Raw genomic sequence first — 115,343 nt, 5'->3', positions numbered from 1 at the left:
CCAGTCCGGCCGCCAGCCCCACCGCCGAATCCCCCAACAGCGCAGTACATTCCGCCAGCACCCGATTCAGATCCCGCTGATCCGGCACCATCAGCACCGCACTACGCCCACTCCGCACCGCCGTGGCCGCCAGCTCCGCCAGCCGCCGCGCCCACTCCTCCCCCGGCAACGCCTGCCAAGCCGCCCGCGGCCCCCGCCCACTCCCCAGCGCCGTCAGAAACGACCGCCCATGCGCATACCGATCCCACCCCGGAAACTCCTCGGCCACAACCACCGGCACCGCCGCTGCCCGTGAACCGGATTCCACAGCACCCGAATCGGCCGATTGGCCCAATTCCGAGGCCGCATCGGCCTCACCCAGCGCAGCGGATTCCGCCGGCGCCGCGACCATCCCGGTGTCGGCCATAATCGACGGCGTCATCGAGGCGCGCACATCCGCAAGCGAAGAATCCTGCGACGACCCAGCGGAATCCGCGTCGGCTACAACAGGGTCGGCGTCTTCCGCCGGTGCGGCCGAGACCTCGTCCGCGGCACCGAGTGCCGTTGCGGATTCCAGCGGCGACACTGAGGGTTCGGTCTCGTCGAGTTCGACCACGGTAAGTGAGTCGGGCTCGGGCGCAGTGGTTTCGGAGGAAGCACGACCGCGGCGGCGCTTGGGCGCGGCAGGTTCGGCGCCTTCGGTTTCGACCTTGGCGTGGCGAGGCGGGATAGCGAGGCGGAGGACGTCGGCTCGGGTGCCGGCGTAGCGGCCCGCGACGGCGGTGACGAGTTTCAGGATTTCGGGAGTCAGGACGCGTTCGCCGGAGACCACTCGCTCCAAGCGGACGAGTTTGCCGGTGTGGTCGGACCTTTCGAGCCGCTCGAGGAGATAGCCGTCGATCAGGCGGCCGGAGAAGCGGACTCGGACTCGGACGCCGGGTTGGGCGAGCGCATCCATCTCGGGCGGGACGAGGTAGTCGAAATCACGGTCCAGGTGCGCGGGTTCGAGGAGCGGGAGGACGCGCGCGATGGGGCGTTCCACGGTGCCGGGGCGCGCGGCGACGGCGGGATCCGCCACGGCGGCAGTGCTGTCCACGTCCGCGTTGTTCTCCACCCCGAGGAGGCTGTTCAGGTCGATGAGGCTGTCCGCGCCTACGACGGCGGGAGCGTCGGGCTCGGAGATCGGATTCTCCGTGCCCGACGCTCCCGTCGTCACGTTGGCTGTGTGGGCCAATTACAGCCCGGCGGCCGCGCGCAGCTTCTCCGCGCGGTCGGTGCGCTCCCAGGGCAGGTCGACGTCGGTGCGGCCGAAGTGGCCGTACGCGGCGGTCGGCGCGTAGATCGGGCGCAGCAGGTCCAGGTCGCGGATGATGGCGCCGGGACGGAGGTCGAAGACCTCGCTGATGGCCGCGGAGATCTTGGCCGGGTCGATCTGCTCGGTGCCGAAGGTCTCGACGAACAGGCCGACGGGGGCCGCCTTGCCGATGGCGTAGGCGACCTGGACCTCGGTGCGTTCGGCCAGGCCGGCGGCGACGACGTTCTTGGCGACCCAGCGCATGGCGTAGGCGGCCGAGCGGTCGACCTTCGACGGGTCCTTGCCGGAGAAGGCGCCGCCGCCGTGGCGGGCCATGCCGCCGTAGGTGTCGACGATGATCTTGCGTCCGGTCAGGCCGGCGTCACCCATCGGGCCACCGAGAACGAACTTGCCGGTCGGGTTGACCAGCAGGCGCACGTTCGAGATGTCCAGCGGGTTCGGCAGTTCCAGCTCCGCCAGCACCGTCTCGACGACCTTCTCGCGAATATCGGGCGCGAGCAGGTTGTCCAGGTCGATGTCCGCGGCGTGCTGGGTGGAGATGACCACGGTGTCGAGCCGCTTGGGGATGGAGCCCTCGTACTCGATGGTGACCTGGGTCTTGCCGTCCGGGCGCAGGTACGGCAGCACGCCGGACTTGCGGACCTCGGTCAGGCGGCGAGACAGCTTGTGCGCCAGCGAGATCGGGAGCGGCATGAGCTCCGGGGTCTCGATGGTCGCGTAGCCGAACATCAGGCCCTGGTCGCCGGCGCCCTGGCGGGCGATCTCGTCGTCCTCACCACCGACGCGGGCCTCGTGCGAGTGATCCACGCCCTGCGCGATATCGGGCGACTGCGCACCGATGGCGACGTTCACGCCACAGGAAGCACCGTCGAAACCCTTTGCCGAGGAGTCGTATCCGATCTCCAGGACCTTCTCGCGGACGATGGTCGGAATATCGGCATAGGCCGAGGTGGTGACCTCACCGGCCACATGCACCTGGCCGGTGGTCACCAGCGTCTCCACTGCGACACGGCTGCGCGGGTCCGCGGCAAGCAACGCATCGAGGATGGAATCGCTGATGGCATCACAGATTTTGTCCGGGTGACCTTCGGTCACGGACTCACTGGTGAATAGGCGGCTGCCAGTCGTGCGCACAGTTGTTCCCTCTCCCTCAACGGGTTTCTCGTAGCGGGCCGCGACGGTAGCTCGTCTCACCACCGCACACAACCCTTTGTCTCAGGTTATGCCAATCCGAACGCCGAGGGACGGGCCCGTCACCATGGCGAACGGATTGTGACTCAGACAGTATCCGCCGGTTGCGGTCCGTCTGCCCTGCGGTGCCGAGGCTTCAGCGGAGCAAGGGTCCGAGTGCGTCGAGCACCCGGCTGGCCAGCAGTGCCTTGGACCCGTGGTCCAAGGCGATCTCAGTACCGTCGGCACCGAGCAGCCAACCATCATTATGGTCCACCTCGAAGGCTTTGCCTTCCCCAACGGCGTTGACCACCAAGAGATCGCAGCCCTTGCGGGCCAGTTTCGCGCGAGCATGGGTGAGCACGTCGGCATGCTCGTCACCGGTCTCGGCGGCGAAGCCGACGATCGCGGTGCCCGGTAGCTGACCGTCGCGGCGGGACTGGACCAGGCCGGCGAGGATGTCCGGGGTCTTGGCGAGATCGATCGAATTCGGCTCGTCCGCACCCTTTTTGATCTTCGCCGCGGCCACGTTCACCGGCCGGAAGTCGGCCACCGCTGCGGCCATGATGACCGCGTCCGAGCCCAGCGCGTGCTTGTCCACCGCGACTTTCAACTGCTCGGCGGTGGTCACGTGCACGACCTCGACAGCGGCCGGCGGTTCCAGCCCGATGGTATTGCCCGCGATCAGCGTTACCTGTGCGCCACGCTGTGCGGCGAGTCGCGCCAGCGCGTAGCCCTGCTTACCGGAACTCCGATTACCCAGGAAGCGAACAGGATCCAGCGGTTCCCGGGTGCCGCCCGCGGACACCACGACGCGGCGGCCTTCGAGGTCGCGCGGGATGGCGTCGGCGCGTTCCAGCAGCAGGGTCGCCAGTCCGAAGATCTCCTCGGGCTCGGGCAGCCGGCCCGCACCGGTGTCGGCGCCGGTGAGGCGGCCGTGCGCGGGTTCCATGACGATCGCGCCGTGCTCGCGCAGCGTCGCGACATTCGCGCGCGTCGCCGGGTGCTCCCACATTTCGGTGTGCATGGCGGGCGCGATCAGCACGGGACATCGTGCGGTGAGAAGAGTGGCGGTGAGGAGATCGTCGGCGCGGCCCTGCGCGGCGCGGGCCATCAGGTCCGCGGTGGCGGGCGCGATGACGATCAGCTCGGCCTCCTGGCCGAGACGCACATGCGGCACCTCGGGCACGTCGGCGAACACACCGGTATTGACCGGGTTGCCGGACAGCGCCTCGAAAGTGGCCTTACCGATGAACTGCAGCGCAGCCTCGGTAGGAATGACGCGAACCTCGTGCCCGGTTTCGGTGAACCGGCGCACGAGGTTGCATGCCTTGTATGCGGCGATGCCGCCGCCTACTCCGACGACGACCCGGGTCACCGCTCGCCCCAGACGTTGGTCGCGCACACCTGCGCGATAGGAGTGATCACTACGCCTCCAGCGCCGTCGTTACGTTGTAGCCGAGAAAGCTTGGCCTCGAACGAGATTCGAGACTACTCGCCCTCGGAATGCTCCAGCAGATCGGCGTGGATCTCGCGCATGGCCACCGACAGCGGCTTCTCCTGCAGACCCGGCTCGACCAGCGGGCCGACGTATTCGAGAATGCCGTCGCCGAGCTGGTTGTAGTAGTCGTTGATCTGCCGGGCCCGCTTGGCTGCGTAGATGACCAGCGCGTACTTGGACGAGGTCCGTTCCAGCAGTTCGTCGATCGGCGGGTTGGTGAGGCCGACCGGAGTGTCGTAGGCGGGAACGGTCTTGATGTCCGTACTCACTAGGAAGGCTCCTGCGGGGTTGTTCGGAAAGGGATGCGGACCGGCTCGGAGCCCTGTCTGATCGATCGAGACAGCGACGAACCGGTGCTCCGGGGTCAGGACCCCGAATTTGTGCTAACGAACAACGATACCAACTGCTCGCAGGCGCTGGTCACGTGGTCGTTCACTATGACGATGTCGAACTCGTCACATGCCGCCAATTCGGTCCGCGCGGTCTGCAGCCGCCGCTCGATGACCTCGGGCGATTCGGTGCCGCGGGATCGGAGCCGGGAAACCAGCTCATCCCAGCTGGGCGGGGCCAGGAAGACCAGGATGGCCTCCGGCATGGTCGTGCGTATCGAGCGCGCTCCGGCCAGATCCACCTCGATCAATACGTGGTGTCCGGTCGCGAGCGCCTCGCGTACGGGTGCGGCCGGGGTGCCCGACCTTTGCAGTCCACCGTGAATGTCGGCCCACTCCAGAAGTTCGCCCGCCTCGATCATGGCGTCGAACTTGTCGCGGGTGACGAACCGGTAGTCCTGACCGTCGACCTCCCCGGGCCGCGGAGCCCGGGTGGTGGCCGACACACTGAATACCAGTTCGGGCAGTCGTTCGCGCACGCAGCGCACGACAGTGGACTTACCGACGGCCGAGGGGCCGACCAGGACTACCAGTCGACCCTTCCGAGTGTGTTCGACCACCCTCGGATTATTCGGCGCTGAAGTCGAACCGGGCCAGCAGCGCCTTACGCTGCCGGTCGCCCAGTCCGCGCAGCCGGCGGGTGGGAGCGATTTCCAGTTCGCTCATGATTTCTGCCGCCTTGACCTTGCCAACCTTCGGCAGGGCCTCGAGCAGAGCCGAAACCTTCATCTTGCCGAGCACTTCGTCCTTCTCGGCATCGGCCAGGACCGTCTTCAGATCGGTACCGCCACGCTTCAAGCGCTCCTTGAGCTCCGCCCGAGCGCGGCGAGCGGCAGCCGCCTTCTCCAAAGCAGCGGCGCGCTGCTCGTCAGTCAGCTGGGGAAGGGCCACGGTTCCTCCGTCTCATCGTTCATTGCCAGATCTCCCGCCGGTAACCCGGCGGTCTCAGCGACCGTACCCACGACGCTTGGCGATTGCGAACCCACCCCCCAGGTCAGCGCCTGATTCGGTGCGCAACCGGGCCGGATGGGCGGCGTCACGGGTGCTCGCCGACCGGTCGTGGCGATCCTCTTGCCACGACCACGAATATCCTTGCAGCCAGGGGTTTTTCGACCCTCCACCGGGGGGCCGGAAGGGCCGGACTGGCCCCGTCGAAAACCGTGACCGAGCTGTAATCTCGCGACCTGGAAGTTCTTCGGATTTCTCGGCGTGTCGTTCGAATCGGTACCGCGTGTCGCGCATCGCCCGGGTCGGCAGGCGGAGTTGTGAAGCGCACATTTCCGACATTGCTTCGATGCAGGTAGGGCAGGTTCCTCCGGCCCGCGACGGCCTCGGATCACGGTCGCGACGGCCCGTTTGGGGGGCCTGGGACGCCCGCTGACGGGTTAAACCCACCGGGCGCGACCCCGTGCGCCGGTCCGCGGCCGCGAGACGTGAGACGGGCGACCAGGACAAGCGTTCGATCGGACCGCGAATGCCGAGGTGAACAACGCCACACTGCCGCGGATCAGTTGCTTTCGATCGCGATCCGGATGCCCAGGCCGACCATGAACGTGCCCATCGCCGCATCCAAAGCACGCCGCACCCGGCGGCGCGTGAACACGTGCCGCAACGCGCCGACGCCGAACGCCAGCGTGCTGAACCAGGCCAGGTTCGCGACCGTGCAGACCACCGCTAGTTCGAGCGTGCCCAGCGCGGACGGATCGTGCGGGAGGAACTGCGGCACAAGGGCGATGAAGAACACCGCGCACTTCGGATTCAGCAGGTTCGTCAACAGCCCCTGCCGGAACGCCACGAAGGATCCGCGCTGCTTCGACACCGCCTCGGACTCCGGCCGGTAATCACCGCGCCGCGCCGCCAGCAGCGCGCGAATGCCGATGTACGCCAGGTAGATCGCGCCGACCAGCTTCACCACCGTGTACGCCTCCGCGGACGCCGCCAGCAGCCCCGCGATGCCGATAGCGGTGACCAGCGCCCACACGAAAACGCCCACGGCGATCCCGCCCGCACAAGCGACCCCCGACCGGCGTCCGGACACCACCGAATTCCGTAGCACGACAAGAAAATCCGGCCCGGGCGACATGGAACCGAGGATGATCACCCCGGCCAGCGTGAGAATCTCTGCGGTCGACAACACCCGGTCATCCTACGACCCGGGTACGACACCGCCGGGCCCCGATCAGGCGGTAGGCCACACATCCTCGAGCTGCACCGCGGCCTCGCCGCCCTGCCGGACACCCTCGCGGAACGCCGGTTCACGGGCGGCCGGATCGAACAGGTTCGATCCGATCGCGGCGATGGCGGCCGCATCCGGCGCGATGGACTGCGTTGCGGCGCCACCCAATTCACGGTCGCTCGGACTGCGCGGAAACAGATGCGCGAGCGGCTCGATGATCAGCATGAACTCCGCACCTGCGGCCAGATCCGCATTGATCGGCGAGTACAGCCCGCCGTCGATGTAGACGACCCCGTCGATCGGAATCGGCGGGAAGACCCCGGGCACCGAGGTACTCGACGCCACCGCCTCGGCGAGCGTGGCCTTGCCGTCGGGCGTCCACACCTGCCGGCGCCCGGTCGCCGCGTCGACCGCGGTGACGAGCAGTTCACGCTCCGGCCATGACTCGACCCCGATCAGATTCGCCATGCGAGCGATGTGTTCGGCGGGATCTCCCGCGCCCGCCTCCAGTGCTCGCTCACCGACCCGCCGCCGGAACTCGTCGGGTTCCAGGCCCAGCGTGAACAGCTCCCCCATGAGCTCGTTCATCCCGTTCGGATTCACCCGCAGCTCCCCGGAAACCCCCGGCCGCTCCGGCGGGTTCAACAACCGCTCCGGATCCAGTCCCCCGGTGATCACGGCCGCCGTGATCGCACCCGCCGAGGTCCCGACGATCCGATCGGCCAGCGTCAGGTCGATCCCCGCCTCCCCCAGCCCGGCGGCAACCCCGGCCATCCAGGTCAGCCCGACGGCGCCCCCGCCACCGAGCACAAGAGCATTCCGAAATCCATTGGGCGGCACCGCAGCAGACATGCCGCCACTGTAGACGAGCGGCCGGAGGCCCATTCTCCAGATCACTGTAAGAACATCGCTGCCCTCGCAGCCGGGGCTGGTAGCCGAGCCGCCGCAACGGACCGGACGGCGAGCTCGGCGAATGCCGAGTCGAAGCGTCGGCGCGGATTCAGCGACGGCCTGGATATCGGGGCCCGCAACGCCGTTGCCGCTTTACCTGATTCGCGGCGGGTGAGGGCCGGGCGGCGGTCACTCGGAGGTCGGCCACACGTCGCGGAGCCGGGTCGCGGCTTGGGCGGCTTGCCGCACACCGGCTTCGAAGGCCGGGCGGCGGGCGGCGGGGGCGAAGAGGTCGGAGCCGAAGGCGGATATGGCGGGGGTGTCGGCGGTGATGGATATCGTTGGGGCGCCCGCTAGTTCGGTGTCGGTGGCGGCGCGGGGGAAGAGGTGGGCGAAGGGTTCGAGGATGACTATGAGGGGGGCGCCGGCGGCGAGGTCGGCGTTGATCGGGGAGCGGAGGCCGCCGTCGAGGAAGTGGCTGCCGTCGATGGGGATGGCGGGGAAGACGCCGGGGACGGCGGTGCTGGCGGCTATGGCTTCGGGGAGGGTGGCTTTGCCTTCGCGGGTCCAGGTGCGGAGGGCGCCGGTGGTGGCGTCTACGGCGGTGATGAGGAGGTCGTGGTGGGGCCAGTCGGTGATGCCTAGCAGTTGGCTCATGCGGGCGATGTGGTCTGCCGGGTCGCCGAGGTCGAGTTCGAGTGCGTGCGCACCGATTCGGCGGCGGCGCGCCACGGGATCGATGTCTGCGGCGTTCAACTGGAGCGAATCCGCGGGGCTTGACGTGGCGCTGGAAGGGGTCGGCTCAGGCGCCGGCGGCTCGGAGGGGAGGCTTGCGAGGAGGTCTGCGAGGTCTACGTTGCCGGCCAGGTTCGCGCCGAGCACGGCGCCGGCGGAGGTGCCGACTATGCGGCCGGCCAGGGAGAGGTCGATTCCGGTCTGGCGCAGGCCGAGTGTGAGGCCGAACAGCCACATCACGCCCGCGGCGCCACCTCCGCCGAGAACCAGTGCGGGGCGGGAGTTATCGGGCGGCGAGGCGGGAGGCATGATCCCAACCTACCGAAGAGATGGGTCGAAAACCGTCCCTGAGCTGGGGAAATCGTGTCGTATCCGAGCAGGATCGTGTTGCTGCGCGAAATGGTTCGGCCCGGCGTCACGTGGCGATGCGTGATGCCGGGCCGACCTACCGTCGAACGGATCAGCCTTGCAGGAAGGCGAATTCGGCCGCGAGCTCCGCGACCTTGGCCTTCAGTGCCGGCACCGAGGGTCCGGCCTGGAGGACTTCGCGCGAGACATTGGGCAGGACCGCGCCGAGGTCGCTGTCCGGCACCAGGTTCCGGATGGAGTCCGCTCCCCCGCCCTGCGCACCCACGCCGGGCATGAGGATGGGCCCGTTGAGCTTGCTCAGGTCGGGCGCTTCGCTGAGGGTGGCCCCGACCACGACGCCGACGGAACCGAAGTCGCTGCCCGCATTGAGGGCTGCCGCGTCGTCGACCATGCGCTGGGCGATGGTGCGGCCGTCGGCACCGGTGATGCGCTGCAGTTCGGCGCCTTCCGGGTTCGAGGTGGCCGCGAGCACGAACACGCCGCGGTCATTGGCCCGCGCCAGCTCCAGCGCCGGTGCGAGCGAACCGAATCCGAGGTACGGGGAGACGGTGACCGCGTCGCTGCCGAGCGGCCCGTCACCGAGCCAGGCGTGCGCGTACGCGTCCATGGTGGAGCCGATATCGCCGCGCTTGGCGTCGGCGACCACCAGGGTGCCCGCCGCCCGCAGCGCGGCAATCGTCTCCTCCAGCACCACGATTCCGGCGGAACCGTAGGTCTCGAAGAACGCTACCTGCGGTTTGACCAGCGCGACCCGGCCCGCGAACGCCCGCACGCAGACATCCGCGAACTTGGCCAGACCGGCCGCGTCCTCGCTCAGCCCCCAGGCCCGCAGCAGCGGCGGGTGCGGGTCGATGCCCACGCACAGCGGACCGTGCTCGCGCATCGCATCCCGCAGCCGCACACCGAATGTCGTCATCGGGCTCAGCCCCGCAGGGTGGCGTGGAGTTCCTGCAGGGACCGCACCCCGATGCCGCCGTTGATGGTGGCCTCGATGCCCTGCACGGCCGCGGCCGCGCCCTGCACGGTGGTGATGCACGGGATGTTCGCGCTCACCGCGGCGGTGCGGATCTCGTAGCCGTCCACGCGCGGGCCGTTGTTGCCGTACGGGGTGTTGAAGACGATGTCGACCTCGCCGTCCTTGATCATGTCCACGATGCTGGGCTGATCGGTCGCCTCGTCGGAGTGCTTGCGCACCTCCTCGCACGGAATCCCGTTGCGGCGCAGCATTTCCGCGGTGCCCTCGGTGGCCAGGATGCGGAAGCCGAGGTCGTGCAGGCGCTTCACCGGGAAGACCATGGCGCGCTTGTCGCGGTTGGCGATCGAGACGAAGGCGGCGCCCTCGGTCGGCAGCGAACCGTAGGAAGCGGTCTGGCTCTTGGCGAACGCGGTGCCGAAGTCGGCGTCGATGCCCATGACCTCACCGGTGGACTTCATCTCCGGCGAGAGCAGCGAGTCGATGCCGCTGCCGTCGGGCCGCTTGAAGCGGTGGAACGGCAGCACGGCCTCCTTGACCGCGACCGGAGCGTCCATCGGCACCGTGCCGCCGTCGCCCTCGGCCGGGAGCAGGCCCTCCTTGCGGAGTTCGGCGATGGTGGCGCCCAGCGCGATACGCGCCGCGGCCTTGGCCAGCGGCACCGCGGTGGCCTTGGACACGAACGGCACGGTGCGGCTGGCGCGCGGGTTGGCCTCGAGCACGTAGAGCACATCGTCCTTGAGCGCGTACTGCACGTTCAGCAGGCCCTTGACGCCGATGCCCTTGGCGAGCGCGGTGGTGGAGCGGCGCACGGCCTCGATATCGCTGCGGCCCAGGGTGATCGGGGGCAGGGCGCACGCCGAGTCGCCGGAGTGGATGCCGGCCTCCTCGATGTGTTCCATGACGCCGCCCAGGTAGACCTCGTCGCCGTCGCACAGGGCGTCGACGTCGATTTCGATGGCGTCTTCCAGGAACCGGTCGATGAGCACCGGCCGATCCGGGCTGATATCGGTGGCGCGGGAGATGTAGCCCTCGAGGGTCTGCTCGTCGTAGACGATCTCCATGCCGCGGCCGCCCAGCACGTAGGACGGGCGCACCAGCACCGGGTAGCCGATCTCGGCGGCGATCTTCTTGGCCGCCGGGAAGGTGGTCGCGGTGCCGTACTTCGGCGCCGGCAGACCCGCCGCGACCAGCACATCGCCGAATTCGGCGCGGTCCTCGGCCAGATCGATGGCCGCGGCCGAGGTGCCGACCACGGGCACGCCCGCATCGGTCAGCTTCTGCGCCAGGCCCAGCGGGGTCTGGCCGCCGAGCTGGCAGATGACGCCGACGACGGTGCCGGACTCGGTCTCCGCGTGGTAGACCTCGAGCACGTCCTCGAAGGTGAGCGGCTCGAAGTAGAGGCGATCGGCGGTGTCGTAGTCGGTGGAGACGGTCTCCGGATTGCAGTTGACCATGACGGTCTCGTAGCCCGCGTCCGAAAGCGTCTGCGCCGCATGCACACACGAGTAGTCGAACTCGATGCCCTGGCCGATGCGGTTCGGGCCCGAACCCAGGATGAGCACCTTCTCGCGCTCACGCTGCGGGGCCACCTCGGATTCGGCGGCGGGGTCCAGTTCGTAGGCGGAGTAGTGGTACGGAGTCTTGGCCTCGAACTCGGCGGCACAGGTGTCGACGGTCTTGAACACCGGGCGGATCTGCAGCCGGTGACGCAGCGCGCGCACGCCGTCCTCGCCCGCGAGTTCCGGTCGCAGCGCGGCGATCTGGCGATCGGAGAGACCGTAGTGCTTGGCGGTGCGCAGCAGCGGCTCATCCAGCACGGCGGCGTCCAGGATCTCCTGACGCAGGTCCACCAGCGCGGCGACCTCGGCCACGAACCACGGATCGATGCCCGAGGCCTTGGCGGTGTCCTCGATGCTCGCGCCCAGGCGCAGCGCGCGCTCCACCTGGTAGATGCGGCCTTCGGTCGGGGTGCGCAGATCCTCGAGGATCGCCTCGACGTCGGTCCAGTCGCCGTCGGGCTGGGTCCAGAAACCGGTGGCCTTGGTCTCCAGCGAGCGCAGCACCTTACCGAGGGCCTCGGAGAAGTTGCGGCCCATGGACATTGCCTCGCCGACCGACTTCATGGTGGTGGTCAGCGTCGGGTCGGCGCCCGGGAACTTCTCGAACGCGAACCGCGGGGCCTTCACGACCACGTAGTCCAGGGTCGGCTCGAAGCAGGCAGGGGTTTCCTTGGTGATGTCGTTGACGATCTCGTCCAAGGTGTAGCCGATGGCCAGCTTGGCGGCGATCTTGGCGATCGGGAAACCCGTTGCCTTGGAAGCCAAGGCGGACGACCGCGAGACGCGCGGGTTCATCTCGATCACGATGAGACGCCCGTCGGCCGGGTCCACCGCGAACTGGATATTGCAGCCGCCGGTGTCGACGCCGACCTCGCGCAGGATGGCGATGCCGAGATCGCGCATCTTCTGGTATTCGCGGTCGGTGAGGGTCATGGCCGGGGCGACGGTGACCGAGTCACCGGTGTGCACGCCCATCGGGTCCACGTTCTCGATCGAGCAGACGATGACCACATTGTCGTTGCGGTCGCGCATGAGCTCGAGCTCGAATTCCTTCCAGCCCAGGATGGATTCCTCGATGAGCACGTTCGCGGTCGGCGAGGCCGCGAGGCCGCCACCGGCGATGCGATCGAGGTCCTCGTGGTTGTAGGCCATGCCCGAGCCCAGGCCACCCATGGTGAAGGACGGCCGCACGACCACCGGGAAACCCAGCTCCGCAACGGTGTCGCGGACCTCGGCCATGGTGAAACAGACCTTGGAGCGCGCGGATTCGCCGCCGACCTTGGCGACGATGTCCTTGAACTTCTGGCGGTCCTCACCACGCTGGATGGCCTCGAAGTCGGCGCCGATCAGCTCGACGTTGTACTTCTCCAGGATGCCGTTCTCGTGCAGGGCGACAGCGCAATTGAGCGCGGTCTGCCCGCCCAGCGTCGCGAGAATCGCGTCCGGGCGCTCCTTGGCGATGACCTTCTCGACGAATTCCCAGGTGATCGGCTCGACATAGGTCGAGTCCGCGAACTCCGGGTCGGTCATGATGGTCGCCGGGTTGGAGTTCACCAGCGACACGCGCAGGCCCTCGGACCGCAGGACGCGACAGGCCTGGGTACCCGAGTAGTCGAACTCGCAAGCCTGGCCGATGACGATCGGGCCCGAGCCGATCACCAGGATGTGGTTCAGATCGGTGCGGCGTGGCATCAGGCTCCTTCCATCAGCATGGCGAAACGGTCGAACAGGTACGCGGCGTCATGGGGACCGGCCGCGGCCTCGGGGTGGTACTGCACGGAGAAGGCGCGGCCGTTCACCAGCTGCACGCCCTCGACGACACCGTCGTTGGCGCAGATATGGGAGACCTCGGCCTTGCCGAAGGGGGTGTCGAACACCTCGCCGCGCTCACCCTCGAGGGCGAACCCGTGGTTCTGCGCGGTGATCGAGATGCGGCCCGAATGATGCTCGATCACCGGCACATTGATGCCCCGGTGGCCGAACTTCATCTTGTAGGTGTTGCGGCCGAAGGCCCGGCCCAGGATCTGGTTGCCGAAGCAGATGCCGAACAGCGGGATGTTCTCCTGCAGCACACCCTGGGTCAGCGCGACCGCACCGTCCGCGGTGGCCGGGTCGCCCGGGCCGTTGGACAGGAACACGCCGTCCGGGTTCAGTTCCTTGATCTGGTCCAGGGTCACATTGGAGGGGACCACGTGCACCCGCATCCCGCGCTGCGCGAACATGCGCGGAGTGTTGGACTTGATACCGAGATCGACTGCGACAACGGTGAATCGGTGCTCGGTGTCGGGTTCGATGGTGTACATCGCATCGGTCGAGACCTCACCGGCCAGGTCGGCGCCCAGCATGGAGGGCTGACCGGTGACGCGGGCGAGGAGCTCCTCGTAGTCGGCGAGTTCCGCGCCGGAGAAGATGCCGGCCTTCATCGAGCCGCGGGTGCGCAGGTGCCGCACCAGCGCGCGGGTGTCGATGCCCGCGATGCCGACGATGCTCTGCTTCTCCAGCTCCGACTGCAGGCTGCGGTTGGCGCGCCAGTTCGAGACGCGGCGTGAAGGGTCGCGCACGGCGTAACCGGCGACCCAGATGCGGGAGGACTCGTCGTCCTCGTCGTTCCAGCCGGTATTGCCGATCTGCGGCGCGGTGGCCACCACGATCTGCCGGTCGTAGCTGGGGTCGGTGAGGGTCTCCTGGTAACCCGTCATCGCGGTGCAGAACACCGCCTCGCCCAACGTCTGCCCTTCGGCGCCGAAGGTCGTCCCGCGGAACACGCGGCCGTCCTCGAGCACCATCACTGCGGTATTACCGCTGCTCATGCCTCGTCTCCCGTCTTCGTCGTCTGTGTGCCGGTCCACGCCGGGTACACCGCCTTGTCGTCCCCCCGGAATCCGGTATCCACCTCGGTTCCGGTCGGCAGTGTCCAGCGAATTACCAGCACTCCATCCTGTGTCATCACTTTGCCCGCATGCCCACGCTCGGTGCGCACCGCGGTAATGGATTCCTGCGGAATCCAGATCGTGCCCGCGCCGTCCCGTTCGAGCAGGATGCCCCGCTCGAACCGGGTCATTTCGGCCGTGGCACGGAAACCCAAGTCGCCCACCGTGACTCGCTGAATCCAGCTCGGCGCGAGGGTGCTGCCGAGGTAGAGACCCGTGGTCGGCTCCAGCAGCTGGGCGCCGCAGTCGGCGGGCACCGAAGGCAGCTCGCCGATCGCGCCGGCCTGCTTCTTCGCTCGCTTGGTCCAGGCCCGGTACATGAGCCACAGGCACAAGGCGAACAGCACCACCAGCAGCAGCACTTGCAGCGTTCGCTCCATTACGGTCCTCCGTGTCCTTTCGGGGATGGGCGGAGGGCCTGCGTGGTTACGCAGGCCAGCGCTGAGTGGAGGAGCGACTCCTCCGGCCCTTGACCGCTCATCCCAGGGTTCCCCACCCGCCGCTAACCGGCGACGATCTTGCCGTCCAAGGCGGTGAGCCGGCCGCGCAGGAAGGTGGCGGTCACCTTCGCGGGCAGGGTCATCGACTGGTACGGAGTGTTGTGGGCGATCGAGGCGAGTTCCTTCGCCTGGACCGTCCATTCGGTATCCGGATCGATCAGCGCCAGATTGGCGGGCTCGCCGACCGCGAGCGGCCGGCCCTGATCCTCCAGGCCCACGATGCGCGCCGGGTTCTCGCTCATCACCTTGGCGACGCCGCGCCAATCCAGCGCACCCGTCCGCACCATGGTCTCGACGATGATCGACAGCGCGGTCTCCAGGCCCAGCATGCCGGGGCGGGCGGCCGCGAACTCGCAGCACTTGTCCTGCTCGGCGTGCGGGGCGTGATCGGTGGCGACACAGTCGATGACACCCTCGGCCAGGGCCTGCCGCAGCGCGACGACATCGGAGGCCTCGCGCAGCGGCGGATTCACCCGGTTCACCGCGTCGTAGGTCTCCAGGCGGGAGTCGTCGAGCAGCAGGTGGTGCGGGGTGACCTCGGCGGTGATCGAAATACCCTGGGCCTTGGCCCATTTCAGCAGTTCGACGGTGCCGGCGGTGGAAGCGTGGCAGATGTGCACGCGCGCACCGGCATCCCGCGCCAGCAGCGCGTCGCGGGCCACGATGGACTCCTCGGCGGCGCGCGGCCAGCCGGCCAGGCCCAGCCGGGCGGCGGTCGGGCCCTCGTGCGCCACGGCGCCCTCGGTGAGCCGCGGCTCCTCCGCGTGCTGGGCGATGAGCACGCCGAGCGAGTTCGCGTACTCCAGCGCGCGGCGCATGATCAGCGGGTCGTAGACGCACATGCCGTCGTCGGAGAACATGCGCACCGCGCCGACTCCGGCTGCCATGGTGCCCATTTCGGCGAGCTGCTTACCCTTCAGGCCGACCGTGACCGCACCCACCGGGTACACGTCGACGATGCCGACCTCCTGGCCGCGCCGCCACACGTGATCGGTGACCACGGCGGAATCGGCGACCGGGTTGGTGTTGGCCATGGCGAAGACCGCGGTGTACCCGCCGAGCGCGGCTGCGCTGGAACCGGATTCGATGGTCTCGGTATCCTCGCGGCCCGGCTCGCGCAGATGCGTGTGCAGGTCCACGAAGCCCGGCAGCAGGTATTGCCCGGCGCCGTCGACGATTTCGGCGTCATCGGCCGTCAGGCCCGCGCCGATCTCCCGGATCTCACCGTCGGCGAGCAGCACGTCGACCGGTTCGCCTTCGCCATAGAGAAGGACGTTCTTGATCAGGACGCTCATGCTGTCTCCTCTCCGCGCGAACGGGGGCCCTGCGCGGTTACGCAGGCTGCCTTCTTCGGGCCTGACCCGTTCACGCGACCACCTCATCCGTTCCCACCAGCAGGCGGAACAGCACCGCCATGCGCATGTGAACTCCGTTGTTGACCTGTTGCAGCACAGCCGCTTTGGGGGAATCGGCGACCGCCGACGCGATTTCCATGCCGCGCAGCATGGGGCCCGGATGCAGCACGACCGCGTGCTCGCCGAGCATGCCGAGGCGGCGCTCGCTCAGGCCGTAGTTGATCGAATATTCGCGCGCCGACGGGAAGAAGCCGCCGTTCATGCGTTCGGCCTGCACACGCAGCATCATGACCGCGTCCGCGCCCGGCAGTTCGGCGTCCAGGGAGTGCGAGACCCGCACCGGCCACTGCTCCACGCCGACCGGCAGCAGCGTGCGCGGCGCGACCAGCACGACCTCTGCGCCGAGAGTGCCGAGCAGGAAGGCATTCGAGCGCGCCACCCGGCTGTGCAGGATGTCGCCGACGATCAGCACCCGCTTGCCTTCCAGGTCGCCGAGGCGCTGACGCAGGGTCAGCGCGTCCAGCAGCGCCTGGGTGGGGTGCTCGTGGGTGCCGTCACCGGCATTGATGATCGCGGGCCCGGGACCGGCGTAACCGCCGGAGCTCTCGGTCATTTCGGCAAACCAGCGCGCGATCTGATGCGCCGCGCCGGAAGCCGGATGCCGCACGATGAGCGCGTCCGCGCCCGCCGCGTGCAGGGTGAGCGCGGTGTCGCGCAGCGATTCGCCCTTGGAGACAGAGGAACTCGACGCGCTCACATTGATGACGTCGGCGCTCATCCACTTGCCCGCCACCTCGAAGGAGACCCGGGTGCGGGTGGAGTTCTCGAAGAACACCGTCATGACCGTGCGCCCGCGCAGCGTCGGGAGTTTCTTGACCTCGCGCCCGAGCAGGGCCTGCTCGAAACGTTCGGCCTCGTCCAGCAAACCGGTGGCGGCGGCACGGTCCAGGTCGGTGACCGACAACAGATGCTTCACTGGTTGGCAGCCTCCTGACGCAGGTACACACCGTCGCGACCGTCGTGTTCGCGCAGCAGCACCGAGATGTCCTCGGTGCGCGAGGTGGGCACGTTCTTGCCGACGTAATCGGCGCGGATGGGGAGTTCGCGGTGACCGCGATCGATCAGCACCGCCAGCTGCACCGCACGCGGGCGGCCCAGATCGCGCAGCCCGTCCAGGGCCGAGCGCACGGTACGACCGGAGAAGAGCACATCGTCGACCAGCACCACCAGCGCGTCGTCGATCCCACCCTCGGGCACCGAGGTGCGTTCGAGGGGGCGATGCGGACGCGAGCGCAGGTCGTCGCGATAGAGGGTGATGTCGAGGGAGCCGAGCGCGGGGCGCACCCCGGAGAATTCCTCGATCCGGGACGCCAGCCTGGTGGCGAGGGTGGTGCCGCGCGTGGGAATGCCGATCAGCACCACGCGGGGGACTTCGGTATCGCCGGAATCGAGAGCGGTCTTCTCGATGATCTGATGCGCCATGCGCGCGATCGTCCGGCCGACATCCGAATCCGAGAGCAGCTCGCGACCGGCCTGAACCTGTTCAGGGTCGTGCCGCTGCGAGTATTCGGCAGCGCTCGACTTGGCCGCCCGGTCTTCGGGCACAGCCATGCCGACCTCCTTCCCCGCCTCACCGGACGGTCCGTTAAAGGATGTCTTTCGGGGAGCGAGCCTAGCAGCGTGCCAGCGAACGCCCGGCATCGGGGGCGGGCGTGTGAGCACCGCCACCAGCGCGCCAGGTGTGATCGACAGTAAAACTGCGCAATCTGGATTGTGCAATCTGGATTGTCGATCTACGGTTGAACACATGACCACTTCCCCCGGAACCCCCGCACCCTCGGCCCTGCAGGCCGCCCAGGGACTGCGCGTCCTCACCAGCCGGCTGCGGCGGCGGTTCCAGGAAGCCTCGGACAACAAGGAACTCACGCCCTCACAGCTCTCGACGATGAGCCGGCTGAAGCAGGGCGACGCCACCGCCAGCGAGCTCGCCGCGGCCGAACGGGTCCGCCCCCAGGCCGTCGCCACCCACCTCGCCGACCTCACCGAACGCGGATTCGTCGAACGCCGGCCCGATCCGGACGACGGGCGCCGGCAGATCGTCTCCCTCACCGCCGCGGGACGCGACTACATGACCGGACGCCGCGCCGCCGGCAACGAATGGCTGGCCCGCACCCTCGCGGAGAAATACACCGAGGACGAGCGGCAGACCGTCCTGGCGGCGCTGGCATTGCTGGAAAGACTGGGACAGGAATGACGTTCGCGCTCAGAAGAACCGATCACACGACAGCGGAATCCGAGGGGTTCGACCGGCGGCTGATGACGCCGATGATCCTCTCCTCGGTGCTCAACCCGGTGAACTCCTCGATCATCGCGGTCTCCCTGGTGCCCATCGGCATCGCCTTCGGGGCGCCGGCCTCGGAAACCGCCTGGCTGGTGTCGGCGCTGTACCTGGCCACCGCCATCGGGCAGCCCGTCGTCGGACGGCTCATCGACATCTTCGGGCCACGCAAGCTCTATCTCGCCGGGGCCGCGCTGACCGGTATCGCCGGGGTGATCGGCATGATCGCGCCCGCGCTGTGGGTGCTGGTCATCGCCCGGATCATTCTCGGATTCGGTACGTGCGCAGGCTATCCCGCGGCCATGTATCTGATCCGCAGCGAATCCGAGCGGACCGGGAAGGACAGTCCGGCCGGGGTGCTGACCGCGCTGGCGGTCGCCGGGCAGACCATCGTCGTCATCGGGCCCACACTGGGCGGGCTGCTGATTCACCTCGGCGGGTGGCGGGCCACCTTCGCCGTGAACATCCCGCTCGCGCTGGCCTGCTTGATCATCGGATGGCGGCGGCTGCCGAAAACCGCTGTGCCGCAGGGGCCGAAGACCGCCGGACTGGATCTGCCGGGCATCGGGCTCTTCGCCGCCATGCTGATCACACTGCTGCTGTTCCTGATGAATCCGCAGGTGTCGCACTGGTATCTGCCGGTCGTCATGATCGCGGCGGCCGCCGCACTGGTGTGCCGCGAATTGCACACGGAGGAGCCGTTTCTCGATGTGCGATTACTGGGCGGCAATCTGCCGCTGCTCGCCACCTATGTGCGTGCGCTGCTGACCTCCCTGGTCGGATACTGCTTCCTTTACGGCTTCACGCAATGGCTGGAGCAGGGTCGCGGGCTCAGCGCGGCCGGGGCGGGCATGATTCTGCTGCCCATGTCGATCACCGCGATCGGCGTCTCCGCACTCACGGGGCGGCGCAAGGAGATTCGCGGCAAGCTGCTGGTGGGCGGCGCGGCGCAGGTGCTGGCCGCAGCCGTGCTGCTGACCATGCACAGTGCCGTCGGTCTCTGGCTGCTGCTCGGCGCGGCACTGATCATGGGCATTCCGCAGGGGCTGAACAGCCTCGCGAACCAGAATGCGGTCTACTACCAGGCCGATCCGGCCCGCATCGGGTCCTCGGCGGGACTGTTGCGGACCTTCATCTACCTGGGGGCGATCGGGGCCGCGGCGGCGAGCGGTACATTTCTCTCACGCGATACCGGCGCGGCCGGGCTGCACGCATTGGCTTGGTTCATGCTCGCCGCCGCCGCACTGTTCCTCCTGCTCGCCCTGGTCGACCGCTCCCTCACCCGGACCGGCCGCACCGCCGAACCGAAGGAGGCTCGATGATCGTCCTGCGACGCGAATTCGCCCGCGACCGGCGCACTACCGCCCCGAAGCCGCGCACCACGGCATTGCGATTGGGCGGCGTGGTCCTGGCCGCCGTCGCCGGCCTCGGACTCGGTGCGGGCGCGGCGAACGCCACACCGCCGGAATCGCTTTCGGTCTCGAGCACCGCCATGCCGGACGGGTCGGCGATCACCAATGACCAGGTGGCGCAGCTGTGCGGCGGGCGGGACCTCTCCCCCGATCTGTCCTGGTCGGGTGCGCCCGCGGAAACCCGTAGTTATGCGGTGGTCATGTCCGATCCCGATGCCATCGGCGGGACGGTGTGGCACTGGGCCGCCTTCGACATCCCCGCCGGAACCACCTCGCTGCCAACGGGTTTGCCGTCGCACTCGCCGCTGGCCAAGCAGGCCGACGGTCAGTACGCGCTCGGGTACATGGGTCCGTGTGCGCCGCCCGGACGGCCGCACATCTACCACGTGGTGGTCTACGCACTGGATGTGCCGAGCCTGGGCCTGCCCGATGGCGTGGACAGTGTCACCGCGCGGGCCGCTATCGACCAGCACGCGCTGGCGACCGGCGAGATCGCGGCCCATTACGCCCTGCTCTCGCGCGGCTGACCGGTCTCCTTCAAGGGTCGGCTATCGCACAGCTATGATCCCGTCGAATGGTTTGCATGAGGTCCACCGCCATCTCTCGATGTGGAGGAATCTCGGATGAACAAACCGGTGATCTGGGCGATCGCCGCGGCGCTCGCCATCGCTGGCCCCTTCGTCGGCATCACCGCCCGCCGGCTGATCGATCGCTTCGCCGCCAAGACCTCGGCGCACACCCGTGCGGTGCATCGCATGACCTTCGGGCTGGCGCACGATCTCGCGGTGCCGGTGGCCTCCCTGGCGGGTCTCACGCTCGCGCTGGCGCTGCCCACGGGGCTGCCGGTCTCGCATACGACGGTGAAGCAGATGCTGGAAGCCGCACTGCTGCTGGCCATTACGTACGCGGTGGCGCGGCTGGCGGCCGAGGTGGTGACGACGGTGGCGCGGCGGGTCACCGGCATCTCGGGCTCGGTCACCTTGTTCTCCACCATCACTCGCATCATCGTGTTCGTGCTGGGTGTGCTCATCACCCTGCAGAGTGTGGGCATCCAGATCACGCCGCTGCTCGGCGCGCTGGGCATCGGTGCGCTGGCCATCGCGCTCGCCTTGGAGGGCACGCTGGCGAATCTCTTTGCGGGCGTGCACATCCTGGCGTCGAAGACGGTGCAGCCCGGTGACTTCGTGAAGCTCGATACCGGGGAGACGGGCTGGATCAGCGATGTGAACTGGCGGACCACCACCATCCAGGACATTCCGGGCAACTTCATCATCGTGCCCAATCGCAAGTTCGCCGACGCCATCCTCACCAACTTCCACCGCCCGGAGCAGGACATGGCGGTCACGGTCGAGGTGACCGCCGGATACGACAGCGACCTCGAACACGTCGAGACGGTCACCATGGATGTGGCGCGGCGGGTCATGAAGGAACTCGATGTGGGTTTCGCGGGCGCGGATCCGCGCGTGCGGTTCCACACCTTCGGCGAGTCCGGCATCGGATTCCGGGTCGTGCTGCGCACCCGGCAGTACGAGGACCAATACCTGTTGGTCAGCGAGTTCATCAAGGCGCTGCACCGCCGCTACCGGGAGGAAGGCATTGTCATCCCGTATCCGACGCGGGTGCTGTCGCTGCCCGATCACGATCCGCGGTTCCAGCTACTGACGAGTCTTCATACACCGTAAACCGACGTGTGCAATAGTGCGAAGGTGAGCAACGACGCCTACTCGACCGAGCCCGATCGGCTGACCTTCCATGGCTACGGCGGCCTCGCCCTCGCCGGAGACAGCTGGGGACCCCAGGACGGACCCCTGGTGGTCTTCCTGCACGGCGGCGGACAGAACCGGCACTCCTGGAAGGACTCCGGACTCGCCCTCGCCAAGGCCGGACTGCACGCGGTACTGCTCGACGCGCGCGGGCACGGCGACAGCGCCTGGGCGCCCGACGGCGACTACCGCCGCGAAGCCATGGTCGGCGACCTCATGGGCGTGCTCGAACAGCTCGGCAAACCCGCCATCCTGGTGGGCGCCAGCATGGGCGGGCTCACCAGCCTCATCGCCACCACGCATCCGCGGCACGACCTCATCACCGGACTCGTGCTCGTGGACGTGGTGCCGCGCACCGAACGCGCCGGCGTGCAGCGCGTACTCGACTTCCTCAGCAGCAGCCCCGAAGGCTTCGCCTCACTCGAAGAGGCCGCCGACGTGGTCGCCGCCTATCTCCCCCACCGCCGCCGGCCACGCAATCCCGAAGGGCTGCAACGGAATCTGCGGCAGCGCTCGGACGGCCGCTGGTACTGGCACTGGGATCCGGCCATGATGTCCGGCAAGGGCGAGGACATCGATCTGCACACCGCGGCGCTCGAGGACGCGGCCCGCCAGCTCACCATTCCGGTGCTGCTGGTCCGCGGCGCGCTCTCCGATGTGGTGAGCGAGGAGGGCGTGGCCGCCTTCCGGGCGCTGGTGCCGCAGGCCGAGTACGCGGAGATCAATTCGGCCGCGCACACCGCGGCCAGCGACGCCAATGACGAGTTCACCGATGTGGTCGTGGACTTCGTGCGGGCCCACGTCCAGGTGAAATGAGATCGCATTAGCGTGCCGGGCCGATGATCGCCCACTATCGTCGAACCCGTGGCCAGTAAGTCCGGTTCGCCCGCCATCGAATTGGCGGTCGGCGACCGCACCGTCCGCTTGTCCAGCCCCGACCGGGTGTACTTCCCCGAGAGCGGGGCAACCAAGCTCGACCTGGCGCAGTACTACCTCAGCGTCGGTGACGGCATAGTCAACGCCCTGCGGAATCGGCCGTGCATGATGCATCGCTTCCCCAAAGGCCTCGCCGGCGACAAGGTGCATCAGAAACGGCTGCCCGCGGGCGCACCCGACTGGGTGCCGACCGTGCGCGTGTTCTTCCCGCGCTACGGGCGGACGGCCGATGAACTCTGCGTCGCCGAACTCGCCGACGTCATCTGGGCGGTCCAGATGTCGACCGTCGAATTCCACCCGTGGAACTCCCGCGCCGCCGACACCGAACGCCCCGACGAGTGGCGCATCGACCTCGACCCCATGCCCGACTGCCCGTGGTCCCGAGTCCAGCGGGTCGCCGGCGTCGCCCACGAGGTACTCGACGAACTCGGCGCGGTCGGCTGGCCGAAAACGTCCGGCGGCAAGGGATTACACATCTACGTCCGCATCGCCCCGGAGTGGGGTTTCACCGACGTCCGCCGCGCCGCCCTGGCCTTCGCCAAGGAAGTCGAGCGCCGCGCCCCCGACGACGTCACCACCACCTGGTGGCGCAAGGACCGCGACCCGAAGCAACTCTTCGTCGACTACAACCAGAACGCCCGCGACCACACCATCGCTGCCGCCTACTCGGTCCGCGGCGTCCCCGAGGCCACCGTCTCCACCCCGATCCACTGGCACGAGATCCCCGACATCGACCCCCGCGACTTCACCATGAAGACGGTCCCGGCCCGCTACGCCGAACTCGGCGACCTCCACGCAGGCATCGACCGAGCGGTGTTCCGCATCGATCAACTCCTCGAATGGGCCGACCGCGACGGCGTCGTCGAACTCGACGACCCCGAAGAACAAGGCTGACCCTCCCCCTTGTGACGTGACTCTCGCACGTCGCTCAGGCATTGAGCTTTTTTGTGGTATGCCCATAACATCTTTTGTTGTACGTTCATATCATCAAAGACGATGAAGGGGAGGCCATGGCCAAGATCGGACGATGGAAGAGCGATGCGGCACGGGCGGCCTACATGGCGGCGTACGAGTCACTGAAGGAACTGTGGCCGGTCGAGACGCGCGCGCTCGATGTGCCGACGACATACGGCCCGACCCGCGTATATCGGAGCGGGGTCGGGAGCGCGACGCCGATGATTCTGCTGCATCCACTGGGCGGGAACGGGCTGTGCTGGTATCCGATCATCGAGCAATTGACGCGTGACCGGGTCGTGTACACGCTCGATACGATCGGCGCGCCGGGGCTGAGTGAGCAGACCGAACCCATCACGGCGGCAACCGATTACGGTATCTGGCTCGACGATGTGCTGGCCGGGCTCCGGCTCGACAAGGCTCACGTTCTCGGCTATTCCGAGGGCGCCTGGCGGGGCGCCATGGCGGGGGTGCACGGGTCGGCGCGCGTTGCGAGTCTGACACTGGTGGAACCTGGTGCGGGACTGGTGAAGCCGACTCTCGGATTCTTGCTGAAGGTGATGCGTTACGGCATGCGGCCCACCGACAAGAACATGCGGAAGGCCAGCGAATGGCTGACGCCGGGGCTGGAGGTGTCCGCGCAAGAACTGGCGTGTGCGAAGACCTCGCTCGGTTATCGGACCCGGACGCCCTGGCCGCAGCCGCTGAAAGACGAAGAGCTGCAGGCGATCAAGGCGCCCACATTGGTGATCTTCGGGGCGGAATCGGTTGTGACCGAGTTGGAGAAGGCCCGGGAACGCGTGGCGGCGCATGTCCGGCGCTCGGAGTTCGAGGTCTTTCCTGGGATCGGTCACGGGGTCCTGTATCAGAGCCCGCATCGGGAGAAGGTGCTGGCGCGGGTGGACGCCTTTGTGCGGCAGCACGATGCCGAGACATCGGCTGCCGCGTCCGGGCGGTAATTCCCCTCGAGGGCAAGGAGTTTCAGATGCCGACTTTGGGGCGCTCGGTGAGCATCCAGTGGCTGAAGGCGGCGTAGCGATGTGCGTATACGCCTGCGTCGCCGGCTTGTTCGACTTCGCGCGAGTGCTCATGAACGGTCCGATACCGCGGGAGTCGGTCGGATTCGTAGGCGCGCAAGGCCTCCGGGAGGGCGGCGTGCCCGGTGAGGGCGTGGGTCAGGACGCCGACGTCTTCGATGCCGAGGGTGCCGCCCGCGGCGATATGGGGCGAGAGGCCGTGGGCGGCATCGCCGATGAGGGCGACCCGGTCGGAGGTCCAGCGCGGGAGGGTGGGGACGAACATGATCTGGTTGTGCAGGATCGCGTCCTCGGGGGTCGCGTCGATCAGGTCCAGGAGGGCGTCGTTCCAGCCGTTGTCGTTGAGGAATCCGGCGACTTCTAGGGCCTGTTCACGCTTGGTGCCCGTCAGGGGCGGGCAGTCGAAGCGGTTCACCATCCACATGATGGTGTCGCCGTAGGTGCGGGTGAAGCCGCCGCGGCTGCGGTGATCGCCGACGGTCAGTATCGTGCCGGCGGCGGGCCCACTGCCCGCGGGAACCGTTGCGCGCCAGGCGTGGTGGCCGGTGTGTTCGTAGGCGTCGGTGCCGGGGAACAGGTGCTCGCGGACGCGGGAGTAGACGCCGTCGGCGCCGATCAGCAGGTCGGCTGTGGCCCGGGTGCCGTCGGCGAATTCGGCGGTGACCGAGTCCGCGGTCTCCTCGAAGCCGATGAGGCGGGCGCCCAGGCGGATCGATCCGCGGCCGACCGTGTCGGCGAGTAGTTCGTTGAGTTGCCTGCGGGGTACGAGCAGGAATTCGTGGTCGGCGTCGGCGTACGCGGGGTCGCGGTGCGGGGTGCCGGTGGTGTCGTAGAACCAGGTGGCGATCGGGGTGCCGAGGGCGTCGATCGCCGCGCCCAGGCCGGCGTCGTCCAGGACGTCCAGGGCATTGCGCCACAGGCCGATCGAGGCGCCGGCGGCCCGGATCTCCGGGGCCTGTTCGCAGACCAGTACGTGGACGCCCATCTGCGACAGCCGCACGGCCGTGGTGAGTCCGACGATGCCCGCGCCGGCGATGATCGCGCTTTCGATGACCATGATCTGCCTCCCTGCTGGGACCTGTCGGCCCGCTCCGCATTTCACGGTAGAAGCGCGAACACATGACTTCCAGTGCACTCTTGTTAATTGAAGAGTTACCGTGGTGCATGTGGACCTCAACCTGCTGGTAGCGCTGGATGCCCTGCTCGAGGAGAACAGCGTGGCCGCGGCGGCCGATCGGCTGCATCTGTCGCCGCCCGCCATGAGCCGGACCCTCGCCCGCATCCGCCGCGCCACCGGCGATGACATCCTCGTGCGCACCGGGCGCACCATGACGCCGACACCGCGCGCCCTGGAATTGCGGGAGGAGACCCGTGAGCTGGTGCGGCGGGCGACGGCGGTGCTCACTCCCGTCCGCACCCTGGATCTGGATCGGCTCGACCGCGTGTTCACGGTCCGCGCGAACGAGGTGCTCGTCAGCGCCCTCGCGCCGGCGCTGACCACGGCCGTCGCCGCGACCGCCCCGCAGGTGCGGATCAGCTTCCAGGCCGAGCAGTCCACCGATACCAGCGATCTGCAGCGCGGCCATACCGACCTGGAGGTCGGTTCCGGCCGTCCGGTGCGGCCCGAGATCGCCGCCGAGGCCCTCGGCACCGACCAGTTGGTAGCGGTTTTCCGCGCCGATCACCCGCTCGCTTCCGGTGACCTGACACCGCGGCGATTCGCCGACGCCACCCATGTGACCGTGTCGCGCCGGGGCCGCCTGCACGGTGTGCTCGACGACCTGCTCGCCGAGCAGGGCCTGCACCGGCGTGTACTCGCCTGTCTTCCAACCGCTTCCGCCGCGCTCGAACTCGCCGCGATCACCGATACGGTCGCGGTGGTACCGGCCCAGGCGTGTAAACCGCTATGGACACGAATGGCGTTGTGCGCGCGTCCATTACCGTTCGATCTCCCGGAACTTCCGGTGATCATGGCCTGGCATCACCGGTACGACACCGACCCGGCACACGCCTGGCTGCGCGATCATGTCCGCAAAGCGGTGCGCGCGGTCATAGAGTGCGAAAGGTGACTTCTGATTCGGAACTGGACCCCGCCGCGGTCGAGATCGGCCGCTTCTACCCGCAGTCGCCGGACGCCGTGTGGCAGGCCCTGACGGAACCGGATCTGATCGAGCAGTGGCTGCTCCTACGATCGATCGGGTTCGACGCCACGGTCGGAACACATTTCATTTTCCTGATCCCGCTCAAGCCGGCCGGTGAGATCGCCGGCGAGGTCCTGACCTCCCGGCCTGGTGAGCAGTTGACCATCACCTGGGTCGATATGCGCGCGGAGAAGCCGGCCCGCTGGGTCGTCGACTGGACCATCCAGCCGCAGGGCCGCGGCACGCGACTGCTGCTGACGCAGACCGGGTTCGACATCACCGACCGGCGCCAGAAGATGGCGCGCAATGCCATGGAACGTGGCTGGAAGACCACCTTGTCGAAACTCGGCGAGGTCCTGGAGAACGGCGAGTGGTGAGCTCGGCGACCGGGATCGGGGTCCGGGCACGCCGAAGATCACGACACTCGAACACACGTTCGATCTTGTGTTAGATTCGATCGCATGTCGACACCACTGCAGGGATCACTGCTCGACGGGTTCGGGGAGGCCACGGTCGGAGCGCTGGATCGAACGCGGCGCACCGAACTCGGCGACGGCGCCTGGGTGGACGTCCTCCCCGGCTGGCTGACCGGCGCGGGCGCACTGTTCGACCGGCTCGCGACCAGCGTCCCGTGGCGGGCGGACCGGCGGCCCATGTACGACCGGGTCGTGGACGTGCCGCGACTGCTGTCCTTCTACGAGCAGGGCCGCGAACTACCGGATCCCGTCCTGAACGAGGCGCGAGACGCATTGAGCGCGCACTACCGCGAGGAACTCGGGGAAGAGTTCACCACGGCCGGCCTCTGCTACTACCGCGACGGCAATGACAGCGTCGCCTGGCACGGCGACACCAGCGGCCGCGGCGCCACCCACGACACCATGGTCGCGATCGTGTCGGTCGGCGCCGCCCGCGCGCTACTACTACGACCGCGCGGCGGCGGGGCGAGCGTCCGCTATCCGCTGGGCCACGGCGACCTCATCGTCATGGGCGGATCGTGCCAGCGCACATGGGAACACGCGATCCCCAAGACCCGCCGCGCGGTCGGCCCCCGCATCAGCATCCAGTTCCGCCCCCGCGGCGTCCGCTGACCCACCCCCGCCCACGGCCGACACCGACCGCACTGGAAGCGAAACAGCTTGCAGCACAGCGGATCGGGCCGGTGCTTCGAATTCAGGGGCGGCGGGCGAACTCTGGGGCGTGTTCGGGGAGGATGCCGCGTGCGACCAGGAAGGGCGGGAGGCTGCGGAGTAGGGGGATGCGGCGGAAGATGCGGAGGCCGAGTGGGGCGGAGGGGGCGTTTGCGAGGTTCACGCTGCCGCGCAGGGCGGGGGCGATGACGCGGGTGTGGACGAGGCGCTGGAAGTCCTGGGTGACGATCGTGGGTACCATGCGGCGGCGCTGGACTCGGGCCAGGTCGGCGGTGGTCACCTGATGCGAAAGGAGTTTGGGGGCAAGGATTGTCGCCGTCGCGACCGCGTCCTGGACGGCGAGGTTGATGCCGACACCGCCGACCGGGGACATGGCGTGGGCGGCGTCGCCGATGCAGAGCAGGCCGTCGGCGTACCACTTGTCGAGGCGGTCCAGTTTGACGTCGAGCAGTTTCACGTCGTCCCAGCTGGGGATGGCATCGAGCCGATCGGCGAGCCACGGCACGGCTTCCGTCAGCGGATGCATGATCTCGGATACCGGCCGATGTTCGCGTAGCGCCGGATCGGCGCCCTTCTCGAGGAGGGTGGCAATCTGCCAGTAGTCGCCGCGATCCAGCATGATGGCGACCCGATCGGCGGTCAGCACCGGTACCGCACCCGCGGGATCGGTGGCGTGGCGCGGAATCCGGAACCACCACACATCGAAGGGCGTGGCCCAGCTGTGCGAGGCGAGCCCGGCCGCGGTGCGCAAGGTCGACGTGCGGCCGTCGCACGCCACCGTGAGATCGGCGCGGATCTCACCGGTCGTGCCGTCCTTGGTGCGGTACTGGACGCCGATGACCTTGCCGCGTTCCCGCAGCAGACCCGTGGCCTCGGTGTTCATCCGCAGATGGAAGGCCGGTTCGGCATCGCCGGCACGGGCGAGCAGGTCCAGCAGATCCCACTGCGGCACCATGGCGATGTACTTGAAGCGCCCCGGAATGTGGGTGAATCCGGCGATGTAGTGCATGCGCCCGCCGATCGGCGCCTGTACCGAATCCGTGCGTGTCTGCGGCAGTTTCGCGAAGTCCTCGAACAGCCCGAGTTCCACGAGCAGTTCCAGGGTGGTGGGGTGCACGGTGTCGCCGCGGAAGTCGCGCAGGAAGTCACCGTGTTTCTCCAGGACGGTGACGTCCACTCCGCCGCGGGACAGGAGCAGTCCCAGAATCATTCCGGCCGGACCCCCGCCGGCCACGAGACAGGTCGTACGTTCCATCGGGCACCTCCCGCGTCGACCCTACCCCTCACCCCGATGGTAGGCCGGATCCGCTTCCCCGACAGCGGCTTCCGGTCCGGGCCTACCGGTCCCGGTACAGTACGAAGAAGTACGGCTGGTCCATTCCGCGCAGGTCCATGACGCCCAGCAGGGTGTCCTCGTCGACGCGCCGGAAGATATCGATGATCGGCAGGTGATCGTAGATCATTGCGACACTGGACTTTCCGCGATATTCCAGCTCGCGCAGCCGGGCGCGCGGGGTGCGGGTCTCCAGCAGCGGCCGCAGGACGCCGAGCGAGCGCCGCACCGGTCGCAGGCTCGACACCGGCACCTTCCCCGCCAGGAACAGTGGCACGCGCCGCGGGTCGACCGGGAACACCGTGCCGTCCGGTCCGGAGAACAGCAGGGGTTGCACGCTGTCGGCGCTGTCGAACTGCTTTCCGTACCAGCCGGTTTCGACCAGCATGCCGTTCCAGGGATGCCCGGTACGGACCTCGGCACCACGCCACCGGCCGGTGGTGACCTCCGCGATCCGCACGGTCGGCAGTTCGTCGAACAGCTGCCACGCCCGGTCCGGTGTGGCGCCCTCCGCGAGCATGGCGTGCAGCCGCGCCGCCGCGTCCGTCACTCGATCACCAATCACAGCCCCAGCCTTTCGGTGAGATAAACCGATACCACTTCTCTCACCCTATCCCGGCGTGAGCGGTGCATCACAGCGGGGACAGCTTGACCTCGAGTGCGGTTGAGGGTCGACAGTGATCACCGAGGGCGGCGAACAGCGGCCCCGACCGAGGCCCCCGCCGATTCCGTACACCCCGGCGGGGGTCTTTCGCCGTCCGGCCACGAGCACACGTTTTGGTCTCATCGACAACAATTTCCCGAAATGGGTAGCGCTCGCAGTTTTAGTCACCTAGCCTAAAACTCATGACGACAGCGCGAGACGCCGCGGAGACCATCCGAACGGCACGACGACCGGAAGACCTGTTCGGCACCGCCGCAACGGATTCCGCCGCTCGCCAGGCCGCGCGTCGTCGATACCATCAGCTCGCCGCCCTCGTACATCCGGACCGCGCGAGCACCCCGGACACGGAGACCGCCTTCGCGCGCTTGGCCGAGCTGTACCGGCACTGGCTGGAACTCGACGGCGGCGACTTCGAAGTCGTCGGCGCCCTCGGCAGCTACCCCGTCGCAGCGCTGCACGCCCGCGGATCGGTCGCCGACATCCACCGCAGCGGCAGCGCCCACGTCGTGAAGATCCCGCGCCGAGCGGCAGCCAACCGGCTGCTCGCCGGGGAACGGAATGCCTTGCGGGACATCGCGATCGTCGCCGACGAGCACACGTGGCTGCGCCCCTACTTCCCGGAACTGATCGACACCGTCGATCACCGCGACCCCACCACCGGCGAACCGCGCACCATCAACATCCTCGGCGCGCTCACCACGGAATTCGTGACCCTCGAACAGGTGCGGGCCGCCCAGCCCGGCGGCCTAGATCCCCGCGACTACGCCTGGATGCACCGGCGACTGCTGCGCTGCCTGGCCGGAGCCCAGCTCGCCGGCTGGGTACACACCGCCATCACCCCCGAGAACGTGCTTATTCACCCCCGCCTGCACGGCGTGGTGCTGGCCGGCTGGTCGTTCGCGACCCGCCCCGGCACGCCGGCCGCCGCCACCCTGCGCCCGATCGACTACCCACCCGAGATCCGCGACGCGGTCTCCCCCGCCACCGACGTGTACCTCGCGCACCGCCTGCTGCTCACCATGCTCGGCGACCGCGCACCCGCGGCCATGCGCACCTTCGCCACCGGCTGCACCCAGGACGATTCCCGGCTCCGGCCCGTTGCGGCCGACCTGCTCGGCGAATTCGACGACCTCCTCGACCGGCTCTACGGACAGCGACGCTTCCGGCCGTTCGAACTCACGAAAGGACAGTGACAGCAATGGGATACGGAAACTGGGACGACAGCGCCTACGACGCCGCCCGCACCTTCCGCGCCGCCCGCGGCATGGACGACTTCGGCTACACCGCCGATATGCGCGCGGTGCCGTGGGATCAGTGGAAGGCGCACCCCACCCTCGACCCGCACGGCGTCACTCTGCGCGAATCGCGGGATTCCGCCGATCACGGGAACTCGCTGCCCATCGCGGTGCTCTTCGATGTCACCGGATCGATGGGCCGGGTGCCGCGCATCATGCAGGAGAAGCTCGCCAAGCTGCACGGACTGTTGCAGCGCAAGGGTTACGCGGACGATCCGCAGATCATGTTCGGCGCCATCGGCGACGCGGACAGCGACCGGGTTCCCCTGCAGGTCGGGCAGTTCGAATCCGACAATCGGATGGACGAGCAGCTGCGGCTGATCCTACTGGAAGGCGGCGGTGGCGGGCAGAAGTCCGAAAGCTATGAACTGGCCGCGTATTTCATGGCCCGGCACACCGCCACCGACGCGTGGGACAAGCGCGGGCAGAAGGGATACCTGTTCATCGTCGGCGACGAACTGAACAAGCCGCGCCTGCCCGCCCGCCACATTCGCACCGTCCTCGGCGACGATGTGACCGAGGATATCTCGGTTCCCTCGATCTACCGCGAGCTCGGCGACCGCTGGCACGTGCACTACGTGCTGCCGAATCAGTCCAGCTACTACGGGGATCCGGAGATCGCCGAGCACTGGCAGGAGCTGCTGGGTGAACGATTCCTGCGGCTCGACGATCCCGCCGCGGTGTGCGAGCTCATCGCACTGACCATCGGGATCGGCGAGGACCGCATCGATCTCGGGGCCGGGCTGGCCGACCTGCGCGATATCGGCTCGACAAGTGAGGCCGACGCGGTCGGCAAGGCGCTCGCACCCATCGGCGGCACCCGGCGCACCCGTAGCGGCGGTGCGCTGCCGGCCGCCACCACCGGGGACGACGACGTCGACTTCGTCCGATAGCCACTCGGACAGGGACACAACGGTTTTCGGCGACCGGAAAGCGAAGGGACACGGCAATGTTCGGCGACAATCATCTCATCGTGGTCGACCTCGGCTTCGGCGATGCGGGCAAGGGCGCCACCGTCGACTGGCTGTGCGCACCCGAGACCGGCCTGGACGTGGCCGCGGTGGTGCGGTTCAACGGCGGTGCGCAGGCGGCCCACAATGTGGTCGCCGGCGGGCGGCACCACACGTTCCAGCAGTTCGGATCCGGGACGCTCTCGGGTGTCCCGACCCTGCTGTCGCGGCACATGCTGGTCGAACCCATTGCCCTGGCCGCCGAGGCCCGCGCGCTCACCCGACTCGGGGTCACCGATCCGCTGGCCCTGCTGCACGTGGACGAGCGGGCCCTGCTGACCACCCCGATCCACGGGGCCGCCAACCGCTGCCGGGAGGATGCGAGGGGTACCTCCCGGCACGGTTCGTGCGGTATCGGGATCGGCGAGACCGCGCACTACGCACTCGATCACGACGCACCCCGCGTCGCCGACTGCCTGCGGCCGGATGTGCTGCGCCGCAAGCTGATCGCGCTGGAAGAGCACTACCGGCCGCTGCTGGCCGGCAGTGCGCACCGATACGATCCGGTCGATGCGCTCGTCGAGACGTACACCGCGTTCGCGGAGGCCGTCGCGATCCTGCCGGGCGATCAGCTCGCGGCGTTCGCCGATCGGGGCCGCCTGGTATTCGAAGGCGCGCAAGGGGTCCTACTCGACGAATGGCGTGGCCTGCACCCGTACACCACCTGGTCGACGGTCGAACCACGCAATGCCCGCGCCATGCTCGCCCGTATCGGCGCACCGGGTTACATCCTCGGCGTGACCCGCAGTTACATGACCCGTCACGGTGCGGGCCCGTTCCCCACCGAGGACGCCGGGTTGGCGATTCCGGAGCGGCACAACGGGACCGGGCGGTATCAGGGCGAGTTCCGGCGCGGCCACCTCGATCCCGTCCTGCTCCGCTACGCCATCGACGCCTGCGACGGCATAGACGGACTCGCGGTCAACCACCTCGATGCCCTCGGCGGCATCGGCACGGCCACGGGATATCTCACGGCGGACGGTTATGTCGATCGGCTGAAGTGTGGCGCCTGGCAGGCTCTCGGCCACCAGCAGCGGCTCACCGAGCTGCTCAGTGACGCCACGCCGGTGCTGAGCGAGCTGCCCGCCGATGTGCCCGGCTATCTGGAGGAGCGGCTCGAAGTGCCGGTCGTGGTCACGGCGCACGGGCCGGATCGGGCCGATCGCACGATCCGGGTCCCGGCTACGGCATGATTGTCCATTTGTGGAGCAACAATCCGCGGTATCCATCGATGTGATCACCCTGCGCTACGGGAGCGACGACGCCACCGTCACCGTCGGCATCGCGCCCCGGCGGTGGGCGCCGTTCGACGGTGAGCTCGCCCTGCCGGGCGTGCTGCTCCACCGCGGCGAACGCCTCGCCGACGCCGCCCGACGCGCCGTGCACACCAAACTCGGTGTGCCCGAACCCGCCATCACCGCCGTCGGCCAGGTCGCCACCTTCGACGAACCCAACCGCGACCCGCGCGGCCCCACCCTCTCCATCGCCATGTGGTCCGTCGTCACCGACCACGACACCGACACCGCCGACTGGCTCCCCTTCGACGACATCCCCCACCTGGCCTTCGACCACAATCAGATCGTCACCGCCGCCCGCACCCACCTGGCCGAAATCCTCTGGAAGGACCTCGCTTTCACCCGGGCCCTCACCGGCCCCCACTTCCCCGCCACCCGCGCGGTGGAGCTCACCGCCGCCCTGCACGGCGCCCGCCCCGATCCGGGCAATCTCAACCGCACCCTCGCCGCCCTCCCCGGCCTGGCGCGCACAGGGGAACGCCTCCGAGTGAAGGCCACCGGCCGCCCCGCCGCCATGTGGGCCTTCGCCGATTCCGAATAGCCACGCCGTCGCGGCCATCCGAACGTGATCACCGGATTGCCGCAGGCGGTCAAGAGATCCGGACCAAGTCGTCCCCGACCGCGGGACCCGCCGGGCAAAGTACCGGATCGCTCTCCGGATCGCTGCGTACCGGCTCAGGGCACCAGCACGACCCGGCCGCGCAGACCTCCCTCGTCGAAGCGGCGATGGGCTTCGGCGGCGTGGTCGAGCGGATACGTCTCGGCTACGCGGAGAGTCAGGGCGCCGGACTCGGCCAGGGTTGCGAGGCGGGCCAATTGGGGGCCGTCGGCGCGGATCCAGGTGTTGGTGACGCGGATTCCACGCAGCGGGCGGGGTTCCCCGCCGCCGACCAGGGCCACGAATGCGCCTTGCGAGCGGACGGCGTCGAGGGCTTCGGCGCCGAGGACGGCGGCATCGATCGCCGCGTCCACGCCGCCGGGGACCAGCGCGCGAACAGCCTCGCCGAGGCGCGCGCCGCGCGGGACGAAGAATTCGGCGCCCAGCTTGCGGACCAGCGGTTCGTCGGATTCCGCGGCCGTTGCCACGACCCGGATGCCTTGTGCCGCGGCCAATTCCACCGCGAATCCGCCCACCGCCCCCGCCGCGCCGGTGACCAGCAAGGTCCGGCCGGGCTCCAGGGCGAGGGTCTCCAGGGATTGGGTGGCGGTGAGGGCGTTGAGCGGCAGGGTCGAGGCTTCGATCGGTGAGATGCCCTGTGGTGCAGGGGCAATCGAGGTGGCATCGAGTACCACGAAATCGGCATGGGTGCCGAGCGGGACGTCGAGGCGGTCGGACAGGCCGATCACCTCGTCACCCACGGCGAATCCCGTGGTCCCGGGGCCGATTTCGTCGACGACACCCGCGACATCCCAGCCGATCCCGACCAGATCCCGGGTGGGCATGAGCCCGGCCTCGACCAGGATGCCCGATCGGGTGACCAGATCCGCCGGATTCACCGCGGCGGCGGCCACACGGATGCGGACCTGCCCCGGACCGGGCGCCGGCGTGGGTACCTCGGCGATCTCGAGTACCTCGGGTCCTCCGAACGAGCGAACGATGACGGCGCGCATGTGAAATCTCCTCTGCTGTACGGTTTTCCGTCTCGTCCACAAACCTACGGAGTGCTACTCTCTGTCGGGAAGTACGCACTCCGAGGTGCGTACCGCACGCAAGGGAGAGCCATGGCGACCCAGACGGCAGCCGCCCGCCGCACCGCAGCCCGCCTCGCCTACGACGCCTACGTGCAGGAATGCCCCACCCGCCAGCTCCTCGACCGCATCAGCGACAAATGGGTGAGCCTCCTGCTCAACGCCCTCGCCGACGGCCCGCAGCGCTACAGCGACCTCTCCCGCCGCGTGGCCGGCGTGAGCCAGAAGATGCTCACCCAGACCCTCCGCATCCTCGAACGCGACGGCCTCGTCACCCGCACCGTCACCGCCTCGGTCCCGGTCCGCGTCGACTACGAACTCACGCCACTCGGCGAAAGCCTCCTACCGGTCATGCAGGCCATCAAGGGCTGGGCCGAAACCCACATCGAAGACGTCCTCGCCGCCCGCGAAACCTACGACGTCCAGGCCGACTGACAGCCGGATGCTATCGAATCGGTTGTCGCAGGACCGATTCCACGAGTTCTCGGACCGCCGCCAGGAGCCGGTCCTGTTCGCCGGCGCGGACCATGCGCGGGACCAGCTCGCTGCCGAGCGGCGCCAGTAGTAACGCGCCGACCGCTTCGGCATCGAGATCGGGTCGAGCTTCGTGGAGCAGGCTGGTGATGTGGCCGGCCCAGAAGGCGTGCAGTTCCGCGCTTCTGGGATGCGGAGGGATTGCCTGATAGGCGACGGTCAGTTCGATGTCGTCGGCTATCAGGCGGGTGAAGGCGTCGAAGTAGGCGAGCAGGCGATCGCCCGGCGGGACGCCGGGACCCAGCGGCGGCGGGCCGGACCGCACGGCTTCCATGAGATTGAAAGCGCCCTCGGCGATGAGCTCGTGCAATAGGCCGGCGCGACTACCGAAGCGGCTGAACAGGGTGCCTTTGGCGACGCCGGCGGCCGCAGCGATGCGGTCCATCGTGACCGCGTCGGCGCCCTCCTGGGCCAGCAACGCGCGCGTTGCCTGCAGGATCGCCTGCCGATTGCGGGCCGCGTCGGCACGCACTTTCGGCTGTTCCATGTCACCGCCTTCGTTGACAACTTGACTGACGGTCAATATGTTGGCGAATGCAACTTGACCGTCAGTCAACTTATGGGGTTTTCGATGCACGCAATCCTATTGACCGCGACCGGTGGACCCGAAGTCCTGGTGCCGGGAGAAGCTCCCGCACCACGACCACAGGCCGGGGAAGTACTCCTGCGGACCGAAGCGATTCCCGTCATCTACCCCGAGACCATGCTGCGCTCGGGCGTCTACCCGCTACCCGTCGAATTCCCGATCGTGTTCGGCACCCAGGCCGTGGGCGTCATCGCCGAGACCGGCGCGGGCGTCGACACCGCACTCCTCGGACAGCGGGTACTGGCGAGCAGCAACAACTTCGGCACCTACGCCGAACAGGTCTGTGTTCCAGCCGATTCCGTAGTACAGGTGCCCGAGGCGCTGTCTTCGGTGGACGCGGCGGCGATCGGCATGAGCGGGTCGGTGGCCATTCCGCTGTTGCGGACCGCCAGGCTCAGCGGGACGGAAACGGTCCTGATCGAAGCTGCCGCAACGGGTATCGGCGCCTACCTCACCCAGCTGGCCAGTGAATACGGGGCCGCGCGGATCATCGCCACCGCGGGCGGGCCCGAAAAGACACAGCAAGCACGCGAATTCGGCGCGGACATCGTCATCGACCACAATGACCCGGAGTGGGTGAAGCGACTGAGCGAAGCCCTCGACGGCGACACCATCGACGTCGTCTTCGACTCCATCGGCGGCGAATCCGCCCGTGCCCTGCTCGATCTCATGACACCGCTGCGCGGCACCATGCTCAGCTACGGCTGGCTGTCCGGCGCGGCCGCGGAGGTCGGCACCATGGATCTGATCATGCGAGGCCTCACCCTCACCGGCTGCTCCGGGCCCGCCTGGCTCGCCGGTGTGGCGCAGGCCCGTGCCGAGGCATTGGAAAGGGCGGCGACGGGATCGCTACGGCCCCTGGTCGATCGGGTGCTGCCGCTCGATCAGGCCGCGCAGGCGCACCGTTTGATCGGCGAGCGGGCCACCAAGGGCACGATCGTCCTGCGGCCCGCCTGAGAGCGGTTGCGGGGCAGGGATTCCGGCACTCAGCCGGTGATCTCCCATTCGTACACGGTGAGTTCCGACGAACCGGTGGTGTGAATGGGATCCGTCCGGATCAATTCCCGTGCGGCATCGAGGCTCTCGGCGGTGATCACGTACGCACCGCCGGTGCCGTCGGTGAACTTGCCGGATTCCACCAGCTGACCGCGGGAACGGACGTCATCGAGCCACAGCTTGTGCGGCTCGATGACAGTGGAGTCGAAGCGCGGGGTGCGCATGGCCATGACCAGATATTTGCGCACCCGGCGCACTCCTTCGTGCTTACTTCTCGTCGTCCGCGCGATCGGACACGCGGGTGGCGGCCGCGGCGGCCCGCACCTGCGGGGCCACCTGAACCACCTGGCCCAGCACGCCGTTCACGAACGAGGGGGAATCGTCGGTGGACAGCTCCTTGGCCAGCTCCACCGCTTCGTCGACGGCCACCACCGGCGGAACGTCGCCGGCGTGGAACAACTCCCACACCGCGACCCGCAGAATGGCGCGATCCACGGCGGGCAGCCGCTGCAGCGTCCAATCCTGCAGGTAGGACTCGATAGTGCCGTCCACCCGATCCAGATCGTCGGCGACGCCTTCGACCAGGACCCGGGTGTAGGGATTCACCGGAGCGACCGATTCGTCACGCACCGACAGCGAGACCCGCTCCGACAGCAGCTCCGCGGGATCGATATCCCGGGCCTCCGCCTCGAAGAGCAGGTCCACCGCACGGCGCCGCGCCTTGTGCCGCGCACCAAGCTTCTTGAAATTCGACTTCTTGTCCACCGGCTCGGCCACGGTCACCATTATCCGTCGCGTCAGGAGTTGACGCGGCTGATGTAGGAACCATCGCGGGTGTCGATGCGCAGCTTGTCACCCTGGTTGATGAACAGCGGCACCTGCACCTCCGCGCCGGTCTCCACGGTGGCGGGCTTGGTGCCGGCCGACGAGCGGTCGCCCTGCAGGCCCGGCTCGGTGTGGGTGACGACGACGTCGATGGCGACGGGGAGCTCGACGAACAGCGCCGCACCCTCGTGCATGGCGATCTGCACGGCCATGTTCTCCAGCAGGAAGCCCGCGTTGCGGCCCAGCAGGCCCTCGCTCAGGTTGATCTGGTCGTAGGTGTCGCCGTCCATGAAGATGTAGTCCTCACCGTCGTGGTAGAGGTACGTCATATCGCGACGGTCGACGGTCGCGGTCTCCACCTTGACGCCGGCGTTGAAGGTCTTGTCGACGACCTTGCCGGAGACGACGTTCTTCAGCTTGGTGCGCACGAAGGCGGGACCCTTACCCGGCTTCACGTGCTGGAACTCGACGATCTGCTGCAGCTGATTGTCGATCTTCAGCACAAGGCCGTTCTTGAAGTCGCTGGTGTCCGCCACTGTTCTCGGATCTCCTACTAGGTCGGCAACCGGCGTCAGTCGACGACGGTCAGGTCTTTGCTGGTGCGGGTGAGCAGTTCCGGGCCCCCCTTGCGAACCACGAGCGTATCCTCGATCCGGACTCCGCCGCGGCCGGGGAAATACACACCTGGCTCGACGGTCACCGCCACGCCATCAAGCAGTGTACCTGTGCCCGTTTTGGCGAGTCCGGGCGCTTCATGGATCTGCAGGCCGACCCCGTGACCGAGCCCGTGCACGAACAGTTCGCCGTAACCGGCCGCCTCGATCACCGAACGGGATGCGGCATCGACCGCCTTGGTGGAGATGCCGGGCTTCAGGGCCTCGCGGCCCGCCTGCTGTGCGGCGTAGACCAGGTCGTAGACCTCGCGCTGCCAGTCGTCGGGCTTGCTCAGGACGAAGGTGCGGGTCATATCGGAGTGGTAGCCGTCCACGGTCGCGCCGAAGTCGAGTTTTACGAAATCACCGGCCGCCAGCACCGCATCGGTCGGACGATGGTGCGGGACGGCCGAATTCGCGCCCGTGGCCACGATCGTCTCGAAAGAGACGGCGTCCGAACCGTGCTCGAACATGAGCCACTCGAGTTCGCGGGCCACCTCGCGCTCGCTGCGGCCGGGGCGCAGGCCGCCGCTGTTGAGGAGGGCGGCGAGGGCCTCGTCGGCGGCGTCGCAGGCCGCGCGCAGGCGGCCGACCTCGTATTCGTCCTTGACCATGCGCAGCTGTTCGATCAGGCCGTGCACCGGGACCAGGTCCAGGCCGGTGGCCAGGGCCTCGAAGCCGCGATGCTGTTCGAAGGTGACGATATGGCTCTCGAAACCGACCCGGCCGGTCTGCCACTCCCCCGCGATCTCGATCACGCGGCGGGCGCTGGCGCGATTGATCTCCGCGCGCAGATCCGGGACCTGCTCGCCGACCTGGGTGATGTAGCGGCCGTCGGTGCAGATGAGGGTGCGGTGTTCGCTGCTGTCCCAGGCATACACCAGCAACGCGGCATTGGAACCGGTGAAACCGGTCAGGTAGCGGATATTGATCAGATCCGTCACCAGCAGAGCGTCGACGCGGTTCTCCACCAGCAGGTCCCGCAGGGAGGCTCGGCGCAACGCGTAGTTGGGGCGCCGGACCGGATCGTGATCAGCAGACATGTGTCAAAGCTACCGCCGACACGCCGCAACACCGACACGCAACACGTCAATGGGGTGGGGTACGGAACGCTGGATGTTCACATGCCAAGGGGTTCTCCACAATTCGCGATCGCGGCGCCCACGGGGGTTCCGGATGCGCGACCCTCGAATCATGAACCTGCCCGCAATCCTTCTGCTTACCGTGTGGGGTGCCGTACTGAGCGGTTTCGATTTGCGCTGGCAGCGGCTACCGAACGCACTCACACTCCCCGGCGCGGGCGCAATACTCATCGGCGCCGCGGCAACCGGGCGATTCGCGACCGCGGCGGCCGGCGGCCTGCTTCTCGCGACACCGTATTTGCTGGTCCACGTGTGCGCTCCGGAGGCCTTGGGTGCGGGCGATGTGAAACTCGCGCTCGGTCTAGGGGCCGCGACGGCGTTGAGTGGCCCGCAGACCTGGGTGTGGGCGGCGCTCGCCGCACCCCTGCTCACCGCCATCGCGGGAATCGGCCGGACATTGACGGAGAACAGCGTGCTGTCCTCCGGTATCCACCCGGCAGTCCGGCCACTCGAGCCGACCGGTCTCCGAGCCCGCGGTGGACGGCTACCGCACGGGCCCGCGATGTGTGTGGCGAGTGTGGTTGCGCTGCTTGCGGCGCAGTGAAATGACGCCGTGGTCAGGGCGCGTGTCCGGGCGGCCGTCTTCTCATGGAAAGATGTAATCCGTGTTGCGCTGGATAACTGCCGGAGAATCCCATGGCCCTGCTCTCGTTGCCATCCTCGAGGGGATGGTGGCCGGTGTCGAGGTCACCTCTGCCGACATTGCCGCGCAGTTGGCGCGACGCCGACTCGGGTACGGGCGCGGCGCGCGCATGAAGTTCGAGGCCGACGTGGTCACCATGGTCGGCGGCGTGCGGCACGGACGCACCATGGGCGGCCCGGTCGCCATCGAGATCGCGAACTCGGAGTGGCCCAAGTGGACCGAGGTCATGTCCGCCGACCCGGTCGACGAGGCCGAGCTCGCCGAGATGGCCCGCAATGCTCCGCTCACCCGGCCGCGCCCGGGACATGCCGACTACTCGGGCATGCTCAAGTACGGCTTCGACGATGCGCGTCCCGTGCTGGAACGCGCCAGCGCCCGCGAGACCGCCGCCCGCGTGGCGGCGGGTGCGCTCGCCCGGAACTTCCTGCGGCAGGCGCTGGGCGTCGAGGTGATCTCGCATGTGGTGTCGATCGGCACCGCGGCCAACACCACCGGTGTCGTGCCGACCGCGTCGGATCTGGCCGCCATCGACGAATCGCCGGTGCGCGCGTTCGACAAGTACGCCGAGGCGGCCATGATCACCGAGATCGAGGCGGCCAAGAAGGATGGCGACACCCTCGGCGGTGTGGTCGAGGTCGTCATCGAGGGGCTGCCGGTCGGGCTGGGCTCGTTCACTTCCGGTGAGGCGCGCCTGGATTCGCGACTCGCGGCCGCGCTCATGGGTATTCAGGCCATCAAGGGTGTCGAGGTCGGCGACGGGTTCGAGACCGCGCGCCGCCGCGGCAGCCAGGCCCACGACGAGATGAAGCCCGGCCCCGACGGCGTGCTGCGCTCCACCAACCGCGCCGGCGGCCTCGAGGGCGGCATGACCAATGGCGAGCCGCTGCGCGTGCGCGCCGCCATGAAGCCGATCTCCACCGTCCCGCGGGCCCTGTCCACCGTCGACATGTCCACCGGCGGTGAGGCAGTCGCCATCCACCAGCGCTCCGACGTCTGCGCCGTCCCCGCGGCCGGTGTGGTCGCCGAGGCCATGGTCGCCCTCGTCGTGGCGCAGGCCGTGCTCGAAAAGTTCGGCGGCGACGCCCTTCCCGAGACCGTCGACAACATCAACGCCTACGTGAAGCGGATCAACGCGCGCCCGCACGTCCCCTCGGGCAACGCACCCCAGTGACCGCTGACGACACCGGCGCCCCCGAAAACCCCTCGACCGACCGGCCCGACACCGACCAGGCCGACATCGACCAACTACCGGGCACGGATACCGTGCCCGATCCGGCCGCGGCCGAAGCGGTTGCCGCGGTGCCGGATTCGGGCGACGAGGCGGCGGGCGAGGCGCTGAGCGTGGTGCTCGTGGGGCCGCCGGGGGCCGGGAAGTCGACCATCGGGCGGAAGCTGGCCCGGGAGCTCGGGCTGGAGCTGTTCGATACCGATGCGGGGATCGAGGAGCAGACCGGGCGGAGCATTCCGGAGATCTTCGCCGAGGACGGCGAACCGGAGTTCCGGCGCATCGAGGAAGACGTCGTCCGCGAGGCCGTACTGGCCGGGCGCGGAATCGTATCGCTCGGCGGCGGTTCCGTGCTGTCCGGCGCCACGCGTGAACTGTTGCGCGGGCGGACCGTCGTGTACCTGGAAATCAGTGTCGGAGAAGGACTCCGCCGCACCGGCGCCAGCACCAACCGCCCCCTGCTGGCCGGCGACGACCCGGCCAAGAAATACCGCGAACTCATGAAGATCCGCCGCCCCCTCTACCGCGAGGTGGCGAGCGTGCGCGTACGCACCGACGGCCGCAGCCCCGGCCGCGTAGTCCGCATGATCATGGCCAAACTCGGCGTGGAATCGATCCTCCCCCACGAAGATCCAACCCCCACACCCCCGCCCGCCGACCAGCCCACCACCAGCAAGTCCCGCTCCCGCCGCCGGCGCCGCCGCGGCCGCGGAGACCGCGCCGGCGCCACCTTGATGCCGAAGTCGCCCGCCGCCGAACCCGATTCGACCGCGCGCACCACAGCCGAGGCCACCACCACCGACCCGGCCTCCGCCGACACCCCGAAACGCGCCCGCCGCAACCGCCGTTCCCGCCGCCGCGGCCTCGGCACCCAGGCGGTCGCGACCGCAGCCAACGGCACAACCATAAGGGCCGCAGCTCCGGGCACGACCACCGCCGCGACAGCCCGCGGCGCGACCACGACGAACGGCACAACCGCGGCTCCCGATACCGCTGCCGCCAACGGCGCGAACGTCGCTGAAGTCGCGACCACTCCGCCATCCGGTGACCGATCACGCCGCCGCCGCGCCTCCCGATCCGCAGGCAGCCCAACAGCTTCCGCGAACGGACACGGCACCGCACCCGCCACAACAACGGCGCCCCAACCCGCCTCGGCGAACACGGCCGCTTCCACCCGCGACAACGCCGTGTCCACGCCTGTGGCCCAACAGGATTCACCGCCCGCAGGCCAGCCCGCCGCCCCCGGCGCCGGCCGCTCGCGCCGCGCCCGCGCCCGCCGCGCCAAGGCCCGCGCCCGCGACCAGTCCGCGGAGCACAGCGGCACCACCTCTCCGGCAGCCCCCGCGCAGCCGCGACAGGTTGAAGCTGAGGCGGATTCGTGAGTTACGCCCACAGCCTTTCAGCCGCCCCGAGCGCATCAGGCCCTGCCTTCGCTCCGAAAACCGTGCCACAGGTGGGTACCAAACCTTGCCCTGCGGCGGGTTCCGACCCACGCGGGCGCGTCAAGGCGCGCGAGCGCGTGATGCGAAGCGGTGGCAAGCTGCCGATCGCGGGCGGCGACGCTGCCGGTGGGTCTGCGCGTATGGCCGGAGCAGCGAGCTTCGGGCCGATTCCGAGTGTGTTCGAATTCGTCCTTGCCGGGCGGGGAGTCGTGTCCCTGCCGGTGGCGGGGCCCGTCCTGGAGGAGTGCTGATGAGCGAGCCGACGCGTATCGAGGTGCGGACGGGTGATCCGTATCCGGTGATCATCGGTCGTGGGCTGCTGGGGGATCTGGTTACCGAGGTGACCGGGCGGTCCGGGGTGCGGACGGTGGCGATCTTCTATCAGCCGCCGCTGGCGGAGACGGCCGAGGTGGTGCGGAAGGCGCTGGCGGACAGCGGGGTCGATGCGCATCGGATCGAGATTCCGGATGCGGAGGCCGGTAAGGATCTGCAGGTCGCCGGGTTCTGCTGGGAGGTGCTGGGGCGCATCGGGCTGACCCGCAAGGATGTGATCATCAGCCTGGGCGGTGGCGCGGCCACCGATCTGGCGGGCTTCGTGGCCGCCACCTGGATGCGTGGCGTGAGCATCGTGCACGTGCCGACCACGCTGCTGGCCATGGTGGATGCCGCGGTCGGCGGGAAGACCGGGATCAATACCGAGGCGGGCAAGAACCTGGTCGGCTGCTTCCACGAGCCGGCGGCGGTCCTGGTGGATCTGGCGACGCTGGAAACGGTGCCGCGCAATGAGATCGTGGCCGGCATGGCCGAGATCATCAAGGCCGGTTTCATCGCCGACCCGGTGATCCTGGATCTCGTGGAGAAGGATCCGCAGGCCGCGCTCGACCCGACCGGTGAGGTGCTGCCGGAGCTCATCCGCCGCGCCGTTCAGGTGAAGGCCGATGTGGTGGCCGCCGACCTGAAGGAATCGAGCCTGCGCGAAATCCTCAACTACGGCCACACTCTCGCGCACGCCATCGAGCGCCGCGAGCGCTACCGCTGGCGGCACGGCGCGGCCGTCTCGGTGGGCCTGGTGTTCGCCGCCGAATTGGGCCGCCTGGCAGGGCGTCTCGACGATGCCACCGCCGAACGCCACCGCACCATTCTGGAAAGCATCGGCCTGCCCACCAGCTACGACGCCGACGCGCTGCCGCAGCTGCTGGATTCCATGCAGACGGACAAGAAGACCCAGTCCGGCGTCCTGCGTTTCGTCGTCCTCGACGGTCTGGCCAAGCCCGGCCGCCTGGAGGGCCCGGACCCGAGCCTGCTGGCCGCCGCGTACTCGGCGGTCGCCCGCGAGGACAAGCCCGGCGGCGGCGCGATCCTGCTGTAACCGAACCGACGAAAAACCCCGCGCCGCAATCGAATGCGGCGCGGGGTTTCGTTTTGCCGGTGGCGTCAGACGCCGGCGGGCTCCGGATCCGGGTGGATCGGCCCGATCGGGGCGCTGCTCTTCTTGTGCTCGCGCCCGGTCAGCCAGCGGCCCGCGGCCACCCCGATCACGCCGGGCACGAAGATGAGCAGCACGATGAACGAGGCGCCCGCGGTGAGCTCGAACAGCAGCCCGTTGTCGCCGAGGTCGAACTTGGGCAGGAAGTCGAGCAGCCAGGCGACGAGCCCGCTGCCGAGTCCGCCCGCGATGGCCGCCTTGAGCCAGCGCATGGTGAGGTCGGTGCCGTGCTCGGGATCGGGATGGGCGCGGCGGTCGGCGCGACCGTCCAGGTAACCCCACGCGACAATGGCCACGACCAGCACGATCAGGCAGAGCGGCCGCATCCAGCCGCCGTTGGTCGGCCAGTACACCATGGCGAAGCCGAGCAGGGTCCGCAGCACTACGGTCAGTGCTCCCAGGCCCACGGCGCGTAACACCCACGCATTCATGACGAACACCTTAACCTGCGCGGCCACGAAGCCGAATCGAATGAATTGAAACTTGTTCCAGAACTCTAGCGGCACCGATCCCGCGCGGCACACCGGGGCGTAGCGGTCCGGCCCGAAACCGCGACACGCTGCGGGAAAACCCTGACACGCTGCTAGAAAGGCATGGTGGACATCGAAGCCGTCGCCCTGCTGCAGGATCCGGTCCGCCGGCGTCTCTACGACTTCGTCGCGGGCGCGGACCACGATGTCAGCCGCGACGAGGCCGCCGAGGCAGCGGATATCAAACGCCCGCTGGCCGCCTTCCACCTGGACAAACTCGCCGAGGCGGGCCTGCTCGACGCGGTGTTCCGCCGTCCGGAGGGCCGCACCGGTCCGGGCGCGGGACGACCCGCCAAGTTCTATCGCCGCGCCGATGCGGAATTCGCCGTCACCGTACCCGCCCGCGACTATCGCACCGTCGCAACGGTTCTCGCGGAGGCCACCGAGTACGCCGGCCTGGAGGACGCCATCGCGAAGGCCGCCGCCGCACACGGCCCGGCGGTCTCGGGCCGCGATCTCGTGGAGGTACTGCGCGAGCGCGGCTACGAGCCCTACCTCGACGAGGGCGTGATCCGCCTGCGCAACTGCCCTTTTCACCGGTTGGCCGTGGACTTCCCGCCGCTGGTGTGCGGCATGAACCTGGCACTGCTGACCGACCCGGCCGCGGAGGCGGGCTGGACCGCGCGCATGGACCCGGCTCCGGGCCGATGCTGCATAAGCTTCTCTAAAATCAACGATGATTAGTTATAGTCCAGGTATGCACCTTGCACAGATCAATATCGGCCGACTGGTCGCCCCCGAAGGCGACCCGCGAGTCGCCGACTTCTATGCCGGATTGGACGAGATCAACGCCCTGGCCGAAGCCTCCCCCGGCTTCGTCTGGCGGCTGATAGAGGGCGACACCAACAACGCCACCTCCCTGCGCCCGTTCGAGGACGAACCGGACATGCTGATCAACGTCAGCGTCTGGGAGTCCCGGGATGCCCTGTTCAACTACGTGTATCGCAGCGCCCACATGGACTTCCTGCGCCGCAGAAGGGAATTCTTCCTGCCCATGGGTGAGGTGTTCACCGCGCTGTGGTGGATTCCGGAGGGCCATACACCGGGCATCGAGGAGTCCATCGAACGCCTGGACCATCTGCGCGAGCACGGCCCGACGCCGTACGCGTTCACCTTCCGTAGCGCCTTCGAGCCGCAGCCGGCCGGCTAGACCGGCCGCGGCGAGGCGTCACTCCTGCAGGGCGGCAGCCATTTCCGCGCGCGGGGCGGGCTTGCCGGTGAACTGTTCCACCTGGCCGTAGGCCTGGTTCAGCAGCATTTCGAGGCCGCTGATCACGGTATGCCCGGCCCGCTGCACGGCTTCCGCGAGCGGTGTGGGCCACGGGTTGTAGATGGCGTCGAGCACCACCGGCGCGAGCGCCACGGCCTTGGCGACCGCGGCGGCGCCGGCCGCCGGGACGGTGCTGACGACGGCGTCGACCTCGGAGCACACGAAGGTGAGCCCGTCCGGGTCGAAGTCGATCACTTCGGCCGAAAGCCCCAGGCGCTCGGCCAGTTCCAGGGTGTCGGCGGCGCGGCCGCGGTCGCGGGCGACGATGGTGATGGTGTGCGCGCCGAGTTCGGCGAGGGCGAGCAGGGCCGGTCGTGCGGTGCCGCCCGCGCCGAGCACGACGGCCCGCGACACCTCCTCGACGCCCCCGCCCTGCAGTGCGCCGCGCACGCCGTCGACGTCGGTGCAGTCTGCGCGCCAGCCGTTTTCGGTGCGCACCAGGGTGTTGGCCGAACCGACCAGTTCGGCCCGGTCGGTCTTCTCGGCGGCGTACTCGAGCGCCGCGACCTTGCCCGGCATGGTCACCGACAGTCCGACCCATTCGGGCCCGAAACCATCTACCAGACCGGGCAGTTGCTCAGCAGTGCATTCGATCCGCTCGTACGACCAATCCAGCCCGAGCGCCCGATAGGCCGCCAGATGCAGTTGCGGCGACCGCGAATGCGAGATCGGGCTGCCCAGCACGGCGGCCTTGCGCTCACCGCCCACTGCGGCGGGCCGCTCACCGCCCACTGCGGCGGGCCGCTCACCGCCCACTGCGGCGGGCCGCTCACCGTCCACTGTCGAGAATTCCACTCTGCCTGGCCTTTTCGATGTTCTTCAAATGCTCTTGATAGTTGTCGGTGAACAGCGTCGTGCCCTGCTTGTCCACCGTCACGAAGTACAGCCACGGCCCCGGCGCCGGCGCCTCCATGGCACGCATGGCATCCAGCGACGGCGCCGAGATCGGCGTCGCGGGCAGCCCGGTCATGGCATAGGTGTTCCACGGCGTCTGCTTGGCCCGGTCCGCGTCCGTGGTCGCGACCTCGGTGCTCGGCAGGGTGTAGTTGACCGTCGAGTCGAACTCCAGCTTCTGATTCGCCTTGAGCCGGTTCAGGATCACGCGCGCCACCTTGGACATGTCCTGCGGCAACGCTTCCCGCTCCACCAGCGACGCGCCGATGAGCGTCTCGTACGGGGTGAGGCCGTTGGCATTGCCCGACTGCAGCAGACCGGTCGCCTCGTAACTCTGCGCGCTCGCGGTGACCAGCTGCTTGAGAATGTCCGTCGCGCTGGCGCTGGGATTGAAATCCCAGGTGCCACCGGCGATCAGGCCCTCCAGCTGCCGGGTGCGATCGGGCACGGTGCGCACCCGATCCAGCGCCCAGGCCGGCACACCCAGCGCCGCCGGATCGGTCGCGCCCGCGGCGTCGAGCTGTTCGTAGGTCACGCATTTCGCGTTCGATCCGGTGCCCACACAGCTGGCGTCGGCGATCTTGCGGTAGATGCCGTCCTTGCGCGCATTGGTGCTGGCATCGGTGGAGTCGTGCAGCTGGCGGCCCTCGGAGATGACCACATTGCCGACCCGCGCGTCCTTGCTGAACAAGGCGGACACGGCCTCGGAACCCTTGCTGTGCGTGGGAATCGCGTAGTAGCCGGGCTGCAGCTGATTCATATTGTCATTGCGCACGGCGGCCTCGTAGAAGGCGCCGGTGCTCTCGACCACGCCCTTGTCGTGCATGGTCTGTGCGATCTGGGTGGACGTGTCGCCGGGCTTGACCTGCACCACCACCAGCGGCCCCTGCGGACCGGAGTAGTCGGCGGGCGGATTCCACTTGCCCATGAACTTCCAGCCCGCGAAACCGATCGCGCCCAGGAACAGCACGGCGAACACGCCGGCGATCACCAGCAGGTTCCGGCGGCGGCGCTTGCGCTCGGCGGCCTTGCGGGAGGCCATGCGGGAACGCCGCGGCCGCTGCCCGCCCGAGCCGCGGGAGCCGGAAGACGGCTTGCCGCGGCGGGATTCGGCGCGCGTGGGCTGCCGCCGGCCGACGCGTTCGGGGGTGCGCTGCGGGGGGCTGCGGCGCGGGGGTTCGGGCTCGAGGAGGGGTTCCTCGTCCTCGGCCTCATCCTCGTAGCGGGGGATGACGGTGGTGTCGTCCTCGTAGTCGTCGTCCCACTCGAGGTCGTCGCGGCGGTACCGCCGTTCCGCGTTCTGCCGGTAACGTTCCTCGGCTCGCGTCCAGCGGTCGGTCATGCTTCGTCACCGCGTGGCTTCAAAAGCGAACTCCGTTCGTCCAACCAACCTTGCAGGATCGACACGGCCGCCGCCTGATCGATGACCTGCCGCTGTCCGCGGGCGCGAACTCCACTGTCCCGCAACGCTCGTGCAGCAGACACCGTAGTCAAACGTTCGTCGGAAAGTCGCACCGGAACCGGAGCGATCAGGCTCCGCAAACGTCCCGCGAAGGTGGCCGCCAGCTTAGCTGAAGAGCCGCTTTCCCCGCGTAAGGTGCGCGGCAAGCCGACGATCACTTCGACTGCTTCATACTCCCGCACAATCTCGGCAATTCGGGCCAAATCCGGCGCGAGAGCGCCCGGTGCGACCTTTTTCGCGCGCGGCACCGTCTCCACCGGGGTGGCCAGAATCCCGTCCGGGTCACTGGACGCGACACCGATGCGGACCGTGCCCACATCGATGGCGATACGACGGCCCCGCCCCGGATCGCGGTCCAGGCTGGGTCGCTCCGCGACCTGCGGCCCCTGCGCCGAGTGCGGACGCTCGAAGCTGTCCGCGGCATGCCCGGCGGACGTCGACGTGGCCTCTCCGCGCGCTGCCGCCGCACCCTGCTCGGTCTCGCGGCCGTTCATTGCGGCGGGAATCCGGGAGCCGTCCACGGCCCCCGGCGTGTCCGATGGTTCGGAACTGTCCATCAGCCGGCGAGCTCGGCCACCCGTGCCCGCAGCGCAGCCAGCCCGGCCTCGATCCCCGACGGATCCGAACCCGCGCCCTGCGCCATCTCCGGCTTGCCGCCACCGCGGCCGGCAATGCTCGGACCGAAGGCGCCGACCAGGTCACCGGCCTTCAGGCCGAGATCCTGCGCGCCCTTGGTGAGGGCCACCACGAACGGCACCTTGCCGTCGGCATTGCCGAGCAGCGCCACCACGGCGGGCTCGGAACCGAAGCGGCCCTTGATGTCCTGCACCAGCGTGCGCAGATCGCCCGCACCCACGCCCTCGGGCGCGGCGGCGGCCACCAGCAGCACCTTGCCGACCCGCTGCGCCTGATCCACGAACGCGCCCGCATTCGACAGCACGGCAGCCATCTTCGTGCGCTCGAGCTCCTTCTCGGCGACCTTGAGCCGCTCGACGAGCTGCTCCACCCGCCCCGGGACCTCTTCCGAGGGCACCTTCAGCGAGGAGGCGATACCGGCCAGCAGCGCACGCTCCTTGGCCAGGTACTTGTAGGAGTCCAGGCCCACAAAGGCTTCCACGCGCCGCACACCCGAACCGACCGACGACTCACCGAGCACGGTGATCGGGCCGATCTGCGAGGAGTGCTGCACATGCGTGCCACCGCACAGTTCCATGGAGAACGGCCCGCCGATCTCCACGACCCGCACCTCGTCGCCGTAGTTCTCGCCGAACAGCGCCATGGCGCCCATCTTCTTGGCGGAGGACAGATCGGTGACGAAGGTGTTCACCGGGAAGTCGTCGGCCACAGCGTCATTGGAGACGGCCTCGATATCGGCCTTCTGCTGCTCGGACAGCTGGCCCTGCCAGTTGAAGTCGAAACGCAGGTAGCCCGGCTTGTTCAGCGAACCGGCCTGAACCGCGTTGGGGCCCAGCACCTGTCGCAGCGCCGCGTGCACCATGTGGGTGCCCGAGTGGCCCTGCGTGGAGCCACGCCGCCACGCCGGATCCACGCTGGCCAGCACGGTGTCGCCCTCGGTGAGCTGACCGGCCTCGACGGTGGACTTGTGCACCCACACCTTCTTGGCGATCTTCTGCACATCGTTGACGTGCAACTTCGCGCCGTGCGAGGAGGAGATACCGCCGCGGTCGGCGATCTGGCCACCGGATTCGGCGTAGAGCGGGCTGCGGTCCAGGATGACCTCGACGTCCTGCCCGGCCTCCGCGACCGGCACCCGCACGCCGTCCTTGATCAGGGCGAGAACGGTTGCCTCGGTGGCCAGTTCGTCGAAGCCGGTGAACTCGGTCGCGCCGCGGTCCACGAACTCCTTGTAGACGGTGAGGTCGGCGTGCGCGTGCTTACGCGACAGCGCGTCCTCCTTGGCCCGCTTGCGCTGCTCGGCCATGAGCGAACGGAACCCGGCCTCGTCGACCTGCAGACCGGCCTCGGCGGCCATCTCCAGGGTCAGGTCGATCGGGAAACCGTAGGTGTCGTGCAGCGTGAACGCGTCGGTGCCGCTGATCCGCTTGCTGCCCTGCGCCTTCACCTCGTCGACGGTCTCGTCGAACAGCTTGGTGCCGGTGCTCAGGGTCCGCAGGAACGCGGATTCCTCACCGACGGCGACGGTTTCGATGCGCTGGAAGTCGGTGGCCAGCTCGGGGTACGAGGGGGCCATCAGCTCACTGACAACCTTGATGAACGCACCCATCACCGGCTTCTCCGCGCCCAGCAGGCGCGCCGAGCGCACGATGCGGCGCAGCAGGCGGCGCAGCACGTAGCCGCGGCCGTCATTGCCGGGGTTCACGCCGTCGGCGATGAGCATGGCGGCGGTGCGGGCATGGTCGGCGATGACGCGGAAGCGCACATCGTCGGTGTGCTCGACACCGTAGGAGCGGCCGGTCAGTTCCTCGGCCTTGCTGATGATCGGGCGCAGCAGGTCGGTCTCGTAGACATTGTCGACGCCCTGCAGCAGGAACGCGACACGCTCGACGCCCATGCCGGTGTCGATGTTCTTCTTGGGCAGCGGGCCGAGGATCTCGAAGTCGTCCTTGCCGCGCCCTTCGCCGCGCTCGTTCTGCATGAACACGAGGTTCCAAATTTCGAGGTAGCGGTCCTCGTCGGCCTCCGGGCCGCCCTCGACGCCGTATTCGGGGCCGCGGTCGAAGTAGATCTCCGAGCACGGGCCGCACGGGCCGGGGATGCCCATGGACCAGTAGTTGTCGGCCATGCCGCGGCGCTGGATGCGCTCGGCGGGCACGCCCATGTCGAGCCAGATGCGCTCGGCCTCGTCGTCGTCGAGATAGACGGTGGCCCACAGCCGTTCCGGATCGAAGCCGAAGCCGCCGTCCTCGACGCTCGAGGTCAGCAGGGTCCAGGCGTGGGTGATGGCCTCGCGCTTGAAGTAGTCGCCGAAGGAGAAGTTGCCCGCCATCTGGAAGAAGGTGTTGTGGCGGGTGGTGATGCCGACGTTCTCGATATCGCCGGTGCGCACGCACTTCTGCACGCTGGTCGCGGTGTCGAAGGGCGGGGTCTGCTGACCGAGGAAATACGGCACGAACTGGACCATGCCTGCGTTGACGAACAGCAGGTTGGGGTCGGCCAGGATGAGCGAGGCACTGGGTACCTCGGTATGTCCCGCCTTTACGAAATGCTCCAGGAAGCGCCGTCGAATCTCGTGGGTCTGCACAACTATCCAGCCTACCGGTCCGGGTCCAGGGCGTTTTCGCCGGTCCCGGAGGTCGTGACAGGTCAGCGAGCAAGCTCGTTCAAAGGCTCGGTGTCGAGGGTGATGCCGATCGGCTCCGGCAACTCGAACGGATCACCGAATGGCAACCGGACCACAGACGAGTACACACCGTGTGTAGGCCGACTGTAGACAACCAACTCGCGCGCATCCCGATAGATCAGCAGATAGACCGGGATGCCCGTCTCGGCGTACGCACAGGGCTTCTCGACTCGGTCACGCCGGTGGGTATCGGAATCGTAGGAAGTCACCTCGACAACCATCAGGACGGGTTCGGGATCCTTCCACAAGGGCTGTCCTCGGAACGACAGTTCAGGCGCGACGACCGCGTCAGGAATCGCGCGGCCACTTCGGTAGGCGTCCACCTTCAGCTCATTGCCCGGGTACACCGAGAGGTCAGGCCGGGCACGATAGAAGTGTTTCGTGAGCCACACGACGATCTCCATATGATTGCCGTCCGGCACCGGCTTCACCCCCAGCTTGCCGTAGATGAATTCGAGCCTGATCCCCTCGCCGGCCCGGCTCGCTAGGTCCGCGAGTTCTTCGAACTGCTCGACAGGCATCTGCGGTCGATCCTCGTGCGGTCGATCAACCATGACAGTCACCGAATCCCTCCGTTCTGCTGGGCGGACCACGGATCGTCACGGTCACCCTACGACTCAGTGTGACGCGTCCACCGTGGTTCACGCAGACTCACCTCGGCGACACGCAGGAAGATTGCGGACACCGACAATGGCCGGTACCAGTAGTAGCCAGAGCACTCTCAGCTGCACAAACACCAAAAAGCTTGCAGTCGATGCACATTCACGCTCGCTGCATGCTTGCTTCGCATGCTTTCATGCAGGGCCTGTCACAGCGAGGCTTTCATTTTCCCCGGACGATACGGCGGAGTTTGGTTACCCGCGGGCCGACTTCGCGCTCATAGCCGTGATCGGTGGGCTGATAGTAGTCGACGCCCACCAGTTCATCCGGCGGATACTGCTGGGCGAGAACACCGTCCGGATGATCGTGCGGGTACTTGTAGCCCTGTGCGTTGCCGAGTCCGGCAGCGCCCGCGTAGTGACCGTCACGTAGGTGCGGCGGGACGGCGCCGGCCTTGCCCGCGGAGATATCGGACATGGCCGCGCCGAGCGCCTTCACCACACCACCCGATTTGGGGGCGGTGGCAATGTGAATTGTGGCCTGGGTCAGGGCCAGTTGGGCTTCGGGAAGGCCGACCAGCTGGACGACCTGCGCCGCGGCGACGGCGGTTTGGAGGGCCATGGGGTCCGCCATGCCGACTTCCTCGCTGGCCTGGATCATCAAGCGGCGGGCGATGAATCGGGGATCCTCGCCGGCGGTGAGCATGCGGGCCAGATAGTGCAGGGCCGCATCCACATCCGAGCCGCGCAGAGATTTGATGAAGGCGCTGATCACGTCGTAGTGCTGATCACCGGCGCGGTCGTAGCGCACGGCGGCCTTGTCCACGCTGGCCTCGACCAACTCCACTCCGACCGTGCCGTCCAGGGACGATTCGGCGGAGGCTTCCAGCGCGGTGAGCGAACGGCGGGCATCGCCACCCGCGATGCGCACGATGTGGTCGATGGCCGTGTCGCTGACCGTGTACTCCCCCGCCAGCCCGCGCGGATCCTCGATGGCCCGCCGCAGCACGGTGCGAATGTCGTCTTCCGACAACGACTTCAGTTGCAGCACCAGCGAGCGCGACAGCAGCGGTGACACCACCGAGAACGAGGGGTTCTCGGTGGTCGCCGCGACCAGCAGCACGATGCGATTCTCGACGGCGGCGAGCAGGGCGTCCTGCTGTGTCTTCGAGAACCGGTGCACCTCATCGATGAACAGGACGGTCTGCTCGCCCACGGTGAGCCGGCGCCGCGCGAGATCGATGACCCCGCGCACCTCCTTGACTCCCGCCGACAGCGCGGACAGCGCCTCGAAGCGACGCCCGGTGGCCTGCGAGAGCAGCGAGGCGAGGGTGGTCTTGCCGGTGCCGGGCGGCCCGTACAGCAGGACGGACGCGGCCCCCGACCCCTCGATCAGCCGACGTAGCGGCGATCCCGGACCGAGTAGATGCTGCTGACCGACCACTTCGTCGAGATTGCGCGGCCGCATGCGCACGGCCAGCGGCGCGAAGCGGTCGTCACGACTCGACGGGCGCGGCACGCTCGCCTCGAACTCCTCGGATGCGGCCTCCACCCCCGGCGCCGCGAACAAACCGTCACTCACCACAGAGACCCTACCGACGGCCACCGACACCACTGCGCAGACCGTGAGCGGCTGCGGGTGCACGCAATACCGGCGAAGGCCGAAGTCCGGTCCGAGACCAGGCTCCCGCCCTCGCCGTAGCGCCTATTCCTCCCAGTGCTCTTCGAGCGTGGCCGATACGTGCTCGGCGAAGTCGCCCAGCGTGTCGTCGCCGGTGCAGCGCGCGTCCTCGGCCAGGGCGGCCCAGCGGTTGATCAGGGCCGCGGACCGCGGGATGGAGAGCCCGTGTTCGCGGGCGGCCGCGATGCGGGCGTGGTCGGCGGGCAGGAACCAGTAGGTGGACAGCCACACCCAGATGAGCCGGGCCTCGAGAATGCGTTCGGCCAGTACATCGTCATCGGCGAGGGCGGGCCAGACCGCGACCACTTCGGAGCGCCAGGCCTCGACCATCTGCCGGGCGCGTTCGCGGGAGAGCTCGAAGTCGCACAGGCAGCCGGGGAAGGAGACCAGCGCGTACGCGATATCGAGCGTCGCGTCGCGGAAGCCACCCCATTCGTAGTCGAGGAACCGTGCGCCCTCCTCGTTGAGGATGACATTGTCGGGGCACAGGTCGGAGGGGCTGAAGGCGCGATAGCGGCCCGCGGAGAACAGCCGGTTGCCGCGCACGATGCGCTCGGCGATCTCGCCCGGCACCTCGATGCCGAGTTCGCGTTCCAGCATGACGGGCACCTCGGCGACCGCGGATTCGGCTTGCTGGGCAATGCCGTCCACCCGGTGCACCACGTCGACGCGGCGTAGCAGGGCCACGAAGTCGGCCTCGCGCCCGACGGTCGCGGCGTGCATCCGGCCCAGCGCTTGAGCGAAGGCCATCAGCGAGTTGCGGCCGGCCGGTTCCGCGCCGGACTGCAGTACCGCGGTGAGTGACGTGTTCTCACCGAGGTCGCTGAGGATGAGCAGGCGCTCGGGCAGGCTGTAGCCGAGTAGGTACGCGCCGGGCCGATGGTCACGACCCAGTGCGGTGGTGAACTGGTACGACACCGCTTCCCGGAGGAAGGCGGAGTCGATGCTGGCGACGCCGGGTGCCATGCCGCCAGTGCGTCGTTGCGTCGCGTTCCCGGCAACCTGCTTCACAATGAGCGTGCGTGGAAGTGAAAATGCGTTCTCCGCAACGCGGACACGTAGGACCGTCGTTCTACCACTGCCGCTGAGTTCCATAGGATCACTCAGCTTTACCGGAGCACCCATTCGCTTTGTGAGCAACTGTTGTGCCGCGGACACGACTTCGGCGGCGCGTTCGGCCAATAGTGCGGTCATCGGAACCCAAGGTACTCCCGCCAGGTCACTTTCAGCGAGCGGTTGCGCAACCTTTCGCGCGTCGGTCGGCGTGTCTTTGTGAAGGGTTTGCCCACACCGCGCTGGTTGCTTGACACAACCAAGGCGGTCTAGTTGGGTTCGTATTCAACTGCTGTGCGCCACACCGTAAACCGGGAAATGTGAAAGGCTTGTGACCATGACTGGCACGCCGCCCTCAGCACCGAACGAACCCTTCGGCGACTCGTCCGGCGAGGGGGAAGGCCAGCAGTATACGAGTCACGCGAGCGGCCGGCAGCACCCCGAAACCGGACAGTTCACCGGTGCACCGGATCCCACCGGCGGCCACGGCCGGCACGAAATGCCGGGCCTCTCCGGCTATCCGCAGTTCGGTGGCCTGGGCGCGGCGCAGTACGGCAGCGAACCGGTCGAACCTCCGCCGCCGCTGGCCGGACAGCCGGGCGCGCCTGTGCAGGTTCCCGGATACGCGCAGGCAGGAGCGGTGCCACCGGGATATCCGACGCAGCAGGGCATGCCGCCGCAGGGCCCGCCGCCCGGCGGATATCCGGGTGCCGGCGGATATCCGCCACCCGGCAATACCCCGCCCGGCGGCTATCCGGTGGCGGGCGGCACTCAGCCCGGCGGCTTCGCACCGCCCGGAACCATGCCGCCGGCGAACGGCGCACCCGCTCCCACGGGCCAGCTGCCCGCCTACGACTACCCGCGCGAGAAGCTGAATGTCGGCGCCGCGCTGGCCTACGGCTGGGACAAGTTCCGGCTCAACCCGATTCCGTGGGTGGGCATGGTGCTGATCGGACTGGTCGCCTGGCTGGTGGTCACACTGCTGGTGAATATCGTTGACGTGCAGTCGTTGTCCGCGGTGTTGCTGCTGTTCGCGGTCGCCGCACTGCTGGTGTGGCTGCTGCAGGCGGCCATGATCCGGGGCGCCCTGTATGAAACCGACGGGACACCACCGGATTTCCCGGCCTTCTTCGGATTCGTGAATGCCGGCAATGTGCTTCTCACCGCGCTCATCGTGTTCGTGGTGTGCCTGGTGGCCTCGTTCGCGTGTCTCTTCCCGGCGATCATCGTCGGTGTGCTGTGCATGTTCGCACTGAATTTCGTGATCGACCAGGATCAGAATCCGCTCGAGGCGATCAAATCCAGTGTGCTGCTGGTGATCCGTAATGCGCTGCAGGTGTCGCTGCTGGCCCTGGCGGTTTTCGTGATGACGTTCTTCGGTGTGCTGCTGTGCGGGCTGGGTCTGCTGGTGGCCGGCCCGGTCACCGCCATCGCGATCACCTACGCCTACCGCACGCTCACCGGCCGGTTGGTCGTCCCGGTCTGATCGGCCCGATTCCGGTTCCGCTCAAGCGGTATCGCTCAGCCACCATCGGTTGAGCCGGCTCAAGGTCCCGCCGCCCGGCCGATGCCGCGGCCGCAGCCACAGCACGAGCACGCCCGCTGCCACGATGCCGACCATGTTCACCGCGAGCTGCCCGATGGACATGGCGGCCTTGTGCCACGACCCGACCTCGGCGGCCACCACCGCGAAGCCGGCCGCCGGGATGGTGGTGACCGAGATGAAGACACCCACCAGCGCAGCCGATTTCGGGGTCATGGTGGCGAGCATGCCGGCCGCACCGGCGAGCAGTGCCACCACCACGGAGAACGGCCCGACCTTGTAGATGAAGTCGACGTTCTGCAGATTCTCGACCCCGGCGGCGGTGACCCAGCCCAGCTTCCGGAACAGCCAGGTGGCGAACCAGGCGACGGTCATGGCCACCGGGAACCCGACCAGCAGCGCCAGCGCGGAGCGCGCGGCGAGCCGATAATCCTTGCTCACCAAGGCGACCGCGGTCCCGGCGAGCGGCCCGTACTCCGGCCCGACCACCATCGCGCCGACGATCGTGACCGAGGAGTCGGTGGCCACACCCACCACGGCCAGCAGGCACGCGATGATGATGAACGCGAGAAACGAAGGCGTGAGGGTGGAGGCCTCACCGGTCTGCGCGACCAGTTCCTGCCACACCACCGAATCCGCGCCCCGGTCCGGCGCCTTCTCGGCCGCGATCTCGGCGGCATCGGAGAGCAGCGTGCCGACATCCTCGAGCGCGATACCGCCGGTGCGTACGACACCCAAGTCGCGCAGCGCATTCAGCACATCGTCGGCGGATTCGCGGGCGAGGACGCACTCCAGGAGATCACCCACCGGTTCCACCGCGGCACCGCGCTGCACCGTGATGAGCGTCGCGCCGGGATCGGCGCGCAGCAGGTCCAGCGCGGTATCGGTGGTGTCGGCGGGGCAGACGGCCCGGACATGCAGCACCCGTAATCCCCTCGTGTCGGCGGGTTTCCGGTATCGGCGGATACCGGCGGGTGCAGCCTATCCGGGCGTCCGGTTACTTCCCGGCTTCCTTGATGGGGTTGCCGTTCGCGTCGAGCTTCACGTCCAGGCCCGCTTCCTTGCGCTGCTGCGGCGTGATGCCGGCGGGCGCGTCGGTGAGCGGGTCGACGCCGCCGCCCGACTTCGGGAAGGCGATGACCTCGCGGATGGAGTCGACGCCGGCGAGCAGCGCGGTGATGCGGTCCCAGCCGAAGGCGATGCCGCCCATGGGCGGAGCGCCGAAGGAGAAGGCGTCGAGCAGGAAGCCGAACTTCTCCTGTGCCTCGTCGTGGCCGATGCCCATCACCTTGAACACGCGTTCCTGCACGTCGCGGCGGTGGATACGAATGGAACCGCCGCCGATTTCATTGCCGTTGCAGACGATGTCGTAGGCGTAGGCCAGTGCGGAGCCCGGGTCGGTGTCGAAGGTGGCCAGGTGCTCCGGCTTCGGCGAGGTGAAGGCGTGGTGCACGGCGGTCCAGGCCGAATGGCCGAGGGCGACATCGCCGCTGGCGGTGGCGTCGGCGGCGGGCTCGAACATGGGCGCGTCCACGATCCACACGAACGCCCAGGCGTTCTCGTCGATGAGGTTGCACTTGCGGGCGATCTCACCGCGGGCGGCGCCGAGGATGGCGCGGCCGGCCTTCTCGTCACCGGCGGCGAAGAAGATGCAGTCGCCCGGCTCGGCGCCGACGAACTTGGCCAGGCCCTCGCGCTCGGCGTCGGTCAGGTTCTTGGCGACGGGACCGCCGAGGGTGCCGTCCTCCTGCACGAGCACATACGCGAGGCCCTTCGAGCCACGCTGCTTGGCCCAGTCCTGCCAGGCGTCGAGCTGGCGGCGCGGCTGCGAGGCGCCGCCCGGCATGACGACCGCACCGACGTAGGGAGACTGGAACACCCGGAACGGGGTGTCCTTGAAGTACTCCTGCATTTCGGTGATCTCGATGCCGAAGCGCAGGTCGGGCTTGTCGGAACCGAAGCGGCGCATGGCATCCGCGTAGGTCATGTGCGGGATCGGGGTGGGGATCTCGTAGCCGACCAGCTTCCACAGCGCGCCCAGGATGTCCTCGGCGAGCAGGATCACATCTTCCTGCTCGACGAAGCTCATCTCGATGTCGAGCTGGGTGAACTCGGGCTGGCGGTCGGCGCGGAAGTCCTCGTCGCGGTAGCAGCGCGCGATCTGGTAGTAGCGCTCGATGCCGCCGACCATGAGCAGCTGCTTGAACAGCTGCGGGGACTGCGGCAGGGCGTAGAACTTGCCGGGCTGCAGGCGCGCGGGCACCAGGAAGTCGCGGGCGCCTTCCGGGGTGGACCGGGTCATGGTCGGGGTCTCGACCTCGACGAAGGCGTGCTCGGCGAGCACGGCGCGGGCGGCGGCATTGACCTTGGACCGCAGCCGGATGGTGTGGCCCGGGCCTTCGCGGCGCAGGTCCAGATAGCGGTACTTGAGGCGGGCCTCTTCGCCGGGTTCGTCGTCGAGCTGGAACGGCAGCGGCGCGGCCTCGTTGAGGACCTCGAGTTCGGTGACGTTGACCTCGATCTGGCCCGTCGGCAGATTCGGGTTCCCGCTGCCCTCCGGGCGGTCCTCGACCACGCCGGTGACCTTCACGCAGAACTCGTTGCGCAGCTTGTGGGCCTGTTCCGCGGGCACGCCCTCGCGGAAGACGGCCTGCGAAACACCCGACGCATCGCGCAGATCGATGAAGATCACGCCACCGTGGTCTCGCCGACGGGCCACCCATCCGGTGAGGGTGACGGTCTGACCGGCGTGCTCGCTTCGCAGCGAACCAGCCAAGTGGGTGCGCAGCACGGGATTCCTTTCGACGGGCTCGAAACACCGGCAGAGTCGGCCGAGTGCGGATCCCATCGTAGTGAGACACGTCCGGCGAGTGAAAACGGATATCCGCCGGACCATGCCAAAGTAGACGCCATGACCTTCAACGAGGGCCTGCAAATCGACCCGGACCGGGTGCAAAGTGGTGGCGGACCGGGCAGGGGCGGCGGTTTGGTCCTCGGCGGCGGTGCGATCGGTCTCATCGCGGTGGTGGTGACGCTGCTGCTCGGCGGCGACCCGGGCAGCGTGCTGGGTCAGTTCACCGGCGCGGACGCCAAGTCCGAAGGCGAGACCGCGGCCACGCCCGCGCACTGCAAGACGGGTGCGGATGCCAACAAGTACGTCGACTGCCGCGTGGTGCTGACCGTGCAGAGTCTCGACAATGTGTGGGGCACCGAACTGCCCAAGCAGACCTCGACCCGCTATGTGGCGCCCAAGGTGCGGCTGTTCTCGGGTGCGGTCAATACGGGCTGCGGTCAAGCGTCCTCGGCGGTCGGTCCCTTCTACTGCCCGGCCGACCGCACCGCGTATTTCGATACGAGCTTCTTCCAGGAGCTGGTGGATCGTTTCGGTTCCAGCGGTGGACCGCTGGCACAGGAGTACGTGGTGGCGCACGAGTTCGGCCATCACATCCAGAATCTGCTCGGCGATATCAATCGCGCCCAGCGTGATCCGCGGGGTCCGCAGTCCGGCGCGGTACGCACCGAACTCCAGGCCGACTGCTATGCGGGCGTCTGGGCCTACTATGCCGACAAGCTGCCCGCACCCGGCGGCAGTCAGCCGTTCCTGAAGCCGTTGACCGACAACGATGTCCGCGATGCGCTCTCCGCGGCGGCCGCGGTCGGTGACGATCGCATCCAGAAGGCGTCGACGGGCCGGGTCAATCCCGAGGCCTGGACGCACGGTTCGTCGGAGGAACGGCAGAAGTGGTTCCTCGCCGGGTACAAGACCGGTCAGGTCAGGGCCTGTGACACCTATTCCGCCACCGACCTGAACAACCCGCCCGCGCTGCGCTGACCGTCCCTTCCGCCGCAGGTCCGACGGATTCCGCCGTCCCGCAAGCGTTTTCTCGCGCGTGTGGGATCGCTCGCACCTGTGCGGAGTTCGGCGTGCCGGTGCGGCGGTCGCGGCGCGGACCCGGCAGAATCACCGGCGGCGAGCGGCTGCTCGCAGGGTGATTCGGAGGGTAGCGATGCAAAGAGTCGGTGCGGCAAGATCATTCGAGACGGTGCGGGGCGACCGGTGGCGCGGCTGCCGGCTCGCGGCCACCACCTTGCTGACCGCCGCAATGCTCACCGGCGCAACCGGTTTCGCCACTGCCGATCCCATTCCGGGCGCCCCGCCCGCGCCCGCTCCAGCGCCTGCCCCCGCTCCGGCGCCTGGTCCCGCTCCCGCACCGGCCCCTGCGGCGGCCCTGTTCACCCTGACGGCCATGCCCGCGGGGTGGCAGACCCGCACGGATCTGCATCCGGCCCTGGAGATCCAGTCGGACGGCCATGCCACGAAGTGGCCGGGTGACGGCGCGACCCAGCCGCTGAACGGCACGATTCCGCAGGACGTGCTGGGCGCCGCCACCGCCGAGGTACGACAGCTCGCCCTGGTGGACATGGGTATGCCGACGGTGACCGACAAGGGCACGTCCATCATCGATTTCATGCCGCAGCCGCCGGACCAGGACGCCCACGTGATCGTGTACGCGCCCGAGCTGACCGATGGCCTCACCGATGATCAGAAGGCGTCCCGCAAGCGCTTCACCGATCTGTTCCAGCGCTTGCTGAACGCCTTCGTCCAGGGTTAGTTCCGGCGGGTCAGCTGACCGTCCAGGTTTCGCGGCCGGTGAGCAGGGACTGCAGCGAGTTCTCGTGCACCGGTTTGCGTTCGGCGGCGGTGGCGAGCTGCGCGCGGACCCCGTCGTCGTAGGTGGGCCGGTTCACGCTGCGGAAGATGCCGGTGACCACGTGCGACAGGTCCTGATCGGACAGCCGCGAGAGGGCGTAGGCGTATTCGGGATTGTCGCTGTAGGCGTCGTGCACCACGATGTCGGATTCGGCGACGGCGTCGGAGCGCGCCACCCGCAGGCCGAAACCGTCTCGTACGACCGCGAATTCATTGTCGGCCCCGAAGCGGATCGGCTTCCCGTGCTGGAGCCGGATGAGGTGGGATTCGGCGTTCTCCTTGCGGAGCATGTCGAAGGACCCGTCATTGAAGATCGGGCAGTCCTGCAGGATCTCCACGAAGGAGGTGCCGCGGTGTTCGGCGGCAGCGCGCAGTACGTCGTTGAGTCCGGCGCGATCGGAGTCCAGGGCCCGGCCGGCGAAGCTGGCCTCGGCCCCGAGCGCCACCGACAAGGTGTTGAACGGGTGATCGACCGAGCCCATCGGGGTGGACTTGGTGACCTTGCCGGTCTCGGAGGTCGGCGAGTACTGGCCCTTGGTCAGGCCGTAGATCCGGTTGTTGAACAACAGGATCGTCATGTTCACATTGCGCCGCAGCGCGTGAATCAGGTGATTGCCGCCGATGGACAGCGCGTCGCCGTCGCCGGTGACCACCCAGACCGACAGGTCCGGCCGGGTCACCGCGAGCCCGGTGGCGATGGCGGGCGCGCGACCGTGGATGGAGTGGATCCCGTACGCCTCCAGGTAGTACGGGAAGCGGCTGGAACAACCGATGCCGGAGACGAACATCAGGTTCTCGCGCTTGAGCCCGAGGTCGGCGAGGAAGCCGCGTACGGTGGCGAGAATGACGTAGTCACCGCAGCCCGGGCACCAGCGCACCTCCTGGTCCGAGGTGAAGTCCTTGACCTTCTGTGGTCCCGCGGCGGCGGGCACACCGGAGTATCCGGTGAGCCCGAGATCCGTTCCGATGAGCGGGTTTTCCATGATGGTCATCACTTGCCCCCTGGGGTGCGGTAGGTGGCCCGCGCCCGCGCGGCGAAGGCCTTGCTCTGCTCCATCTCCGCAATGGAGCCATCGAGTGCCGCGTCGATGACGCCGACGAGTTCCTGGGCCTGGAAAGCGGTTCCGGCGATCTTGGTCCACGGTTGCACGTCGACGAGGTAGCGGGCGCGCAGCAGCATGGCCAGCTGTCCGCCGTTCATCTCCGGGCAGACCACGGTGCGGTACCTGCCGAGCACGTCACCGAGGTTGGGCGGGAAGGGATTCAGGTGCCGCAGGTGGGCCTGGGCCACCGGGACGCCGCGGCGCCGGGCGCGCCGGCAGGCCTCGCCGATCGGCCCGTAGGAGCTGCCCCAGCCGATGAGCAGCAGTTCGGCGCGGCCGTCGGGATCGTCGACCTCGAGTTCGGGCACGGTGATGCCGTCGATCTTGGCCTGCCGCAGGCGCACCATGAGTTCGTGGTTGGCCGGGTCGTAGGAGATATTGCCGCTGCCGTCGGCCTTTTCGAGGCCGCCGATGCGGTGGGCGCGGCCCACGGTGCCGGGTACGGCGAGCGGGCGGGCCAGGGTTTCCGGGTCGCGGGCATAGGGCTGGAACGAATCCTCCTCGGACCCAGCGGGTTCGAAGGCGGGATGGATCGGCTCCAGCTCGGTGACCTGCGGAATCGCCCAGGGCTCCGAACCATTGGCGATGGCGCCGTCGGAGAGCACCAGGACGGGTGTCCGGTAGGTGAGGGCGATGCGGGCCGCCTCCACCGCGGTGTCGAAGCAGTCGGCGGGTGACCGCGGCGCGACCACGGCCACCGGCGATTCGCCATTGCGCCCGTAGAGCGCCTGGAGCAGATCGGCCTGTTCGGTCTTGGTGGGCAGGCCGGTGGAGGGTCCGCCGCGCTGCACGTCGACGATGAGCAGCGGCAGTTCGGTCATGACGGCGAGACCGATGGTCTCGCTCTTGAGCGCCAGGCCGGGCCCGGAGGTGCTGGTGACGCCGAGCGCACCGCCCAGGGCCGCGCCCAGGGCCGCGCCGATGCCGGCGATCTCGTCCTCGGCCTGGAAGGTGGTGACGCCGTAGTTCTTGTGCTTGCTGAGCTCGTGCAGGATGTCGGAGGCCGGGGTGATCGGGTAGGTCCCGAGGAACACGTGCAGCCCGGACAGTTGCCCGGCGGTGACGATGCCGTAGGCGAGCGCGGTATTGCCGGTGATCTGCCGGTAGGTGCCGGCCGGCAGCGTCGCGGGGGCTACCTCGTAGGTGGTGGCGAAGGCCTCGGTGGTCTCGCCGTAATTCCAACCTGCCCGGAATGCGAGGATATTCGCTTCGGCGACATCCGGTGTCGCCGCGAATTTCTCCCGTACGAACTGCTCGGTTCCGCCGAGCGGACGCCCGTACATCCAGGACAGCAATCCCAGCGCGAACATATTCTTGGCGCGCTGGCCGTCCTTTTTGCCCACACCGGTCGGTTCGGTTGCCGCGAGCGTCAACGAAGTCATGGGCACCCGGTGCACCACGAAATCGGACAGCGTGTCATCGGCGAGCGGGTCACCGGAGTAACCGACCTTGGCCAGATTCCGCTTGGTGAATTCGTCGGTATTGATGATGAGCGTCGCCCCGCGCGCCAGGTCCTCCAGATTCGCCTTCAGCGCAGCGGGATTCATGGCCACCAGCACATCGGGCTGGTCACCGGCGGTGAGGATGTCGTAGTCCGCGATCTGGATCTGGAACGACGAGACGCCCGGCAGCGTCCCCTGGGGCGCCCGGATCTCGGCGGGGAAGTTCGGTTGTGTAGCAAGGTCGTTGCCGAATGCGGCGGCCTCGTGGGTGAATCGGTCGCCGGCCAGCTGCATGCCGTCACCGGAGTCCCCCGCGAAGCGGATTACGACCTTTTCCAATTTCTCTGCGGTACTGCTCTTTCCGGGCAGCTCCGCGGAGTCGTCATGCTGCGAAACCATGCGCGTGCATCACTTCCTTGTCAGGTGTGAGGTACCAACGCCAAACTACTCCGCAATATTCGCGACACACCCGCAATATGCAATGGTTTCGATCGTCGCAGGCGTCAGGCGAACAACGCCAGCTGTGGATCGGGCGTGCACGATTCGGCGGCCCGCACCTCGGGTTGGGCCGGCAGGTCACGGTTCAAACGATGTTTCTCGAGCAACGGCTCAATCCGGCCGCGTAGCCACGCAGAGTACTCCGGCGTGACCGAAGCTCCACGACCATACAGCTGCCGATAGCGCCGGAGCAGCGACGGGTGCGCTTCGGCGAGCCACTCGATGAACCAGCCGCGCGTGCTCCCGCGTAGGTGCATGGGGAAGGCGGTGACACTGGCCGCGCCCGCGGCGGCGATCTCCCCGAACAGCTCGTCCAGGTGCGCCTTGCTGTCCGTCAGATACGGAATGACCGGGGCCACCATGACATTCACCGCGAACCCGGCATCGGCCAGCGCGCGCACCAGTTCCAGCCGCGCGCGCGGCGAGGGCGTCCCGGATTCGACGGCCTTGTGTAGTTCGGGATCCAGGATCGCGATGGAGACGGCGAGATGCACCGGCACCTGCCGGGCCGCCTGGGTCAGCAACGGCAGATCCCGCCGCATGAGCGTGCCCTTGGTGAGAATCGAGAAGCCGGTGCCGGATTCGGCCAGCGCGCCGATGATGCCCGGCATCAGCCGGTAGCGCCCCTCGGCGCGCTGATAGGGATCCGTATTGGTGCCCAGCGCAACGGGTTCACGGTGCCAGGACCGCTTGTGCAGTTCCTTCCGCAGGATGGGCACCACATTGGTCTTGACCACGATCTGCGAGTCGAAGTCGGTGCCGGCGTCCAGATCCAGGTACTCGTGCGAACCGCGCGCGAAGCAGTAGCGGCAGGCGTGCGAACAACCGCGCATGGGGTTGACCGTCCAGCCGAACGGCAGGCCCCCGCCGTCGGGGACCTTGTTCAGCGCGCTCTTGCACAACACCTCGTGGAAGGTGATGCCCTCGAACTCGGGGGTCTGTACGCTGCGTACGAAGCCGGCACGTTCGAGCCCGGGCAGCGCGCCGTCATCGGCGTCCAGGGTCTGGCTTTGCCACCGCACCACCCAAGTCGAACATTTGTTCTAGCCGGTGTCAAGCAATCTTCTGCGTGTCGACCTTGATCGTGCGCCCGTTGTAGAAGTCCACGAGATCCGAGATGGTCTCCCGGGCCGGACGCGGGCGGTAACCGAGTTCCGTTGCGGCCTTGTCGTGTTCGACGCGCGGCGCGGACAGCAGCGCACCCATGGCGGCCTTGGAGACGCGGTCGCTGCCGAAGGCGCGGGCGGCCGGTTCCAGCACCGGCATGCAGGCATTGATGACCTTGGCCGGAATCGCAAAGGCGGGCTTCATCTTCCCGTTCACCTCGGCGGCGGTCCGGGTGGCCTGGAACATATCGGTGAAATGCCCGCCGAGCAGGTAGTTCTCACCGGTGCGGCCACGTTCGCCCGCGAGGATGAGACCGCTCGCCACATCGCGCACGTCGACCAGGTCGAAGCCGCCGCTGATCATGACGGGCACGCGGCCGCGCGCGGCGTCCCACAGGGTCTTGTTGATCCGGGAGTCGGAGTGGTCGATCGGGCCGTACACGCCGGTCGGGTTGCAGATGACCGCGTCCAGGCCGGCATCGATGACCTTGCGCAATTCGGTCTCGCCCTGGAACTTCGACCGGTCGTACACCGGGAGATCGGGATTGATGGAGCGCGGCGAGCGCTCGTTGATGACACCGCCGCAACAGTATTGATCGAAGGCGTGGATCGAGCTGGTGTGCACCATGCGCCGCACGCCGACCTCGCGCGCGGCCTCGGCCACCACGCGCACGCCCTCGGTGTTCACCCGCCAGGCCAGATCGTGCTTGTGCGCCAAGGTGATCAGCGCGACCAGGTGGTACACGACCTCCGCGCCCTCGAGGGTGCCGCGCATGGAGGCGGGATCGAGGACGTCGCCGCTGACCCAGGTGACGCCGGGCTGGTCGGCACCGGTCGGACGCACGCGGTCGATGGCCGTCACCTCGTGCCCGCGTTCGATGAGCTGCTGAAGCAAGTTGGTGCCAAGGAACCCGGCAGCGCCGGTGACTGCGACCTTCATGGGATCGAGAATATAGAACTTGTTCTAATTTGCAACAAGTTCCAGTTTGGCGAGTGGGACGCACGCCACGCCGGGCGAGACGGCAAGTGGGATATATTCGCTTTTCGCATGTCTACGACGATAGGGGGGCTCTGAAATGGCCGATCTCTCGGTCGACACCGCGGCGGTCCGAACCTTCGCCACCACGCAGGACGGCGTCGCCACCGACATCGCCGCGACCGGCAATCTCGACACCGTATCCCACGTCGCCGCCATGACGCCGGTATTCGGCCTCGTCGGCGCCGACTTCCTGGCCAGCTTCGCGGTCGCCGAACTGCTGCACGACCGCGATATCAATGCCCTGTCCGCCCGCTTCGCCGAGCTGGGCCAGGCCGCCTTCGGATCCGCCGGCACCTACGAGTCCACCGACGCGGGCTTCGCAGGGGGACTGGACGGGATCGCCGGACAGGTCGGAGCCGAGGCGTGAACCCCCTCGATCCGGACGCCGGCGTCATCGCACCCGCGTATCCGGCCGCACCGGCGGCTGCCGCGACGAGTCTGCAGTACGTGCCCACCCCCGGCGCACTGCCCGACCTGCCGGTCGGTCAGCTGCCCGCCGATGTGCCGGCCTTCGAGCCACCCGCATTCACGTTGTCGCGCAAGGAATTCGAGCAGACCGGCACCCCGTTGACCGGGGGCGTACCGGGTCTCGGCGGCCCGCAGGGCGCTGCCGACAGCGTCCTCGGCGGCACCATCTCCCCCGCGGTCGATGCCGCGCACGGCGTGCTCGCGGGCGCCCAGCAGACACTGGGTGACGCGCAGGGCGCGCTCTCCGGCGCCCAGGCCGCGCTCGACAGCGCACCCGCCGCCTTCGTCGCCGCGCAGACCGCGCTGGCGCGTGCGGCCGCCAACCCCGCGGCCCTGCTGCCGCCGCTGCCCGCCGATCCGGTGGGTGACCTCATGAAGGGTCTCGCGCTCCCCGCGGTTCCCGGCCTCGATGCCTTGTTCAAGCCGTTCCTGGACCTGATCAACAGCTTCGGTACCGGTGTGATGGGCGCGCTCAACCCCGCCACCCTGCTCAGCCAGGGATCCAAGTTCATCGAGGGTGCGGTGCAGGTCGGCGGCGGCGCGCTGAAGACCGTCGAAGGACTGTGGCAGGGCAAGGCTTCGCAGAGCGCCCAAGATTCCGGCGTCCAAGCGCAGAATCACGGCCAGGAGACCAGCCAGCGCGGTTTCGACCTCTCGTCGCTGACCGAGCAGGCGGCCGGAGTCGTACAGCGCGGCAATATCCAGCTCACCGCCATCGCGCAATCCTTCGCGGCCCAGGCGACGGCGCTGGCTCCGGTGGCCCTCACGCCCCCGGGCCAGACCGCGCTGATCACCTCCGCGACCGAGCATCTGGCCTCCGCCGTCTCGGTCGTGAATGTGACCCGCGGCGAATTGTCCGGCTACACAGCCCAAGTCAACGGCCTGGTGGCGCAGCTGCTCGGCCAGGGCAACGGCCCCAACCCCGCCGATGTGGCCCAGTCGCTGGCCCAGAATGTCGGCCAGCCCATCCTCGACCAGGCCAAGGGTCTGCTGGACAGCGGCATGCAGGCCGTGAACCAGTCCGGCCCCGGCAATCCCGCGGGCCCGACCCCGGGCGGCGCACCCGACACGATGGCCGCGGGCCTCGGTGACGGCGGAGCCGGTGGCGGGGGCGGCGGCGGTCTCGGCGGTGGCGGTGGTCTCGGCGGTGGCGGCTTGGGTGGCGTCCCGTCGACTCCCGGCGGGCCGGGTCAGTCCGTCCCCGGCGGTAAGGCGCCCGGTTCCGCGAACCCCTTCGGTGCCGGCATCGCGGGCCTGCCCGGCGCGGGCGGCCCCGGTTCCCAGGGCTTCATGGGTTCCCCGGGCGCGGGCGCCGGTGCGGGCGGGCGCGGTGGGGATTCCCAGCACTCGCGCACGGTGCAGCCGTATCAGAATCAGTCCGGCGAAAGCGAACTCACCGGCAACCTGGGCGCTTCCGGGCCCGGCGTCATCGGCGGTCTCCCCGATGATCCCGACAGCCTCGAGTCCGACCAGGCCTGATCCGCCGATCGGACTGTGCCGCAGCGGTATTCGCGCGACGCACACATAGTGATGCCGCGGTGATCGGGACGGGTACCCCGATCACCGCGGCATCGAGTGGGGTCGAGCACGAGTTGTACACCTCGCGGGCCCGACCACCGTTTCCGGCGCGGATGCGCTGTGCCGCAGTGGGTTACACCGTGGTCGGGCGCGTCTGCGCGTCCATGCCTCCGTCGATGACGAATTGGGCGCCGTGGATGAACCCGGCCTGGGGGCCGAGGAGATACGCGATGAGAGAAGCGATCTCGTCCGGGCGGCCGTTGCGTCCGATGGGCGCCACGAAGTTGCGGATGGCTTCACCATAGCGGGGATCGTCCATTCCCGCTTGCAGCAGCGGGGTGTCGACGCTGCCGGGGGCGACGGTGTTCAGTCGCACGCCGGCCTTGCCCCATTCCACCGCGCGTTCGCGGCAGGCCACGGTGACGGCGTTCTTGGAGGCGGCGTAGGCGAAGGCGCCCGCGGCGTCGCCGGCCCGGGGGAAGGACTCGGCCTCGGCGCCCTTGGCGATCGGGTTGTCCTCCCATTTGACCTGGGTGGAGGCGACGGACGAAACCACCACGGCCGCAGGCGATTCGCCCTTCTGCAGGGCGGGGTAGAGCGCGTCGAGCAGGGCGACGGTGGCCCGGTAGTTGACCTCGAGGATGGTGTTGAAGTCGGGTACCTGGGGTCCCACGCCGGCGCACAGCACGAGTCCGTCGAGCGCGCCGCCGGCGCGTTCCAGCAGTTCGGTGACGGCGGCCGCGCGGGCCTCGGGGTCGGTGAGATCGACGGTGATATCGGCATTGCGGAGGTCGATGCCGATGATGTCGTGCCCGGCGGCGGCCAGGGCGGCGGCGGTGGCCGCGCCGATGCCGGACCCGGAGCCGGTGATGGCGATCGTCATGCCGTCGATTAGAACAAGATCCAGAACCGCTGAGCAAGCCAAACCGTGGCGGGTCTCGGTTACCGGGATTAGCATCAGGGCCAGAACTAGAATCTGTTCTAGTTTTCGCCCTTGCTCACCGTCGAGAGGACCTACCCGATGCGCTTCACCTATGCGGAGGCGATGACCGATCCGGACTACTACATCCCCCTCGCCCAAGCCGCCGAGGCCGCCGGGTTCCACAGCATCACCATCGCCGACAGCATCGCCTACCCGGCCGAATCCGACTCCAAGTACCCGTATACGCCGGACGGCAATCGCGACTTCCTGGACGGCAAGCCGTTCATCGAGACCTTCGTGCTGTCGGCGGCCATCGCGGCGGCCACCACCACCCTGCGGCTGACGCCCTTTGTTCTCAAACTGCCCATCCGCCCGCCGGTGCTGGTGGCCAAGCAGGCGAGCTCACTGGCCCGCTTGAGCAACAACCGTTTCGCGCTCGGCGTGGGCATCAGCCCGTGGCCGGAGGATTTCCAGATGATGGGCGTCCCGTTCGAGAAGCGCGGCAAGCGCATCGACGAGTGCATCGAGATCGTGCGCGGCCTGTCCACCGGCGAGTACTTCGAGTACCACGGCGAGTTCTACGACATCCCGAAGATCAAGCTCACCCCCGCGCCCACCGAACCGCTGCCGATCCTGCTCGGCGGCCACAGCGATGCCGCGCTGCGCCGCGCGGTCCGGCTGTGCGACGGCTGGATGCACGCCGGCGGCAAGGGCGACGACCTGGACAAGTACCTGGCCCGGATCGACGAATTGCGCAAGGAGCGCGACAATCCCGGCGAATTCGAGATCCACGCCGTCTCCCGCGACGGCTACACCCCGGACGGGGTGAAGCGGCTCGAGGAGAAGGGCATCACCGACCTGATCGTGGGCTTCCGCAACTCCTACGCCAAGGAGCACGATACGGAAACCCTCGAGGAGAAGATCGTCAAGCTGAACTGGTACGGCGAGAACGTGATCGCCAAGCTCAGCTGATCAGACCTGCTTCCTCGGCCGATCAGACTTGCTTCGCAAAGCCGAGCGCGATCACCGCATCACGCTCGGCTTCGAGCTCGGCGACACTCAGATCGATGCGGCCACGCGAGAATTCGTCGATCTCCAGCCCCTGCACGATGCGATACTCGCCGTCCGCACAGGTGACCGGGAACGAGCTGATGAGCCCCTGCGGCACGCCGTACGACCCGTCCGAGGGCACCGCCATGGAGGTCCACTCCCCCGCCGCGGTACCTAACGCCCAGTCGTGGATGTGGTCGATGGCCGCACTCGCCGCGCTGGCCGCCGAGGACGCGCCGCGCGCCTTGATGATGGCGGTCCCGCGCTGCTGCACGGTCGGAATGAAATCGTCTGTCACCCAGCCCTGATCGCCGATCACCTCGAGGGCGGGACGACCGTCCACGGTGGCATAGCTCAGGTCCGGGTACTGCGTGGCGGAGTGGTTGCCCCACACGGCGATCCGGTGGATATCGGCCGCGGCCGCCCCGGTCTTCTCGGCCACCTGCGCATTCGCGCGATTGTGGTCGAGCCGGGTGAGCGCGGTGAAACGCGCCGCGGGGACGTCGGGCGCATTGCTCATGGCGATGTAGGCATTGGTATTGGCCGGATTACCCACCACGAGCACCTTGACATCGTCGGCGGCATTGGCATTGATGGCCGCGCCCTGATCGGTGAAGATGGGCCCGTTGGCGGCGAGCAGATCGGCGCGTTCCATACCCGCGGTACGCGGCCGCGCACCGACCAGAATCGCGATGTTCGCGCCGTCGAACCCGACCCACGGGTCGTCGGCGATATCGATACCGGACAGCAGCGGGAAGGCGCCGTCCTCGAGCTCCATGGCGACGCCTTCGAGGGAGGCGACGGCGGCGGGAATCTCCAACAGCCGCAATCGGATCGGAGTGTCGCTCCCGAGCAGTGCACCGGAGGCGATGCGGAACAGCAGCCCGTAGGCGATCTGTCCGGCGGCGCCGGTCACGGTGACGGTCACGGGTCGGGCGGCACTGCTCACGACTGACTCCTTAGGTGGTCGTTCACTCGATTTCCACCCTATCGAGCCGTCACCTCCCCTTCCCAGCCGTCGTGAGCAACGAGACAGCCGCCCATCCACGGACGGCTCCGCACCGTAGCGGGGCTCACATCTTGATAAGCGGTCGCTATGGGCGCGCGGTCGTCAGCGGGCCAGTTCGGCGATATCGCTGTCGCTGAGCACGATCGCGGAGACCACATCGCGCACCCGCACCAACTGGACGGCCCGATAGAGCGGCCGTTCCTCGGCATTGGCGTCGCGGGCCTCGGCGCGCAACTGCTGCACGAGCATCCCGGAGATGGCCAGCGCCGCCGCGAGCGGACACGAGGCCAGCCCGTCGGCGAGTTTGCGCAGCCCGAGAATGTGCAGTTCGCGTCCGCTCCCGGAGTCGGTGTACATGGCCAGCGGCACCACCCGGGTCTCCGGCCCCGCGGTCACCCGCAGCACGATCCGGCTGAGCTTCCCCGGATGCACCACGATCTCCATCCCGGTGGCCTCGGCCAGATTCAGCCGCCGCTCCCCGCGCCAGGTCCGCGTCCGAAGTTCGGTGCCCGCCAGCCGAATCCGCCGCCGCTGCACCGCCATCGCGTACAACGCGGTGGGCGCCCCGAGCACGATCGCCGCCGCCAGCGCGATGGTCCAGTGCACCACCAGTGCCAGCAGCAACCCGATCCCGACCCCCACCCCGATCGCGGCCAGCGTCAGCCGCCGCAGCGCGGGCGCCAGCATCTCGGGCGCGATGAGGTCGAGCCCCACCTCGGCGGCGGGCCCGGGCTTCGAAGGTTCAGTCACGGCTACGTACTTCCACATTCACGTCCAGGCGCCCCACCCGCCGCCGATAACCCGTTCCAAGCACGGCCCGGGACGCTACCAGCCCGGTCCCCCGCCCGGCCGCACTTCGCCTCCGACCCATCCTTATTCGCGATTCACGCGCCCGGACCCGGGCGGCGAGCAGCCGTCCGGGTCCGGGCGGCAGGCGTCAATCCTGTTCGCTCGCAAGGGCGGCCGCGACCTGGGCGACCGCTTCGTCGAGGGGGATCTGGCGCTGGTCGCCGGTGCGGAGGTCCTTGAGGGCGATTTCGTTGTCGGCCACTTCGCGGTCGCCGAGGACGAGGGCGACGCGGGCGCCGGACTTGTCGGCCGCCTTCATGGCGCCCTTGACGCCGCGACCGCCGTAGGCGAGATCCGTGCGAATGCCCGCGGCCCGCAGCTGCCCGGCCAGGGCGACGAGGCGCTGCTTGGCGAGGTCGCCGAGCGGGACGCCGTAGACGTCGACGCGGGAGCCGTCGGTGGCGGTCTTGCCCTCGGCTTCGAGGGCGAGGACGGTGCGGTCCACGCCGAGGCCGAAACCGATGCCGGACAGGGCTTGTCCGCCGAGTTCGGTCATCAGGCCGTCGTAGCGGCCGCCGCCGCCGATACCGGACTGGGCGCCGAGACCGTCGTGCACGAATTCGAAGGTGGTCTTGGTGTAGTAGTCCAGGCCGCGGACCATGCGCGGGTTCACCACGTAGGGCACGCCCAGGGCGTCGAGGTGGCCGAGGACCTGGTCGAAGTGCGCCTTGGCCGACTCGGACAGGTGATCGATCATGAGCGGCGCGTCGGCGGTCAGGGCCTTGACCTCGCCCCGCTTGTCGTCGAGCACGCGCAGCGGGTTGATCTCGGCGCGGCGGCGGGTCTCCTCGTCGAGCGGGAGCTTGAAGAGGAACTCCTGCAACAGTTCCCGGTACTGCGGCCGGCAGGTCTCGTCGCCGAGCGAGGTGATCTCGAGCCGGAAGCCGTCCAGCCCGAGTCCGCGGAATCCGGCGTCCGCGACGGCGATGACCTCGGCGTCGAGGGCCGGGTCGTCGATGCCGATGGCCTCGATGCCGACCTGCTGCAGCTGCCGGTAGCGGCCCTTCTGCGGTCGTTCGTAGCGGAAGAAGGGTCCGGCGTAGCAGAGCTTGACGGGCAGGGCGCCCCGGTCGAGGCCGTGTTCGATGACGGCGCGCATGACGCCGGCGGTGCCTTCGGGCCGCAGTGTGAAGCTTTCGCCGTTGCGGTCGGGAAAGGTCCACATCTCCTTGGAGACGACGTCGGTGGATTCGCCGACGCCGCGGGCGAACAGGGCGGTCTCTTCGAAAACCGGCAGCTCGATATGCCCGTATCCGGCCAGTCGCGCGGTGTTCACCAGGCCGTCCCGGACGGCGACGAACTCCGCGGACTCGGGCGGCAGGTAGTCGGGGACTCCCCTCGGGGCACTGAAGCTGCTGGTCTTGGTCACGATGTTCAGTTTTCACCACGGCCCGCCGCTCTGCCTAATTGCCTCCGCTTCGCTCCGGCTGTTCGCGGCCCTCGTGACCCCGATTCTTCCCTCCCTCCGCTCCTCCGCTGCGCTCCCCCGCTCCACTCGGTCCAGAACCGGGGCGGGCCGCGAACCTTATGGTGGCGGTTATAGAGGAACGTCTCAGGAAGTGATGGCACACTCTTACCGCGATGGCAACCGATACGGAGGGAACTGGCTAGTGCCGACCAATGAGCAGCGACGCGCTACGGCGCAACGGAAGCTGGAGCGCCAACTTGCCAATCGGGCAAAGGCGACGCGCAGGCGCAAGCAGCTGACTATCGGGGCGTCGGCCCTGGGTGTGGTGGTCGCGGTTGCGGCGGGTGTCGGCATCTACTTCCTGACCAAGAGCGATGACAACAGCAGTACCGCTGCCGCGTCGACCACCTCCCCCGACGCCTCGCTGTCCTCCGCGCCCCCGCCGGCCGCCAAGGCGAAGCCGGCCTCGGTGAGCTGCGAGTACCGCGATGCGAAGGCCCCGGCCTCGAAGCCGGTGAGCAAGCCGGGCACGGACAATATCTCGACCGCCGGTCAGGTGAAGGCCACCATCGACACCAGCCAGGGCGCGATTCCGATCACCTTGAATCCGGGTGAATCCCCTTGCACCGTCAACTCTTTCGAGAGCCTGGCGAACCAGAAGTTCTTCGACAACACCAGCTGCCACCGCATGACCACTAGCAAGGGCTTGAAGGTGCTGCAGTGCGGTGACCCGACGGGCGCCGGAACGGGCGGGCCGGGTTACCAGTTCGACAACGAGTACCCGACTGACCAGTACGCACCGACCGATCAGGCCGCCCAGTACCCGGTCGCCTACAAGCGCGGCGTGCTCGCCATGGCCAACGCCGGTCCGGATCAGACCGACGGCAAGGGCACCAACGGCAGCCAGTTCTTCCTGGTCTACGGCGACTCGCAGCTGCCGCCGCAGTATACGATCTTCGGCACCATCGACGACGCCGGTCTGGCCACTCTCGACAAGATCGCGAAGGCGGGTGTGCAGGGCGGCGGCCAGGACGGTAAGCCGGCCCTGGACGTGAACATCTCAGCCGTCCAAATCAACTGACCAGCATGATCTTTCGGTCCCGGCGTCTCCAATGGCGCCGGGACCGATCCTTTTCCGGCGCTTTCGCGTTCTAAACCTCGGAAGCCCCCTGAAGTCCTCCGATGTAAGGCATTCCTAACCAAAGAAAATCCTGAGTTTTCGCTCTCGTGCCGGAATTGTGCGATATATGCTGTATCGCGACGCGCGCGTCAGGCGGTCTCCGAGTTTTCGCTGGTAACCTCGTAGAACGGAGTACCAAAGGCGTAGTAAAGGCCCCGTGGGCAACCCCCCAACCGGCCGGTACTACGCCCGAGTTCTCCCGGTGTCACGTTTGCAGGCGGGATGTCGTCAAGCGAACCACCGTTCGTGTGGCGATGTTCGTGACGAAGCACCACAATCATCCATAGTGATCACTGCAGCATCGGGGAGCAGGCAATGGCCGAGGAACTCGACGACATCGGCCGCGAGACAGCGGCGATGATGAGGCAAATGTTGCAGCTTGCGACGCTTGTCGCGCTGCGCACCCGGGAACGTGGCCAGAAGGAAGCGGAAGCACGCGTCAAGGTCACCGAGGCCCAGCAGAAGCAGGCACGCGAACGTCAGCTTCGCGACGCTGCCGATGCGAAGGCCAAGGACCCGCGCAATCTCGAACTCGCGCGCATGATCGAGAAGCCCCCGCTCGACAAGGGCGTTTCCCTCGAGAAGGACCGATTCGCCGCGCAAGCCGAAGCCACTCGAATGGCCGCTACGCAGTCCGCGATGAACAAGGCTCTCGTGCGCCATGATTCGGTGGAACGCCGAACCGCTCTCGCCCAGCACCTTTCCCGCATGGGCATCGCTCCGGAACTCGCTGCCGTGCGAATGCTGCTGGAAGTCGGGCAGGCTCAGTCGCCGGAAGAAGCAACGCGCGCCCGCGAGCAGGAGGTCGTCGCCGAACGGCGGCGCGCTCGTGAGATGGAAGCCCGTGCGCGCGAACGGGTTCGCACCCTCAGCTGAATCTCGCTACACGCTGATTACCCATTACGCACAGCGTCTCCCGGATTGTGGCGAACCGCAACCGATTTACGGTCCGCCACAGCCCGGGAGCCTCGCGTTTCAGCTCCGGAATTCTCCGGCCGGATCCCCGTAGGGGTCACTGAACAGTCCGTGCTGCGGCGACTTCAACGGTAGCGGCGTCAGCATGTCCTTGTGCCCGTTGCGGACACTGCAGTACTTGAACGGACCCTTGGGGTCGAACAGCTTCGCCATGTGCGGGTCCGCGTGATCCAGAAACCAAACGCTCAGACCGGTTTTGCCGTCGTGGCGGTAGTGTTCCCACGCCCGCCACATGGCATCCAGCCGGGCCACGGCCTCCGCGTGCTTCCACCATTCGGGGCACCACACGGTGTCGCTGATATCGGTCACCTGACGCCGGTACACCAGACTCAGGTAGTTCTCCACGAACTCCACCACGCTGGTGTAGACCATCGGTTGTTGCTGCTGCTCACTCACAGCGGCCGGACCTCCTCGATTGTTCCAGCGTCGTTATATGTGCCGGACGGCTTGTCGAACGTGATGCGCTCGTTGACGAGATCACTCATCTCGGTCCGCTTGTACGGGGCCGGATCGTGCGCGTTGATCGACTTCTCCACTGCCGCAGCGTATTCGCCCTCCCACCACGGTACGGTGCGGATCAGCACCGGCGGGGTGGCGGAGGAGAACACGATGGCGCGGCCGCGGGGCAGGGAGACGAGCGCGTTCACGCTGAAGGTCTTCGAGGAGCCGAGCGAGCGCGAATAGCTCTTGCCGCCCTTGGATTCCGACACCGACTGCGAGATCGAGTCGTATTCGCCGATGGCTTCGGAGCGGTCCTGCAGGAACTTCATATCGTCGACGCCGCTGCCCAGCACCTTGATATTCGCTGCCGCCCAGAGGGCTTCCATGCCGTCCACACCCCAGCAGCGGGCGCCCTGGGTCCAGGACTGGAGCACGGTCATGACGACGATGCCGCGAGATCCGAAGTGGCTGTAGTGCTTCGGCAGATCCTTCCAGCGCACCACGTTCGCCGCCTCGTCCAGGACGGCCAGCAGCGGAATGGGCAAACGGCCCTTGGGCGATTGCGACGCCTTGCGGATCGAGACATCGATGACGGCCTCGATGAACGCGCTCACCAGCGGGCCGGCCGAACCACGGCCCTCCAGGGACAGCAGGTACAGGGTGCCGTTGCGCTCGATGAAGTCCAGTTCGTCGAACTGGACGCGGCCACTCTCACCGGTGCGCGGCGGGGTGACCCACGGGTGCACGGTGGTGAGCTTGAGGCAGCGGATCATCTTCTTCGCGGTGCCGAAAATGCCGCTCACCGTACGCGGATCGACGTTGTACTGCTGCGCGAGCCCGGAGGCCACGAAGTGGTAGCCGCCGCGCAGTTCGCTCGGGACATCCTCGGCGCGGCGCAGGATTTCGACCGGTTCGGTGTCGAGGGGATTGGTGACCCAGTCCCAGACCTGAGTGATCGGGAAGTTGCCGACCGCGGCGGCGAGGAACAGAGCGGCCAGCAGATCCTCGGCCTCCTGCTCGAAGTACGAGTCGGTGGAACCGCCGCTCGCATTGCCGTCCATACCATCGGCGAAATGCCCGGCCAGGCTCGCGGCGCGCGCGTCGTAGCCTTCGCGGCGCGGATTCACCCAGTCCAGCGGATCCCAGTACCAGGTCGGCGCCTCACCGGCGACGCCCTGCGGGTCGAAGACGAAGGTGCGGCTGCCTTTCTGCTCGCGGACATCGCGGGTGGCGTCGACGACGTCGCGCTTGTTCGAGGTGGCCAGCACCGGACCGATGGCGGACAGGATCGCCGGGATCACCCGGGAGGTGGTCTTACCCTGCCGGGGTCCCCAGATGTCGACCTGCAGGTCTTCGTAGGAGCCGTAAAGTGGCGTCCCGTCCGCGACCGAGACGCCGATGGGTACGCCGGGCATGTCCTCGCGGCCCAGCCGCATGCCGATCTGGGCAGCCTTCTCGCGGGCGCCGTCCTCGGTGAGGCGTTTGATGGCGCCGCCGCTGCCCATGTAATCGGCCTTGTCGTCCACGGCTAGTCGGCCCTTGCCCGCGCGCTTCTTCAGCTCGCGGCGGACCATCATCCACGCGATGCCCGCGAGCACGATGAGGATCACGATGAAGGTGGACGCGGCCGGCCAGTGCAGATTCCCCTTGGCCATATTGATGCTGATGGCGATCGGATTGATCGGCAGCGTCTGACGCGGGGAGGACAGCAGATTGCCCAGCTGGACCGAGACCCACAGTGTTCCGAAGAACGCGAAAGCCGCGTAGATGAGGTGCAGGGTGGTGTCCGGACCCGGATCGGCCGGGTCCTTCACCGGGGGTTTCTTCGCCATCTCTAGCCTCCTGGGATGACCTGTGTGTCGTTGCCGCTCAACGGAATTCGTCCAGCAGCCAGCTGCCGTTGACGTGCACGACAGTGGCCACGACCGTGGTCGGCGGCAACGGTGCACGTTTGCCGTCCGGGTATACGACCGTCTGCTCGATACCGATCTTGTACTGCTGCCGATTCGCGTCCGAGCCGGGCGCTTTCTCGCCGGATGCGAACGCGAATGCCTCCACGTGCGCGTTCGCCTTACCCCAATCGGCCCATTGCACTGTCGGTCTCGGTGTCTCCGTGACGCTGGGTGGTGCATCCAGTGTACGGATCAGGGTGGGACCCAGCCATTTCCGGGCACGCGCGAGCGAGGCGCCCTGATTCTCGGTGGCGGGATACCAGGTGTAGATCGCGCCCAAGGCCGCGACCGCGACACCGTCGGGGGTGGTGGGATCCGGGGCGGGGGCATTCTCCAGCAAGCGCGTGGTGGATGTGGGCGACTGACCGGCATCCTGATTCGAGCCGCTGCTACTGCTGCCGCCACATGCGGTGGCCAGCATCGCGACGCTCACCACCAGCATCACCACCTGGATCGCAGGTTTCACCGCCGGAGCCGTACCGTGCGGTCCGCGCCGGCGGCGCAGCCCGGGACCACCCCTCCAGGCTAGTCGCTGCAGCCGGTATCGGGGCCATGCCAGCGGTTTTCCCGGACCGGCGTGTTCGGTGTGGTCAGTTTCGTGACCCGGCCTCATGTGGCGCGCTTGGCGTCGTTGAGGGTTTCCACCAGGCTACGGTTCATTTCGGCGGCGGCGGCCAGCTGCTGTTGCAGCAATGCCACCTTGCGCCGCAGGGCGATGGCGTCCATGCGTTCCAGGCCCGGGCTTTCCGCGGCGCGGACCCAGTTGCGCACCGAATTGGTGTGCACGCCAATCTGATCGGCGACCACGCGGCACGCCTCGGATTCCGAGCGCATCTTCGCGGTCAGTGAGATGACCTGTTCCACCGCGGCCTGCCGGACCTCCGGCGAGACTCTGCGGTACGACCGATGCGGCATCATGCGGCGCTCCCCTCGTCCGTGCCGCGGCGGGCCGTGGTCTCGGTGAATTCGCTGAAACGCTGGTTGGTGTCGTGGATTCCGCTCTCCTTCTCCGAGGGCGTGAACTCCATATGGAACGGGATTCCCGGGCGCCGGTCCTCACCGATCTTCAGCAGGAACTTACCGGTTCCCGGCGCGGGCGGGCGCTGTTGTCCGGGTTTGAGCGCCTCACCGGTGAGGGCCTGCGGTGCGGACCAGCTGGTCACCATCTCCTCCTCCGCGGAGGTGAACGGGATCGTGGAATCGAGGCGCTGGATCTCCTCGGCCGGCAGCGCGCCGAAGATCTTGGCGCGGGCGCGTTCCAGGAAGCCGAGCGCCTTGGCGATGGCCGCCTCGGAACCCAGCGACTGGAGGTCCTTGATGGTGTGACTGATCATGATCAGCGAGGTGGCGATGCCGCGCTGCAGTCGGGTGAGCTCGTCCACGCGGTCGACCATGAAGTCGCCGAGACCGAGGACCTGCCACAACTCGTCCATGACCACCTGGAAGTAGCGCTGCGGGCCGAGATTCGCGTCCGCCAGCACGTGCGCGGCCTCCACCGAGGCGAAACCGTCGGCCCAGCAGGCCAGCATGACGGCGGCCTTCAGCTTCTTGTCGCCCTGCGGGATATGTGAAACGTCGATGCACACCGCAGTGGCGGCGGTGTCGATGGGAGTCGTGGTGTGGCCGTTGAAGACCGCGCCGAACGGGCCCTGGGTGAGGGCGCGCAAGGAGCGGCGCAGGCCCTTGATGGCGTTCTGGAATTCCTCCGAATTGTCGGCGCCGGCGTCGAGTTGCAGTTCGTCGCCGCCCGCGACCACGACGGTGAGCAGATCCTCCAGGATAGGCGGGTGATCCGGGGTGAAGCCGCTGCCGTCGCGGTAGAGGATGCGCAGGCCGGTGGCGATGAGGGTTTCCTCGAAGTCGCGGACGCGGGCGCCACGCACCAGTTCCACCAGACCGGCCACCAGGGTGACCTGGCGGGCGCGGAGCTCCTGGACCACCTGGACCTGCAGCTCGGGCATATCGTCGAGCAGCGGCACGATGGAACCGAGCACGCCGGCGGCGAGCGGATTCAGTTTGCCGTGGCCGTAACCCAGGTCGATGACCTGACCGCCGACCAGCTCCACCAGTTTGCGGTAGTCGGGCTTGACGTCGGCGAGGATCAGCGGCGTGATGCCCTGTGCGACACCGCCGAGGACGATGCGGCGCACCAGCGAGGATTTACCGAAACCATTGAGGCCCAGCACGAAAAGGCTCGGCGCGGTGATGAAGCTGCCGCGCATGAACCAGTTCATCGGGTCGAAGCACACCGGCGCACCCGTGTGCAGATGCGAGCCGAGCGGTGTACCGATCAGCGGCGCACCCGCGCCGACCGACCACGGCCACAACCCCGCCACCTGCGCCGTAGTGGCGCGATACTCGACAGGCCGCCCGACGACGTTCATCCGCCCGCCGCCCGCACCGATGTAACCGCGATCGGTGAGTTGCGCTGTCGTACGGTCGAATTCGTCGAAGCTCCCGTACTCCATGCGCTCCGCACGCGCCGCGAAGTTCCGCCGTCGCAGATCATCCGTGTGCAACCGGAAGGTGGCCCAGGCCGCCCGCAGCCCGTTCCCCTCCCGAGCGGTGACCTCGAACCGAGCCCGCGCCGCATCATCCAGCAGCTTCGGCCCCGGCTGCTTCTTCCGCGCGGCCTGCCGCCGCGCCGCGGCCTTCTTCGAAGCCTCCCGATCGGCGACCTTGTCCCGCTTCCCCCCACGCTTCCCGCCCCGAGCCTGCACTTCTTCCCGCTCACCCCGCACAGACCGACTCCGAACCCGCTCCCCCGGCTCACCTTCGGCCCTGCGCCGGCTACGCCCGGCCGCCGAGCCGCGCACGCCCGCATTCAGCCGCCCGCCGTCACCACCGCGCACCCGGCCGTCAGATCCCTTCCCCCGCTGCCCTTCTCGCGCAGCGCCACCCGCACGCCGTTCCCGCCGAGGATCCTCCCCCTCGACATGCTGATACGGCGCCCGCCGCGCCCTTTCCCCTTCCCGCCGCTCCCGAACGACCTCGCCCTCGAGAAGCGCCTGGCCGAGATCGGCGTCAGCGCCGGGCAGTTCACGCCGAGCATCCAACTCCGCACCACGCCGCCCGCGCGGGAGATCCCCGTCGGCGCCACGACGATCATGGCCGAGGTCGGCTTCGGGACCGCGACTCTCACGACCGAGGTCCATCTCGGCGCTACGACGCTCGCGAACCGGATCCCCCTCGGCGCCACGACGCTCGCGAACAAGATCGGCTTCGGCAGTGCGGCGCGTGCGGGCGACGTCTCCGTCAGCGCCGCGACGCTCGCGCCGCGGTTCACCCTCGGCGCCACGACGCTCGCGTTCCGGTTCGCTGTCGGGGCTGCGGCGGACACGGCCGCCCTCCCCTTCACCTCGACGCACGCGAGCGAGGTCCTGCGCGCCCTCACGACGCGCACGAGCGAGGTCCCCACCCGTGCCGCGGTAATCCTCGCCGAGATCACCCGCCGCAGCGCGGTACTCGCGGGCGACATCCTCGGCGCCGTGCGATCCGAGCCTCGGATCCGGCTGTGCGGGCCGGCGCTGTCCGCGGCCCGGATCGCCACCGGCAGGCCGGCGCGCGCGTCCACCCTCGACCTCCGCCCGGTGGCGTTCGCGGCCGGCAGCCCCGCCGCGTCGCTCGGCCTCGAGTTCAGGCCTCGCACTGTGATTTTCGTGATCGACATCGGCCTCAGCGGCTCGGCGCGCGCCCCCGCGCTCGGCCTCGGCCTGCCGGCGCTTGCGCCCGGCAGCATCGCGGCCACCGTGCCGGTCGCCGTCGAGGCCGCCACTCGCACCGGAGTTTTCGCGATCGGCCTCCGCCTCCGCGGCCCGCCGCCCGCGCCCGAAGACCCCGGCGATCCGACCGCCACGACGACGCTCCTCGGACGGCGCAGCCTCACCCCCCGGCACGCCGGTCTCCCCGAGCCGCGCCAATTCCCTACCGGCAGTCCCGCGCTCGCCGCCCTCGGCCGCCATGCGCGTGCGTTCTCGGTCCATGAGTTCCCCTTCGCCCCGTTCCGCCCCGCGCGGCCGTTCACCGCCAGGCCCGGCACGCCGCACCTGCTTACGGTCCTCCGACCCGCCCGGACGTTCCCGGCGCGCCCGCACCGCCCCACCCGCAGGAGCCGCCGCATCGGGCTGCTCGCCGAGATCCCAAGTCAGAGCGGCCTGCAGCGCATCAGCACTGGACACAGACTCCCCGGCCACTTCGTAACCGGCGACCGCATCGACGCCGAGAGCCTGCCCCGGAACGGATTCAGCCGGCGTGGCACTCCCCCGCCCGGCCTCCAGCTCGAGCATGCCTTGCGCACTCGGCCGCTGCTTCGCATTCTCGGAGCCCACTGCGCCGGAGTTGGCGGCAGCAGCCGAATCGGCCTCCGGCACTTCGGCACTTCGACCAGGGCGCACCTCGCGCTGCGCCGTCTCAGCCGACGACTCCACACCGACGCCGGCAGCTGCTACAGCGTCAGGGCCTGCGTGCTCATCGCCGCTTCCTGCGGGATGGCGGCCCCCTACGGCAACGGCCGCCTCGACGAACGATTCGGCGCCCGGCTCGGATTGCCCACGGCGGGAAGTGGTCTCTACCTCGAAAGTCGAAGCAATATCGGCGGAGTCGGCTGCGGGCGCTCCGGCACTTCGACCGGCGCGCGCACTCGATGAGGCTGCGGCCGGATCGGCAATCGCCGGGCTCTGCTCGGACTGCGCACGGTGCACGTCGGATTCGGGCTGCACACCCGCGGCGGACTTCCGGGCGCGCTCCGCTAGGTATGCCTCGCGCTGCGGCATCTCGGCCGACGACTCCTCGCCGACGCCCATGGCGGTGTCAGGGTCGGTGTGTTCGCCGGTGCTTCGTGCGGCACGACCGGTCGGCGCGCCTTCGGCCGGTTCCGCGTGGTCGGGGTGCGGCACACCGGATTCGGGGCGCGGGCGCGCGGACTTGCGGGCGCGTTCGGCGATGTAGGCCTCGCGGACTGCGGCTTCCGAATCGTCCAGGGCGGCGCCGCGTTTGCGGGCGTCCTCGGCCATCTCGGCGGCGGTGCGGCGGGGGGCCGGGGCGCCGGGGCGGGATGGGATGTGCGGTTCGTCGGCTGAGGGTTGGGTGGCTCGGGAGCGGGTTGCCCCGGCGGAGGTCGATGCGCGGCCGGAACGAGGGGTGGCCGGATCACGTTGTGCGGATGCCGGATCGGCGTCGGGGACGATGCGGTTCCGTGCGCCGCGCGGGGCGGGCGACGGTTCATCGGTGGTTTCCCGGGCAGCGGGGCGGCGGCGGGGTTCGGGGTCGGTGGATCGGCGGGAGAGCTTCCTGGCGCGCTCGGCTATGAAGGCCTCGCGGCGGGCGGACTCCGAATCAGCCGGTGGCACAGCATCATCCGGCTGCGTCGGCTCGTTCCACTCGTGGGGGGCGGACTCTTCCGCGGGCCGGGCGGTGTCGCGCTGCGGTCGCCGGGCTTCGCCGGGGTCTGGGAGGGAGGGTGCTTGCGCCTCGCCGCCGGACTGCCGAGCGCCGCGAGTGGCGCCTTCACCGGAGCCGGTGTCGCCGGAGCGGGAAGGGCTGCGGCGCTCGATGACCGGCTCGGGTTCGAGCGCGGGGATGGCGTGGGCGCCGGTCGTGCCGTAGCGGCTCGATGCGTCGGCTCCGGCGGGCTGCGTAGCCGTGGCGAATGCGCCCGTGTCGTATGCGGCGGCCGGCATAGTGCCTTCGGCGGCGGGTGCGCCGTACGTCGATGCGGGAGAGGCGCCTTCGACGCCGGGTGCGCCGTACGTGGGTGCGGGAGAGGCGCCTTCGGCGGCGGGTACGTCGTACGTGGGTGCGGGCGCGGCAAGTTCAGCGACGGCCGGATCGATGTCAGGGCGCGCGGGGGACCCCGGGTTGGGGGCTTCGGGGGCGGTCGCGGCTTCGGCGCGGGCCGCTTGGGCTTGGGCTTCTACGTCCGCGGCGTAGTCGATGGGGGGGTCGCGGCGGAGCATGCGGCGGTCGGGGAGGGTGCCGCGGCGGGGGCGGTGTTCGTCGCGGACGACGCGGGAGGCCGGGGGTTGGACCGGGTCCGGGTCGGGGGTGCGGCTGGTGGGCGCCTCCGGGGCGGCGTCGCGGCGGCTGCCGCGACGCGTGGCCGGGGGCGCTGAATCCCGTTCGCGCACTGGTGGTTCGAAGTCACGAGCCATGGACGGTCACCCCGCGAGTGCTTTCGGAATGGTGGCGTGCTCCGGCAGGATCACCCCGCAGCCGAGCGAGGCCGCGAAGGCCGCCGCCTGGTAGCGGTAACACCGCCGGATCTTGAGTCGCGCCTGGGTGGACAGGTCGCGGGTGATGGCTTCGATGCGCGGCAGATCGCCGCGCAGGGGTTCGGTGATGGTCACCAGCGCCCCGAAGCGGGTCACACCGTGACCCCGGGCCTGCTCTTCACGTGCCTGCTGGGTGGCGCCCACGCGCAGCGTGGCGGAGGCGGAGACGACGCCGCGTTCACTCTGCTGGGCGACCAGCGCGTTCTTGTAGTCGTCGTCCACGATCTGGGCGGCGTCGCCGGCCGAGTGCGGCCGGTACACGATGGCGATGCGCTTGCGCGGCACTTCGGGATTCGGCGCGAGCAGCCGCTGCAGCACGCGCTCGTCCACCGCGCCCTCGGGGGCGGTGTCCATCTCCCAGGTGACCGAACGCCCGCCGTCGTGAATGAAGTGGTCCCAGCGTTCTTCGTGCGAGACCGGCCCGGCGTCGGCCCAATCCAGGCCGTGCCCACCGGGTTCGCCCGACGCCACTTCCAGATCCGCCTGCGCGGCCGGGTCGTAGCTGCGCCGGATGAAGGAGATGACCTCATCGGCCGACATGGGCTGCGCGCGAACACCGGCCTCCGCCAAGGCCGCACAGATGCCCGGCAGCCGGCGGCCGATCTCGACCGCCTCCTCCGCGGGATTCTTGCGGCGTTCGGCGGTGGTGGCCTTGAAGGTGATGGCCACGCGCGGCAGCAACTGCACGCGTTCCTGCGGCAGTTCGGTCGCCAGCTCGTACATCACCTGCTGCGCCAGATCGGGCGCCTCGGGCCGGGTGATGGTGGAAACCTCGGTGAGCAAACGGTTTCCGGTCTCCGGCACGGTGTCGATGACCGGCACCACGGCGACGATGTCGGAGGTCTGCCCGAGCGAGGCGAGGAAGGTGCCCCAGGCCGCCACCCACCGGTCGATGACCGGCTGGTCGACGGCCTCGTGCCCCTGCGGCCAAGCACGCAATACCACTGTGTACTGGCCGAATTGGGGTAGGTGGATCATGCCGAAGGTGTACCCACCGGCATCGATGCCCTCGTAGAGCCGCGAGGGCGCCATCAGCCCGGGCAGCCGGGTGACGCCACCGGGTACCCGGCTGAACCGGCCGCCCCGGTACACGTGCTCGCCCTTGCTGCGGCCGCGCAACCAATGGAACATCATCAATCCGTTCTCGTAGCCGGAGCGGCCCCCTGTCCGCCACACCAGTGGAACCATCACGACCAGACCGATGCCGGCGACGAACAGCGCGGGCATGGGCCCGGCGATGAGCGCCGTCAGCAGCGCGGTGATCACCACCGCGAATCCGACCACGGTCTCACCCCAGCGCAGGCCGAAAAGTCCTGCGCTGCGGGGTTTGTTCCACAGTCCGTACGAGCGGCGCTCGTAGGTGTCGGTCACGGTCATCGCGGGATGGTGCTCCTGCCCAGGTCGGGTGAACGGTTGGTCCAGCGATCACCGGCCACGTCGCCCATGGCGTCGTCGGCCTTGCTCAGCCCTGCTGTCGCGGCCCGCACCTGGGCGACTCGATTCGCGACTCGGGACGCGCCTGACGGTACTGCGCCGGAACCGCCTCCGCCCGCAGGACTCGCGGCAGCGGGCGCGCCGCCTCCGCCGCCGGGTCGTGGCGGCGGTACCGGACGGCCACCACCACCGCCGCCACCGGGCCCGCCGCCGCCACCGGGCCCGCCGGCGCCGCCGGGTGGGCGCCGGCCGCCGCGGCCGCCGGGTCCGACGAAGCCGGGCGCCGCCGCCGCGGCCCGCGGCACCACCGCACGCGAACCGACCGCACCGAGGGCGGCGATACCGACCAAGGTGCCGGTGGTCGCGGCCAGACCGGAACCACCACTACCGACGATGGCGACCGCCGGGGTGACCAGTCGCATGAGCGCCGGCAGCACGAAGGCCGTGCTGCACAACAGCACCAGCGCGACCAGCATGCGCTGCGCCTGATCCGCATCCGGCAGCGTCGCACTGCCCGTCAGGTCGTCGGTGTTGCCCGCGGTCACGAACGCGATCATGTAGACGATGGCGGCCACGGGTTTCCACAGCATGAAGGCGATGATCCAGCCCAGCAGCTTGGGATACGACTGCTTACCCGTATTGGTCCCGGAGGCCGCCGCGGCCAGCGGCAGCACGCCCGCCGCCACCACCAGCAACCCCTGCCGCACGATGGCCAGCACGATCTGCGCCAGCGCCCCGAGCAACCCGACGATGGCGATGATCAGCACCAGACCCGGCGAGAACGCCTGCAGCTTGGAGGTTTTCACCATCAGTTCGGCGAGGTTCTTGGCGTCGCCGTGGGTGGAGTCGCTGATGATCCATTCGGAGAACTTGTCCGAGGCCTGGGTGCCGGCCACGATCACCGCACCCAGCATCCAGGAACTGAAGATCACTCTCGCGAACATGTGGAACGACTCCACGGCCTCACTGACCGCGGCTCCCCGGCGCGCTTGCGCGAGTCTCATGCCGGAGAGGATCACCGAGACCATCAACAGGAGTATCTGCGCTTGATACGTATAGTCGTTGATCTTCGTGAACAGCGCTCCGGCGTCGCTGACCCGTTCGTTGGGCACCTTCATCCAGAAGGTGAGCGCCAGGATCAGGGCCTCGCCGAGGCCGTTCATGAGGGAGTCGACGACCTTGCCGAAGGTGGAGTCCCACGCCTTGTCGCGTATGGCGGCGGCGGCGTCACCCGGGTGGGTGGCGACATTGCCGGCCTTGCACGCGGCGGAGGCGGCGTCGCCGAGCGAGACGCCCGGTATGCCGAGACCGTCGAGGGAGTCGTGTAATTCGTTGCACGCCTGGTCGAAACCGTAGGTCTGCCCGTACGCCACCGTGGGGGTGGCGATCATGACGGTGAACACGACCGCGAAGATCGTGAAGATTCGTCGCAGCAGATGATTGCGCCTCAGCATGTGGTCCACCTTTCGATGGGTCGCAATGCCACGTTCTTCAGAGGTTGCGGTGGGCGAGCTGGTCACCATTTCGTCCACCCCGCAAGCGAATCCACGTAATCCGTCTGCGGCACCTTCGATTCCGACGGCTTGAGCCGCCAATCGCCGGCGTCCCACACCATGATCAGCCGGACGGCTGCCCACAGTTGCCGGTTGTCGACAATGGGTCCGCGTGCGGCGAGCCGCACGATCGCCATGTCATCGGCATAGTTCTCGATCTGGAAGGCGTCCGGCGCCACCAGGTACCGGGTCACCCTCTCGGGCTGCTGTTTCGGTAGCCGTTGATCCGCCAGCGCCTGGTCGTAGAGGCTGACCTCCTGCGCGGAGACCCGGACCTGCCGCACGTACAGTTCGCGGTCGGCCGGTCGGGCGTTGAGCCGATAGGTGATCTGTGCTGCCGCGATCGCCGCGCCCTGGGGCGTGTGCGAATAGCCGACGGCCAGACCGTCTTCCAAGCGTGCGGGGCCGTCGGAGGTGGAGAAGGGCACCGATGCGCCGAACACCCGCTGCCAGCCGTGCGGATCGGCGGTGCCGGCCGGGGCGGCCGTCAGCCAATCGTTGTCGGTGGACTTCTTCTGCTTGGTCGGGTCCTGCGGCAGTGGTTGCCCCGCAGGGTTGTTGGGGATGTCGACCCGGCGGCCGAACAGGTCCACCTCGGGCGCGGCGAAGCCGGTGGCATTCGCGTTCATCGAAGTCGACGGTGTCCCATCGCCTTTCGCGGTCGACGGGGAAGAGGAGCTGTCGCGCCCGAAGTACACCACGGCGCCGACGACGACGATCAATGCCACGACGGCCGCCGAGGCGATGACACCGAACGAGACGCCGCCGCGCTCGGACGGCTCCTTCTCGCTCATGCGTTCGCCTCCGAAGTGTGTGTGCCATTGGACAATTCAGTTACCACACGCCCTTATGCGGGCAGCAGGGCCAGTGCGATGCCGCTGGCCGAGGACGCCATGATCGCGCCCACCAGGCTCATCACCACCCCGTGCGTCGCGTCGTTGGCTGCCAGGTCATCGCGGAACGCGTACCAGAGTCTGCCCGCGGCCAGGATCATCCAAGCCAGGCAGAACAGCAGTACGCACCACAGCAGCCAGTCGATCAGCTGCATGAGCGGCCGGAGTACATCGGCCGGCATCTGCTTGTAGGCCAGCACGGTGGCCTGTGCCAGGGCGGCGGACATCAGCCGATCACTGCGTTCATGATCGTGCCCGCACTGGTCGCGATGATTCCACCGATCATGGCTCCCGCCACCATCTTCGGCGACTCCAAACCGCCTCCCGTCCACTTCTCCCACGCGAAGCGGCCGCCCGCGTAGGTGATACCCAGAACTCCCGACAACAGAACGAACCAAGTGAAGTAACGAACCAGCTTGAGTAGCTTGTCCGACGCGGGTGGCGCCTCGGGGGTCGGATTACCGACCTGGGCGAGGATCTGGCTGTACGCGTCGTGTACGGCGAGGATCATGCTCATTGTCTGTCCTTCTCCAAAAGCGAACTGCTAGTAACAATCTCGCCGATCACCGATCCTGCCGTCCAACCGGTCCCGGCCGACCCTTCGATCGAAGGTCCTAGCGGTTCCGCCTGCCCGGGTTCTCCGGCCAGCACGGAGTGAACCGGGGAACACGTTCGCGCACAAAGCATTCCACGAGACACCATGTGATCACTCCTCCAGGTCCGCGCGGTCGTCCTCGTCGCGGGCCGCGTCCAGGGCATCCTGGACCGCCGCCACGATGCCGGCGCCCAGTTCCCGGACGTCGGCCGTGATCTCTTCCAGCGGATCGGATTTACGTTTGCGCGGCTGCGGCACCGGATCACCCGGCGACCACACCGGAAGCTGGTCGGGTTCGACCAGCGTCCACTCCTCGTGCCACGGGACCTGCCACACCTGGCCCGCCAGCGAACCGACGACATCGCGGTAGCGGCGGATCTCGGCCGGAATCCGGCCGGGACGCGCCGCCACCGTGATCAGTCCCAGCACCTCGCACGGTCCTGCCAGACCGGCGTGATGCTGACGCAGGAGATCATGGGCGCGGGTCAATCCCGCGATCGTCTCGCGGGCCACCAGCACCACGAACGGGGATTCCCGATCGAAGACGCCGGGCCAGCGGCGATAGGAGTCGGCGGTGGGTGCGAGCACGTGCGCGAGGGTGCTGACGCCGGTCCCGCCGTGCACCCCGAGCAGCCACACCAGTGGTGCGCGTCCGCCGCCGGGTACGGGGCGGTCCCAGATGGGTGCTCGACGGGTTTCCGGCGGCGGCACCACACCGGCCGCCAGGGCGGCTTCGGACGGGGTTCGGCGTTCCTTCATGGCTGCGGTCATGATGCCACTCCAGCAAGCAGGCGGCGATATGCCCGGCGTGTCTCGGCGGCCAGGTTGCTGTGCCGCACCAACTCTCCCCGAGCGAGGTGCGGATCATAGGGTATCTCATTGATATCCCGGACCCAGCCGTCCATATGCTCCCGCAAATGATCAGCGATCCGAGAATCGGTGCCCGGCAACTGATGTGACACGACAATTGTCGTGTCACCTACGATGCCGCCGCCCTGCCCTTCACCCGGCGCGCCGAACTGATCATCGAGCCACTCCAGGGTGACCCGCAAGCGATTCGCCGCGTCGGCGCGCGCCGGAATGGCAAGCACCAGAGCGATATCCCCGTCCTCGAGCAAAGGCCGCAGGTGACGGCTGGCAATGGGATTCCCGCCGTCGTAAACGGGGGTATACCCGGCATCGGTGACACCGCGCGCGACCGTCAGATACGTGGCCCGGCGGCGCAGCGGCGCGGGATCGCGCCACAGCAAGCCGATTCCGGAGGTTGCCTGGGACAGGCATTCCTTGAGCGGTGCGGGCTCACCGTCGCCGCGGCCATAGAGCCAGGCCTGCAGGCTGATCGGGCTCAGATGTTCGTCGGCGCCACGTAAGGCCAGGTCACTGCCCGCGAAAGTGGCGTCCACGGCAACGGTTTGCGCGCCGGCCGCTCCGATCTCACCCGCGATGCCCAGAGCCGTCGTCGTGGTTCCGGCGCCGCCGCAACCACCCACCACCATGATCGGACGCTGCGCCGGGCCGACCTCACCGGACTCGCCGCGGCGTTTGCGGAACCGCACCACCGGAGCCTTGGAACGCGCGGCACGGCTCGACGATTCGCCCTCCTCGGGCACCTCGTCGAGCCAGCGGCTCCAGTCCTGATCCATCGTCTCAGCTCTCCCTCTTATCCCGCCGGGCTGCCCGCGGCGGGGATATGGTCGCCGATCGCCACGGTGGCCGTCATTTCGTTGTACGCCGCCAGGCGATAGCTCGGACCGGAACCGGCATGCCCCTCGAGTGTGCCGGTGGATTGCGAAGTGCCGCCGTGGTTGTTGAGCACATACAGGGCAACCCCACCGGCAACCGCTAGCAAAAGGATGGCAATGATCAGGAAGGCCATGGCGAAAAGCCTTTTGGCCGTGGACCGGTCGTGCGGCGCCAACTCACTGTCGGCGACCGCGTCCAGCAACTCCGACGCGCGGTCGGTGGGCCGATCGGCCTGGCCGGCAGGCCGATCGCGGTCCTCCGCGGGCCGTTTACGCTGCCCAGCCGGTCGTTTGCGCGGCTCCGCCGTTCGATCGCGTGACTCCGCCGGCCGATTGTGCGTTACAACAAGTTGTTCGGCTTCGACGTCGTCGCCGGTTTCGTCGTGCTCGCCGGGGAACTCCACCACCGTGGCGTCGCGGTAGCGCAGTCTCGGTGTGTAGGAGGCGGACTCGCGATCGGACATCCAATCCGACCAGGCACCGTTGAAATGACCGCGCCGCAGCACCGCATCGGGTACCGGCGGGATGTCGAGCTCGGGCTCGAGCTCTTCCTCGGGAATGTAATGGGGATAACCCGACTGGCCGCCGTCCGCGTCGAACACGGTGTCGCTGTGCGCCTGTGCGGGCCCGGCCTCGTCACCGGCGGGCTCCAGCGCCGGGTACCAGCGCGACACTTTTTTGTACGACTTCAACATTGCCGTGGCATTCGCGGCGCCGGGCACGTCGCTCTGCATCGTCGGACCCTCTCGGCGGTCGGTTCGTAGCGGACGGTGTTGTCGTCGGTGTTCGGAACAGCAGCCCGCCGTCACCGCGTCGCCGAGCGCGCCGCAGTCCGGACGGTCCCGATCGAAAATTCTCTCCCATCGGCGGGATTCCAACGACTCGACGCGCCGCGCGACACACCTGTGAATCCGCGCGCGTACGCGATACCAGCCGGTCGGCGCGGGGTTGCACGCCACACCGAGGGGTCCCTCTTTCGTCCGGGCGTATGAGAACCTACATTAACTAGAACACGTTCTATTGGAGGTCTTGTGAAGACAGCTGACATCGCCGCGGTCGTGACCGGCGGCGCCTCGGGCCTCGGCCTGGCCACCGTGAAGGAGCTGCACTCGGCGGGCGCGAAGGTCGTTATCCTCGACCTTCCTTCATCGCAGGGCAAGGCGGTGGCCGAGGAACTCGGTGAGCGCGTGGCCTTCTCGCCCGGCGACGTGACCAGTGAGGCCGACGTGAGCGCCGCGCTCGATGCCGCCCAGGCGCTCGGCACCCTGCGAATCACGGTGAACTGCGCCGGAATCGGCAATGCGGTGAAGACCGTCGGCAAGCAGGGCGCGTTCCCGCTGGAGTCCTTCACCAAGATCATCAACGTTAACCTGATCGGAACATTCAATGTCATCCGCCTGGCGGCGGAACGCATCTCGGCCACCGAGGACGCGGACGGCGAGCGCGGCGTCATCGTGAACACCGCCTCGGTCGCGGCCTTCGACGGGCAGATCGGGCAGGCCGCCTACTCGGCCTCCAAGGGCGGCATCGTCGGCCTGACCCTGCCGGTCGCGCGCGACCTGGCCTCGTACAAGATTCGCGTGGTGACCATCGCGCCCGGCCTGTTCCACACGCCGCTGTTCGCGACCCTCCCGGACGCCGCCATCCAGGCGCTGGGCGCGCAGGTGCCGCACCCGTCCCGGCTCGGCGATCCCGCCGAATACGCCGCGCTGGTGCGGCATATCGTGGAGAACCCGATGCTGAACGGCGAGACCATCCGCCTCGACGGCGCGATCCGCATGGCGCCGCGCTGATTCGGAATTGCTCTCGCGGGCGCTCGCCACTTGTGGTGGGCGCCCGCGGTTCCGGGGTGACACCCAGGTGCCGGGAGCGGGAAGCCGGGCCGGTATCAGACAATCCGCGCGGCCTGCTCCTTATCTCCGCTGTTCCAGGCGTCTTTCGTCTTCTCCGGGCGCTCCCGGATCGGCAGGCCCGCGACCGCTCGCACCAGCACGCGGGCCAGCGCCAGATAGCCGCGCACCGCGGACGCCGACAAGGTCAGGGACAGCACGGTTTCCGTGGTGTCCGGCGGCAGCGGGCGATCGGCGAACCGGTCCCCCAGCCAGTTCTCCAGCAGCGGCGCGGCCAGCAGCGCGAGGGAGATATGGCCACCGATCAGATCCCGTACATAACGGACAGGAGTGCCGGCGGCGCGGTAGCGATCGATCAGCCGATCCACATTGCCGACCGGGATGACCAGATCGTGCACGCCCTGCACGGCCAGCACCGGGAACGCCGGCGGATGGTCGCCCGGCTGGATATCGGCCAGCACGGCCCGCACCTCCGGCGCCGTGCGCAGGATCGCGAGGGCCGTGCCATCCGTATCGTCGAGGCGAGAACCCGCGCCGCGCAGCAACAATGGGATCGTCGTCGAGGTCTCCGCACGATCCAGCAGGGCCAGTGAGGCCGAATCCAGGTGCGCGCGCAGACTGCGATCCAGATCCGGATACGCGCGCCGCAACCCCGCCAGGCACAGGGTGGCCAGGCCGCCGAAGCTGGAACCGTTGAGCCGGAAGAACGTCGACTCCAGGTCACCCACCGGGGAACCGACCACGGCCGCGAGAATGTTCAGCTCCGGTGCGTAGGTCGCGGCGCATTCCGCCGCCCAGACCGTGGCCAGGCCACCACCGGAGTAGCCCCACAATGCCACCGGCGTATCGCGGGGACGGCCCAGCAGATCCAAGGTCGCGCGCAAACCGTCCAAGGTGCGGTAACCGGGTTCCCGCGGCGAACCGAAATGCCCCGCGGTGCCCACATGATCGGGCACCGAGACCGCCCAGCCCCGGGTCAGCGCATGCTCGATGAGCAGCAACTCCAGCTGCGGCACCGAGCCGAGCGCCCGCGCGCCCTTGCGGAAAGCGTACGAGGGCAGGCAGTTCGAGGCGACCGCGTCGATCGCGCACTGGAACGACACGATCGGCCGCGGCAGCGCCGGATCCGCGCCCCAGGGCAGCAGCACCGTCGTGACCGTGGCCTCCGCACGGCCATTCATATCGGTGCTGCGATACAGCAGCTGCCGCGCGTCCACCCGCTGCCGGATCAGCCCCAGCAGCCCGAGCTCCACCGGCCGCGAGCGTAATACGGTCCCCGGCGCGGACCGCGCCATGTTCCGTGGCGCCCGATAGAACGGATCCGGTTCCGGGAGCATCGGTTCCGGCGGACGCTCCGCCGCCCCGTCCTCCCCCGCGCCCACATTCATGCCGAACCCCTTCCGATGATCACCCGACCGCGGTATGCGTGGTCCCCTCGCTCCTGGCGAGCAGCGCGAACCGCAACTCGCTCCGCCGCGACACCGCCAGCTTCCGATACACCCGAGTCAGGTGCTGCTCCACCGTGCTCGTGGTGATATCCAGCGCCTCGGCGATATCCCGATTCCGATTCCCTTGCGCGGCAAGCTCGGCCACCCGCCGCTCCGCCGGACTGAGCGGGTCGCCCGTCGGAGCGGGCGGGCGCACTGCCAAGGATCCGGTGGAGAACTTGCCGGGCAGTGCAACGGGCAGATCACCCGGCGCGGAACCGAATCCCGATCCCGGACTCCCGCCGAACCCGCCGACCGCGTTCCCTGACCGCCCGCCCGCCCCGGCCGCCCGCCCGTCCGGCGCACCGGTTCGACCATCCGGAATCCCCGGCAACCGCCCACTCGTGGCTCCGGCCTGATCTCGAGAAGTCCCCGGCAGCCACTCGTCCATGGTTCCCGCCCGACCATCGGATGCCCCCGGCAGCCAGTCGCCCGTGGTTCCTGCCCGACCATCGGGCGTCCCCGGCAGCCGGTCGCCGGTTGCATCAGGCTGACCATCGGCATCACCAGGCAACCATCCGTCCGTCAGGTCTTCCCGGCCATCGGGTACCTCTGGCAACCACCCGCCCGGCCCGCCTGACCGACCGTCATGTGTCCTCGGCAGCCATTCGTCGGCCGTGCCCGATTGGCCGTCAGGTGTCTTCGGCTGCGTTCCGCCCGTCGCCGTGCCGGCCGGACTGTTCGGGGCTCCCGGCAGTCGCTCGGCCGGAGTCGCCCGGCCGTCGGCCCTCGTGAACCGGCTACCGGTCGAACTCACCTGGCCACCAGGTCTTTCGGGCCGTCCGGGCACGGCCGCGGGCCGACCCCGATCGGGAACACCCGGTCGGCCATCAATGGTCGCGGCAGAGTCGGCACGTCCGCCGCTCGGATTCTCCTGACCGCCAGCGCTTTCCGGCCATCCCGCCGCTGCCGCCGACCGGCCGGCCACAGTTCTCGCCGCATTGACCGGCATATCTGGCCGACCGGCGGTAATTCCTGCTTGATCGCTGGTTATTGCGGGCCGGGCTCCCATGACGGGGCCTTGGCCGGCTGCCGGATATAGGCCGGGCCGGTGCTGGGCGCCGTTGGCGGGCAGGCGTTTCCGGACCGCTGCCGAATCGGAGGCATTGGCCAGGCGGGTGGCCTCGCGGAGTAGCGGGCGGGCGCGGTCCATGTCGCCGATGGCGCGGTAGGCGGTGCCGAGATCGGCCAGGACCAAGGCCAATTCGATCCGATCCACGCCGGAGCGGGCGATGGTTACCGCGCGGCGGAGGAGCGGGACCCGGCGGTGGGGCTCGCTGGTGGCCGCCAGCAGGCGGAGGGAGACCGCGCCGGTTTGGTGATGTTCGGCGCGGCCGATGAGGTCCAGGTGGCGGGTCGCGAAGGTCTGGGCCTGCCAGTGGCGGCCCGCCCAGAGGGACGCGGCCGCGAGCTCATTGCGCCACGGCACCAGCCAGGCGAAATCGAGACCCCACTCCTGCATGAGGCGACCGCAGCGCCGGAAATGCCCGAGCGCCTCCTCGACTCGGCCGGTCGCCAGGCAATGCCGGCCGTGCGCGGTCAAATACAGGAGAGCGAACCGCGATTCGAACATGGCCCGCGGGATCGGCCGCTCCAACTGCGCGGCCGCCTCCGCATGCTTCCCCTGCCCGGTGAGCGCGAGCACCAGCACCGCGATCGGCCGCCCGACCCACACCCCCAACTGCTCGGCAGGCAACACATTCAATGCCAGCACCGCATGCTCCGCGGCCCCGACCAAATCCCCCTTGCGCAGCAATGCCTCCGCCCGCGCCGCCGCGAAAATCGACTGCCACGCCGGCGCATTCCGCGCCGTAGCCTCCGCCAGCAACGAGGCGCACCAAGCATCCGCGGTATCGAGCCGATCGCAATACATCAAGCAATCCACCGCCGCCACCAGCGGCTCCACCGTAGTCAACGTCAACCGCTGCCGAGCCAGCAACCGCTGCGCCCCCGCCGCAATCTCATCGAGATCCCCACCGATCCCCCTGGACGCATACGACCCACCCGAAACTCGCTGCACCCCAGCCATTTCCGTGGCAGGAGGACAAGCCGAATCCTGCACGGACACCGCGGACGAGCCACCGTCCACAGCGGGCGCACAGAGCGCCGCCAGCAGCAGACCGGCCTGGCTGTGCGGAGACTCCTGTTGCCCCACAGCTTCTTCCGACGTCAAGTCGGCCGCGGCAACCAGACTCGGATGCCGCTGGACATGCCCCGGATGGGTATACCGAAGCCACGAGACAAGAAACCCGAGGCGCGCCGCATGCCCGGCCGCATCATCGGCACGGGCCGGCGAACCAGCCACGCGGGCAACGGCTTCCGCCGCTCGACCGGGCGAGCCGGCCGCGATCTCACCCGCGCGGACCGACCTGTCCGCCGCACGACCAGCACCGCCCGGATCCGGAATTGAACCATCGGCAGCGCGAGCGGAACCGTCCGCACCGTTCGCTCCGGAAAGAGGATCGTTCGCGCCGGCAGCGGCGCCGTCCGCACCGTTCACGCCGGGGGCGGCGCCGTCCGCACCACCCATCGATCCGGTTGCCGCACCACCGTGTGCGGATGTGCCGGCACCGCGGGCGGAGATGCCGGCCGCGCGATCGAGGCGGGCGAGAGCGTGATCGGCGTGCAGCCCGTATCCGTGCCACAACATGTGCAGCACCGTGCCCGGTAGGTCGGCCTGCGGCACACGGCCGGTCCTCAGGGCCGCCTTGAGCCGCCCGAAATTACGCGTGCGACTGGACGGATTGATCCGCCACTCCACCGAAACGAGCCGCGTCGCAATGGCGGCCCGCTCATCGGCCCGCCGCGCCGCCCGATAGGCCAAGTCCAGACATCGCCCCGCCCGCTCGAGTTCGTCCCCCGCCAATGCGTCATCCGCAGCAGCGACCAGCACCCGTGCCGCCCAGGATCCCCGCGCCCCACCAGCCTCGAGCAAATGCGTAGCGACCACTCCCGCGGGAAATCCCCCGTGGTGCAACAACTCCGCAGCCCGCCCGTGCAGCCCGCGATACTCGGCCTCCGACATCTCACCCAGCACCCGCCCCGTCACCACCTGCGAGGCCCGCCCCACCGCATCGATCAACCCCGACTCCGCGAGATCGGCCATGGCAGTGCGTATCTCCGCCACCGGCACATCCAGCAGCGCCGCCACCCGGCCCGTGGTCGCGGTCCCACCCAGCACCGCCACCGCCCGCAGACTCCGTAGTCGAACCCCCGCCGCCCCCTGCCGCCCGCCCCGGCGCATATCGGGACGGAGCGGTGCGGATTCAGCGGGTGGGTGTAGGTCGGGGTGGGGCGTGGGCTCTGTCTGAGCCGTGGGTGGCAGGTCGGTGGGGGCCGCTACCCCGCCGGCCGGTCGTGGCTGCGCGGCCGGGACTGCGCGCAGGTCTTCCACGATCGATGGTTGTTGTCGGTCCCGAGCGACCGCATGCCGCATCTCCCATCCCTTCAGCAATCGGTCCCGGCTGAGGGGTGGCACGGCGAGCTTCGGTGTGCTGGAGCGGCAACATTGCAGCATGAGCGCGGGGGCGCCCGGTTCAGCCGGGGCACAGCGGGTTCCGGGGCCGCCGGTTGTGCAATCCCCCTGCGTGGCCGGCGGGCCCGGATGAAACTTCCTGCCGGTCAGTGTATTTGAAGCGCGTCCGTACTGCCGGGTACGGCGAGGGCCAGCGGCAGCGGGCGGTAGACCAGCGCGGCCGCGGAGGTGTGGTCGGCGGCCAGGAAGACCACCGCTCGCGCAGTATCGAGCAGGCCCTGATCGGCCGCGCTCAGGTAGGAGTGGACCGGGGCCGCCGAGTAGGGGTCGCCGACGACGGGGTCGATACCGGCGACCGCCGCGGAGGTGATGCCGAGACGGTAGGCCAGCCGTTCCCGGAAGCCGGGCTCCGGATTGGGGGCGAGCAGTACCGCCCGGCCGGTGGCGAAATCATTGGTGTCCAGGTCTTCACCGGCCAGCAATGCCTGCACCACTTCGGCAGCCGTCGCGAGCGGATCACCGTCGGCGGCGCTGATGGTCAGGGCGGTGCGGCCCGCTGTGCCCGCCTCCTGCAGGCTCACCCAGGCCGTCGGCGCCACCGCGCTGTCGGGCTGCGCGGCGTAGACGCGGCTGAATCCGCCCGCGCTGTCAGAGGAGCGCAGCAGCAGCGCCGCACCACTGGCGCTGTAAGGGAAGTCCTCGCGATCCCGCTCCATCGACGGGTGGGTATCCCCCGCGACGATGAGCGCGTACTCCAGTTCGCCGGTCCCGGTGAAGCATTGCGCCGCCATGAGCGCGTGCACCACACCCGTGCTGCCGTTCATCAGGTCGAAGGAGAACGCGGGCACCCGCCCGGTCTTGTACTCCAGCCCCACCTCGAGCCGCTTCTGGATCAGCGCGGCCACGGCGGGTTCGGCGATGTTCTTGTCCCGGAACACGCCCGCATTGATGACCAGCCCGATCCGATCCGGCGATACACCGGCCTGTTCCAGGCAGGCCCGCCCCGCCCGCTCGGCCAGTTCGAAGTAGCTGCCGGTATCCGCATCCGTGCAGACGGCAGCAGAAACGATTGCAGTGCTCATACTTTCAGGCCTCCAGTCGGGTGATGGTCGCGGCGAGATGCCCGGATACCACGCCGGACGCCTCGGGGATCAGCAGCACCTTGGAGCCCTTCGGAATCCGCTGCTGCGCGAGATGCTCGTGCAGCACCAGGAAGTGCGAGGTGGAAGCCGTATTGCCGTAGTTCTCGTACACATTCAGCTGCTGCGGCATGGGAGTGTCGAAATGCCGTTCGGTGAGCTGACTGATGTAGTCAATGGCCGGCCCGCTGAATTGGTGATGTACCCAGTAGTCGAATTTCTCGCTCTCCCAGGCGCGTCCGGTCTCCTTCATGAAATCCGCCATCCGGCTGATGCCCTGCTGGTACCGGGATTCGCTGGCCAGTGCGCGATTGTCGGTGTACATGGCGATGCCGGTGGTCTTCTCGCTCGGCATGCCGATGCAGTGTTCGGCGCCGGCCGAGGTGGTCATGAGCTCGATGTAGTGGATCTCGTCGTGATCGTCGCCCTGATCGTCGACCACCACCGCGACTGCGGCGTCACCCACGGTGAGCGCGGCGAACTGGGGGTCGTAGGGCTGACTGATCTCGCGGGTCGCGGTCTCGGCGATGGGCGTGATCTGCTCGCCGCTGACCACCAGGCCCCGGCGCACCACCCCGGTCCTGATCATGCGGTCCAGCAGCAGCACACCGGTGATCATGCCCGCGCAGGCATTGGACAGGTCGAAGTGCAATGCCTTGCTCGCGCCGATCGCATTGCGCAGCTGCAGCGCGAAAGACGGTGCGTAAGTGTGCTCCTCGGGCCCGCGGAAGCGGGTGATGGACACCGAGATGATCACGTCGAGATCCTCGGCCGCATAGCCGGAGTGCGTGAGGCAGTCGTCGATGGCCTGCCGCGCCAGCTCGAACGAGGATTCGTAGTGCTCCGGATCGGAATTATAGACGCGCCGATTCTTGATTCCGGTAATGCGCTCGAGATCCAGCGCTCTGGGTACGGAAAGACTGGCGATCACATCCTCTGTCGATCGCGCGGTTGCGGGTGTGTACGCACCGATCGATTCGAAGCGTGTACGCATGGCCCCCTACTTCCTGGACTGAGTGCGTCCGGTCGAATTCTGCTGCGGCACGCGGAATCCAGAATAAACACTGACGGAGGATCAACCACTCCCGTGCCACAGATATATCAATAGCCCCGATGCCGGAACGAACGGTACCGTACCCACCAGTAGCGGGCTTTTCACATCAGTCACACGAATCACACGATTACCAGGGTCATTTCGTCGCACATAACGCGAAAACAGCTGGTGAACAGGCGGGTTCACGATCATTGACGCAAGTTGCTCATAGGGGGCACCTAGGGGGTTATCAGGAACTGGTGTCGGTACCGCGAGACACACCAACGGAGTTGTGAGACAACGTATTACACATTCTCTCGCGGTAGCGGACCCACGCGGCCTGCGGTACCCTCCCGGTATCTTCTTCGCATTCCTCGACAATTTTCTGGGGGAAGTGTGCCCTATTCCGAGACCATCATTTCCGTGCTTACCAATTCGAACGAGGTGATCGCGTGAGCACCGCAATCTATTGGCGCGCACTGGATCGGTTCCGCGACACGGTCGTCGCCCATCCCGAGCGGGAAGCGGTGATCTATGCCGACGGCCGTACCGCTGCCGGCCTGCCCGAATACCGGCAGTTGACCTACGCCGAACTCGACGAGTGGTCCGACACCATCGCCGAGCAGTTCACCGCCGCCGGCGTGACACCCGGCATGCGCACCATCGTGCTGGTGCGGCCCGGACCCGAGCTGTACGCGGTCCTGTACGGGCTGTTCAAGATCGGCTCGGTGCCCGTGGTGATCGATCCGGGCATGGGCATGTTCAAGATGCTGCGCTGCCTGCAGGCCGCCGACGCCGAAGCCTTCATCGGCGTCGCGGAAGCGCAGGCCCTGCGCATCGTGTTCCGCGCCTACTTCCGCAAGGTGAAGATCGCCGTCACCGTCGGCCGCTGCCTGTGGCGCGGGCCCACCCTCGAAGGCTGGGGCCGCAAACCCGCTGCCCCACTACCGGATCGGGAACCCGCACCCGATGACGAACCCCTGCTCATCGCCTACACCACCGGCAGCACCGGACCCGCCAAGGCGGTGGTCCTCACGCACGGCAATATCAGCGCGATGATCGACCAGGTGGACGCGGCCCGCGAGCACGTCCCGCCGGGCACCTCGCTCATCACCGCGCCCGTGGTGGGCATTCTCGAACTGCTGCTCGGATCCCGGTGCGTCATGCCGCCGCTGATCCCCTCCAAGGTCGGCGCGACCGATCCGGCACACGTGGTGGACGCGGTCGGCCGGTTCGGCGTACGCACCATGTTCGCCTCCCCCGCCGTGCTGATTCCGCTGCTGCGCCACATCGAGGAGACCGGCGCGGAACTGCCGACCCTGGACAGCGTCTACTCCGGCGGCGCACCGGTTCCCGACTGGTGCATCGAGGGCCTGCGCCGGGTGCTGCCCGAGCACGCCCGGGTGTACTCCGGCTACGGCTCCACCGAGGCGCTGCCCATGGCCACCATCGAATCCCGGGAACTACTGGGTGAGCTGGTCGAGCAGGCACACAACGGATCCGGCGTCTGCGTCGGCCGCCCCGCCCTGCACGTGCGGGCCCGCATCATCCCAGTCACCGACGATCCGCTGCCCACCTGGGCCGACGTCGAGGCCCGCACCGTGGACCTGGCGCTCTCCCGCGGCATCGGCGAACTCGTGGTCTCCGGGCCGAATGTGAGCACCCGCTACCTCTGGCCCGAACAGGCGAACCTGGTCGGCAAGATCGTCGACGGCGATATCGTCTGGCATCGCACCGGCGACCTGGCCTGGCTCGACGACGAGGGCCGGATCCGCTTCTGCGGCCGCAAGAGTCAGCGCCTGGACACCGCGGCCGGCCCGATGTTCACCGTGCAGGTGGAGCAGGTCTTCAATACCTTGCCGGGCGTCGCCCGCACCGCCCTGGTCGGCGTCGGCGACCGCGGGGCGCAACGGCCGGTGCTGTGCGTGGAGCTCGAGGCAGGCGCCGACCAGCAGGAGATCGAGGACCAATTGTCCAAGCGCCGGGACGAATTCGAGATCACGACGCCGGTGACCGGCTTCCTCTTCCACCCGAAGTTCCCGGTCGACATCCGCCACAACGCCAAGATCGGCCGGGAACGGCTGACGGTCTGGGCCGCGAAGCAGCTCAGCGAATAGGAGGCAACGCATGAGACAGCTTGCCCTGCAGGCGGTCCCGGTACTCGGCGTACTGAGCACCGTCACCGGCCTGTTCGCCGTTATACGCATCTCCGCCCGCATGGTCGCCGACGAACTGGCCAGCCGCAGCATCCGGGAGGCGGTGTGAAGGCCCTGGTGACGGGCGCCTCCGGATTCCTCGGCGGCGCGCTGGTACGCCGCCTGGTCCGCGACGGCAACCACGAGGTGGCGATCCTGGTGCGGCCCACCAGCAATCTGCGCGACCTGGTACCGGTCCTGGGACAAGTCCGGATCGTCACCGGGGACCTCTCCGACGCGCGCTCCCTGGACCGCGCCGCGACCGGGATCGATGTCGTATTTCACAGTGCCGCACGGGTGGACGAGCGCGGGACCCGCGAGCAGTTCTACGCGGAGAACACCGCCGCCACCGACCGGCTACTGACCGCGGCCCGTTCCGCGGGTGCGGGACGATTCGTTTTCGTGTCGAGTCCGAGTGCCCTCATGGACCGTGATGGCGGCGACCAAATCGATATCGACGAGTCGGTTCCGTATCCGCGGCGCTACCTCAACCACTACTGCGAAACCAAGGCCGAGGCGGAACGCCTGGTGCTGCAGGCGAATACGCCGGAGTTCACCACCACCGCCCTGCGCCCCCGCGCTATCTGGGGCGCCGGCGACCGCTCCGGGCCCATCGTGCGACTGCTGGAACGCGCGGCGGCGGGCACCCTGCCGGACCTGTCCGGCGGCCACGAGGTATACGCCTCGCTCTGCCATGTCGACAATATCGTCGACGCCTGCGTCAAGGCCGCCACCAGCGAGAATGTCGGCGGCAAGGCGTATTTCATCGCCGATGCCGAGCAGACGAACGTCTGGCGCTTCCTCGCGCAGATCGCCACCGAACTCGGTTATCAGCCGCCGAGCCGCAAGCTGGATCCGCGGCTGGTGCGCGGCATTGTCGAGATCATCGAAAACCTCCGGCGCGTACCGTATCTGGCCACGCACTGGACGCCCCCGCTGTCGCGGTATTCGGTCGCGGTCATGACCCGCTCGGGCACCTACGACACCTCGGCCGCCGCCCGCGATTTCGGATACCGGCCCGTAATCGATCGAGACACCGGCATGACCGAACTGAAATCCTGGCTGCGCGCCGGAGAGGTGGATCGCCGAATAACACGCTGACCAGCAATCGGACGCAATCCTGCGAACCTTGTGTTACGCCGGGTACCGGCTAGCATGGGTGGCACTGCCGCGCAGCGCGGCACCGCTACTCAATGAGGAGAGCGCCCGATGCCGGTGTTCGATTATCACGGGGTGTCCGTCACGTACGAACACGCCGGATCGGGTGATCCGATCGTATTCCTGCACAATATCGGCGGCGACCGCCGCATCTGGGTGAACCAGATGCGGGCGCTGTCCGGAACCAACAGCGTGTACGCACTGGATCTGATCGGCTACGGCGAATCCGATACCCCGGCCGGCGGATACACCATCGAGAACTATCTGCGGATGCTGACGGAGTTCCTGGACGCGCAGCGGCTGAGCCGGGTGACGCTGGTCGGCAACTGTTTCGGCAGTGCGCTGTCGCTGCTGTACGCGCGGCGGAATCCGGAGAACGTGCGCGCGCTCGTGCTGTGCAGTCCGCTGACCGCGAATACGCTGCGGCCCACACCGACCGGTCTGACCGCTCGGCTGGCGAGCCGCATGAAGCTCGATCCCGTCGCCGGCGCGATCCGATTGCCCGCTCTGGCAGCAGGATTGGTGGTTCGCGAACAGCTCGGGCCGCGCGGGCGCACCATGGATCGCGCCGCCTTCGCCGAACTGCGGCACCGGTGGGCCGAGCCGCAGCGGCTGCTGCCGCCCGCGGCCATCGCGCGCGACCTGCCGAAACTGGCTGTGCTGGACGGCTTCCGGCCCGATGCGGACTTTCCGCCGATCACCACCGTCTGGGGTGCGAAGAACCACATCCTGTCCGCCGCCGCCGGGGCCCGGCTGAACGAGACCCTGGCGCCGCTGCGGGCGATCACGCTGCCGGAATGCGGGCATCTGGTGATGCTCGAGGATCCGGACACCGTCACCACCGCCATCCGCACGGCCACCCGCACCGCTCTGGCGGGCTGACCGCACCGAATTCGCAGCGCACGGACCGTTTCGGTTCGTGCGTTTTTTCGGCTCTTGCAACCGTATCAATGAGACTATAAGCTGGTCTCAACGCCACGGTATCAATGAGACTATTGGAGCTCGAATGACCACCCCGAACGTCCCCGCCGTTCATCCCGAACTCGCCGAGATCCTGGCGAACCTGCCGCACCGGCCGGGCACCTTCACCGATATCGAGGCCACCCGGCGCAACTTCCGGGCCGTCCTCGACCGGCTGCCCCTGGACACCTCGCGGGTGGAGATCCGGAACCTGGAGATCGACGGGCCCGACGGCAACAAGATCCCGGTCAGCGTCTACCGGCCCAAGGGCGTGACGGGAACGCTGCCCGCCGTACTTCATATCCACGGCGGCAGTTTCGCCTTCGGCGCCTCGCTGCCGGGTGAGGACCGCACCGCCATCGAGATCGCGGAAGTGGTTGGCGCGGTCGCCGTTTCGGTCGACTACCGCCTGGCGCCCGAACACCCGTACCCGGCAGGGCTCGAAGACTGCTACGCCACCCTCGAATGGATGGCCGCGCACGCCGCGGAGCTGGGCATCGACACCGACCGCATCGCGGTCACCGGCAAGTCCGCGGGCGGCGGGCTCACGGCGGCGATGGCCCTGCTCACCCGGTACCGCCGCGGCCCGGCCATCGCCTACCAGTCCCTGATGATCCCCACCACCGACGACCGCCACGACACCGAATCCGGGCGATCCATCACCGACCCGCGCATCCTCAACGACACCGATATGCGGCAGACCTACCGCTACTACCTGCGTGGCACCACCGACGTGCCGGTCTACGCCAGCCCCGCCCGCGCGACCGATCTCTCCGGGCTGCCCCCGGCCTTCGTCCTGGTCTGCGATATGGACCCGCTGCGCGACGAGGCCCTCGACTACGCCCGCCGCCTGATGGACGCGGGCGTCCCGGTCACGGTGCGCAACGTGCCCGGCGCCTGGCACCTCTTCGAACTGCACGCCGCCCGGACACGGCTGGCCCGCACCATGATTCGCGGCTGGCTCACCGATCTGCGCTCGGCCCTGCACGATTGAGCGGCCGCGGGCGCGATCGAAGATCCCGGCGGACAGCGGGGCAACGCGCCCGCCGGGATCACCACGGGTCCACAGAGGATTTCAGGACCGGCTCCACCGTAGAACGCCGCTGGTCACGCCCGGAGTGACCGAGCCCGCCAGCACCTTGACCATCCGGGCCAGAGCCGACCCCGGTATGACAATTCGCGCCCCGCCGGTAAAGATGATCTTCGGTCCCGACCGAGACGACATCGTCCGATCAGCCCGCCGCCGGGCCGATCGAGACCAGGACAGGAGCGCCCCGTGGCACCGAACCCCCAGTCCACGCCACCCCCGGCCACCGCGGACCCCACCGAAACCACGCCCAACCCCGAATCCGCGGGCACTGCCGAATCCCCGGGTGTTGTCGAAACCGCGGGCGTTGTCGAACCCGCGAGCGTTGTCGAACCCGCGAGCGTTGTCGAACCCGCGAGCGTTGTCGAACCCGCGAGCGTTGTCGAACCCGCGAGCGTTGTCGAACCCGCGAGCGCTATCGAAACCGCGAGCGCTATCGAAACCGCGAGCGCTATCGAAACCGCGAGCGCTATCGAAACCGCGAGCGTTGTCGAATCCCCCGGAACCGTCGAATCGTCGGTCGTCATCGAGAACTTCGGGACCGCGCGCATCGGCACGCGCATCGTGGATCCTGTCCTGCGGACGACCCTGCAGCAGGCACTGCGGGCCGCCGCGTGGGTAGGGAATCAGGGGCCGCGGGAGGCGGAGTTCGTCTTCCTGGCGGGTCGGTACTCCGAGGTGCCCGCCCGCATCATCGGCGGGACGCCGCGCGGCATCCGGCGGCGGCCGGTGCGGTTCGAGCACTGCGAGGCCGAATGGCTCTGGGATGCACGGCTTCCCGACCCGACGGTGAAGCAGGATGCCGCGATCCTCTACTTCCACGGCGGCGCGTTCGTCGCGGGCGGGCTGAACAGCTACCGGCGGTATACCGCCCGCATGGCGCGCACCAGTGAGCTACCGGTGCTCACCGTCGACTATCGGCAGCTGCCCCACAACCACATTCGCGACAGCCTGCACGACGGGCTGGAGGCCTACCGCTCCCTGCTGGACGCCGGATTCCCGGCCGGACGGCTGATTCTCGCGGGTGACTCGGCCGGCGGCGGGCTGGCCCTGCGGCTCGCTCTGGCGGCACGGGACCTGGGAATGCCACTGCCCGCGGGCATTTCGGTCACCTCGCCGTGGGCCGATTTCGATTCCACGGCGCGCCTGGCGCACCCCAATGCGCGCCATGACGCGGTCCTGCCCACGGCCGGGCCGGACATGGTGGTGCGGCGCGGTATCGCCATCGACGGCAAGGTCGATCCGCGCTGGTCGGTGGTGAACCACGACTTCACCGGCCTGCCACCGATACTCGTGCAGGTCGGGTCCGAGGAGATGCTGCTCAGCGACGCCCTCGAGATCGCGAAGCGGTGCGAGGAGGCCCATGTCCCGCTCCGCTTGCAGATCCGCAGCCGGACCCCGCACTCCATGATCTACCTGGGCGCGGGCCTGCTCGGCGACGGCCGCGCGGCCATGGCGGATGCCGCCGCCTTCCACCGCAGCGTCCTCGACACGCCCGCCGGCGGAAGCCGGGTTGCCTGAACAGCGGCCGATGGCAGACTGAACGCGATCGGATCCGATGCAGGAGGCTCGAATGTCCCAGCCCACCGACACTGCCCGGCGCGCGGTGTTCATCACCGGCGCGGGCGCCGGTATCGGACGCGCGATCGCCTTGCGCTTCGCCGCCGAGGGCTGGACGGTCGGCCTCTACGACGTCGACAAGGCCGCCGTCGCGCGCGTCGCCGGTGAGATCGGCGGGCCGGTCGTCCAAGGCTCGTTCGATGTCACCGATCCGACCGGCTGGGAGCGCACGCTCACCGAATTCACCGATGCCACCGGGCGTTTGGATCTGCTGGTCAACAATGCCGGCATCCTGTACTCCGGACCGCTCGCCGAGATCGACCTCGAACGCCAGCACCGGCTGATCGACGTGAACCTCAAAGGCGTACTGAACGGCTGTCATTCCGCGCTGCCGCACCTGCGCCGCACACCCGGCAGTCAGGTCGTCAATCTCGCCTCCGCCTCGGCGCTCTACGGCCAGCCCGGCCTCGCGACCTACGGCGCCACCAAAGCCGCGGTCCGAAGCCTCACCGAGGCACTGGATCTGGAATGGCGGCACTACGGCATCGCCGTGCGCGACATCCTGCCGCTGTTCGTCGCCACCGGCATGATGGACGAGGTCGAGCGCGGTGCGAAGAGCGCGGGCCGGCTCGGCGTGCACCTCACCCCCGAGGACGTCGCCGCGGCGGTGTGGCAAGCCGCCACCGCGCGCAGCCCGTTCCGCGGACCACACGTGCTGGTCGGTATCCAGACCAAACTCACCAGCGCGGCCCAGCGCCTCGGACCGCCGTGGCTCACCCGCTGGGTCGTCGGCTTCCTCAGCCAGGCGGACAAGCTGTAGCCCTGCGCGTTCCGGTCCGGAACTCTCCTGCAACGCTCTGACCTGCACAGACCACCCAACCGGCATTGAGTGCGAATCCCCCGCAGCCCACAGTTTGTCTGGTGCGAAGTGGTGAGGTTTTTGCGGGATACCGGATCGAACGCGAACTCGGAACAGGCGGTGCGGGAACGGTATACCTGGCCCGGCATGCGCGACTACGCCGGCGCGACGCCCTGAAGGTGCCCAGCACGGTGAGCAGCCGGCACGACTTCCCGGCGCACTTCCTGCGCGAGGCCGAATTCGCCGCCCGGCTGCATCACCCGAATGTCGTCGCCATCCACGGCCGCGGGATTCACGAGGGCTGCCCGTGGATCGCCATGCAATACGTATCCGGCTGCGATGCCGAACAATTGGCGCGCGCCGCGGCACCGCTGCCGGCCCGGCGCGCGGTGCACATCATCACCGAGGCTGCCCGCGGACTCGACGCCGCCCACGCCGCCGGGCTACTGCACCGCGATGTGAAACCCGCCAACCTGCTCATCGCACCCACCACCGCGGGACCGGATCGGGTCCTCGTCACCGACTTCGGGATCGCCCGGGCCGCGGATCTCTCCGGGACGCCCGCCACGGACTACGAACTCACCGCCACCCCGGCCTACGCCGCACCCGAACAGATCTCCGGCATCCCCATCGACCGCCGCGCCGATGTCTATGCCTTGGGCGGCACCCTGTTCCGCCTGCTCACCGGCGCACTGCCGTTCGCCCGCCGCACACCCGAAGCCATGCTCACCGCACACCTCTACGCACCACCGCCACAGCCCAGCGCGGTGAACCCCGCGGTCCCACCGGAATTCGACGCCGTCATCGCCCGCGCCATGGCCAAGCGGCCCGCGGACCGCTACCCCGGTTGCGGCGCACTCGCGGCCGCCGCGCGCATCGCACTGTACGGCGCCACGCATCGGCCGCCGGCCCTCGTTTTCGCCTAGCCCCCGAATGTGCTCGGATACAAGGCCTGACGTGCGGACTCCGGTCCGAGGTGAGATCGAACGCGCCCACTCGTAGAATGCGAAACACGAACAGAAGATTTCGCGAGAGGGGAACGGTGCTCACCATCGGGCAGCTCGCCGATGCCGCGGGCGTGACCGTGCACACCGTTCGCTGCTATCACCAGCGCGGCATCCTCCCCGAACCCGAGCGCGACGACACCGGCTACCAGCGCTACGACGCGCAGGCCGTGGTCGACCTCATTCGCATCCGCACCCTCGCCGACGCCGGCGTCCCGCTCACCCGCATCGATACCCTGCTCCGCGCGAGACCTACCGAATTCGCCTCGGCGGAAAGAGTTTTCCTGCCCGTCGAGGTGGTCGACGTCCTGGAGCGCATGCGAGCACTTGACGTGAGCGAACGCATGGTCCGCCTCGAATGCGAGGCCTGGATTCTCATGGTCGCCATCGACGCCGACTCGGTGCCGCAATGGGTCCGCCAGAAGAACGCCGCGTTCGACGACCCCGCACTACGCGACCTCTACCTCACCTGCGACCAGGCCTTCGACTGGCGGCCCGGCGACCCCCGCGTGGACCGCCTCATCGACACCATCGCCGCCTGGGACGCCGCGCACCCCGACGGGCCGAGCCAAGCCGAATCGCTCGCCATCGTCCTCGACCGTATGCAGGAACACTCACCGGCCTGGCAGCGCATCCTCGACGTGTTGGCGCTCCGGGCGCGCCGTAGCGGCTGACTCGATTCGCGCGCAATCGGGCACATTCGACAGTGCCGAACGACGCGAACACTCGGTTAACAATCCGCCGATGATCCGAGGTCGGCGACCATCGAGACCGGCGTGATGAGGGTCCTCGCCACGGCCTCGAAACGACTTCTTAACGGAATGATCGTCGTCACCGCAATTTTCGGGCAAACAGCTCATAGTCTGCTTCCAGCTGGACAACCGACCAACATCTCTAGGAAGCAGTACCCGCATGTCGCACACCCTTCGCACGCGGCGTCGCGCCGCGGTCGTCCTCACCGCCGCCCTCCTCGCCCTCGGCGCGAATTCCGCTGCGGCCATGGCGGATCCGGGCGCCATCCCCGGCTCGCATTCCTCCGACACCATCGGCTACGGCCCGGAACTCACCGACGAAGCCGCCGCGGTCGCGTACGGACTCGCCAATCCCGATGTGGCGCCGCAAGGTTCCAATGACTGGGGCTGCAAGCCGGATGCCGCCCACCCCCGGCCCATCGTGCTGGTGCACGGCACCTGGGCCAGCGCCTACAGTGCCTACGCCTACATGTCCCCGCAACTGGCCAAGGCCGGCTACTGCGTCTTCACCTTCAACTACGGCCGCGCCGACTCCCCCGGCCAGGGCCTGGTCCAGCCCACTATCGGCGCCACCGGCTATATCGAGGACTCCGGCGCCCAACTGGCCGGTTTCGTCGACCGCGTGCTCGCCGCCACCGGCGCCGCCCAGGTCGACACCATCGGGCACTCGCAGGGCGGGGTCGTCATCCGCCAGTACCTCAAATTCGACGGCGGCGCCGATGCGGCGAACCCGGCGAACAACAAGGTGAGCCACGTGATCACTTACGGCGCAACCAATCACGGCACCACCCTCAGCGGACTCGGCAATCTGCTCGGCGCCTTCAAGGGCACGCTCGGACTGGACCTGAACAACCCCACCGAGAACCTCATCGGCCACGCGGGAATTCAGCAACTGGTCGGCTCCCCCGTGCTGACCGCGTTGAACGCGGGCGGCGACACCATGCCGGGCATCGACTACACCATCGTGGGCGACCAGTACGACGAGGTCTCCACCCCGTACACCGCCACCTATCTCACCGCCGGCCCCGGCGCCACCGTCCACGACGTCCTGCTGCAGGACGGCTGCGCCCTCGACACCTCCGACCACAACTCCATGGTCTTCTCCCCGCGCGCCGTCTCCCTCGCCCTGCACGCCATCGACCCCGCCGCCCACCCGGACCTGGTCTGCACCACCAACCCCTGGCTGCTCTGACCCGGATACGAAAAAGGCCGGGCCCCAACCGGGCCCGGCCTGTCGTATCGGCGACTCAGCCGAAGTGGCACACGTAGTGCACGGGCTCCAGCACCTCGATCTCGAAGCTGGAGTTGCCCGGCACCGAGAACGACTCGCCGCCCTTGTAACTCGTGGCCTCGGACTCGCCCGCCAGCTTGACCGTGCAGGCGCCCTCGATCAGCTCCATGATTTCCGGCGCGCCCGTATTGAACGTCAACGTGGCGGGCAGGATCACACCGACCGACTTATTGGTGCCGTCGGCCAGCACGATGCTGTGGCTCACGCATTTCCCGTCGAAGTAGACATTCGCCTTCTTCGTAACGGTGACATTCTCGAACGTCGTCATGGACTCTCCTCGCAGATAGGGAACCCGGACAGCCTACTGTGCCCGATTCCGGGCAATTCGCTCAGACAGTGAGCAGCCCGCCGTTCACGGCGAGCGTCTGGCCGGTGATGAAACCGTTCGCGGCCACCGCCAGCACCGCGTCCGCGACCTCGTCGACAGTTCCCAAGCGGTGCACCGGAATTCGATCCGCCACCCCGGCCTCCTTCAACGGCACCGCCATCTCGGTGTCGATGGGGCCGGGCGCGACGGCGTTCACGGTGATGCCCTCGCCCGCCAGGCGGGCCGCATAACCGCGGGTCAAACCCTCGAGACCGGCCTTGGACGCGTTGTAGTGCACGCCGACCGCGCCGGGCCCGCGCGCGGCGACCGAGGAGATGTTCACGATCCGCCCCCACCGCGCGCCACGCATATCGCCCAGCACCGCCTGGGTGCACAGGAACGCGGACTTCAGATTGACGGTGATCGTCTCGTCGAAATCTTCTTCGGTGATCTCGTCCAGTCCGAGCACCTTGCCGATGCCCGCATTGTTGACCAGCACACCCACCGGCCCCAATTCCGCCTGCACCTGCTCGACCAGGGCGCGCACATCCTTCGCCAGCGAGACATCGGCCTCGACGGCGAGCGCCCGGCCACCGGCCCGGCGGATCTCCTCCACCACCTCCTGGGCCGCCTCACCCCGCGACCGATAGTTCACCGCCACCGCGGCGCCGCTCCCGGCCAGCCGCACCGCGATGGCCCGCCCGATCCCGCGCGAACCGCCGGTGACCACCGCTACCCGTCCCGCAATTCCGGATTCGTTCGACATGAACACTCCTCACCTCGGCGTCATTTGGCGTCCGCATAACATTCCACCACCGCGGTGGTGAAAGGGAAGCGAACCGGGGTGGGGCCGAAGGCAATTCGGCCCGCGGTCTCGGCCGCGGCGGCGATCATCCCGGCGACCTCCGCCGCTTCCTCGGCCGGGCAGTGCACAATCACCTCGTCGTGCTGGAAGAAAACGAGTTCGGCCTGCAGACCCGCGTGGGTCATGGCGCCGCGGAGGCCCGCGAGCAGCAGCAGGGTCCAGTCCGCGGCGCTGCCCTGGACGACGAAGTTGCGCGTGAAGCGGCCGCGCGCACGAGCTCTGGGTGTGCTGCCGTAGGCGACGGGCTGTCCGTCGTCGAAGTCGGCGTCGTCGGCCGACGCGGCCGGCGGGCAGGTGCGGCCGAACCAGGTGCGGACGAGGCGGCCCTGTTCACCGGCGGTGGCGGCATCGTCGACGTAGGCCACCGCGGCCGGGTAGCGGCGGCGGAGTTCGGCCATATGGGTGAGGGCGTCACCGGAGGTCTGGCCGTAGATGGCGCCCAGCAGGGCGATTTTCGCTTGAGCGCGATCGCCACCGAAGGCTCGGGCGGCCAGATCGGCGTACAGGTCCTCATCACGGCCGGCCACCTCCATCAGCCCCGGATCACGGGAAATGGCAGCCAGGACACGGGGTTCCATCTGGTCGGCGTCGGCGACCACCAGGCGCCAACCGGGATCGGCGCGGATGGCCTGCCGGATCACCTTCGGAATCTGCAGGGCGCCACCGCCATTGGCGGTCCAGCGGCCGGTGACAGTGCCGCCCGGCACGTATTCGGGGCGGAAGCGGCCGTCATGGACCCACTGTTCGAGCCAGGACCACCCGTGCGCGGTGTACAGGCGATAGAGCTTCTTGTAGGCCAGCAACGGCTCCACCGCCGGATGATCGACCTCCTGCAGCTCCCACTTTCGCGTGGACGACAACGAGATCCCCACGCGCCCGAAGGCTTTGATGATCTCGTTCGGCAGATCCGGCCGCACCCGCACACCCCCGAAGGCCCGCGCTATCTCATCGGTGAGCTCCACCATCCGGCGCGGTTCCATCCCACCCGAAATCCGTTCGCCCAGCAGACTTTCCAGCAACTCCCGATGCACATCGGCATGCCACGGAATCCCCGCCCGCGACATCTCCGTCGCCACCAGCATGCCCGCCGATTCGGCGGCGAGCAGCATCCGCATCCGCTCCGGATACTCGGTCTTCGCCGTCCGGGCCACCTGCCCGGCATAAACCTCCAGCAGCGCCGCGAACTCATCCGTCCCGGCAGGCAACGGCACGGGCCCGGATTCGAACAGCGACGGCTGCGTCTCGGCGGCCCGCACCGGCGCATCCGGCGGCACCGGCAACCTGTGCAACCGTGCCCACGCAGCCGCCAACGACCGAGCCTGCCCCGACTGCCCCTCCTCATGCCCGATCAACAGCCCCTCCGCCACCTCCACGTCATAACACCGCTCGACCCGCACCCCTTCAGCCAGCAACCGCCGATAAATCTCCGGCGTAGACCGCCACACCCACCGCTCCACCTCCGGCCGCGACCGCACCGCCTCGGCCAGCGACTCCTCCTCCACCACCGGACCAGCCGCCCGCCCGTCCCGATCGACCGGACACAGCCACGCCCCACCCTCCCCCGTCTCCGCCACCGCCCATCGCATACCGAGAAGTCTCCCAGCGACCACAGACAAGTTCGCCGACCTCACCCACCACCGCAGCGCCCGCCTTCGAATGCCTGCACAGCAGGAAGTAGTGGCGAGTAACCGGTAGGGTAGCCGGAAAGTTGCTACCAGCCGTTGGGGCGGGTTCCCCGGCGGGGACGAGGGAGTCGACATGAAGGTTCGCGCGTCCGGATTGATCGTCACCGCCGTCATTCCGGTGCTGGCTATCGCCGGTTGTTCCAACAGTCAGAAGTCGTCGGATGCGACGGTGACGACTACCGCTACTACTCAGGGGAGTCCCAGTCCGACACCGTGTGTGGATGCGGATGGGCATGGGCCCGATGGGGCTCCGCCGTGCGACGCGAGTCCGGCCGATGGGCGGCGGGTTCCGTTCGGTACCGCGACCGAGGTGCTGGTTCCGGCGGATGCCTATATGGCGATCTATGCGCCCGCTCGGTGGGCGGGGGGCGCGGGCGCGTTCGGGTGCACCGTGACCGATGCGTCGAATCAGCCGATCAGTGTGCAGCAGCCTGCTCCGGAACAGGTGGGTAGCAAGGAGTTCGACGGGTCCAGCTGGAATGTCGTGTGGACCTATGGCGCTACACCGGGGAAGACGACCGTCACCTGTAATCCGAGCGCTGACAACACACTGCCTGCCGATGAAGGGCCCCTGTGGGTACGGGTCCTGCCCGTCGGAATGCAGATGCGATAGCAGACCCGTCCTCCGCTGCCAGTGAAATGCCAGCGCGGCCACCCAGACTCGGACACCGCAGCGACGAGATGGGAAGGGGTAGCGAAAGATGAAGGCAGCGCGCATTCACCAGCGTGACGGCGAACTGGTCTACGAGGACGCGCCCGTACCGGTACACGTGACCGGCGATGTGCTGGTCGAGGTGCGGGCCGCCTCCTTCGTACCTGACGAACTGAACTGGCCCGGCACCTGGGTGGATCGCGCCGGCAAGGACCGGACCCCGTCCATTCCGGCGCACGAAGTGGCCGGTGTGGTGAGCGAAGTCCATTACGGCACCACCGGTTTCGCCGTCGGCGATCGAGTCTTCGGCCTCACCGACTGGCATCGCGACGGCGCCGCAGCAGAATTCGTCGCAGTCGAAGCCCGTAATCTAGCGAAAATGCCCGCGTCCCTGGACTTCACGGAGGCCGCGGCCCTGCCCCTGGCCGGTCTGACCGCCTGGCAGGGCCTGTTCGTGCACGGCGGCTTGCAACCGGGACAGCGGGTCGTCGTCCACGGCGCGGGCGGTGGCACCGGACTGCTGGCCGTGCAACTCGCGCACGATATCGGCGCGCACATCATCGCCACCGGGCGCGCCGGGGCCGCCACCATCGCGACGGAGTCGGGGGCCTGCCGATTCGTCGATCTGGAAAACGACCGACTCGAGGACATCGAGGACGTGGACCTGGTATTCGACACCATCGGCGGCGATATCCTCGCCCGTTCGGCGGGTCTGCTGCGCCCGGGCGGCACTCTGGTGTCCATCACCGCACCGCCGCCGGTCACCCCTCTCGACGGCAAGGCCGCGTTCTTCATCGTCGAGCCCGACCACGAACAGCTGATCGAATTGGCGCAGCGGGTGGACGCCGGCCGGATCGGTCCGCATGTGGGCGCGGTGTTCCCGCTCGCGGACGCGGCGCAGGCGTTCGCGACAAAGCACGGCACCCTCGGCAAGGTTGTCCTGCAACCCTGACGGGTTACGGTGGATGCACCTGGCATCGATCGGCCTCGGGGAGGCGACTTGCGCACCACCGTTCGCGTTCTGTTCGTTGTACTGGCTCTGATCTGCGGTTCGGGGCTGTGGTCGCCCACGGCGGGCGCC

The 115,343-nt window shown here is 68.5% G+C and carries 106 protein-coding genes and 1 pseudogene (2 of these 107 cut by a window edge); 44 read left to right on the top strand and 63 right to left on the bottom strand.

Features of this window, described 5'->3' with window-relative positions:
- From ACH438_RS05420 to pyrR, 16 genes are all read right to left on the bottom strand, one after another.
- A protein-coding gene (locus ACH438_RS05420) for a primosomal protein N' (protein WP_397002294.1) crosses the window boundary here: on the bottom strand, positions 1-1,009 show its beginning. The gene continues 1,376 nt to the left of window position 1, outside the view; the window shows 1,009 of its 2,385 coding nt (coding positions 1-1,009); it begins with the start codon at positions 1,007-1,009; the stop codon falls past the left edge of the window.
- Between the two features lie 204 nt (positions 1,010-1,213).
- Positions 1,214-2,428: a methionine adenosyltransferase gene (gene metK, locus ACH438_RS05415; RefSeq protein ID WP_397001509.1), complete on the bottom strand. Its 1,215-nt coding sequence runs from the start codon at positions 2,426-2,428 to the stop codon at positions 1,214-1,216.
- A 193-nt stretch (positions 2,429-2,621) separates the two neighbouring features.
- Positions 2,622-3,869: a bifunctional phosphopantothenoylcysteine decarboxylase/phosphopantothenate--cysteine ligase CoaBC gene (gene coaBC / locus ACH438_RS05410; RefSeq protein WP_397001507.1), complete on the bottom strand. Its 1,248-nt coding sequence runs from the start codon at positions 3,867-3,869 to the stop codon at positions 2,622-2,624.
- Positions 3,870-3,955: 86 nt separating this feature from the next.
- Positions 3,956-4,234 (bottom strand): DNA-directed RNA polymerase subunit omega, encoded by a 279-nt coding sequence (gene rpoZ / locus ACH438_RS05405; protein WP_033086942.1) that lies wholly within the window; start codon positions 4,232-4,234, stop codon positions 3,956-3,958.
- A 95-nt stretch (positions 4,235-4,329) separates the two neighbouring features.
- On the bottom strand, positions 4,330-4,914 hold the full coding sequence (gene gmk, locus ACH438_RS05400) for a guanylate kinase (RefSeq protein ID WP_397001505.1): 585 nt from the start codon (positions 4,912-4,914) through the stop codon (positions 4,330-4,332).
- Between the two features lie 7 nt (positions 4,915-4,921).
- The gene (gene mihF, locus ACH438_RS05395; protein ID WP_033086940.1) at positions 4,922-5,245 is read right to left on the bottom strand and encodes an integration host factor, actinobacterial type; all 324 of its coding nucleotides are present in this window, start codon (positions 5,243-5,245) and stop codon (positions 4,922-4,924) included.
- Positions 5,246-5,861: 616 nt separating this feature from the next.
- Positions 5,862-6,491, bottom strand: a complete 630-nt coding sequence (locus tag ACH438_RS05390) for a LysE family translocator (protein WP_397001502.1) — start codon at positions 6,489-6,491, stop codon at positions 5,862-5,864.
- Positions 6,492-6,533: 42 nt separating this feature from the next.
- Entirely contained in the window at positions 6,534-7,382 is an 849-nt protein-coding gene (locus ACH438_RS05385; protein WP_397001500.1) for a patatin-like phospholipase family protein, read from the bottom strand.
- Positions 7,383-7,610: 228 nt separating this feature from the next.
- Positions 7,611-8,465, bottom strand: a complete 855-nt coding sequence (locus tag ACH438_RS05380; RefSeq protein WP_397001498.1) for a patatin-like phospholipase family protein — start codon at positions 8,463-8,465, stop codon at positions 7,611-7,613.
- 151 nt (positions 8,466-8,616) lie between these two features.
- Entirely contained in the window at positions 8,617-9,441 is an 825-nt protein-coding gene (gene pyrF, locus ACH438_RS05375; RefSeq protein WP_397001496.1) for an orotidine-5'-phosphate decarboxylase, read from the bottom strand.
- A 5-nt stretch (positions 9,442-9,446) separates the two neighbouring features.
- Entirely contained in the window at positions 9,447-12,752 is a 3,306-nt protein-coding gene (gene carB / locus ACH438_RS05370) for a carbamoyl-phosphate synthase large subunit (protein WP_397001494.1), read from the bottom strand.
- Entirely contained in the window at positions 12,752-13,870 is a 1,119-nt protein-coding gene (gene carA / locus ACH438_RS05365; protein WP_397001491.1) for a glutamine-hydrolyzing carbamoyl-phosphate synthase small subunit, read from the bottom strand. Before carA ends, carB begins: the two co-directional genes overlap by 1 nt.
- Positions 13,867-14,370 carry a transporter gene (locus tag ACH438_RS05360; RefSeq protein ID WP_397001489.1) on the bottom strand — a complete coding sequence of 168 codons (504 nt, stop codon included), beginning with the start codon at positions 14,368-14,370 and terminating at the stop codon, positions 13,867-13,869. Before ACH438_RS05360 ends, carA begins: the two co-directional genes overlap by 4 nt.
- A gap of 122 nt (positions 14,371-14,492) precedes the next feature.
- Positions 14,493-15,785: a dihydroorotase gene (locus ACH438_RS05355; RefSeq protein WP_397001487.1), complete on the bottom strand. Its 1,293-nt coding sequence runs from the start codon at positions 15,783-15,785 to the stop codon at positions 14,493-14,495.
- 70 nt (positions 15,786-15,855) lie between these two features.
- Positions 15,856-16,821: an aspartate carbamoyltransferase catalytic subunit gene (locus ACH438_RS05350; protein ID WP_397001485.1), complete on the bottom strand. Its 966-nt coding sequence runs from the start codon at positions 16,819-16,821 to the stop codon at positions 15,856-15,858.
- On the bottom strand, positions 16,818-17,456 hold the full coding sequence (pyrR, locus tag ACH438_RS05345; protein ID WP_397001483.1) for a bifunctional pyr operon transcriptional regulator/uracil phosphoribosyltransferase PyrR: 639 nt from the start codon (positions 17,454-17,456) through the stop codon (positions 16,818-16,820). The genes ACH438_RS05350 and pyrR overlap by 4 nt, the downstream gene beginning before the upstream one ends.
- A 196-nt stretch (positions 17,457-17,652) precedes the next feature.
- Here pyrR and ACH438_RS05340 point away from each other — a divergent pair, with 196 nt between their 5' ends.
- From ACH438_RS05340 to ACH438_RS05310, 7 genes are all read left to right on the top strand, one after another.
- Positions 17,653-18,099 carry a MarR family winged helix-turn-helix transcriptional regulator gene (locus ACH438_RS05340; RefSeq protein WP_397001481.1) on the top strand — a complete coding sequence of 149 codons (447 nt, stop codon included), beginning with the start codon at positions 17,653-17,655 and terminating at the stop codon, positions 18,097-18,099.
- Positions 18,096-19,505, top strand: a complete 1,410-nt coding sequence (locus ACH438_RS05335) for an MFS transporter (RefSeq protein ID WP_397001479.1) — start codon at positions 18,096-18,098, stop codon at positions 19,503-19,505. The genes ACH438_RS05340 and ACH438_RS05335 overlap by 4 nt, the downstream gene beginning before the upstream one ends.
- Positions 19,502-20,122: a YbhB/YbcL family Raf kinase inhibitor-like protein gene (locus tag ACH438_RS05330; RefSeq protein WP_397001477.1), complete on the top strand. Its 621-nt coding sequence runs from the start codon at positions 19,502-19,504 to the stop codon at positions 20,120-20,122. Before ACH438_RS05335 ends, ACH438_RS05330 begins: the two co-directional genes overlap by 4 nt.
- Positions 20,123-20,218: 96 nt before the next feature.
- On the top strand, positions 20,219-21,277 hold the full coding sequence (locus ACH438_RS05325; protein WP_397001475.1) for a mechanosensitive ion channel family protein: 1,059 nt from the start codon (positions 20,219-20,221) through the stop codon (positions 21,275-21,277).
- Positions 21,278-21,301: 24 nt separating this feature from the next.
- Positions 21,302-22,174 (top strand): alpha/beta fold hydrolase, encoded by an 873-nt coding sequence (locus tag ACH438_RS05320; protein WP_397001473.1) that lies wholly within the window; start codon positions 21,302-21,304, stop codon positions 22,172-22,174.
- 48 nt (positions 22,175-22,222) lie between these two features.
- Complete coding sequence (gene ligD / locus ACH438_RS05315; RefSeq protein WP_397001471.1) at positions 22,223-23,188, top strand: non-homologous end-joining DNA ligase; 966 nt, start codon at positions 22,223-22,225, stop codon at positions 23,186-23,188.
- Positions 23,189-23,265: 77 nt separating this feature from the next.
- Positions 23,266-24,207, top strand: coding sequence for an alpha/beta fold hydrolase (locus ACH438_RS05310; RefSeq protein ID WP_397001469.1), 942 nt, complete (start codon positions 23,266-23,268; stop codon positions 24,205-24,207).
- A gap of 22 nt (positions 24,208-24,229) precedes the next feature.
- Here the strand turns inward: ACH438_RS05310 and ACH438_RS05305 are convergent, their stop codons facing one another.
- A complete protein-coding gene (locus ACH438_RS05305; RefSeq protein WP_397001467.1) occupies positions 24,230-25,342 on the bottom strand; it encodes an FAD-dependent oxidoreductase in 1,113 nt (370 codons plus the stop codon).
- Between the two features lie 109 nt (positions 25,343-25,451).
- Here ACH438_RS05305 and ACH438_RS05300 point away from each other — a divergent pair, with 109 nt between their 5' ends.
- From ACH438_RS05300 to ACH438_RS05290, 3 genes are all read left to right on the top strand, one after another.
- Complete coding sequence (locus ACH438_RS05300) at positions 25,452-26,354, top strand: LysR family transcriptional regulator (RefSeq protein ID WP_397001465.1); 903 nt, start codon at positions 25,452-25,454, stop codon at positions 26,352-26,354.
- Positions 26,351-26,803, top strand: coding sequence for an SRPBCC domain-containing protein (locus tag ACH438_RS05295; protein ID WP_397001463.1), 453 nt, complete (start codon positions 26,351-26,353; stop codon positions 26,801-26,803). Before ACH438_RS05300 ends, ACH438_RS05295 begins: the two co-directional genes overlap by 4 nt.
- A gap of 84 nt (positions 26,804-26,887) precedes the next feature.
- Positions 26,888-27,514 carry an alpha-ketoglutarate-dependent dioxygenase AlkB gene (locus tag ACH438_RS05290; RefSeq protein WP_397001461.1) on the top strand — a complete coding sequence of 209 codons (627 nt, stop codon included), beginning with the start codon at positions 26,888-26,890 and terminating at the stop codon, positions 27,512-27,514.
- A gap of 82 nt (positions 27,515-27,596) precedes the next feature.
- Here the strand turns inward: ACH438_RS05290 and ACH438_RS05285 are convergent, their stop codons facing one another.
- Positions 27,597-28,829: an FAD-dependent oxidoreductase gene (locus ACH438_RS05285; protein ID WP_397001459.1), complete on the bottom strand. Its 1,233-nt coding sequence runs from the start codon at positions 28,827-28,829 to the stop codon at positions 27,597-27,599.
- An 82-nt stretch (positions 28,830-28,911) separates the two neighbouring features.
- The gene (locus tag ACH438_RS05280; protein ID WP_397002292.1) at positions 28,912-29,427 is read right to left on the bottom strand and encodes a DUF4334 domain-containing protein; all 516 of its coding nucleotides are present in this window, start codon (positions 29,425-29,427) and stop codon (positions 28,912-28,914) included.
- Between the two features lie 326 nt (positions 29,428-29,753).
- Here ACH438_RS05280 and ACH438_RS05275 point away from each other — a divergent pair, with 326 nt between their 5' ends.
- The 4 genes from ACH438_RS05275 to ACH438_RS05260 are packed head-to-tail and all read left to right on the top strand — an operon-like array spanning position 29,754 to position 33,712.
- Positions 29,754-30,764: a hypothetical protein gene (locus ACH438_RS05275; RefSeq protein WP_397001457.1), complete on the top strand. Its 1,011-nt coding sequence runs from the start codon at positions 29,754-29,756 to the stop codon at positions 30,762-30,764.
- 5 nt (positions 30,765-30,769) lie between these two features.
- On the top strand, positions 30,770-31,759 hold the full coding sequence (locus ACH438_RS05270; protein WP_397001455.1) for a hypothetical protein: 990 nt from the start codon (positions 30,770-30,772) through the stop codon (positions 31,757-31,759).
- 56 nt (positions 31,760-31,815) lie between these two features.
- The gene (locus tag ACH438_RS05265; RefSeq protein ID WP_397001453.1) at positions 31,816-33,069 is read left to right on the top strand and encodes an adenylosuccinate synthetase; all 1,254 of its coding nucleotides are present in this window, start codon (positions 31,816-31,818) and stop codon (positions 33,067-33,069) included.
- Between the two features lie 10 nt (positions 33,070-33,079).
- Positions 33,080-33,712 (top strand): NUDIX domain-containing protein, encoded by a 633-nt coding sequence (locus tag ACH438_RS05260; protein WP_397001451.1) that lies wholly within the window; start codon positions 33,080-33,082, stop codon positions 33,710-33,712.
- A 134-nt stretch (positions 33,713-33,846) separates the two neighbouring features.
- On the opposite strand, the gene ACH438_RS05255 is transcribed toward ACH438_RS05260, so the two are convergent.
- Positions 33,847-34,782 (bottom strand): NADP-dependent oxidoreductase, encoded by a 936-nt coding sequence (locus ACH438_RS05255; RefSeq protein ID WP_397001449.1) that lies wholly within the window; start codon positions 34,780-34,782, stop codon positions 33,847-33,849.
- Between the two features lie 111 nt (positions 34,783-34,893).
- Here ACH438_RS05255 and ACH438_RS05250 point away from each other — a divergent pair, with 111 nt between their 5' ends.
- Positions 34,894-35,295: a winged helix-turn-helix transcriptional regulator gene (locus ACH438_RS05250; protein ID WP_397001447.1), complete on the top strand. Its 402-nt coding sequence runs from the start codon at positions 34,894-34,896 to the stop codon at positions 35,293-35,295.
- A gap of 10 nt (positions 35,296-35,305) precedes the next feature.
- Here ACH438_RS05250 and ACH438_RS05245 read toward each other — a convergent pair whose 3' ends face one another.
- The gene (locus tag ACH438_RS05245) at positions 35,306-35,881 is read right to left on the bottom strand and encodes a TetR/AcrR family transcriptional regulator (RefSeq protein ID WP_397001445.1); all 576 of its coding nucleotides are present in this window, start codon (positions 35,879-35,881) and stop codon (positions 35,306-35,308) included.
- Positions 35,882-35,965: 84 nt separating this feature from the next.
- Here ACH438_RS05245 and ACH438_RS05240 point away from each other — a divergent pair, with 84 nt between their 5' ends.
- A complete protein-coding gene (locus ACH438_RS05240) occupies positions 35,966-36,937 on the top strand; it encodes a zinc-binding alcohol dehydrogenase family protein (RefSeq protein ID WP_397001443.1) in 972 nt (323 codons plus the stop codon).
- 29 nt (positions 36,938-36,966) lie between these two features.
- Here ACH438_RS05240 and ACH438_RS05235 read toward each other — a convergent pair whose 3' ends face one another.
- From ACH438_RS05235 to ACH438_RS05220, 4 genes are read right to left on the bottom strand one after another with little or no spacing between them, the layout of a single operon-like run.
- Complete coding sequence (locus ACH438_RS05235; protein ID WP_397001441.1) at positions 36,967-37,224, bottom strand: YciI family protein; 258 nt, start codon at positions 37,222-37,224, stop codon at positions 36,967-36,969.
- Between the two features lie 19 nt (positions 37,225-37,243).
- Positions 37,244-37,753, bottom strand: coding sequence for a transcription antitermination factor NusB (nusB, locus tag ACH438_RS05230; protein ID WP_397001439.1), 510 nt, complete (start codon positions 37,751-37,753; stop codon positions 37,244-37,246).
- Between the two features lie 20 nt (positions 37,754-37,773).
- Complete coding sequence (gene efp, locus ACH438_RS05225; RefSeq protein ID WP_397001437.1) at positions 37,774-38,337, bottom strand: elongation factor P; 564 nt, start codon at positions 38,335-38,337, stop codon at positions 37,774-37,776.
- Between the two features lie 35 nt (positions 38,338-38,372).
- On the bottom strand, positions 38,373-39,497 hold the full coding sequence (locus ACH438_RS05220; protein ID WP_397001435.1) for a M24 family metallopeptidase: 1,125 nt from the start codon (positions 39,495-39,497) through the stop codon (positions 38,373-38,375).
- Between the two features lie 151 nt (positions 39,498-39,648).
- On the opposite strand from ACH438_RS05220, the gene ACH438_RS05215 reads away from it, so the two are divergent.
- The 4 genes and pseudogenes from ACH438_RS05215 to aroB all read left to right on the top strand — a co-directional run bounded on the left by ACH438_RS05215 (position 39,649) and on the right by aroB (position 44,275).
- Positions 39,649-40,140, top strand: coding sequence for a prepilin peptidase (locus tag ACH438_RS05215; RefSeq protein ID WP_397001433.1), 492 nt, complete (start codon positions 39,649-39,651; stop codon positions 40,138-40,140).
- A gap of 61 nt (positions 40,141-40,201) precedes the next feature.
- The gene (gene aroC / locus ACH438_RS05210; RefSeq protein ID WP_397001430.1) at positions 40,202-41,410 is read left to right on the top strand and encodes a chorismate synthase; all 1,209 of its coding nucleotides are present in this window, start codon (positions 40,202-40,204) and stop codon (positions 41,408-41,410) included.
- Positions 41,411-41,538: 128 nt separating this feature from the next.
- Positions 41,539-42,066, top strand: a pseudogene (locus ACH438_RS05205) (shikimate kinase); the annotation flags it as partial.
- 1,090 nt (positions 42,067-43,156) lie between these two features.
- Positions 43,157-44,275, top strand: coding sequence for a 3-dehydroquinate synthase (aroB, locus tag ACH438_RS05200; RefSeq protein WP_397001428.1), 1,119 nt, complete (start codon positions 43,157-43,159; stop codon positions 44,273-44,275).
- A gap of 65 nt (positions 44,276-44,340) precedes the next feature.
- Here the strand turns inward: aroB and ACH438_RS05195 are convergent, their stop codons facing one another.
- Complete coding sequence (locus ACH438_RS05195) at positions 44,341-44,823, bottom strand: B-4DMT family transporter (protein WP_397001426.1); 483 nt, start codon at positions 44,821-44,823, stop codon at positions 44,341-44,343.
- A 162-nt stretch (positions 44,824-44,985) separates the two neighbouring features.
- On the opposite strand from ACH438_RS05195, the gene ACH438_RS05190 reads away from it, so the two are divergent.
- Positions 44,986-45,606, top strand: coding sequence for a helix-turn-helix transcriptional regulator (locus tag ACH438_RS05190; RefSeq protein ID WP_397001424.1), 621 nt, complete (start codon positions 44,986-44,988; stop codon positions 45,604-45,606).
- Positions 45,607-45,619: 13 nt separating this feature from the next.
- Positions 45,620-46,072, top strand: a complete 453-nt coding sequence (locus ACH438_RS05185; protein ID WP_397001422.1) for a DUF3291 domain-containing protein — start codon at positions 45,620-45,622, stop codon at positions 46,070-46,072.
- A gap of 18 nt (positions 46,073-46,090) precedes the next feature.
- On the opposite strand, the gene ACH438_RS05180 is transcribed toward ACH438_RS05185, so the two are convergent.
- The 7 genes from ACH438_RS05180 to ACH438_RS05150 all read right to left on the bottom strand — a co-directional run bounded on the left by ACH438_RS05180 (position 46,091) and on the right by ACH438_RS05150 (position 55,344).
- Entirely contained in the window at positions 46,091-46,900 is an 810-nt protein-coding gene (locus ACH438_RS05180) for a shikimate dehydrogenase (RefSeq protein WP_397002290.1), read from the bottom strand.
- A 61-nt stretch (positions 46,901-46,961) separates the two neighbouring features.
- Entirely contained in the window at positions 46,962-48,428 is a 1,467-nt protein-coding gene (gene mltG / locus ACH438_RS05175; RefSeq protein WP_397001420.1) for an endolytic transglycosylase MltG, read from the bottom strand.
- Positions 48,425-48,907, bottom strand: a complete 483-nt coding sequence (ruvX, locus tag ACH438_RS05170) for a Holliday junction resolvase RuvX (RefSeq protein WP_397002288.1) — start codon at positions 48,905-48,907, stop codon at positions 48,425-48,427. The genes mltG and ruvX overlap by 4 nt, the downstream gene beginning before the upstream one ends.
- A gap of 197 nt (positions 48,908-49,104) precedes the next feature.
- Complete coding sequence (gene alaS / locus ACH438_RS05165; RefSeq protein ID WP_397001418.1) at positions 49,105-51,771, bottom strand: alanine--tRNA ligase; 2,667 nt, start codon at positions 51,769-51,771, stop codon at positions 49,105-49,107.
- 62 nt (positions 51,772-51,833) lie between these two features.
- Positions 51,834-52,391, bottom strand: a complete 558-nt coding sequence (locus tag ACH438_RS05160) for a Uma2 family endonuclease (RefSeq protein WP_397001416.1) — start codon at positions 52,389-52,391, stop codon at positions 51,834-51,836.
- Between the two features lie 301 nt (positions 52,392-52,692).
- Complete coding sequence (locus ACH438_RS05155) at positions 52,693-54,051, bottom strand: replication-associated recombination protein A (protein ID WP_397001414.1); 1,359 nt, start codon at positions 54,049-54,051, stop codon at positions 52,693-52,695.
- A gap of 123 nt (positions 54,052-54,174) precedes the next feature.
- Positions 54,175-55,344, bottom strand: coding sequence for a phosphotransferase family protein (locus tag ACH438_RS05150; protein ID WP_397001412.1), 1,170 nt, complete (start codon positions 55,342-55,344; stop codon positions 54,175-54,177).
- 196 nt (positions 55,345-55,540) lie between these two features.
- Here ACH438_RS05150 and ACH438_RS05145 point away from each other — a divergent pair, with 196 nt between their 5' ends.
- On the top strand, positions 55,541-56,689 hold the full coding sequence (locus tag ACH438_RS05145) for a hypothetical protein (RefSeq protein ID WP_397001410.1): 1,149 nt from the start codon (positions 55,541-55,543) through the stop codon (positions 56,687-56,689).
- Between the two features lie 21 nt (positions 56,690-56,710).
- On the opposite strand, the gene ACH438_RS05140 is transcribed toward ACH438_RS05145, so the two are convergent.
- Together ACH438_RS05140 and aspS are read right to left on the bottom strand one after the other, a co-directional pair.
- Positions 56,711-57,670 (bottom strand): DUF389 domain-containing protein, encoded by a 960-nt coding sequence (locus ACH438_RS05140; protein ID WP_397001408.1) that lies wholly within the window; start codon positions 57,668-57,670, stop codon positions 56,711-56,713.
- Positions 57,671-57,743: 73 nt separating this feature from the next.
- On the bottom strand, positions 57,744-59,537 hold the full coding sequence (gene aspS, locus ACH438_RS05135; protein ID WP_397001406.1) for an aspartate--tRNA ligase: 1,794 nt from the start codon (positions 59,535-59,537) through the stop codon (positions 57,744-57,746).
- Between the two features lie 120 nt (positions 59,538-59,657).
- Here aspS and ACH438_RS05130 point away from each other — a divergent pair, with 120 nt between their 5' ends.
- Positions 59,658-60,578 (top strand): neutral zinc metallopeptidase, encoded by a 921-nt coding sequence (locus ACH438_RS05130; protein ID WP_397001404.1) that lies wholly within the window; start codon positions 59,658-59,660, stop codon positions 60,576-60,578.
- A gap of 175 nt (positions 60,579-60,753) precedes the next feature.
- Positions 60,754-61,359 (top strand): hypothetical protein, encoded by a 606-nt coding sequence (locus ACH438_RS05125; protein WP_397001402.1) that lies wholly within the window; start codon positions 60,754-60,756, stop codon positions 61,357-61,359.
- Positions 61,360-61,369: 10 nt separating this feature from the next.
- Here ACH438_RS05125 and ACH438_RS05120 read toward each other — a convergent pair whose 3' ends face one another.
- From ACH438_RS05120 to ACH438_RS05105, 4 genes are all read right to left on the bottom strand, one after another.
- Positions 61,370-62,449, bottom strand: a complete 1,080-nt coding sequence (locus ACH438_RS05120; protein WP_397001400.1) for a 2-oxoacid:ferredoxin oxidoreductase subunit beta — start codon at positions 62,447-62,449, stop codon at positions 61,370-61,372.
- Entirely contained in the window at positions 62,449-64,401 is a 1,953-nt protein-coding gene (locus tag ACH438_RS05115) for a 2-oxoacid:acceptor oxidoreductase subunit alpha (protein ID WP_397001398.1), read from the bottom strand. The genes ACH438_RS05120 and ACH438_RS05115 overlap by 1 nt, the downstream gene beginning before the upstream one ends.
- Before the next feature lie 104 nt (positions 64,402-64,505).
- On the bottom strand, positions 64,506-65,522 hold the full coding sequence (locus tag ACH438_RS05110) for an Rv2578c family radical SAM protein (RefSeq protein ID WP_397001396.1): 1,017 nt from the start codon (positions 65,520-65,522) through the stop codon (positions 64,506-64,508).
- A 31-nt stretch (positions 65,523-65,553) separates the two neighbouring features.
- Complete coding sequence (locus ACH438_RS05105; RefSeq protein ID WP_397001394.1) at positions 65,554-66,546, bottom strand: NAD-dependent epimerase/dehydratase family protein; 993 nt, start codon at positions 66,544-66,546, stop codon at positions 65,554-65,556.
- Positions 66,547-66,682: 136 nt separating this feature from the next.
- Between ACH438_RS05105 and ACH438_RS05100 the strand changes: the two genes are divergently transcribed.
- Both ACH438_RS05100 and ACH438_RS05095 read left to right on the top strand, forming a co-directional pair.
- Positions 66,683-67,012, top strand: a complete 330-nt coding sequence (locus ACH438_RS05100) for a type VII secretion target (RefSeq protein WP_397001392.1) — start codon at positions 66,683-66,685, stop codon at positions 67,010-67,012.
- Positions 67,009-68,592, top strand: a complete 1,584-nt coding sequence (locus tag ACH438_RS05095; RefSeq protein WP_397001390.1) for a hypothetical protein — start codon at positions 67,009-67,011, stop codon at positions 68,590-68,592. The genes ACH438_RS05100 and ACH438_RS05095 overlap by 4 nt, the downstream gene beginning before the upstream one ends.
- Positions 68,593-68,764: 172 nt before the next feature.
- Here ACH438_RS05095 and ACH438_RS05090 read toward each other — a convergent pair whose 3' ends face one another.
- The gene (locus ACH438_RS05090) at positions 68,765-69,514 is read right to left on the bottom strand and encodes an SDR family oxidoreductase (RefSeq protein WP_397001388.1); all 750 of its coding nucleotides are present in this window, start codon (positions 69,512-69,514) and stop codon (positions 68,765-68,767) included.
- A 138-nt stretch (positions 69,515-69,652) separates the two neighbouring features.
- Between ACH438_RS05090 and ACH438_RS05085 the strand changes: the two genes are divergently transcribed.
- Positions 69,653-70,525, top strand: a complete 873-nt coding sequence (locus tag ACH438_RS05085) for a TIGR03619 family F420-dependent LLM class oxidoreductase (protein ID WP_397001386.1) — start codon at positions 69,653-69,655, stop codon at positions 70,523-70,525.
- A 22-nt stretch (positions 70,526-70,547) separates the two neighbouring features.
- Here the strand turns inward: ACH438_RS05085 and ACH438_RS05080 are convergent, their stop codons facing one another.
- The 3 genes from ACH438_RS05080 to hisS form a co-directional block, all read right to left on the bottom strand.
- Complete coding sequence (locus ACH438_RS05080; protein ID WP_397001384.1) at positions 70,548-71,552, bottom strand: malate dehydrogenase; 1,005 nt, start codon at positions 71,550-71,552, stop codon at positions 70,548-70,550.
- A 162-nt stretch (positions 71,553-71,714) separates the two neighbouring features.
- Entirely contained in the window at positions 71,715-72,362 is a 648-nt protein-coding gene (locus tag ACH438_RS05075; RefSeq protein WP_397001382.1) for a hypothetical protein, read from the bottom strand.
- Between the two features lie 187 nt (positions 72,363-72,549).
- Positions 72,550-73,830, bottom strand: coding sequence for a histidine--tRNA ligase (gene hisS / locus ACH438_RS05070; protein ID WP_397001380.1), 1,281 nt, complete (start codon positions 73,828-73,830; stop codon positions 72,550-72,552).
- A gap of 241 nt (positions 73,831-74,071) precedes the next feature.
- Here hisS and ACH438_RS05065 point away from each other — a divergent pair, with 241 nt between their 5' ends.
- Both ACH438_RS05065 and ACH438_RS05060 read left to right on the top strand, forming a co-directional pair.
- Positions 74,072-74,950 carry a peptidylprolyl isomerase gene (locus tag ACH438_RS05065; protein ID WP_397001378.1) on the top strand — a complete coding sequence of 293 codons (879 nt, stop codon included), beginning with the start codon at positions 74,072-74,074 and terminating at the stop codon, positions 74,948-74,950.
- A gap of 414 nt (positions 74,951-75,364) precedes the next feature.
- A complete protein-coding gene (locus ACH438_RS05060; protein WP_397001376.1) occupies positions 75,365-75,925 on the top strand; it encodes a hypothetical protein in 561 nt (186 codons plus the stop codon).
- 99 nt (positions 75,926-76,024) lie between these two features.
- On the opposite strand, the gene ACH438_RS05055 is transcribed toward ACH438_RS05060, so the two are convergent.
- The 13 genes from ACH438_RS05055 to ACH438_RS04995 form a co-directional block, all read right to left on the bottom strand.
- Positions 76,025-76,420 (bottom strand): DUF4913 domain-containing protein, encoded by a 396-nt coding sequence (locus ACH438_RS05055; protein ID WP_397001374.1) that lies wholly within the window; start codon positions 76,418-76,420, stop codon positions 76,025-76,027.
- Positions 76,417-78,297: a type IV secretory system conjugative DNA transfer family protein gene (locus ACH438_RS05050; RefSeq protein ID WP_397001372.1), complete on the bottom strand. Its 1,881-nt coding sequence runs from the start codon at positions 78,295-78,297 to the stop codon at positions 76,417-76,419. Before ACH438_RS05050 ends, ACH438_RS05055 begins: the two co-directional genes overlap by 4 nt.
- Positions 78,298-78,334: 37 nt before the next feature.
- Positions 78,335-78,883 (bottom strand): hypothetical protein, encoded by a 549-nt coding sequence (locus tag ACH438_RS05045; protein WP_397001370.1) that lies wholly within the window; start codon positions 78,881-78,883, stop codon positions 78,335-78,337.
- 143 nt (positions 78,884-79,026) lie between these two features.
- Positions 79,027-79,335, bottom strand: a complete 309-nt coding sequence (locus ACH438_RS05040) for a transposase (RefSeq protein WP_397001368.1) — start codon at positions 79,333-79,335, stop codon at positions 79,027-79,029.
- A complete protein-coding gene (locus ACH438_RS05035) occupies positions 79,332-84,566 on the bottom strand; it encodes a hypothetical protein (RefSeq protein WP_397001366.1) in 5,235 nt (1,744 codons plus the stop codon). Before ACH438_RS05035 ends, ACH438_RS05040 begins: the two co-directional genes overlap by 4 nt.
- Positions 84,567-84,572: 6 nt before the next feature.
- A complete protein-coding gene (locus ACH438_RS05030) occupies positions 84,573-86,063 on the bottom strand; it encodes an SCO6880 family protein (RefSeq protein ID WP_397001364.1) in 1,491 nt (496 codons plus the stop codon).
- A complete protein-coding gene (locus ACH438_RS05025; protein ID WP_397001362.1) occupies positions 86,060-87,574 on the bottom strand; it encodes a hypothetical protein in 1,515 nt (504 codons plus the stop codon). Before ACH438_RS05025 ends, ACH438_RS05030 begins: the two co-directional genes overlap by 4 nt.
- 62 nt (positions 87,575-87,636) lie before the next feature.
- Positions 87,637-88,467: a hypothetical protein gene (locus ACH438_RS05020; RefSeq protein WP_397001360.1), complete on the bottom strand. Its 831-nt coding sequence runs from the start codon at positions 88,465-88,467 to the stop codon at positions 87,637-87,639.
- A 53-nt stretch (positions 88,468-88,520) separates the two neighbouring features.
- The gene (locus tag ACH438_RS05015) at positions 88,521-88,793 is read right to left on the bottom strand and encodes a hypothetical protein (RefSeq protein ID WP_397001358.1); all 273 of its coding nucleotides are present in this window, start codon (positions 88,791-88,793) and stop codon (positions 88,521-88,523) included.
- On the bottom strand, positions 88,793-89,083 hold the full coding sequence (locus ACH438_RS05010) for a hypothetical protein (RefSeq protein ID WP_397001356.1): 291 nt from the start codon (positions 89,081-89,083) through the stop codon (positions 88,793-88,795). Before ACH438_RS05010 ends, ACH438_RS05015 begins: the two co-directional genes overlap by 1 nt.
- Positions 89,084-89,272: 189 nt before the next feature.
- The gene (locus ACH438_RS05005) at positions 89,273-89,932 is read right to left on the bottom strand and encodes a hypothetical protein (protein WP_397001354.1); all 660 of its coding nucleotides are present in this window, start codon (positions 89,930-89,932) and stop codon (positions 89,273-89,275) included.
- Positions 89,929-90,804, bottom strand: a complete 876-nt coding sequence (locus ACH438_RS05000) for a MinD/ParA family protein (RefSeq protein ID WP_397001352.1) — start codon at positions 90,802-90,804, stop codon at positions 89,929-89,931. The genes ACH438_RS05005 and ACH438_RS05000 overlap by 4 nt, the downstream gene beginning before the upstream one ends.
- 17 nt (positions 90,805-90,821) lie before the next feature.
- Positions 90,822-91,637 carry a hypothetical protein gene (locus ACH438_RS04995; protein WP_397001350.1) on the bottom strand — a complete coding sequence of 272 codons (816 nt, stop codon included), beginning with the start codon at positions 91,635-91,637 and terminating at the stop codon, positions 90,822-90,824.
- Positions 91,638-91,934: 297 nt separating this feature from the next.
- Here ACH438_RS04995 and ACH438_RS04990 point away from each other — a divergent pair, with 297 nt between their 5' ends.
- Entirely contained in the window at positions 91,935-92,696 is a 762-nt protein-coding gene (locus tag ACH438_RS04990; protein ID WP_397001348.1) for a 3-hydroxyacyl-CoA dehydrogenase, read from the top strand.
- A gap of 95 nt (positions 92,697-92,791) precedes the next feature.
- Here the strand turns inward: ACH438_RS04990 and ACH438_RS04985 are convergent, their stop codons facing one another.
- The 4 genes from ACH438_RS04985 to ACH438_RS04970 form a co-directional block, all read right to left on the bottom strand.
- Positions 92,792-94,141 (bottom strand): lipase family protein, encoded by a 1,350-nt coding sequence (locus ACH438_RS04985; RefSeq protein WP_397001346.1) that lies wholly within the window; start codon positions 94,139-94,141, stop codon positions 92,792-92,794.
- A gap of 19 nt (positions 94,142-94,160) precedes the next feature.
- Positions 94,161-97,427, bottom strand: a complete 3,267-nt coding sequence (locus tag ACH438_RS04980; protein ID WP_397001344.1) for a LuxR C-terminal-related transcriptional regulator — start codon at positions 97,425-97,427, stop codon at positions 94,161-94,163.
- A gap of 434 nt (positions 97,428-97,861) precedes the next feature.
- Positions 97,862-98,797: a hypothetical protein gene (locus ACH438_RS04975; RefSeq protein WP_397001342.1), complete on the bottom strand. Its 936-nt coding sequence runs from the start codon at positions 98,795-98,797 to the stop codon at positions 97,862-97,864.
- Positions 98,798-98,801: 4 nt separating this feature from the next.
- A complete protein-coding gene (locus tag ACH438_RS04970; protein WP_397001340.1) occupies positions 98,802-99,848 on the bottom strand; it encodes a 3-oxoacyl-ACP synthase III family protein in 1,047 nt (348 codons plus the stop codon).
- A 491-nt stretch (positions 99,849-100,339) separates the two neighbouring features.
- Here ACH438_RS04970 and ACH438_RS04965 point away from each other — a divergent pair, with 491 nt between their 5' ends.
- The 10 genes from ACH438_RS04965 (at position 100,340) to ACH438_RS04920 (ending at position 110,654) form a co-directional block, all read left to right on the top strand.
- A complete protein-coding gene (locus tag ACH438_RS04965) occupies positions 100,340-102,004 on the top strand; it encodes a fatty acid CoA ligase family protein (protein WP_397001338.1) in 1,665 nt (554 codons plus the stop codon).
- 10 nt (positions 102,005-102,014) lie between these two features.
- Positions 102,015-102,152, top strand: coding sequence for a hypothetical protein (locus tag ACH438_RS04960; RefSeq protein WP_397001336.1), 138 nt, complete (start codon positions 102,015-102,017; stop codon positions 102,150-102,152).
- Positions 102,149-103,183 carry an NAD-dependent epimerase/dehydratase family protein gene (locus ACH438_RS04955; protein WP_397001334.1) on the top strand — a complete coding sequence of 345 codons (1,035 nt, stop codon included), beginning with the start codon at positions 102,149-102,151 and terminating at the stop codon, positions 103,181-103,183. Before ACH438_RS04960 ends, ACH438_RS04955 begins: the two co-directional genes overlap by 4 nt.
- 108 nt (positions 103,184-103,291) lie before the next feature.
- Positions 103,292-104,122 (top strand): alpha/beta fold hydrolase, encoded by an 831-nt coding sequence (locus ACH438_RS04950; protein ID WP_397001332.1) that lies wholly within the window; start codon positions 103,292-103,294, stop codon positions 104,120-104,122.
- A gap of 124 nt (positions 104,123-104,246) precedes the next feature.
- Positions 104,247-105,194, top strand: a complete 948-nt coding sequence (locus tag ACH438_RS04945) for an alpha/beta hydrolase (RefSeq protein WP_397001330.1) — start codon at positions 104,247-104,249, stop codon at positions 105,192-105,194.
- Positions 105,195-105,476: 282 nt separating this feature from the next.
- Positions 105,477-106,808 carry an alpha/beta hydrolase fold domain-containing protein gene (locus ACH438_RS04940; RefSeq protein ID WP_397001328.1) on the top strand — a complete coding sequence of 444 codons (1,332 nt, stop codon included), beginning with the start codon at positions 105,477-105,479 and terminating at the stop codon, positions 106,806-106,808.
- Between the two features lie 52 nt (positions 106,809-106,860).
- Positions 106,861-107,667: an SDR family oxidoreductase gene (locus ACH438_RS04935; protein WP_397001326.1), complete on the top strand. Its 807-nt coding sequence runs from the start codon at positions 106,861-106,863 to the stop codon at positions 107,665-107,667.
- Between the two features lie 101 nt (positions 107,668-107,768).
- Positions 107,769-108,632: a serine/threonine-protein kinase gene (locus ACH438_RS04930; protein WP_397001324.1), complete on the top strand. Its 864-nt coding sequence runs from the start codon at positions 107,769-107,771 to the stop codon at positions 108,630-108,632.
- A gap of 116 nt (positions 108,633-108,748) precedes the next feature.
- Positions 108,749-109,384 carry a MerR family transcriptional regulator gene (locus ACH438_RS04925; RefSeq protein WP_397001322.1) on the top strand — a complete coding sequence of 212 codons (636 nt, stop codon included), beginning with the start codon at positions 108,749-108,751 and terminating at the stop codon, positions 109,382-109,384.
- Positions 109,385-109,622: 238 nt separating this feature from the next.
- Complete coding sequence (locus ACH438_RS04920) at positions 109,623-110,654, top strand: esterase/lipase family protein (protein ID WP_397001320.1); 1,032 nt, start codon at positions 109,623-109,625, stop codon at positions 110,652-110,654.
- A gap of 55 nt (positions 110,655-110,709) precedes the next feature.
- Here the strand turns inward: ACH438_RS04920 and ACH438_RS04915 are convergent, their stop codons facing one another.
- The 3 genes from ACH438_RS04915 to ACH438_RS04905 form a co-directional block, all read right to left on the bottom strand.
- A complete protein-coding gene (locus ACH438_RS04915) occupies positions 110,710-111,021 on the bottom strand; it encodes a pyrimidine/purine nucleoside phosphorylase (protein ID WP_397001318.1) in 312 nt (103 codons plus the stop codon).
- Positions 111,022-111,082: 61 nt separating this feature from the next.
- Positions 111,083-111,826, bottom strand: a complete 744-nt coding sequence (locus tag ACH438_RS04910; RefSeq protein WP_397001316.1) for an SDR family NAD(P)-dependent oxidoreductase — start codon at positions 111,824-111,826, stop codon at positions 111,083-111,085.
- Positions 111,827-111,846: 20 nt separating this feature from the next.
- Positions 111,847-113,511 carry a bifunctional 3'-5' exonuclease/DNA polymerase gene (locus ACH438_RS04905; protein WP_397001314.1) on the bottom strand — a complete coding sequence of 555 codons (1,665 nt, stop codon included), beginning with the start codon at positions 113,509-113,511 and terminating at the stop codon, positions 111,847-111,849.
- A 172-nt stretch (positions 113,512-113,683) separates the two neighbouring features.
- Here ACH438_RS04905 and ACH438_RS04900 point away from each other — a divergent pair, with 172 nt between their 5' ends.
- From ACH438_RS04900 to ACH438_RS04890, 3 genes are all read left to right on the top strand, one after another.
- Positions 113,684-114,223: a hypothetical protein gene (locus ACH438_RS04900; protein ID WP_397001312.1), complete on the top strand. Its 540-nt coding sequence runs from the start codon at positions 113,684-113,686 to the stop codon at positions 114,221-114,223.
- Positions 114,224-114,311: 88 nt separating this feature from the next.
- Positions 114,312-115,214 carry an NADP-dependent oxidoreductase gene (locus ACH438_RS04895; RefSeq protein WP_397001310.1) on the top strand — a complete coding sequence of 301 codons (903 nt, stop codon included), beginning with the start codon at positions 114,312-114,314 and terminating at the stop codon, positions 115,212-115,214.
- 48 nt (positions 115,215-115,262) lie between these two features.
- Positions 115,263-115,343: the 5' end (the start) of a DUF1460 domain-containing protein gene (locus ACH438_RS04890; protein ID WP_397001308.1), read on the top strand. Its footprint extends 726 nt past the window's final position; 81 of the gene's 807 nt are visible here — the first part of the coding sequence; the start codon lies at positions 115,263-115,265; its stop codon lies off the right edge, out of view.

This window comes from Nocardia sp. NPDC020380 (assembly GCF_044386975.1).
In the GTDB taxonomy this organism is placed as follows: domain Bacteria; phylum Actinomycetota; class Actinomycetes; order Mycobacteriales; family Mycobacteriaceae; genus Nocardia.
This window is presented reverse-complemented; position numbering and strand designations above follow the sequence as displayed.

Bases quoted from the DNA above. Each gene is read 5' to 3' on its own strand.
- ACH438_RS05220 (WP_397001435.1), bottom strand. From the start codon at position 39,497: ATGTCTGCTGATCACGATCCGGTCCGGCGCCCCAACTACGCGTTGCGC.
- ACH438_RS05255 (WP_397001449.1), bottom strand. From the start codon at position 34,782: ATGCGCGCCGTCATCGTTCGCTCGTTCGGAGGACCCGAGGTACTCGAG.
- ACH438_RS05245 (WP_397001445.1), bottom strand. From the start codon at position 35,881: ATGGAACAGCCGAAAGTGCGTGCCGACGCGGCCCGCAATCGGCAGGCG.
- ACH438_RS04920 (WP_397001320.1), top strand. From the start codon at position 109,623: ATGTCGCACACCCTTCGCACGCGGCGTCGCGCCGCGGTCGTCCTCACC.
- ACH438_RS05330 (WP_397001477.1), top strand. From the start codon at position 19,502: ATGATCGTCCTGCGACGCGAATTCGCCCGCGACCGGCGCACTACCGCC.
- ACH438_RS05015 (WP_397001358.1), bottom strand. From the start codon at position 88,793: ATGTCCGCCGCCCTGGCACAGGCCACCGTGCTGGCCTACAAGCAGATG.
- ACH438_RS05160 (WP_397001416.1), bottom strand. From the start codon at position 52,391: ATGCCTGTCGAGCAGTTCGAAGAACTCGCGGACCTAGCGAGCCGGGCC.
- ACH438_RS05060 (WP_397001376.1), top strand. From the start codon at position 75,365: ATGGCCGAGGAACTCGACGACATCGGCCGCGAGACAGCGGCGATGATG.
- ACH438_RS05340 (WP_397001481.1), top strand. From the start codon at position 17,653: ATGACCACTTCCCCCGGAACCCCCGCACCCTCGGCCCTGCAGGCCGCC.
- ACH438_RS04985 (WP_397001346.1), bottom strand. From the start codon at position 94,141: ATGAATGTGGGCGCGGGGGAGGACGGGGCGGCGGAGCGTCCGCCGGAA.
- ACH438_RS04905 (WP_397001314.1), bottom strand. From the start codon at position 113,511: ATGCGATGGGCGGTGGCGGAGACGGGGGAGGGTGGGGCGTGGCTGTGT.
- ACH438_RS04910 (WP_397001316.1), bottom strand. From the start codon at position 111,826: ATGTCGAACGAATCCGGAATTGCGGGACGGGTAGCGGTGGTCACCGGC.
- ACH438_RS05100 (WP_397001392.1), top strand. From the start codon at position 66,683: ATGGCCGATCTCTCGGTCGACACCGCGGCGGTCCGAACCTTCGCCACC.
- ACH438_RS05030 (WP_397001364.1), bottom strand. From the start codon at position 86,063: ATGACCGTGACCGACACCTACGAGCGCCGCTCGTACGGACTGTGGAAC.
- ACH438_RS05325 (WP_397001475.1), top strand. From the start codon at position 20,219: ATGAACAAACCGGTGATCTGGGCGATCGCCGCGGCGCTCGCCATCGCT.
- ACH438_RS05040 (WP_397001368.1), bottom strand. From the start codon at position 79,335: ATGATGCCGCATCGGTCGTACCGCAGAGTCTCGCCGGAGGTCCGGCAG.
- ACH438_RS05025 (WP_397001362.1), bottom strand. From the start codon at position 87,574: ATGCTGAGGCGCAATCATCTGCTGCGACGAATCTTCACGATCTTCGCG.
- ACH438_RS05050 (WP_397001372.1), bottom strand. From the start codon at position 78,297: ATGGCGAAGAAACCCCCGGTGAAGGACCCGGCCGATCCGGGTCCGGAC.
- ACH438_RS05085 (WP_397001386.1), top strand. From the start codon at position 69,653: ATGCGCTTCACCTATGCGGAGGCGATGACCGATCCGGACTACTACATC.
- ACH438_RS05190 (WP_397001424.1), top strand. From the start codon at position 44,986: ATGGTGGACATCGAAGCCGTCGCCCTGCTGCAGGATCCGGTCCGCCGG.
- ACH438_RS04950 (WP_397001332.1), top strand. From the start codon at position 103,292: ATGCCGGTGTTCGATTATCACGGGGTGTCCGTCACGTACGAACACGCC.
- ACH438_RS05355 (WP_397001487.1), bottom strand. From the start codon at position 15,785: ATGAGCGTCCTGATCAAGAACGTCCTTCTCTATGGCGAAGGCGAACCG.
- ACH438_RS05195 (WP_397001426.1), bottom strand. From the start codon at position 44,823: ATGAATGCGTGGGTGTTACGCGCCGTGGGCCTGGGAGCACTGACCGTA.
- pyrF (WP_397001496.1), bottom strand. From the start codon at position 9,441: ATGACGACATTCGGTGTGCGGCTGCGGGATGCGATGCGCGAGCACGGT.
- mltG (WP_397001420.1), bottom strand. From the start codon at position 48,428: ATGACCGACCGCTGGACGCGAGCCGAGGAACGTTACCGGCAGAACGCG.
- ACH438_RS05280 (WP_397002292.1), bottom strand. From the start codon at position 29,427: ATGCTCGCGGAGGGCGCCACACCGGACCGGGCGTGGCAGCTGTTCGAC.
- carA (WP_397001491.1), bottom strand. From the start codon at position 13,870: ATGAGCAGCGGTAATACCGCAGTGATGGTGCTCGAGGACGGCCGCGTG.
- ACH438_RS05275 (WP_397001457.1), top strand. From the start codon at position 29,754: ATGACGACAGCGCGAGACGCCGCGGAGACCATCCGAACGGCACGACGA.
- ACH438_RS05250 (WP_397001447.1), top strand. From the start codon at position 34,894: ATGGCGACCCAGACGGCAGCCGCCCGCCGCACCGCAGCCCGCCTCGCC.
- ACH438_RS05290 (WP_397001461.1), top strand. From the start codon at position 26,888: ATGTCGACACCACTGCAGGGATCACTGCTCGACGGGTTCGGGGAGGCC.
- ACH438_RS04975 (WP_397001342.1), bottom strand. From the start codon at position 98,797: ATGAGCACTGCAATCGTTTCTGCTGCCGTCTGCACGGATGCGGATACC.
- ACH438_RS05125 (WP_397001402.1), top strand. From the start codon at position 60,754: ATGCAAAGAGTCGGTGCGGCAAGATCATTCGAGACGGTGCGGGGCGAC.
- ACH438_RS04995 (WP_397001350.1), bottom strand. From the start codon at position 91,637: ATGCAGAGCGACGTGCCCGGCGCCGCGAATGCCACGGCAATGTTGAAG.
- ACH438_RS05335 (WP_397001479.1), top strand. From the start codon at position 18,096: ATGACGTTCGCGCTCAGAAGAACCGATCACACGACAGCGGAATCCGAG.
- ACH438_RS05115 (WP_397001398.1), bottom strand. From the start codon at position 64,401: ATGGTTTCGCAGCATGACGACTCCGCGGAGCTGCCCGGAAAGAGCAGT.
- ACH438_RS05010 (WP_397001356.1), bottom strand. From the start codon at position 89,083: ATGAGCATGATCCTCGCCGTACACGACGCGTACAGCCAGATCCTCGCC.
- ACH438_RS05035 (WP_397001366.1), bottom strand. From the start codon at position 84,566: ATGGCTCGTGACTTCGAACCACCAGTGCGCGAACGGGATTCAGCGCCC.
- ACH438_RS05150 (WP_397001412.1), bottom strand. From the start codon at position 55,344: ATGACCGCACTATTGGCCGAACGCGCCGCCGAAGTCGTGTCCGCGGCA.
- ACH438_RS04895 (WP_397001310.1), top strand. From the start codon at position 114,312: ATGAAGGCAGCGCGCATTCACCAGCGTGACGGCGAACTGGTCTACGAG.
- ACH438_RS05285 (WP_397001459.1), bottom strand. From the start codon at position 28,829: ATGGAACGTACGACCTGTCTCGTGGCCGGCGGGGGTCCGGCCGGAATG.
- ACH438_RS05000 (WP_397001352.1), bottom strand. From the start codon at position 90,804: ATGGATCAGGACTGGAGCCGCTGGCTCGACGAGGTGCCCGAGGAGGGC.
- ACH438_RS05215 (WP_397001433.1), top strand. From the start codon at position 39,649: ATGAACCTGCCCGCAATCCTTCTGCTTACCGTGTGGGGTGCCGTACTG.
- ACH438_RS05305 (WP_397001467.1), bottom strand. From the start codon at position 25,342: ATGGTCATCGAAAGCGCGATCATCGCCGGCGCGGGCATCGTCGGACTC.
- ACH438_RS05385 (WP_397001500.1), bottom strand. From the start codon at position 7,382: ATGTCTGCTGCGGTGCCGCCCAATGGATTTCGGAATGCTCTTGTGCTC.
- ACH438_RS05090 (WP_397001388.1), bottom strand. From the start codon at position 69,514: ATGACGATCGCCATCACCGGCTCCGGGTCCGGCATCGGCGCGGCCACC.
- ACH438_RS05380 (WP_397001498.1), bottom strand. From the start codon at position 8,465: ATGCCTCCCGCCTCGCCGCCCGATAACTCCCGCCCCGCACTGGTTCTC.
- ACH438_RS04935 (WP_397001326.1), top strand. From the start codon at position 106,861: ATGTCCCAGCCCACCGACACTGCCCGGCGCGCGGTGTTCATCACCGGC.
- ACH438_RS04945 (WP_397001330.1), top strand. From the start codon at position 104,247: ATGACCACCCCGAACGTCCCCGCCGTTCATCCCGAACTCGCCGAGATC.
- ACH438_RS05145 (WP_397001410.1), top strand. From the start codon at position 55,541: ATGACTGGCACGCCGCCCTCAGCACCGAACGAACCCTTCGGCGACTCG.
- ACH438_RS04900 (WP_397001312.1), top strand. From the start codon at position 113,684: ATGAAGGTTCGCGCGTCCGGATTGATCGTCACCGCCGTCATTCCGGTG.
- aroB (WP_397001428.1), top strand. From the start codon at position 43,157: ATGAGCGAGCCGACGCGTATCGAGGTGCGGACGGGTGATCCGTATCCG.
- ACH438_RS04970 (WP_397001340.1), bottom strand. From the start codon at position 99,848: ATGCGTACACGCTTCGAATCGATCGGTGCGTACACACCCGCAACCGCG.
- ACH438_RS05240 (WP_397001443.1), top strand. From the start codon at position 35,966: ATGCACGCAATCCTATTGACCGCGACCGGTGGACCCGAAGTCCTGGTG.
- ACH438_RS05265 (WP_397001453.1), top strand. From the start codon at position 31,816: ATGTTCGGCGACAATCATCTCATCGTGGTCGACCTCGGCTTCGGCGAT.
- ACH438_RS04960 (WP_397001336.1), top strand. From the start codon at position 102,015: ATGAGACAGCTTGCCCTGCAGGCGGTCCCGGTACTCGGCGTACTGAGC.
- ACH438_RS05130 (WP_397001404.1), top strand. From the start codon at position 59,658: ATGACCTTCAACGAGGGCCTGCAAATCGACCCGGACCGGGTGCAAAGT.
- ACH438_RS05360 (WP_397001489.1), bottom strand. From the start codon at position 14,370: ATGGAGCGAACGCTGCAAGTGCTGCTGCTGGTGGTGCTGTTCGCCTTG.
- ACH438_RS05020 (WP_397001360.1), bottom strand. From the start codon at position 88,467: ATGAGCGAGAAGGAGCCGTCCGAGCGCGGCGGCGTCTCGTTCGGTGTC.
- pyrR (WP_397001483.1), bottom strand. From the start codon at position 17,456: ATGGCTGTGCCCGAAGACCGGGCGGCCAAGTCGAGCGCTGCCGAATAC.
- ACH438_RS05120 (WP_397001400.1), bottom strand. From the start codon at position 62,449: ATGACCATCATGGAAAACCCGCTCATCGGAACGGATCTCGGGCTCACC.
- ACH438_RS05005 (WP_397001354.1), bottom strand. From the start codon at position 89,932: ATGACCGCAGCCATGAAGGAACGCCGAACCCCGTCCGAAGCCGCCCTG.
- ACH438_RS05185 (WP_397001422.1), top strand. From the start codon at position 45,620: ATGCACCTTGCACAGATCAATATCGGCCGACTGGTCGCCCCCGAAGGC.
- ACH438_RS05270 (WP_397001455.1), top strand. From the start codon at position 30,770: ATGGGATACGGAAACTGGGACGACAGCGCCTACGACGCCGCCCGCACC.
- ACH438_RS05105 (WP_397001394.1), bottom strand. From the start codon at position 66,546: ATGAAGGTCGCAGTCACCGGCGCTGCCGGGTTCCTTGGCACCAACTTG.
- carB (WP_397001494.1), bottom strand. From the start codon at position 12,752: ATGCCACGCCGCACCGATCTGAACCACATCCTGGTGATCGGCTCGGGC.
- ACH438_RS04915 (WP_397001318.1), bottom strand. From the start codon at position 111,021: ATGACGACGTTCGAGAATGTCACCGTTACGAAGAAGGCGAATGTCTAC.